This window comes from Pandoraea sp. LA3 (genome assembly GCF_022696215.1).
Classification (GTDB): Bacteria; Pseudomonadota; Gammaproteobacteria; order Burkholderiales; family Burkholderiaceae; genus Pandoraea; species Pandoraea capi.
In genome coordinates, this window is sequence record NZ_PTPY01000025.1 from 1 (window position 1) to 115343 (window position 115343).

Sequence of the window (115343 nt, forward strand, 5' to 3'; positions counted from 1 at the left end):
ATCTGCCCAGAAAGCAATGTGCCAGTGCACATTGCGTGGGGACTCGAAAGGCATCGCTTGCAAGCGATGCCGGGGTCGCGGAACGTGACCGAGTCCTCTCGGTGCCGCAGGCGCCGTACGGGCATAAGTGGGACCACCGATCCCCAGCCATATCGCGGGTTTTAAAACCCACCCCGCCCCCCTCAATCCCCTTCCCGTAATAAGCATCCAACGAAAAAATAGTTGCCCTGGCGAATGTCGGTGGGGAGGATGGATGTTTTGTTCGGGAAGGTACGCAAGTACCGAGGGCTTGGAGTAGGCGATGATGCAAGAGAAGCGGAGCATCGAGGGGGCGATCGGGCTTGCGGAAGATACCGCATCGGCAACGCTCGCCCACGCGCCAACCGACGTCGAACATCCTGATCGCGTGGCTGACTGGTTGCTTGCGGGGCTTGAGTTGAAGAGCACCCTATTCCATGTCGGCGAGTACTGCGGCACCTATCAGGCATCAACGGCGGGACATCAACGCGCAAGTTTCCATGTCGTGCTGGATGGCCGTTGCTACCTGCACATCGGCGCAGATTCCGGCAATCCCGCGTGCACCGTCTCGCTGAGCGCGGGCGATGCAGTCTTTCTGCTCTCGGACGTACCGCACGCACTCACACCGTCGGCAACACCGCCGACCGACCTGACGACCCGACTCGGCCAAATGACGCCGCTCACCGCAGAGCCGCGCAAACCGTCATCCGAGACCTCATCCGTCGCCCTGGCATGCGGATTCTTCGAATTCCGCACCGATCTGGATGCGCTGGTGCTGGGCATGCTGCCGAATCCGATCGTTGCTCGGCGCGACAGCGGCCGACTGGAAGGCATGACGCAAATCTTCACGCTGATCCAGGCCGAAGCGCGACGCCCCGGGGATACGCCATCGCCGCTACTGGCACGACTGACCGACCTGCTCTTCTACTATGCGTTACGTGAAGCCGTCCATGCGGAAGACGTGGCGCCGGGGATGTGGCGTTTGATGCGCCGCGACGCGTTCGGCCGCCTCGCCGCGGCGATCATCGAATCACCTGCACGGCGCTGGACAACGGACAGCATGGCAGATTTCGTGCACATGTCGCGCGCTCGTTTCTGCAAGCAGTTCGCGGAAATCGGCGGGCAACCGCCGGCGCAGTTCGTCACATTGGTGCGAATGAAGACGGCCGCAGCGCTGCTGCGCGCGGGCGTCTCACTGCCCGATACCGCCGAGCAAGTCGGCTACCAGTCGGAATCGGCCTTCGCGCAAGCCTTCAAACGCGTGACTGGCGTGCAGCCGGGCGCGTGGCGTCGTCAGATAGCCCACGCGAGCACCGAAGCCTCCCAGCCCACGGCTACCGCCTCCGCGACATATCCGCTGCACTGACCGCACCTGCCCACGCCGCCTTACCGACATCCTGCCTACATTACGTCGGCAGGATGGCATCGGCACGTTGTGCGGAAGACATCGGACCTTTCCGCCCCTCGATGAGACAAATCCGCAGAATTTCCAGACGGGCGCGCATTGAGCATCTGGCCGGGCTTGCGCACAATGGGGGCTCGACTGTAAGGAGCCCGATATGAGCCGACTGCCATTGCACACCCTTGAAACCGCCCCCGAGGCGAGCCGTCCGTTTCTGGAGAAGTCGCTTGCCGCGAACGGTTTCCTGCCGAATCTGGTGGCATCGCTGGCCAATGCGCCTACCGCACTCGAAACCTATCTGACGGTCGGCGCCATCAACGGCCGCGCCAGCCTGACGCTCGCCGAGCGCGAAGTGGTGCAAATCACGGCAGCTGGCATTCACGGCTGCGGCTTCTGCGTCGCTGGCCACACTGCCGTCGCCCTCAAGAAAGCGCAACTGCCCGAAGCCCTCGTCAACGAGATCCGCGATCAGGACACGTTGTCCGATACCCGTCTGAATGCCGTTGCGGTCTTCACACGCGCGGTGATCGCCACGCGTGGCGCGGTCTCGGACGCCGAATTCGCCGCATTCAAATCGGCTGGGTTCGACGATGCTGCCGCACTCGAAGTGGTGCTCGGCGTATCGCTCGCAACGCTCTGCAACTTCGCGAACAACCTTTCGCAAAACGAATTGAACCCGCAACTGGCGGCTTACCGCTGGGAGCCGAAGGTGCGAGCCGCATGAACGCCCAACCCAGCCTGCACGGACTGGCCGCACGCGCCCCGGCGCTCGCGGACTGGCTCGACGCCAACGCCGAGACGCTCGACACCGACGCCACGCTGAGTGCCGACGTGGTACCGCAACTGGCCGGCGCGGGCCTGCTGCGCATTGGCGTGCCCGTCGAGCTGGGCGGGACCGGCGGCACGATCGGCGATGCGATCGACAACGTGGCCGAGGTCGCCGGGCATTCGTTCGCTGCAGCGTTCGTGCTCTGGGGGCAGCGCACCTTCGTCGAATATTTGCTGCAAAGCCCGAATCGCGCGTTGCGCGATCGCCTGCTGCCCGCCCTGCTCTGCGGAGAACTCGCGGGGGCGACCGGCCTGTCGAACGCCATGAAGTTTCTGTCCGCGATCGAACCGCTGCAAATTCGCGCGACGGACACGCCGCGCAGCAATGGTGCGCCCGCGTGGCGAATCAACGGCGGCCTGCCGTGGATCACCAATTTGCGCAAGCAGGGTTTCGTCGCGGCGGCGGCCGTCGATCACGAAGCCGGCGGCCCGCCCTCGATTTTCGCCATTGCCCACGATGCTCCGGGCGTGACGCGCAGCGATGATCTCGATCTGATCGGACTGCGCGGCACGAACACTGCCGCGCTGCAAATGGCCGATACGCTCCTCACTGACGACGACCGCATCACGGACGACGCGCCCGCCTGGCTTGTGCGTGTGCGCCCGGCGTTCCTCGGGCTGCAATGCGGCATGTCGCTGGGGTTAGCGCGTCGCAGTCTGGCCGCCACCCACGAAGGCGGACCGGGCGCGCGCGCGGCCGTGGCCGACGACGTTGCCGCGTTGACCGACCAACTTGATACACTCACCACACGCCTGAAGACGGGTGTGACGCAGGGCGACTTCGTCGACACCCCGGCGAGTCTGTTCAAGCTGCGCATTGCGCTCGCGGAGCTGGTTCACGACGCCGCCACGCTGGAAGTGCAGACTGGCGGCGGACGCGGTTATCTGCGCGGACTCTCGGGTCTGGCGCGGCGTCAACGCGAGGCGGCCTTCGTGCCGATCGTCACACCGAGCCTCGTGCAGTTGAAGAACCAGCTAGCGGCACAACGGGCGCAACACATCAAACTCGGAACGGTTTCATGACCCAACCCACGGCGACGCAACGCGCGCATACCGACACGTTCATCGCCACCGCGCGCGAGGATGCCTCGCGCGCTTCGTCATTGGCCGCGCCCTTTCTGACCCTGCGCAATATCGGCTTGTCGTATGGCGAGCGCGCGATTCTGCGGGGCGTCGATCTCTCGGTCGCACCAGGCGAACTCGTCTCCGTGCTCGGCCCCAGCGGCTCGGGTAAATCGACGCTCCTGCGCATTGCTGCCGGACTGCTCACGCCTAGCGACGGCTCGGTCACAGTGGACGATACGCCGCTCACCGGTCCGCGCCCCGACGTCGCACTCGCTTTTCAGGACCCTTGCCTGCTGCCGTGGCTCTCGGTGGAGCGCAACGTCGCTTTCGGACTGACGTTCGCGCGGCAGCCGAAACTCGCACGCGACGTGCGACGCACCCGCATCGACGCAGCACTGGCCGAAGTCGGCCTCGCGCACGCACATCACCTCAACCCTCGTCAGTTGTCGGGTGGCATGGCGCAGCGCGTAGCGCTTGCGCGCTGCCTGGCCCGTCAGCCACGTGCGCTGCTGCTCGACGAACCCTTCGGCGCACTGGACGAAGTCACGCGTGCCGACATGCAACGTCTGCTGGTGACGGTCGTACGCGATACCGGGGCCGCCACCGTCCTTGTGACGCACGATATCGACGAGGCGCTGCTCGTCTCCGATCGCATCGTGTTGCTTGGCAATCAGGGACGCACGCTCGCACAGTGGCAAATCGACGTGCCGTCGCCGCGCGAAGCGCAGGTGGAAGCGCTCGGAGCCCTGCGTATCGAAATACTGCAAGCGTTGCAACTCGCGATGTCCCGCGACGCGACAACGCCTCACCCAACACGATAAGTCTCTACGACGACACCCACGGGGATTCTCAGACCATGTGCCAAATTTCCCGCCGCGAATGGCTCAAACTCGCTTCGATGATGACGGTTGCAGGCGCAGCCCCACTGCTGGCATCGGCCGCCGCGCGTGCCGCCGCTGAGCCGGATGCCCCGTTGCGCATCGGTTATCTGCCGATCACGGACGCGACGCCACTGCTCGTGGCACATAACAACGGCTATTTCGAACAGGCTGGCATCAAGGCGGAGAAGCCGACGTTGCTGCGCAGTTGGGCGCAGTTGATCGAAGCGTTCCTGTCAGGCCAGGTCAACGTCGTTCATTTGCTCTCCCCCATGACGGTCTGGGCACGCTACGGCAGTCAGGCGCAAGCCAAGGTCGTGGCGTGGAACCACGTCAACGGCAGCGCGATCACCGTAACGAACGACATCAACAAGGTCAGCGACCTCGGCGGCAAGACCGTCGCCGTGCCGTTCTGGTACTCGATCCACAACGTCGTATTGCAGAACCTGCTCGCCGCCAATGGCCTGACGCCGGTGCTCAAGAAGAACGGCGCGCCCGCAGCCAACGAAGTCAACCTGATCGTGATGGCACCGTCGGACATGCCGCCGGCACTTGCCGCAAAGCAGATTGCCGGGTACATCGTGGCCGAGCCTTTCAATGCGGCAGCGGAAAATCTGAAAGTGGGCAAGGTGCTGCGTTTCACTGGCGACATCTGGAAAAACCATGCCTGCTGTGTCGTGACCATGCATGAACGAGACCTGACCGCGCGCCCGGAATGGTCGCAGAAGGTCGTCGACGCCATCGTCAAGGCGCAGGCCTGGACGCGCGCGCATCCCGAAGACGCCGCGCGTCTGCTGTCGAAAGAAGGCGAAAACCGCTACACGCCGCATCCGTTCCAGGTACTGCAACGTGTGCTGGCACCGGCAGCATCCGAGCAAGGCCGCTATCTGGCAGACAAGGCGATCATCCATGCCGACTGGCACGAAAAGCGCATCGACTTCCAGCCGTATCCGTATCCGAGCTACACCGAAGCGCTGGTTCGCAACATGCAAAAGACGCAGGTCGAAGGCAACGCGTCGTTTTTGGCCAAGCTCGATCCGGCGTTCGTGGCACGCGATCTCGTCGACGATCGCTTCGTCAAGAAGAGCATCGCGGCCGTGGGCGGCATGAAGGCCTTCGGCTTGCCGGAAGGCTTCACGCGTCAGGAGATTATCGTTGTCTGATCTTGCGTCCGGCCGCGTGCGGCCTCCGGTGAGCGAAAGCCGCAACGCTGCGGCGCAGACGGCAGGGGCGTCGAGCACACGTCCCGCGCGACGCGCGTGGCTCGGGCTGGCGGGGCTCGCCGGCATCGTGGCGATCTGGTGGCTGGGTATTGCGTTGTTCACGACGTCCGGCTCGCTCGCGTCGCAATTCTCGCCGGCGGCAGCACTCAACGCCCTGCCCGACCTCATTCGCGATGAGCAACTCGGGCTTCACATCCTTGCGAGTCTGCGCCGCATCGCCGTCGGTCTTGCGTGGGCCATCGTGCTGGGCGTGCCGCTTGGCTTTCTGATCGGGCGGGTCCGCTGGCTCGACAAGGCCCTCACCCCGTCGCTGCAATTCCTGCGCATGGTGTCCCCGCTGTCATGGATGCCGATTGCCGTGATGTCGCTCGGCGTCGGTGATCCTGCGGTGTACTTTCTGCTGGCGTTCGCCGCCCTGTGGCCGCTCGTGATGAGCACGGCGGCGGGTGTCACGCACATCGATCGCCGTTGGGTACAACTCGGAGAAAGTCTTGCCGCGACACGCTGGGAAATGCTCTGGCATGTCTACGTCCCGGGCATTGCCGCGCATGTCCTCACGGGCGTGCGATTGGCCATCGGCATTCTCTGGATCGTGCTGGTGCCGGCGGAAATGCTGGGCGTGAACGCCGGTCTGGGTTATCTGATTCTCGACACTCGCGACCGTCTCGCCTATTCGGAACTGACCGCTGTCATTCTCGTGATCGGTGTGCTGGGCTTCGCTCTCGACTGGGCGGCGCGATTCATCTACCGCCGGTTCAGCGGGGCCGCGCAGGAGGCGTAAATCGCGCCAGGCCGCGCCAGGCCGCTACAATAGCGGCCTGAATCCCGATGCCTGACGGAGAACGCATCATCGAGCTCGAACGTTTACTGCAATCTCAGGGCTTCGGCAGTCGCAAGATGTGCCGCAAGCTCATTCAATCCGGTGCTTTCGCCATCGACGGCGTCATGCACGACAATCCCCGCGAATCGATCGACCCGACGGGCCTGCAATTCACGCTCGACGGCGAAACGTGGGACTACCGAGAGCACGTCTACCTCCTGCTGAACAAGCCGGAAGGCTTTGAGTGCTCTACGAGTCCGACGCATCACGAGGGTGTGCATTCGCTGCTGCCATTACCGTTGGCCGTGCGCGGCGTGCAACCGGCCGGTCGTCTCGATCAGGACACGACCGGCATGCTGCTGCTCTCCGACGATGGCCCCTTCCTGCACGCCATGATGTCGCCCCGGCGTCATGTGCCGAAGCGATATGTCGCGACCACGAAGCACCCGGTGACGGAAGAGATGTTGCAGGCACTGCGCAATGGCGTGCTGCTAAGAGATGAGACTGAACCGCTCGCGGCAACGGACGTCATGAGCCCATCGCCCCACGAAATCGCGTTGACGATCACGCAGGGCAAATACCATCAGGTCAAGCGGATGGTCGCCGCCGCAGGCAATCGCGTGGAAGGTCTGGTACGAACCGCCATCGGCGGATTGCCGATGGGGAATCTGGAACTCGGCGAATGGCGCTATCTTTCGCCGGATGAACTGCTGTCGCTGCCGTACGAAATTCCGCACACCGGTAAGTAATTCGCACCGCGGCATGGCGTTCCGAAGTCTCGGCTTCGGTGCGCCGCCACACATCACTCGGCGGATCGACACATCGGCGGATCGGGCAGTTTCAGCGGCCACTCAATCCGCGCAGCCTCCTCCTCCGCCCTCACCGGCCCGTTGCCGCACGGCGCCTTGGCTCGTGCAGCCCCGGCGCGCTAAGTCGCGTCAGTTCTGCTTACCTTCCAGCAGGAACTTCGCGCCCTTGTCCTGACCCAGCGCTTTGACGAGGTAAGGCATCGTCGTTTTCAACGTCTCCTGCAACATATAGGGCGGGTTGACGATGAACATCCCGCTGCCGTGCAAACCCATGCCGCCCGGGACCGGATTGCAGACCGTGAGCGCCACATGCAACCAGTTCTTGATCGGCTTCTCGTCGATCGTGAGCCGCTTCATGCGCTCCGGCAACTGTGCCGCTTCGCGACGCTGCACCAGCGGATACCACACGGCGTACATGCCCGTCGGGAAACGGTCGAGACCTTCCTGCACCGTCTGTGTGGTGCGCGTGTAGTCGCGCTTGTCCTCGTAGGACGGATCGATGAGCGTGAAGGCACGGCGCGGCGCCGGCGGCAGAATTGTCTTGAGACCAGCAAACCCGTCGGCACCGAAGATCATCGTGCGACGCGCGACCGCCCGCCCCTGCGCTTCGAAATTCTCGCGCAACACATCCTGCTCGGTCGGGTGCGCCTCGAACAACCGAAGACGGTCGCGATCGCCGAGCAGTTGCAGTGCGAAATACGGCGAGCCAGGGTAATAGCTCAGCTTGCCGTCCGGATTGAACTCGCGCACGAGCGCCACGTAATCGGCAAGCGCGGGCGGCAGATCGTCACGCATCCACAGACGGCCGATCCCGGTCTCGTACTCCCCCGTCTTGTCGGCCCACTTGCCTTCAAGCGAATAGCCGCCCGCCCCCGCATGCGTGTCGATGTACCAGAACGCCGTGTCTTTCTGGCGCATGTAATCGATACATTCGACGGCGATGAAGTGTTTGAGTACGTCGGCGTGGTTGCCGGCGTGGAAGGCATGGCGGTAGCTGAACATTAGGCAGATCCTGATTCGTCAGGCCGAATTGTAGCCGACGACGCCCCCGTACGGCGTTTCCGCGCCAGCACCGCACCGGCTTTCGCTTCGTCCGCGGCGAACGCCTTCACCGCCTTGTGTCGCGGGCACGCCACCAGATGGTCGTTCACCATGCCAGACGCCTGCATGAACGAATAGCAGATCGTGGAGCCCACAAAGGTGAAACCGGCCTTCTTCAGCGCCTTGCTCATGGCGTCCGAGGCGGCCGACGTTGCCGGCACTTCGCTCAGCGACGCCCAGCGATTCTGCAACGGCTCCCCGCCGACGAATTGCCAGACGAAATCGCTAAAGCGCGTGCCGGACGCTTCCATAGCCAGATAGGCACGGGCGCCCTTGATGACGCCATTGACCTTCAACCGGTTGCGCACGATGCCCGCATCGGCCATCAGGCGTGCCTCGTCCTCGGGACCATATTTGGCAATACGCACCGGATCGAAATTGTCGAAAGCCTTGCGGTAGGTGTCGCGCTTCTTGAGGATCGTGGACCATGACAACCCGGCCTGCGCGCCTTCGAGCATCAGCAATTCGAATAATTCGCGCGAGTCGCGCAACGGCACGCCCCACTCCTGATCGTGGTACTGACGGTATTGTTCGAAGCCTTCGCTCCACGGACAGCGTTCCATTTGCCCCTCGATAGTGGTTGCGCGCACATGGGTGCGGCGAACGTTGATAGACGAATGGGGCAAGTTTGCCAGCAATTGCGGGAGAAGCGAACCCGCGACGGCATCTCCCGCTCGATATTGGGCGCTCAGGCAATGCCTGATCGGAATATTCCGACGATCGAGCGGGATAAGCACCAGGAGGGGAGACGCAACTCCGTCTGCGTCAGACCATCAACTGCCCGCCGTTGACTTCGATGATCTGCCCCGTCACATAGCTCGCCAGCGTCTCCGAGGCCAGATAAAGGAACGCCCCCGAGCACTCGTCCGGTTCGCCCAGACGTCCCATCGGAATGCTCTGACGGAAGGCATCGATCTGCGCCTGCGTGCTGAACTGCTCGTGAAACGGCGTCATGATGACGCCCGGCGACACGGCGTTCACACGAATGCGATCGGCCATCAGTTCCTTGGCCATGCCGCGTGTGAGCGTACTGACAAACCCCTTGGACGCCGCATAGATCAGCGCGCCCGGACCGCCGCCATGGCGCGCCGCAATCGACGTCACGTTGACGATCGCCCCGCCGCCCTGCTTGCGCATCGCGGGCACGACCGCGCGCGAGAAAGCGACGACCGAGCGCGCGTTGACGTTGAGCACTTCGTCGAAATAGGCATCGGTGACTTCGGTGAACGGCGTGCGCGCAACGAGGCTGCCGGCGTTGTTGATCAGCACGTCGATGCGACCGAAACCGTCGAGCACATGCGCCACGGCCGCGTCGATGGCTCCCGTGTCCTGGACGTCGGCGGCGACCGTCATCGCCTTGACACCGTACGCGCGCACCGCGTCGGCCACCGCTTCGGCCTTGTCCGCCGAACGGTTGTAATGCACGGCGACGTTTGCGCCCTGTGCCGCGAATGCCTTGGCCGCGGCAGCACCAATACCGGTGCTCGCACCTGTGATCAGAACGAATTTACCCTTCAGGTCTTCCATGATGTGTCGCTTCCAATGAGGTTGTTGACGAATGCGGAGGGCACGCCGGACGTTGTAACGCCGGTGCCATGCCAAAGCAATGGGGCGGCGACTCGCGCCACCGCCCCATTGTCGTCAACTTACCGGATCGATGTGAAAAGCATCGGGCACGCCCGATCAATCGAGCAGGCGCGGGTCATACGCGTGAACTTCCTGCGTCTGCTCGCCCAGTCCGTCGATGCCCAGTCGCATGACGTCGCCCGGCTTGAGGAACACCGGCGGCTTCTGGCCGAGACCCACGCCCGGCGGCGTGCCGGTCGTTACCAGATCGCCCGGCTTGAGCGTAGTGAACTGGCTCAGGTAGTGCACGAGATACGCCACGCTGAAAATCATCGTCGAAGTGTTGCCGGTCTGGCGGCGCACGCCGTTCAGATCGAGCCACAGCCCGAGTTGCTGAGGGTCGCGAATCTCGTCGGTGGTCACGAGCCACGGGCCGACAGGACCGAAGGTGTCGAAGCCCTTGCCCTTGTCCCACGTACCGCCACGCTCGATCTGGTATTCACGCTCGGACACGTCGTTCACCACGCAGTAGCCCGCCACGTAATCCAGCGCCTTCTCCAACGGGACGTAGCGCGCGGTGGTACCGATCACGAAGCCCAGTTCGACTTCCCAGTCGCCTTTGACGGAATCCTTCGGCAGCACGACCGGATCGTTCGGGCCGGTCAGGCAGTTATCCCACTTGGTGAACAGCACCGGCTCGGACGGCACCGCGAGTCCCGATTCGGCAGCGTGATCGCTGTAGTTCAGGCCGACCGCGAGGAACTTGCCGAGGCCCGAGAACGGCACACCGAGTCGTCCCGGCGAGGCCACCACCGGCAATGCCGTCACGTCGAGTGCGCGCAGCGCCGCCAACCCTTGCGGACTGAGCGTCTCCGGGGTGATGTCGGCAAGCACGCCGGAGAGGTCACGCACCTGGCCCTGTGCATCGAGCAGGCCCGGCTTTTCCTGGCCCTTCGGGCCGTAACGCAGCAGTTTCAAAGCTTTTCTCCTTGCGAAATCAGTTGGACCAGCCGCCGTCGATCAGGTGAATGGCGCCGGTGGTAAACGAGGATTCGTCCGAACCCAGATAGACGGCAAGTGCCGCAATTTCTTCGGGGGTGCCCACACGCCCCATCGGCTGACGCGCCACGAATTGGTCGCGCACCGCCGTCAGACTCGTGCCCGCCGCGTCTGCCTGCGTGGCGATCCGCTGGCGCAGCGACGGCGACTCGACCGTTCCAGGGCAGATGGCGTTACAGCGAATGCCACGTGCGACGAAATCCGCCGCCACCGACTTCGTCAGGCCGATCACCGCCGCCTTGCTCGTGCCGTAGACGCAGCGATTGGCCACGCCCTTCACGCTGGACGCCGCCGACGACATGTTGATGATGGCGCCGCCGCCAGCGGCAAGCATCGCGGGCAGGAACGCCCGCGTCGTGCGGTACATGCTCTTCACGTTCAGATCGAACGAGAAGTCCCATGCGGCGTCGTCGCATTCGAGAATCGAGCCGTGATGGACAAAGCCTGCGCAGTTGAACAGCACGTCGATAGCGCCGAGTTCGCTCGCCAGCGCATTCACGGCAGCACTATCGGTGACATCGAGCGCACGCCGCACCAGATGCGCGTGATCGTCCAGTTGCGCGAGCGTGTCTGCATTCAGATCCGTAGCAACCACGCGCGCGCCTTCGCGCAAGTAAGCTTCGACGCAGGCGCGTCCGATGCCTTGCGCCGCAGCAGTAATGACGGCGGTTTTGCCCGCCAGCCGGCCAGTCATGAGTGTCTCCTCGTGAGCCTGTGGGTAAAAGGGATGAGATGTCGTGCCTTCGGGATGCGCGCTTCTGGTATCGCCTCAGTCCGCGCCTGAGTCAGCCGCCACCGACGCCGCGTAGGCGTCGCGCACGCGGCACAGATGCTGGCGCATGGCTTGCGCGGCGCGCTCGGGATCGCGCGCGGCAAGGGCATCCAGAATGAGACGGTGATCCTGCAAGCTTCGCTCGAGCACACCATCGACCTGCGACGTCACGCGGCGGCTCTTCTTGCCCAGCAGATAGAGGCTGTTGGCGATGCTTTGGAGGAATGGGTTCTCGCAGGCGTCGATAATCGTCTCGTGAAACGTCATGTCGGCCGCAGAAAACGTTTCGGGACTGCCCAGCAGCGCCTCCTCGTCGTCGACGAGCGCATGCAGACGCGCGAGGTCCTCGTCGGCGATGTGCGTGGCCGCCAGCGCCGCCACACCCGGCTCGATGACCAGACGCGCATCGAACAACGCTTCAAGCGTGCCCGCATTCAGCTCGATGATCATCTCCAGCGGTTCGAGCAGTTCGCGCATTTCCAACGAGCCGACGAACGTTCCCTCGCCCTGCCGGATACGCAGCAACCCGAGTAGCGCCAGTCCCCGGATCGCCTCGCGCACCGCCGGACGCCCGACACCGAGCATAGTCGCGAGGTCGCGCTCGGGCGGGAGTTGCTGACCGGGTTTGAGCAGGCCGGTGCGGATCATCGTCAGCAAACGCTGCGCAACCTGCTCCGAGATGGATACCTGCACGATGGGATCGAAAGACATATTGCTGTTCAGTGGTAAGACCAATGAACGAAACAGTACGCCTGTCACCTATGAGATGTCAACGGCAAATGTTGCTTACCCGATCCTCGCCAAACCTGCTTTCGCATTTCGCCGTGCATTCAACGGAATTTCTCGACGAATCCGGACTCGGAGTCAAACGTGTGATCGCGCAAGATCGTTTGTCCATGCGCCTTTCGATGGACTGACGTCACGGCACTCGTCTCGCGGCACGTCAACGCCTTTCGGTTGTCGGAGTGTCACTTTTCTGCGACCATGACTCGTCGCCCCGAGGTTCTCATCGGGGCAATGTTCCCGCCGTTGCTTGATCCGCTGCCTGATCTGCTGTGCCCCGGCTGCACCCTGTTCCCCGTAATCCTGGAGTCTCCGACGATGTCCTCCTCAAAGACCGCCAAGCTAGGCCACTGGACGATGTACATGCCCATCGTGGCCCTCATTGCCCTCGCCGTTGCCGGGTTCCTGCCGAATAGCGCTTCGCTGACGCTCTGTGCCGTCGCGCTCGCCGGCGCCGTGTTTTCCGCCGTGCACCATGCCGAAACCGTCGCCCACAAGGTCGGCGAGCCGTTCGGTACGTTGGTGCTCGCCGTCGCCGTGACCATCATCGAAGTCGCGCTGATCGTCTCGGTCATGCTCTCCGGCGGCCCGGACAAGGCGGGACTGGCGCGCGACACCGTGTTCGCCGCCATCATGATCGTGTCGACCGGCATCGTCGGGCTGTGCCTGTTGTTCGGCGGTGTTCGTCACCATACGCAAGGCTTTCACGTGGAGGGCGCGAGTGCTGCGCTCGCCGTGCTGTGTGCGCTCGCCGGGCTTACGCTGGTGCTGCCGAACTACACCAGTTCGGTGGTCGGCCCGGGTCTCACGGCCTCGCAACTGGCCTTCGAGGGCATGATTTCGCTGGTGCTTTATATGGTGTTCGTCTTCGTGCAGACGGTCAGCCATCGCGACTACTTCCTCGCGAAGGCGCCCAGTGAGGAAGTGCACGTGCCGCCGCCGTCGCGTCGTACGGCGGTGCTGAGTCTGGGGCTGCTGGTGGTGGCGCTGCTGGCCGTGGTGGGGTTGGCGAAGAAGCTTTCGCCGGCCGTCGAACAGGCCGTGGCCGTGGCGGGAGCGCCGAAGGCGGTCGTCGGTATCGTGATTGCTGCGCTGGTGCTGTTGCCGGAAGGATTGGCAGCGCTGCGTGCCGCGCGCGCCAACAAGCTTCAGACGAGTCTGAATCTGGCGCTCGGCTCGGCACTGGCCAGTATCGGGTTGACGATTCCGACGGTGGCGGCCGTCTCGTTACTGCTCGGCCATCAGATCGAGCTGGGTCTCGCGCCGAAGGAAACGGTGCTGCTTGCGGTCACGCTGCTCGTCGGTGTGATCACCCTCGGCACCGGACGCACGACCGTGCTGCAAGGCGCCGTCCACCTGGTGCTGTTCGCGGCCTTCCTGTTCCTGGCCATCGTTCCCTGATCGAAGCCCTGAAAGAAAGCAAGGCACTGATATCGATGCAAGAACGGCCGGGCGGGCCACATGCGCGTCAGCCCGGCAATACCGTCATACCGCCGAAAGCCGATCAGGCCTTGGACTTGTCCTGATCGGGGGCCGTGTCGGCGTGACTGGCATCGACGGCTTCGGTGTCGTCCGAAGGCGCGCCAAGCAGCGCACCCAGCAACTTGCTGCCGCCTGCGCCGCGCTTGCCCTGAGCGCCAACCTGCTTGCCCGTCGGCGGGCCGCGACGCACACCGGCGCCGATCTTCAGGCCGCGACGCTTTTGAAGTTCAAATTTAGTCTGAGTCATGGTGCTGTCCGTAAAGCTTGCGTTCGGCCGGTGTTCGGCCTGGATTCGATGCCGCGCCGGTTTGATTGCAGCGGCATTCGCGTCGATCGTTCAGGGTTCGATTCCGAGGTCGCCCTCGGCTGCCAGCGTCCTGGCCAGCGCGTGCGCGGCTTCGAGCGCATCGCTCGCCCAGCGGTACGCCTCGGGCGTCGTGTGGGTCAGCGGCGGGTCCAGTGTCTCGATGACATCGTCCACATCGCGCCATCCGGTGAAGTGCACCACCCCGTGGAACTGCCCATCCGGCGCGGGCGACGTCTCCGCCCAATAATAAAAGTCATCCGCCAGCAGGCAGCCTTCGAAACCCATAACGATCTGTCGAGATCCCGTGAAAAGGCGGCATCGTAGCACGACGCATGACGAGCGGCATACCGTCGCCAGGCAGTAGAATACTGCCGCATAGCACCCCAAAGACTCTTTATTACCGACATCACGATGTTCACAGGAATTGTTCAAGGCACGGCCACGCTGTCGTCCATCGAAGATCGCGACGGCATGCGCACCCTGGAGTTGGCCTTTCCCGAAGGCTTCTGCGAAGACCTGACGCTCGGCGCCAGCGTCGCCGTCGACGGCTGCTGCCTGACGGTCACGCAACTGCTTTCACCCACGGCGGCGTCGTTCGACATCATCCTCCAAAGCCTGAACGTGACGACTCTCGGCAGCTTCGGCGTCGGCGCAGAGGTCAACGTGGAGCGCGCGGCCAAGGATGGTGCGGAGATCGGCGGCCATCCACTGTCCGGGCATATCGATTTCTCGACCGAAATTCTCAGCGTGCGCACTTCGGATACGAACCGCGTATTGCGTATCGCCATTCCCGAAGCTTTTCGTAAGTACGTCTTTGCCAAGGGCTACATTGCGATCAACGGCGCGAGTCTGACCGTCTCGGAAGTGAATCGTCAGGAGGGCTGGTTCGAGGTCTGGCTGATTCCGGAAACGCGCCGCATGACGACGTTCGAAGACAAGGGCGCCGGCTCGCGTGTGAATATCGAGATCGAGCGCAGCACGCAGGTCGTGGTCGACACCGTGCGCGAAGCGGTACAGGAAAGCCTCGGCCGCCTGCAACCGGTGCTCGAAGCCCTGCTCAAGGAAAAGGGGCTTTCGCTCGACGATTTCGTCGGCGTGCCGAAATTGCCGACCGATCACGCCTAAATATCGCCTGAGCCTGACGCTCACTCATCAAGGACATACATGCAATTAGCTACGTGGAACGTCAACTCGCTCAAGGTTCGTCTCGGGCACGTACAGGATTGGCTACGCAGCAATCCGGTCGACGTCCTGTGCCTTCAGGAACTGAAGCTGACCGACGAGAACTTTCCGCTCACGGAGATCGCCGCCCTCGGCTACACGTCGCACTTCACCGGTCAGAAGACGTATAACGGTGTCGCGCTGCTGGTCAATCACGCGAAAGTGGGCGAAGCGACGGATATCGTGAAGAATCTGCCGAACTTCCCCGACGAGCAGCAACGCCTCATTACCGCGACCATCGGCGGCGTTCGCGTCGTGTGCGGCTATTTTCCGAACGGCCAGTCGCTCGAATCCGACAAGTTCGCCTACAAGCTGAACTGGCTCGACGCCCTCATCCACTGGCTGTCGGATGAGATGCAACGCCACTCGCAGCTTGCCGTGCTCGGCGACTACAACATCGCCCCGGAAGATCGCGATGTGCACGACCCGGCCAAATGGGTAGGCTGCAATCTGGTGTCGCCCCAGGAGCGTCAGGCGTTTGCGCGATTGCAGGGCCTCGGCCTGCGCGACACCTTCCGCATGTTCGATCAGCCAGAGAAGACGTTCAGCTGGTGGGACTACCGCATGGGCGCGTTCCGACGCAACGCGGGCCTGCGCATCGATCACATTCTCGCCTCGGGCGCATTGGCCGAGCGCTGCACCGCCTGCGAAATCGATCGTGTGCCGCGCACCTGGGAACAGCCCTCGGATCACACGCCTGTCGTCGCCACGTTCAAGGATTGACGCGCAGACGTAGCCAATAAGGAACGGCACCCGAGGGTGCCGTTTTTTCGTCGCCGCCAACGATCCGTCAATGACTGGCGCGAGGATCGGTCAACCGGGACTCGTAGACGAAGCAGCGAATCGCCGCCTTGTTGCGAGTGTCCATCTGCATGAATTCGAGCCCATAGGCCCACGTGCCGTCCGCGCGCGGACCTTCAACGCTTCGCACCGCCGCCATGCCGAGAATCGGCACGATGTCCGCACCGATGGGTACCCGGAACTGCAACGCCACATGATGGCAGCCCTCCGGCAACGGCGCCTTCGCGACGATGCCCGCGCCATCGGCACTGATATCGCGTACCAGCACCAGCCACTCCGGCGTGTCCTGCGGATCGGCCAGCAGGCGCCGGAACGAGGCCCGCGACGTCTCGTCGATCGGCGAGAGCCGTGCCACAAGCCGTGTGTCGACGCGAGGCGTGCGACGCACCGGCGTCTCGCGCACCTGCGCAGGACGCGACAGCACCACGTAATCGAACGGACCGTGGTGCACGCTATGCACGTCGCAAGTGAATTCGTACAGGTTATCGCCCGGAAAGGTCCAGAGCGCCAGCTTGTCGCCTGCGGTCACCGGCAAGCGTGTCTCGCCCGCCGAGGGCGGTGTGATGAGCAGCATGCCGTTGGGCGCCCGCCCGATCAGACGGGCCCGCACGCGAGCGGTCTCGGCGTCCGGCGCGACCCGCACCTGAAGCCATACGCCAATCGGCAGCGGGACCGGCAGACCGTGCAGGTAAACCGTCGAACCACCGGTGCCGAGCGGAGACGCCGAATTCGCCGCCTCCGTGCGCCCCGCCGCCTCGCCCGTCGTCGCCCCGTCGGGCAGCGGCCGGTGCGGCGCAAACATGGTGAAAAGCCAATCGAGATCGGCTTCGGAGGGCAATCGCTCGCCCGCCGCCAGCAACGGTGTGCCGTCGGCGTCGAACAAAGGCCAGGAAAGAGGAGCGTGTGCGTCAAGCTCGCGACGATTGACCGCCACGAACCCCGGATAGCCTGACGCAATACAAGTCGAGTGCATGATGCCTGGGAGGGTACGAAACCCCTGAGAGCCTGGGAACAAGGCTTTGGCCTTCCCCGCATTCCCGCCCGTGGGGCTGCGTCTTTGGCAACCCTCTACGTGCAGGCATCCGTGGCCAAAACCCCACAAATGTCGCCAACTTACAGAAATGCCACGCGCCCCGCCGACTGGAAGCGCTGCCCATCACGGCAACGCATTGCGCGTACGTATTTTTACCACGAAAGCGCGGTCATTCCGATGGCGGAATATCAGCCAAAACGCCCCTCATTCCCGGATTCGCATCCCGCGTGACAGCTTCGCGCAAGGTCGGCATTGCCAAGGCTCGGCGAACCGCGTCGGCGGGAAGCGGAAACCGGACAGCCCAGAACCATGGCAACGTGTGATGACACGCCTGCGCCAGCCCCGGTAAATCGCGCACATCCGGACAAGTGATCCATTCGGCCAGGCACTGCGCCAGTTGACGCGCCGAACTGGCTTCATTGGCCAGACAAGCCCGCAGCGCGAGTGCTTGCGTTACCCCACGCCATAAGGCATCACCGGCCATCGCCTCGTTGAGGACTGCCAGTGCGTACTGACGACACGCGAGACGCTGACGCTGCACCTCGGTATCACCCGCCCTCGATGGCAAATACCACTCCGGTTGGGTCGCGAGCCATCCGAGGCCCGCGGCGACAGAAACGAGTCGGACACGACGCGACATCGAAACACTCATCGGCGCGTCGGCATCGGCGGAAAATAACGGCCATTCACGAAACACCTCCTCGATGTCTGCGTGCCCTGCCGAGCGCAGCGTGACCTGTGCGGGCACCGACGAGGTGCCGATCAACATGCCGACCCGGTCCGTCAGGCTCAGCGCCGGATGTCGCGCGTCCGTCGCCTCTTTCGCGACGGTTTCTACCACCGGCTGCCACCCGCCACCGCACGATATCCTCGCCCGTGCCCGCGCGTCATCACCGAGCCAGCGCCCCGTCAGCCGGATAAGTGCATCGAGTGGACACTCCACCGGCCAGACACCCGCGAGGAAGCCGAACGTCCACAACAAGCCCTGAAGCTGTCGCATCGTGCCCGGCACGTAATCCTCCGGCGACGTGTCATCGCGAACCACCACCCTCGCACCGGCCCAGCGCCAGCCGAGTACGGACGCCTGTGCGAATGCCGCCTCCCCTGCCGTCGACGGTCCTGTCGTCGCCGAGCCAAGCACACCGGATAACAGCGACCTCGGCAACCGCGCGGCGGCCCCGCCATCGGACCGAATCAACACGACGCAGGCGGCGTCCAGCGCATCGACGCCATCCGCCGAAAGCGCCGTGTAGAGGTGAGCCGGGAGCGCCTCCAGCCATGCGACGCGCAGCGCACTAGCTCGGGTATCGTTGCCGTTCCCGACACCTTCCCCGGCCCAGTAGAGGGTTTGACACATGGCGCCGGCATACGGCCACACCGCCTTGGATGAGGCCTTGACACAGCGGCCATGCAACGCCGTCATTAGCGCCGGTACGGCCCATTTCGCTTCGTGGCACGACAGCCGCGTGTCCGTCAACGCCTCGAGCTTGCGAGCCACCCACTGTGTGCGCAATGCAGCGAACCCCTCATGCGCGCCCAAACCGCCCGCCTCGCTCGGCGCCACCAGCAGCCGCCCCAGCCACTCGCTTTGCTGAACGTGCTCGGGCAATCGATGCAACGATGGCGCCGTATCGGTCGCCGGCGCCCCAAGTCCGGACCGGTGCCGCAGCGCCCCGAGCAGTTGCAGGAAGACGCTGGCACGCATGGCGGGCTGATCGACGGGGAATGTCATCCACGATTTCACGACATCGTCGAGTTCTGCGGGCGTCAACCGCTTCAGCCACGCGGCATCGAGACGCAGACGTGAGTCGTACCACTGCGAAGCGCCGAGATCGCAGTGGCGTCCGATGCGAATGCGCTTGAGGCTGGCCCCGCAAAACCGGACCTGACGCATATCGCACGACTCGAACAGCGTGCCGTTGAGCTTTGCGCCACGCGCATCCCATCCCACGAGATCGCATTCGCGAAACTCGGCGTTGCGCAGATCCGCTCCCGACGCTCGCCCATTGCTCATCACGACCGAGACCCAGTGCGAGTGCCTGGCGCTCGCGCCGATGAGCGCCAGCCGGCGCCCGCTACTCTGCGTCAGACGCGCGCCCCGCAAGCGCGTCCCGTGTAGCGCTGCGTCGTCGAGTCTCACCTTCGCGAACGTCAACGCCTCACAACGGGCTTCACTCAGGTCTGCACCACGCATCATGGTGTGCAAGAGTTCTGCGCCACGAAGATCCGCACGGACCAGACGCGTCCCGGACAAATCCGCCGCACGAAAGCCGACCTCGCGCAAATCTGCGCGCTCGAAATTGGCGTTCACATGATTGGAAAAAGCGAAGTCTGCCCGACGCAGCATCGCGTTGCACCATGAAGTGCCGTTGAACTGCCCGCCGCCGAATTGGGCGCGCAGTGCGCTGATGCCGCGAAGATCCCCACACACCAACGACAGGTCGGGAAGCACGGCGTCGCGCAAATTCGAGAGTGAGAGCGCCACGCTCAGCATGCCTGCCGGCCATTCGCGCATCGGCAGATGCACCCATGACCTCACGTTGAACGCGGCATCGTCCACATCGCTCAATGCACGCCATGACGCGGCAAAAGATGTCCTGTCGCGCGACGCCGAACACCACGCTATCAACTCACACGCGACATCGCCCGCGCGCACACCTTGTGACAGATGAGAAAAGCGCTCTCGCCAAACCCGCTTCAACGCCGATTTGTCGAACGGCAACTCACCGCGGGCAGCATCCGCTCGAACGCATAGGCGCTCGACACTGACACAGCGATCTCGCGCACGTTCTGCCAACGCATGCGAGAGCCATGACATGTGAAGCAGGAGAGTCCGCTGCTCGTCAGCGTCGGCCAATCGCATGGCGCGGCACAAGACGTCCGGCGCGGCTATTGGGTTCGCCGACGGTGCAGAGGCCGGCCGGTCACCTTGCCCCACGGAACGCGCGCCCGCAAACGCGGTGGGAACCAGGGCCATCGAACCTGCCGGGGCTTGTCCATTGCCTGTTACCGTGGGCTGAAGCGGCATGCGGTATCGCTCCTCGGCACGCGCTTGGGCGCATGCACAAAAAGCCACCATGTTGCCGAAAGAACCCGCCGCTGCGCGCTGAGGAATTTCCGATTTAGCCGCGCAGCCCGGGTGACGCCGCTATCGCGTCGTTCACATCATGCAAGACAAAGCTGGAGAGCGTCGCGCCAGTCCGGAGCCCGCACGCCGAAGTTGCGCGCCAGTTTGTCGTTGTCGAGGATGGAATACGCCGGGCGTTTGGCCGGCAGCGGATAGGCAGAAGTCGGAATCTCCACAACGTTCGGACGCTTCTCCGACGCGCTCACGTCGAGAATCGCTTCGGTGAATCCGTGCCATGTGGTCTGACCGGCCGCCGTCAAGTGATACAGACCGCCGCGCTCACGCCAGAAATCGGCATCGACGCCCGTCTCCGTCAGCCCCTGCACCAGCACTTGCGACGTGAGTTCTGCAATCGTGCGACACCACGTCGGCGCCCCGTACTGATCGGCAACGATACGCAGCTCGTCGCGCTCACGGGCAAGTCGCTGCACCGTCAGCAGGAAGTTCGCGCCGCGCGTGCCGTACACCCAGCTCGTGCGCAGCACCAGATGATTCGCCCCGCTGGCGGCGATAGCGGCCTCGCCCGCCAGCTTGGTACGGCCGTAGGCGTTTTGCGGGTTGGTGGGTTCGTCTTCGCGATACGGCGTCGATGAAGTGCCGTCGAAAACGTAGTCAGTGGAGTAATGAACGACAAGCGCACCGAGACGTTTCGCCTCTTCCGCCATGATGCCTGGCACGACCGCGTTGACCTGATAGGCCGCCGCCTCATCCGTTTCAGCGCGATCGACCGCCGTGTAGGCGGCCGGATTGACGATCAGATCCGGCGCAAAGTCGCGCAGGGTACGCGCGACGCTGTCGGTATCGAGCAGATCCATTTCGTGACGTCCGGGGGCGTGCACGTCGCCCATGCCTTGCAGGCAACGTGCCAGCTCCCACCCGACCTGACCGGTCGCGCCCGTCAACAGGATGCGTCTTGCCATGTTACGGCTCCCTTGTTGCGATGTAAGAAAGCAAAGGAGCCTACCCCGTTTTGCTTCAGGATTCCAGCCCGAGCTCCTGGATCTTGCGCGTGATAGTGTTCCGGCCGATGCCCAGACGACTGGCGGCTTCGACCTTACGGCCCCGCGTGAAATCCAGCGCTTCGTTGATCAGCGCGGTTTCGAAGCGTCGCGTCAATTGATCCATCACGTCGGGCGATGCCGAGCGCAGCAACCGCGCGACCTCCCGCCGCAGGATCGGCTCCCAGCTCTCGACGCCAGCCATCCCCGATGCGACAGACACGTCTGCGACAGCGCCAACGCTGCCCGGAGCGCTCACACCACCCGCTCCGGCCGCAGGCGCTGACGACACGGCGCCGACACTCCCGTAACCCGGGTTGCTGCCGGCCGACACCGGTGCCGTCGCGCCACCCGCCGTCCCATTGACATACGCGGCCTGCCCGGCAGACCCCGAAGGCGCCGCCGCCGTCTGGAACTCGGGCGGCAGATCCTTGATTTCAACAGTCTGCGCAGGCGCCATGACCGTGAGCCAGTTGCTCAGGTTTTCCAGCTGACGCACGTTGCCCGGGAACGGGAAGCGCGTCAGATGCGCCAGTGCCGCCTCGCTGATGCGCTTGGTTTCGACGCCCAGTTCGCGCGCGCTCTTCTGAAGGAAGTGACGCACCAGCAGCGGAATGTCTTCGTTGCGCTCGCGCAGCGACGGCAGACGCAGTCGAATCACGTTCAGACGGTGATACAAGTCCTCACGGAACAACCCCTGACGCACGCGATCCTCAAGATTCTGGTGCGTTGCCGCAATCACGCGCACATTCGCCTTGATCGGGCTGTGACCACCCACACGGTAATAGTTGCCGTCCGAGAGCACACGCAGCAAGCGCGTCTGCAAATCCAACGGCATGTCGCCGATTTCGTCGAGAAAGAGCGTACCGCTTTCGGCTTGCTCGAAGCGCCCGCGACGTGTCGCCTGCGCGCCCGTGAACGCGCCGCGCTCATGACCGAACAGCTCGGACTCCAGCAGATCTTTCGGAATCGCCGCAGTGTTAAGCGCAATGAACGGACCCGACGCGCGCGGCGAGTGACGATGCAATGCGCGCGCGACCAGCTCCTTGCCCGACCCCGATTCACCGGTGATGAGCACCGTGGCGCTCGAATGCGACAACCGGCCGATGGCGCGGAAGACGTCCTGCATCGCACTCGCCTGCCCAAGAATCTCGGGCTCTTCGGTGATGCGCTCGTCGTCGGTCGCTTCGCGCAGGCTTTCTTCGACGGCGCGCAGAATCAGTTCGACGGCACGATCCACATCGAACGGTTTGGCCAGGTATTCGAACGCCCCGCCCTGAAACGCGGCCACCGCGCTATCGAGATCGGAGAAGGCGGTCATGATGATGACCGGCAGGCCGGGGTGTCGCTGCTTGGCCATTTGCAGCAGTTCGAGCCCGGAGCCGCCCGCCATGCGGATGTCCGAGACAAGCACCTGCGGCGAGTCGTGTTCGAGCGCTGCGCTGGCTTCGCGCGGGCCGGTGAAACTGCGCACCGGCAGATTGGCTCGTGAGAGTGCCTTTTCCAGCACCCATCGAATCGATTGGTCGTCGTCTACTATCCAGATCGGCTTCATTGTTCACCGTGTAACGTCTATGCCCGGCCGCAGGTGTTACGGCCGACGGCGTGAGGGCCGCATCAGCCCAGGGGCAGCAGGATTCGGAAATCCGTCCGTCCGGGCCGGCTTTCGCATTCGATCAGACCGTCGTGACGCTGTACGAAAGATTGCGCCAGTGTGAGTCCCAGACCGCTTCCCCCTTCACGCCCGGACACGAGCGGATAGAAGATGCGATCACGAATGTCGGCAGGAATGCCGGGCCCGTTGTCGATCACATGCAATTCCAATGCCAGCTTGTGCAATCGCTTGGCAATCGTGATCTTTCGCGCCACTCGCGTGCGCAAAACGATGCGGGCATCGCCGCGCGCGATCTGCTCGCGCAGCGCTTCCGCACCGTTACGCACGATGTTGAGTAACGCCTGAATGAGTTGCTCCTTGTCACCACGAAAGTCGGGCAGACTCACGTCGTAATCCCGCTCGATCGACAGCCCCTGCGGAAACTCGGCGAGCACCACCGAACGCACGCGTTCGCACACTTCGTGAATGTTCACGTCCGTGGCGATATACGGATGGCGATGCGGCTCCAGCAACCGGTCGACCAGCGTCTGAAGCCTGTCGGACTCCTTGATGATGACCTGCGTGTATTCGCGCAGCTCGCGCTGATCCAGCTCGAACTCCAGCAATTGCGCCGCACCGCGAATCCCGCCCAGCGGGTTCTTGATTTCGTGCGCCAGATTGCGGATGAGCTGCTTGTTCATCAACGCCTGATCGATGATCCGCTCTTCGCGTTCGTTCTTCAGCTTCTGCTCGTTCTCGATCAACTCGACGATCACGAAATCGGGGGCGGCTTCCGGTGCCGCCACGATGGCGTGCGTATGCAATGGCTCCTGAGCGGTGCGTTCGAGCACCAGATCGAGGCGTGTCGTCTGAAAGTGATTGGCGATGAGTTCCGTCATCGTCGAGGACAGCACATCCCCGTTCGTGAAGACATCGTCCCATGTCATTTGCGAGAGCGATCGGCGCGAGAGCGCAAGCAGCGCCTCGGCCGCTGGATTGGCGAATACAACGCGCAGCGAGTGTTTTTCGAGCACCAGAAGCACGGTCGGCAGCGCTTCGAGGCCCGGCAGAATACCCGTCGCGGCAAGCTTCGCTTCCCAGGGGTCGACGCTCGTATGCAGCAGCGACGCTTGACCAGCCACCCCGGCAAGCGCTGCGGCGGCGTCTGTCGTTACTTCGGTGGCGTCCTCAGCGGCGGCGTGTGCGGCTCGCTTCGTCTGCCCTTTCTCACCAGCGCGGACACTTTTCATCGAGGTTCGGGGCGATAAGTTCATGGCGAGCCATGAGAGACACGGAACGCATGAGCGGAATGCGCGACGGATAAAAAAGGGGGACGGCCGCGGCCATCCCCCCGTGCTTGTCGAGCATGACGGTCGGCCGCTGGCGTTCCGTCATGCCGGCGCATTCCCTGCGCAGCGATTCGATTACAGCGAGTAGTACAGTTCGAACTCGAGCGGGTGCGTGGTCATCGCGACACGACGCGCTTCGTTGGTCTTCAGTTCGATGTACGAATCGAGCATGCCGTCCGTGAACACGCCACCACGGGTCAGGAACTCGCGGTCTTCGTTCAGGTATTCCAGCGCCTGTTCGAGGCTCGAGCACACGGTCGGGATCTTTGCATCCTCTTCCGGCGGCAGGTCGTACAGGTTCTTGTCGGCAGCTTCGCCCGGGTGGATCTTGTTCTGCACGCCATCCAGACCGGCCATCAGCATGGCCGAGAAAGCCAGGTACGGGTTGGCCATCGGGTCCGGGAAGCGCGCTTCGATACGGCGGCCCTTCGGGTTGGCAACGTACGGAATACGGATCGAGGCCGAACGGTTACGGGCCGAGTAGGCCAGCTTCACCGGGGCTTCGAAGTGCGGCACGAGGCGCTTGTACGAGTTCGTCGACGGGTTCGTGATCGCGTTCAGGGCACGGGCGTGCTTGATGATGCCGCCGATGTAGTACAGCGCGAATTCCGACAGACCGCCGTAGCCGTTACCGGCGAACAGGTTCTGACCATCCTTCCAGATCGACTGGTGGATGTGCATGCCCGAGCCGTTGTCGCCAACGATCGGCTTCGGCATGAACGTCGCCGTCTTGCCATAGCTGTGTGCGACGTTGTGCACGACATACTTCAGGATCTGCGTCCAGTCGGCGCGCTCGACCAGCGTCGAGAACTTCGTGCCGATTTCGTTCTGGCCCTGGCCGGCGACTTCGTGGTGGTGCACTTCGACCGGCACGCCCAGTTGTTCGAGCAGCAGGCACATTTCCGAACGCATGTCCTGGAACGTGTCGACCGGCGCGACCGGGAAGTAGCCGCCCTTCGTGCCCGGACGGTGACCGGTGTTGCCGCCTTCGAAGTCCTTCGACGACGACCACGGTGCTTCTTCCGAATTGATCTTCACGGACGTGCCCGACATGTCCGTGTTCCACTGGACGGAGTCGAAAATGAAGAATTCCGGTTCCGGACCGAAGAAGGCGGTGTCGCCCAGGCCCGTGCTCTTCAGATACGCTTCAGCGCGCTTGGCGATGGAGCGCGGATCGCGGTCGTAACCCTTGCCGTCGGCCGGTTCGATCACGTCGCAGGTCAGCACCAGCGTGCTTTCTTCATAGAACGGGTCGATGTACGCCGTGTTGGCGTCCGGGACCAGCAGCATGTCCGAGGCTTCGATGCCCTTCCAGCCTGCGATCGACGAACCGTCGAAAGCGTGGCCGCTCTCGAACTTGTCAGCGTCGAAGTGCGACACGGGCACCGAGACGTGTTGCTCTTTGCCGCGCGTGTCGGTGAAACGGAAGTCGACGAACTTGACGTCTTCTTCCTTAACCAGGTTCAACACATCTGCCACAGATTTGCTCATGCTATCTCCCGAAAGATTCAATCTGGCGCTGCTGGCGCTCATCGCCCGCGTCGCCGCACCCTCTTAACGAACTCCGTGTTCGGATTCGCCATTGATAAGCAGGAAGCGTGCCAGCGCATCGCTCACCCGCTACATTCCACCCTCGCCCACTGATTTCTAAGGAAATAATCGATTCTGGTGCGTCCTGCCGTGAATTCCCGCTCATGGGCTGAAATTCCTTATTTCGGTGCATGCCGCACCAAAATATCACCAACTCGGTGCATTCGAGGATTATGCACCTTTTAGGTGCCATTCATCGAACTCATTGGCCCGAAATCGTGCGCGTGTCTGCACCGTCATAATGCGTCACCCGAAGCCGTGATAGTGCAAATCCCAAAACATCCGGACGACTCCCAATATCGCGACCGAACAGTTAACACGCATCTAGCGTGTGGTGCACGCTAGAATGAAGGACAACCATCGACTAACGAGATCACAGCAATATGACAAGCGCCAAAGCCATTCTCGATCAAGCCACGCAACGTCGCGCCTCGGGCCAGCTCGCATACACGGGCGCCGTGACGCCGGAAGAAGCGCTGGAACTGCTGAAGGCCGATGCGAACGTTCGTCTGATCGACGTACGCACGCGCGCCGAACTCGACTGGGTCGGTCGCCCGCAAGTCCCGGACGGTCAGTACGCCAACGTCGAATGGGTGCGATACCCGGGCGGCGTCCCCAACGAACACTTCCTCGAACAACTGACGTCGCAAACGCCGGACAAGAATACGCCGCTGCTGTTCCTGTGCCGCAGCGCCGCACGCTCGAAGGCTGCCGCAAAGGTCGCTTATGAAGCGGGCTTCACGCAGTCGTTCGATATTCTCGAAGGCTTCGAAGGCGACAAGGACAGCGCAGGTCATCGCAAGCACGTGAGCGGCTGGTGCTTCCGCGGCCTGCCGTGGCTGGGCGCTTGAGACTACATCGCGGCGTCGTGAAGCTCACGCGCCGCCGCCATTCGGCACGAAGGATCGACGCCCCGGACCTGGCCGCCGGATCGTCAACGACGCGAGGAGACGCGTGATGGACTGGACACATTTACTGACGTTTGCGCTTGCCTTGTTCGTGGGCGCAGGCACGCCGGGCCCCGGCATCGCCGCCATCGTAGCGCGCGTGCTCGGACGCGGCACGCAAGGCGCTATCGCGTTCTCGGCCGGCGTGGCAATCGGCGACGTTGTCTGGCTCACGCTCGCCGTGCTTGGCGTCGCCGCGCTGGCCCATACGTTCTCGGGCGTGTTCCTCGCGATCAAATACGCAGGCGCCGCCTACCTCCTCTATCTTGCATGGAAGATGTGGAACGCCCCGGCGATTGCGCCGGCGGAGCCGCTTGCCGCCGCGCCACGCGAGAAATCCTGGCGTCTCTTTTTCGGCGGCCTGTCGGTGACGATGGGCAACCCGAAAGTGGTCGTGTTCTATTTCGCGTTGCTGCCCAACCTGCTCGATCTGGCACGCGTGACAGCGCTCGGTTACATCGAAGTCGTGGGCGTCACGCTCACCGTGCTGGCGATCGTCTTCGGCAGCTATATCGCGCTGGCCGCCCGCGCGCGACGCCTGTTGAGTTCGGCACGCGCAGTCAAGCGGTTGAACCGTGCAACGGGCACGGTCATGGCCGGCGCAGCGGTCGCCATCGCTACGCGTTAAGCCTCGCATCCTCTCGCTCTTTTGCGTAATCGACGCCGCCTTCGGGCGGCGTTTTTCATTGCCTCCCTCGGCTCGCCCCCACAGCGCATCCCACCCGCCTTCCACGTCTCGCCCGACGAGCACCCATCACGCATTGTTGCGATTCGCGTAAGTATTTATTCGCTTAATTGCCGTTTTTCTGTGATAGCCGGACGCTTAGACTGGCTTCAACGGTCGCGCACCCAGCGCCCTTAGCAAGACAGAAGAACAGGAGTTATTGTCATGAATCGCAAGTTGATGGTTTCCGCACTGATCTCGGCCACGATGGCCGCCGCAGCAGGTTCCGCCTTCGCACAGTCGCGCTTGTCGAGCGACGCCTACCCCGACGGTTCGCCGTACGCCTGGGTCCCGCAAACGTCGCAACTCACGCGTGCGCAGGTCCGTGAGCAACTGATCGAAGCACGCGCCCAAGGGTTGATCCCGCAGAACGACTACGACTACCCGGCGTTCAACACGATGCCCAACGCCAATGTGCCCGGCAAGACGCGCGCACAGGTCTACGACGAACTCGTTCGTGCCCGCCAAAACGGCGAGATGAAGTACTCGAATCCGTAAGCCACGTTTCGTCCCTCGTCATGCCGCCTGCCTCCGGCGTCATGACACGACGCGCGCGGGCTGGACGGCATCTCCTGTCCGCGTTGCGTCACCTCTTCAGCATCGTTGTCCCCTATGTCCCGCCGACAGGCGCGCGCCCACGCCCAGCAACGCAGCACCGGGCAGACCGTCATGCCCCCCCCCCGACCGGTTCTCTTCCCCTCCGGTCAAGCAGGCACCGACGGCTTTCCCACGGGCGCTTCTCCTGTCGCCATGCGTTCCCCGCTATCGAATGGACGCATGGGACTTTCGCCCGCTCCCCCGCCCTGGGGAGCGGGCTTTTTTCATGGCGGGTTTCGCGAGCAGCGCAGGCTGCGTGCTACCATGCAGCCGTTTCAATTTGCATAGACAGGATCATCCGGTGAGTGACATCCAACTAGATATCGAGTGGACCGAGCGCGCAGCGAAGAAGGCCGAAAAACTCGTGCCCAAAGACACCCCGCTGGGGTTGCCGCCGCTCGAATGCCTGCCGCAGGAAGGCGACGTGATGTTCCTCGGCAAGGGCGACAAGAAGCAACCGTTCGTCGTGGTGGAGCGTCAGTACCATCATGAAGGCGACGATGCCTGGACGATCATCCTGATCCTCGACCTTCCGGAGTGATACGCACCTCACCTTGAAGACGTTCGTCGGCAAAGCGGCACGACTATCGACGGCGTAAGCTGCTCGCGCTGCGATGTGAATGGAACGCGCGCAAGGCACGGACGGCACGACAAGCAGGACAGGATTGAACAAAGCGGCGCGGCGACTGGGGAAACCCCGGTCGTCGCGCCGCTTTGCTTCAGGGAGGCCGTTTTCTATACTGAAGACGCGTCTCGAATCGCCTGACAGCCACAGGGAGATCGACCATGATCGTGCCCCACCTCTCCAACGCCCAACTCGTGAGCATGTTTGCGATCGCGGTATTCGGTGCGATCGTCGTCGGGGCCATGCCCGGCAAAGGTGCGATTCGAATGTGCTGGCGATCGCTGCTCGTCGTCGTGGGTGCGGTGCTCACCGTGCTGGCTTTCGAGCTGGTTCCTTTGCTCGCCTAAGACTTTTTTGCGGATTTTCACCATCAAGGGTTGACCCCATGCGGAAGAGCCGATATTATCTCGGTCTCGTTGGGGCGTTAGCTCAGTTGGTAGAGCAGCGGACTCTTAATCCGTAGGTCGAGTGTTCGAGTCACTCACGCCCCACCAAACGAATTTTTGAAGAAGGCTGCGATGCCGTGCAGCCTTTTTTATTCCCGGTAGCATCGGGGCGTTAGCTCAGTTGGTAGAGCAGCGGACTCTTAATCCGTAGGTCGAGTGTTCGAGTCACTCACGCCCCACCAAAGCATTACAGGAAGGCTGCGACGCTTGCAGCCTTTTTTGTTCCCGGTAGTCCCGGGGCGTTAGCTCAGTTGGTAGAGCAGCGGACTCTTAATCCGTAGGTCGAGTGTTCGAGTCACTCACGCCCCACCAGATGCCTCGCAAGGGCCGCACGATGTGCGGCCCTTGTCGTTTGTGCGCGCGCTTTCTACGCAGCGCTCGCTTGCACCTGCCACGGCCATCTCGCACGGCTATCCAATGCCGCTGTCTCACACCGCCACGCCAAGATCAACGTCTCCTTGCATGGATACGCTGTCGTCCAATTCCTACAGTCAATTCAGCCGCAACCGATAGTGCACAAGGCAGCCGCGCCCTAAGCTGAACTCATGTCGCTGCGCGGCGCGTAGCTGGCATTTGCTACAGGAGACGCATCATGAAAATGGCGAAGTCGATACTCGTTGTCATCACAGCGCTCGCGATGGGTTCGTCCATCCTCGGGTGCACGCTGGGTGGCGCAGCAGCGGGCGGCGTCATCGGTCACGAAGCCACCGGCGGCAGCACGGCCGGGACCATCGGCGGCGCCGTCGTCGGCGGCGTGATCGGCCACGAACTCGGTAAGTAATCCCGCAGGATTGACGTTGCTACCCGACCTGTCATGTCGACCGGCCGGGTAGTGGTGCGTGGCACGTCGCGCGCGGCGCACCGCGGCATGTGCGCATTCACAACGCGGCTCGCGCAGTGCGATCGATGCCGTCAACGGCCCACCACGTACAGCGGACTATTCGGTGCGTAGCCGTACATGATGAGCACGTCGCCGACCAGCGCATCGCCCGCAGCTCTCGCCTGAGCAACGCTTTCGTAACGCTTCGCTTGCGCGGTGCACGTTGCATATTGGCGCCCTCCGCCCCTGGCCGGGTCATCGTGACGGCCGATGAACGCCGCCTGCCGCACACTCCACACGAAATGCCCCTCGCACTTTGAAATCTCCGGCGGACGCCGCACCGCCGGGTCGACCGTGTGCGACGCCTCGCCATCCCGATGCAAACGCCACTGACGTTTGATCGCCGCGTCCGACCAACGCCCCATTCCGATGTCTTTTCCTTTGAGTCTTGCCATCACTCCCTCCTGGAATTTGCCTGCGGCACCTCGCGCGCGGGCACTCTGATAATGGTGACCAATAACGGGGGGAATGGGGTTGGGGAGTGTCCGATATGCGATGCCACACCCTACGATCACGCTCCACGCGCCTCGAAACTCGTCGTGCGTCATGCAAAGGACACCAAATAGCGCTCTGCACTCAGCGCACCCACGCAATGTGCGTTCGATTTGCCCTGATTTCCGCTGACTTGCGCTATTTCCCGGCATACATAGCGCGGCGCACACACAACAGATCGGCAACGATTCCGGGATGCTCGCTATGCAGATGATCCTCATTGTCTACACTGGAAGTCCCATTGACGACGATCTCTGCAGGTCTGACGGACGTTTGCCCGGACGGCGCCTGCCCCGCACGCCATGGCGACTGTGACCTTCGCCCCCGCCATCCAACGTCATGTGACCATCGACGAGCAGCACGTCGACGGCGTCAGCGTGCGTGAAGCGCTGATGCAGTGCGTTGCGCGCATGCCCGAGCTGCGCGGTTATCTCTTCAACGATCAGGGATCCCTGCGCCCGCATGTGGCGGTCTTCGTGGACGGACGATTGGTCCGCGACCGACGCATGTTGGGCGACGGACTGACAAGCGCCAGCAGCGTCTACGTCGCGCAAGCGCTCTCGGGGGGATGACGTCAGCGATCACCATCGCGAAAGCCACGCCGGCCACGACAACACGGACAGCCCGGCGCCAGCCAAGGAGGAGCAACATGGAACACGTCACCGGTGCGACGTTACTGGTCGCGACGCGCAAGGGGTTGTTCACGTGGCAACGCAATAACGACACATGGCGATTGGCGTCGAGCACGCCGGATTTTCCGGGCGAACCTGTCAGCATGGTGTTGCACGATGCACGCGACGGCACGGATTACGCAGCGCTCAATCTCGGACATTTCGGCGTGAAGCTGTGGTGCCGCGCACGCGAGGCAAACGAATGGACGGAACTCCCGCCGCCCGCCTTTGCGCCGCAAGCGGCGTCGTCTAACGCCCCGACCGACACCACCACTGCCACTGCCGTCACCGCAACCGCCAACACCGACGCGCAAGCACCGTCGGTCGATCTGCTCTGGTCACTCGAAGCCGCCGGCCTCGATGCCCCCGGCGTGCTCTGGGCGGGCACGATCCCCGGCGGCCTGTTCCGCTCGGACGATCATGGCCGTCACTGGCAACTGGTGCAGAGCCTGTGGGATCGCCCGGAACGTGCCGAATGGATGGGGGGCGGCTACGATCACGCGGGCATTCATTCGATCTGCATCGACCCGCACGACAGCCGTCAGGTGATGGTCGCGGTGTCGACCGGCGGTGTCTGGCGAACGCGCGACGGCGGCGATACGTGGGCGCTGGCGGCAACCGGCATGGAAGCCGACTACATGCCGCCCGAACGCCGCCTCGATCCGAACGCGCAAGACGTTCACCGTCTGGTCCAGTGTCGCGACGCGCCGAACGCCCTGTGGGCACAGCATCACAATGGCATCTTCCGCACGCTCGATTACGGCACGTCATGGCGACGCATTCAGGCCGCACCGTCGAGTTTCGGCTTCGCGGTGGCGGTCGACCCGCACGATCCGGACGTCGCCTGGTTCGCACCGGCACAGCGTGACGCCTGCCGCATCCCTGTCGATGCACGACTGGTCGTCACGCGTACGCGCGACGGCGGCGAATCGTTCACCGCCCTCTCGCAGGGATTGCCGGACGTACCCTCCTACGACCTCATCTATCGTCACGGCCTCGACATCGATGCCGCCGGCAGTACGCTCGCCATGGGTTCCACCACGGGCGCGCTCTGGATCGGCGACAACGCCGGCGAGCAGTGGCAAAGCCTGTCGACGCACTTGCCGCCGATCTATGCCGTTCGTTTTGTCTGAAACCTCTAAATCGACGTGCGAGCCTTGCCCCACGGCTCGCACCAACGATTGCGTCGGAATCGACCACCTCGCTCATCTCGTCGTTTACCCCGTTTCGCTGTAGGAAACCTTCAGTTCGGGTATTTCGTGTCGTATACGAAATGAGACGGACTGGCTTCATCGAATCCCCCCGTCACGCGTCGCCGGACATGTCACACGTGCCGAGCCTGGCGCGTGAGCCAACGTTGCGTCGCGCCTCAACCCGGTATCGACGCGTACTACGGCAAACCGGCGACCACTCCTCGAAACGCCATCGGCGACACGCCACCCGTGTTGCCCGGCATCAAATCTCTAAAAGGAGTCATTCTCTATGCGCATCGCCGACCTCAAGATCCGAACCCGTCTGGCCATCGGTTTCGGCACGTTGCTCGTTCTGCTTCTCAGCATGCTGGTCATCGCGTTGGTGCGCTTCGTTGCCATAGAACGCGCCAACGAGGAACTGCTCACCAGCGCGTGGGCCAAGGCCGACGCCGCCCACACCATCGACGCCATGGTGCGCGGCAACGGGCGGCGTCTCCTGGAGTTCTTCACCACCACGAACCCGGCACAGCGCTCGACATACAACGAACGCATCGACGCGAACCTCGCACGCATGGGCGAAGCGCAGGCTCTGCTCGACAAGTACGTCACGACGGAGAACGGCAAGCGGCTGATCGCCGGCATTCGCGAGCAGAACGAAGCCTTCAAGAAGGCGCGCGCCGCGATCATCGCTGAGCTCGATAACGATCAGCGCGATATCGCACTCGGCATCACGCAGCAGCAAGCGCTACCGGCGCTCGACACGATGCAGACCGAGGCCGCCGAGCTGGTCACGTTCCAGAAGAAGATTCTCGATGAGACGGGGGCCGCCACGAGCGCCGACATCGCCTTTGCGAAGTGGCTGCTCGTCGGGCTGGGTGCGGTTGCCGCCTTCGTCGGCATTCTGGCCGCCTGGTCGGTCACGCGCAGCATCACGCGCCCGCTCGCGCGCGCCGTCGAGGTCGCTGAACGCGTCGCGCAGGGCGATCTCACGAGCCGTATCGACGTGACGAGCCGTGACGAGACGGGCCAGTTGATGGCCGCCCTCAAACACATGAACGAAAGCCTCGACCAGATCGTGCGACGCGTGCGCAGCGGCACTGCCGCGATCGCTTCGGCATCGGGTCAGTTGCTCGCGGGCAATACCGACCTCTCATCGCGAACGGAGGAACAAGCCGCGTCGCTCGAAGAAACCGCATCGTCCATGGAACAACTGACGGCGACCGTCAAACAGAATGCGGACAATGCGCGTCAGGCCAGCCAACTGGCGTCGAACGCCTCGGAGATCGCCGGTGAAGGTGGGCGCGTGGTAGAGCGTGCGGTGACGTCGATGCAGGAGATCGCTGCGAGCTCGACCAAGATCAACGACATCATCGGGGTGATCGACGGCATCGCCTTCCAGACGAACATTCTCGCGCTCAACGCCGCCGTGGAAGCCGCGCGTGCAGGCGAACAGGGACGCGGGTTCGCCGTCGTCGCCGGCGAGGTCCGGACACTGGCCCAACGCAGCGCGGCGGCCGCCAAGGAGATCAAGTCGCTCATCGAGACGTCTGTGGGCAAGGTCGAGGACGGCTCCTCGCAAGTGCGCGACGCCGGGCGCACGATGACGGATATCGTGCAGGCCGTGCAGCGCGTGACCGACATCATGGGAGAAATCTCGGCAGCGTCGAGCGAGCAATCGGGTGGCATCGAGCAGGTCAATACCGCCGTCATGCAGATGGACCAAGTCACACAGCAGAATGCCGCGCTCGTCGAGCAGGCCACGGCTGCCGCCGGCTCGCTCGAAGATCAGGCGCGCAACCTGCGCGAGGCCGTGGCGGTCTTCCGGTTGCCCGGCGGCGACGCCATGACGGCCGCAGACGACGACACCGATCTGGCCGCGAACGGCCCGCGCGGCGCCGTGCTGGCGTTCTCGCGTCAACGGCAGGTCGCATAAGGCCCATGAGGTCCATGAGGCTCATGAAGCACGCGCCGAGCTCGCGCAGCATCGTCTGAGTTCTCGCATGTCCCGACGCCCCGGCCCGTTCGCCGGGGCGTTGTCTTTCGCCGAACGTCAGGCCATCGCACCGCTCGACGCGCTGTCGCACATCGCTGCAAAGCCCCGTCCACGCTGGTCTGGCGGGCGATGGGGCGCTCAGCGCGGCAGAGCGACATTGGAGTATGATGGCTGCTTGCTATGCTTTTTCCCCACCGTCTGAGAAGAGGTGTACTGTGGCCCGAAAGACCCCCATCGAGCGCTACCGAAACATTGGCATCAGCGCTCACATCGACGCCGGCAAGACGACGACGACCGAGCGGATCCTGTTCTACACGGGCGTCAACCACAAGCTGGGTGAAGTCCACGAAGGCGCTGCCACGATGGACTGGATGGAGCAGGAACAGGAGCGCGGCATCACGATCACGTCCGCGGCGACGACCTGCTTCTGGCGCGGCATGGCCGGCAACTTCCCCGAACATCGCATCAACATCATCGACACGCCGGGACACGTCGACTTCACCATCGAAGTCGAACGCTCGATGCGCGTGCTCGATGGCGCGTGCATGGTCTACGACTCGGTCGGCGGCGTGCAGCCGCAATCGGAAACGGTCTGGCGTCAGGCCAACAAATACAAGGTGCCGCGCATCGCGTTCGTCAACAAGATGGACCGCGTGGGCGCTGACTTCTTCCGCGTGCACAAGCAGATTCACGAGCGTCTGCGCGGCAATGCCGTGCCGATCCAGATTCCCATCGGCGCCGAGGATAACTTCCAGGGCGTGGTCGATCTGGTGAAGATGAAGGGCATCGTCTGGGACGAAGAGTCGAAGGGCGTGAAGTTCGATTACGTCGATATTCCCGAGCACCTCAAGGACACGGCGCAGGAATGGCACGAGAAGATGATCGAAGCCGCTGCCGAAGCCAGTGAGGCATTGCTTGAGAAGTATCTCGGCGGCGACACGCTGACCGAAGACGAGATCAAGGAAGGCCTGCGCAAGCGCACGGTCGCCGGTGAAATCGTGCCGATGCTGTGTGGCACGGCGTTCAAGAACAAGGGCGTGCAGGCCATGCTCGACGCCGTCATCGAGTACCTGCCCTCGCCGGTCGATGTGCCCGCGATTGCCGGTCACGACGAAGACGACAAGGAAATCGAGCGCCACCCGTCGGACGACGAACCGTTCTCCGCCCTCGCCTTCAAGATCATGACCGACCCGTTCGTCGGTCAGCTCATCTTCTTCCGCGTGTACTCCGGCGTGATCGAGTCCGGCGGCACGGTGCTGAACCCGCTCAAAGGCAAGAGGGAGCGCCTTGGACGCGTCTTGCAGATGCATGCGAATACGCGTCAGGAACTCAAGGAAGTACGCGCCGGCGATATCGCGGCCGCCGTGGGGCTGAAGGAAGCGACGACGGGCGACACGCTGTGCGACCCGAACCACGTCATCATCCTGGAAAAGATGGAGTTCCCGGAGCCGGTGATCTCGCAGGCGGTGGAGCCAAAGACCAAGGGCGACCAGGAAAAGATGGGCCTCGCGCTCAACCGTCTGGCGCAGGAAGATCCGTCGTTCCGTGTGCAGACCGACGAGGAATCGGGCCAGACGATCATCTCCGGCATGGGCGAGCTGCACCTCGAAATTCTCGTCGACCGCATGCGCCGTGAGTTCGGCGTGGAGGCGACCGTCGGCAAGCCGCAGGTTGCGTATCGCGAGACCGTGCGCAAGAAAGTCGAGGACGTTCAGGGCAAGTTCGTCAAGCAATCGGGCGGACGCGGCCAGTACGGCGACGTCGTCATCACGCTCGAACCGGACAAGGAAAAACCGTACGAGTTCGTCGACGCCATCAAGGGCGGCGTGGTGCCTCGCGAGTACATCCCCGCAGTGGACAAGGGGATTCGCGAGACGCTCAACAACGGCGTGGTCGCGGGCTATCCGGTCGTCAACGTGAAGGTCACGCTGACGTTCGGCTCGTACCACGACGTCGACTCGAACGAAAACGCGTTCCGCATGGCCGGCTCGATGGCGTTCAAGGAAGCGATGCGCAAGGCCGAGCCGGTACTGCTCGAACCGATGATGGCCGTGGAAGTCGAAACGCCCGAAGAGTTCATGGGCAACGTGATGGGCGACCTCTCGGGACGTCGCGGCATCATGCAGGGCATGGACGACATCGTGGGCGGCGGCAAGATCGTTCGCGCCGAGGTGCCGCTCTCGGAGATGTTCGGCTACTCGACCTCGCTGCGTTCGCTCACGCAAGGCCGTGCAACGTACACGATGGAGTTCAAGCAGTACGCCGAGGCACCGAAGAACGTGGCCGACGCCATCGTCACGTCGAAGAAGTGACAACGTTGGAGTAAAGCGCCGATGCGCAGGAACGGCGGTGCAACAGGCGCCGTCGCCTGCGTCACCCGCGACCAACGCCCGCAGCGCCAGCGCCTTTGTCTCAGGATCGGGGGCGTATCGCTAGCGGGCGTTGTTTTTTGCGAGTCCCTGACAGTCCCGAAAAGCCCCCCGTCTCCCCTGCCCCCGCAACATCATGATGAAAAACGTCCTCAGCATTCAGTCCCACGTCGTCTTCGGCCACGCCGGCAACAGCGCCGCCGACTTTCCGATGCGACGCCTCGGTGTCAACGTGTGGCCGATCAACACCGTCCAGTTCTCGAACCACACGCAGTACGGCAAATGGACGGGCCAGGCCCTGCCGAGCGAGGAAATCCTGCGACTGGTCGACGGCATCGCGGACATCGGTGAACTGGGTAGTTGCGACGCTGTCCTCTCCGGGTATCTGGGCGCCCCCGAGCAGGCGAGCTTCGTGCGTGCGGCGGTGCAACGCGTCAAACAGGCCAATCCCGCCGCGATCTATCTTTGCGACCCTGTGATGGGCCACCCGGAAAAGGGATGTCAGGTCAAACCGGGGATCGAGCAGGATCTCGTCGAGCACATGCCCGGCATCGCCGACATCATGACGCCGAATCATCTCGAACTGGAAAAGCTCTCGCAGCATCCGATCGATACGTTCGACGATGCCGTTGCCGCCTGCCGCGCCCTGCTCGCGCGCGGGCCGAAGATGGTGCTCGTCAAACATCTGGAGTACGCAGGCAAGCCGCAAGACCGCTTCGACATGCTCGTCGTGACGAACGACGAAGCATGGCACGGCTCGCGCCCGCTCTATCCGTTCTCGCGTCACCCGGTCGGTGTGGGCGATCTGACTTCAGGCGTGTTTCTCGCGCGGCTGCTCAAGGGCGATACGGTTCGCGCGGCGTTCGAGCATACGCTCGCCGCTGTCGATGCGGTGCTGTCCGTCACGCATCTGGCGGGGCGCTACGAGCTGGAAATCGTCCGCGCGCAGGACGAGATCGTCACGCCGCCGCGCCGTTACGAAGCACGGGCGGTGTGACATCGTCAGTCGGAAGACGGTGAGCGGGTGGCGGATCAGTACGCGCGCAGATGCTCGGCGTGATGCGACAGATGGTCCGCCATGAAGGTCTGGATAAAGTAGTAGCCGTGGTCGTAGCCGTCCTGACGACGCAGATTGAGCGGCTGCCCCGCCTCGCGGCAGGCGCGCTCGAAGATGTCCGGATGCAGTTGCGCTGCAAGGAACTGATCGTTTAGCCCCTGATCGATCAGGATGCCGCCCGGGAACACGGCTTTGCCCGCCTTTGCGATCAGTTCGCTCGCGTCGTACTGACGCCACGTCTCGCGATCTGCGCCCAGATATCCGGTGAACGCTTTCTCGCCCCACGGGCAACGCATCGGCGCGGCAATCGGCGCAAACGCCGAGACCGACCGGAACTTGTCGGGATTGCGTAACGCGAGCGTCAAGGCGCCATGCCCCCCCATCGAATGTCCGAAGATCCCGATGCGCTCGGCATCGACCGGCAACGACTGCGTCACCAGGCCATACAACTCGTCGACGATGTAGCTGTACATGCGGTAGTGCGTCGACCACGGCGCCTGCGTCGCATCGAGGTAAAACCCTGCCCCTACGCCGAAGTCCCACGCATCGGTCTCGCCCGGCACACCGGCACCTCGCGGGCTCGTGTCAGGCGTGATCAGCGCCACACCGTGCTCGGCGGCAAGCCATTGCGCGCCGCCCTTGATCATGAACGTCTCTTCGGTACACGTGAGACCCGCGAGATAGAACAGTGCGGGGACAGCGCGGCCGTCGCGCGCCTGTGGCGGGATGAAGACCGAAAAACGCATCGGCAAGCCGATGGTCGACGACGTGTGACGATAGAAACGCTGCGTGCCGCCGAAACAGCGATGTTCGGAAAGGAGTTCGAGCATGACGGGATCCGGGAGTGTACGGGGCGTCGGCCATGGCATCCGGCGGTGACGCGGCCTCTCATGCGTCGAGCCCGACCGGCCGCCTGTGGCGACATATGGCTGCTATCTTACCTTGCGGGCGCGATGCGTGACATCGCCTAGGCACTCGACGAGAACAGCGCACCTGTCGACGCACGCCAGGGCCGACGCGTTGTCTGCCATGCCTCCGCCACCTGCCCCGCATCCGTCGGGCTATGGCGTGCTGTGATGGGCTTGCGCTCGCTTGATGCCTTGTGACAGGCGAATACGCGTCGCTACGGTTGGCGTCCCTTACTCGTTACCAGGAGCGCCCCATGCCGAAGTCGCCTTTCGATCTCGACGATGTGACCAATCTCGTCCACCACAACGGCATTGCCGCACGTCTGTCGGAGCAGGAAAAGCGTTTGTTGGTGCTGCTCGCCGGGCGTGCGGGCACGGCGTTCGAGAAGCATGCGTTGATGCAAGCGCTGTGGGGACGGCGCGCCCAATGGATGGAAGACGCCGCGCTCGTGCAACTCGTCTCGCGTCTGCGGCGCTCGCTCGCCCCGCTCGGTCTGCAACGCGCCATCGTCACCGTCGCCCGCGTCGGGTATCGCTTCGACATGCCGTCGCCCTCGCCCGCTACGCCCACCGCCGAGCCCACCACCGGGCCGTCGATAGCGGACCGCGGTAGCGAACGTCCTCATGCCATGACCGACGCGTTATGCATTGACGATTCGACGGGCGTCACGTCGCTCGCGTTGCCGCTTCAGCATGGCGTCGCCCGCGACGGGCACGGCGAGGTGCGACGCCATGGCGTCATCGTGAAGATTCCGCAGATCGAGTACCGCCTGCTGTGTGCACTACGTTCCCCCGTCGATGTCGTCCATGACAAACGTACGCTCATCGCGATGCTCTGGCCGGCGCGTCCCGATCAGGACGACACGAACCTGATGCAGGTCGTCTCCCGCCTTCGACGCAAACTCATTCCGCTCGGGCTGCACCGGCACATCGTCACGGTGCCACGCGTCGGTTATCGGTTCGCGTCTTGCGATACCGCGCTTACACGCACCCCGGATCCGACAGACGTATCAGCGCAAACGCCAGGCGCATCGCAACGCGCCGGCACGGGGATGTCGGCGACGTGGCATCGCGCTCGCCTCGCACTTCACGCACTGCGCGCGCTGACACGTCGTTTGCGCTGGCGCGACCGCTGAGCGAACGCGACGCTGGTTACGCCGATGCCGCAGCGGCCAGCGCCGCCCGGCGACGGCACCTGTCCATTCATTCTCAGGAGCCACAGCATGTCCGATACCACGCGTAACATCCCGACGCCCCGCGCACCTCAACAAACCTCAAAGATCACCGAGACCGCCTCGCAAGCAGCAACGGCCACCGCGCAAAGCGAACTCGTCTACCCGACGGACCCGCAAGACGGCGCAACCGAAACGACCTACGCGCAGAACGGCTTCGATCCCGCAACCGGCACGACGCAACTGTCGTACACCTCGGCGCGGGTCGCCCGACGTGTCTATAACCGCTACGCAAAGAACGCATTCGAGGTCTCCGGTTACTACACCGACTGGTCGCAATACGACGGACGTCTCGACGGCGACTTCAGCAACGAGGCCGCCGGACGCGGCGTCGATCTGATGCTGCTCGACCCCTTCGCCTACGACCGATTGATCGTGGGCTTCGCGGGCATCGTCGGCGATCAGGGTGAGAAAGCACAAACGATTGCACGCGCGGCGACCGACTTCGTACGCAAGCCGGATCAGGCCACGTTCGTCGATAGTTGGGGCGACGTGCTCGCCTATCGCAACTGCGGCTTTCCGGGATGGGTCAGCAACGATGTCATTCCGATGTTCCAGCAGTCACGCGCGCAGGGAGTGCTCGGCGGATTGCGTCTGTTGCACGCCAAGAATCCGGCGCTCAAACTCGCCCTCGCCATCGGTGGGTGGACCATGAGTCAGGCGTTTCACGGCATGGCCGGCACCAGCGCGCGACGCAAGACGTTCTGTGCGAGCGTCGTCGACTTGCTCAAGCGCTTCCCGATGTTTACCGAGATCAATCTCGACTGGGAGTACCCCGGCTCACCCGGCGACGACGGCAACGTGTACGACGATACGGACGGTCCGAACTACGCAGCGCTCGTTAGCGATCTGAAAAAGGCCCTCGTGGCCGCAGGACGCAAGGACGTGGAGATCTCGATCGCCGCTTCGGCCAACGTGGCCGACATGCGTCACGCGAATCTGCCGGGGTTGATTGCGGCTGGCGTCTCGCGCATCAACCTGATGACGTACGACTTCTTCGGCACGCCGTGGGCCCCGACGCTCGCTCATCACACCAATCTGCACGACACGAACCCGGCCGACGCCGGTGGCTTCTCCATCGACCGTGCGGTGAACTGGCTGCGGCAGGCCGGCGTGCCCCTCGCCAAAGTGCATATCGGCTACGCGGCCTACTCGCGTAACGCGCTTCAGGCGCAAATCGCACAGGTCAGCGCCCTGTCGGGCACCTATTCGCCGGGCGACGACATCACCGCCGGTACGTTCGAATCGGGCACGACGGAGTACTACGACGTGCTGCGCAATTACCTCGATCTGGAAAACGGCACGGCGCGTAATGGCTTCACGCTCTACACCGATCCGGTCGCCGACGCGGACTTTCTGTACCAACCGTCCAGCGGTCTGTTCATGTCGCTCGACACGCCACGCACGGTGCGGGCCAAGGGGGATTACGTCAAACGCAACGGTCTCGGCGGACTCTTCACATGGACCATCGACCAGGACAACGGGGTGCTGGCCAACGCCGCACACGAAGGCCTCGGGCAGAAGGCGACGGTGTCGCACATCGACATGACGCCGTTCTACTTCAGCGGGAAGACGTCGCTCGACGAGTCGACGGGAGAATGATCATGCGCTTTCTCCTGTCTCGACTGCTGGAACCGTCGACGTGGGCCGGCCTGACAGGGCTTTCGGTGTCGCTCGGCATGTCGCCGGACGTCATGCACGAACTCGCGCAGGCAGGGGCGGCAGTCGCATCGCTCGCGGCGATGGCGCTTCCGGAGAATGCCGCGCGCGGTCGGCAAAACCACGACATTTCCGGGCAACCGTAAGTCCGTTCTGGGACGTAGCAAGCGTAGAAAACGTGGGCAACGTCGACAGCCCTGCCTGCCGCTGTGCCCGCTAAGCACGGGCCGTGAGCGCATCGATATAGCGTTCACGGCCCATGTCAGGAAAAAATCGTCACGATTTCTAAACTTTTCGCTGCACGCGTCGCTATACGGTAGAGGACACGTCACGCCTTGCTGCGCTGCGTCGCGCGGCCAGGTTTTGGGAAACCCCGGAAAGATGTCACATTCGCCCGCTATGATGCCGGCGATGCAAATGGTAGTGACACCCCGAGGCCCCGGCACCCGCCTGTCAGGCAGTTGTGGCAGCGACGTCCCTCAGCAGTGCATGAAAGACGCGTCGCGAAACGCCCGTCGGCACGGCGCTTGTAAAGGGCTGACCAGAACGAGCGCGACGACGCACGATGGCGATCACAACGATCCTGTCGGGCCTTCATGGCCATAGCGGTTGATAACGACCAATAACGATCAATAACGATCAATAACGACCAGATTCACCAGGGATTCACCGGGGGCCTTATGAAGCTGATCCTGCTGGCGCTAGCCGCCTCGCTATTTACGCTCGTCATGATGGTGCAGGCGCGCAGCGAGGCGAGTGACGTCACCGTCTCCAAATCGCAAGCGCAACCGACCGGCATCAACATCAGCGAACGCGTACGTACGCGCAAAGACATGGCGATGTGGAACGCACGCCGCAAGATGCACGCGATCCGTCAGGAGGACTGAAAGGCAGCAACATGCTGCGTCGCACCAAATTTGGGCATCCTCGAACAGCGTCCTATAGTGGAAAGGCACATAGGAGAGGAGATAAGAACGATGCCCGCATTCCACTTCAATCTCTACGACCTGACCTTGTTCCTGCCGATGGCAGTGGCCGGTGCGCTACTCGTTGGCGGCATCCCAGTCGCCACCCGCACCACGCGCTATAGCTTGCGCGCGGCTGGCGCGGTGGTCGGTGCGCTCGTCGCGTTCCTGGTCGTGGAGGCGCTCCCGGTGCTCGTATAGCCGGCGTCGCGCTTCAGAAAGACCCGCGTCGAACGAGGAAGGTCGACAGCGTGCCTAGCACGCAGTGAGCGGCTTTTTCTCGCGACTTTCGATGCCTGCGCCACGTGCGAACCAAGTGCGCGGCAGCGGATGCGTATTCCCTTCGGATCCTGTCGGCGGTCATGACGATGTCATCGCCGCGACCTACGCTGATCTACGGCAACTTCGGTTGCGCTGTCACCCTCTCTGTTGCGCCGCCGACCCGCTCGGCGGCTTTTTTTATGCGGCATTGCCGAGCGACACACCCCCTGGATTCTGCCGCTATCGCGCCGTCTCGCGCGTTGTCCCGTTTTGTTCTGCCATGCGGCGCGCCATCGCCTACAATCACCGGAAGTGCAACGCCATGTGCGTGCTCCCGCCGCAACATCAGCAGGGATCGCGCCATGCCGACAGAGGAGGTTTCCGCATGTCCGACGCGTTCTCCCGCGCCTTTGCCGTCGTCGTCAACCAGTATCGTTCGCCGCGCCAGTACACGGTCTCCGTCGAACGCGCCAGCGAGATGATCGCCAAGAACGTTGGCTTGTTTTCGGACGGGTTCGCCGCCGAACCGCACCTGATCGTGGGGCTGTTCGAAACCGAAGCCGAAGCCTGGGCGCTCGCGCGGCGCCTCCAGCGCACGCGCACCACCATGCAGGCGCTTTTGCAGACGCCTGCGCGTACGGCCTCTCCGACTTCTCCCACCTCTTCCACCTCATCAGCACCTGTCTGGCCGCCGGAGCTGGATTAACGCCGCCCTGCGCTGTTACGAAAAAATCGCGCCGTCGTCCGTCGTTACGCGTAGAATTCGGAATTCCAGATATCACAGATCACCGGCGAAGGCCGGAATGACATGCCGTCTCCCGCCGATTCCTACGCCCAGCGCAACTCGCTGGGCGCACAGCCCTCGCTTGCGCCGCTGGCCAGTTCGCCGGTCCTCATCGATCAGGTCTACTCGCGCCTGCGCGACGCCATCGCCGACCTCACGCTCCCCCCGGGCGAACGCATCCGGCAGGCGGAACTGGCGGACTCGCTCGGCGTGTCGCGTCAACCCGTCAGCCATGCGCTGCAGTTGCTCAAGCGCGACGGCCTGGTCTGCGACAGCGGACGTCAGGGACTGGAAGTCGCGCCGATCGACCCTGATCATTTGCGTCAGCTCTATCAGGTGCGCACTGCACTCGACGGACTGGCCGCCCGACTCGCCGCGCATCGCGTGGTCGACGGCACGCTGCCTGCGCCCGACTTGCGCCGCTTGCAGGACGCTGTCGCGGCGGGCATGACGATGACACGGGGTACGCCGGTGGCGCGTCAGGTGCGTGTCGAAGTGGCGTTCCACACGGCACTGCACGATGCGTCGGGCAATCCGCTGATCGCGCAGACGGTGGCGCCGCAATGGCCGCACATCATGCGCGCGATGGCAGCGACGCTCGACGCGCTGCCGATGCAGGAAGTCGTCTGGCACGAGCATGGCGAAATCGTGGCGCGCATTGCGGCAGGCGACGCCGATGGCGCGGAATCCGCGGCCCGCGAACACACCGAGGCGGACGGCGGGAACGCGCGTCGTGAATGGCTCGCCCGCCTGACACCATCGAACTGAACCGACCGACTGGACCTGATGCCGTCGAACCGGCGGCATCGCACCGACCCGCCATCATGCAAGCCGTCATCTCCGCCGCCTTTCCTGTTTTCGGCCTGATCTTCCTGGGCTACCTCTGTGCGCGTCGCGCCTGGCTCGGCGCCACCGCGCTCGACGCGCTCAATCGCTTCGTCGTCTACCTCGCGCTGCCCGCCGTGCTGTTCCAGTCGATGGCGCAAATCACCTGGGCGGAACTCTTCAATCCCGGGTTCCTGGGCGCTTTCGGCGGCGGGATGGCGGCCACGTTCGCGCTGTCGTTCCTGCTCGACCGCACAGTCCGCGGACGGTTGACCGACGCGAGCATCGAAGGCATGGGCGCGGCCTATCCGAACGCCGGGTTCATGGGTTTCCCGCTGTGTCTTGTCGCATTCGGCCCGGCGAGTGTGCCGGCCGTGGTCGTTGCCATGCTGCTCACGGCGACGGTCCTCTTCGCGATCTCGATCGCGATCATCGAGACAGATCTGCAAGCGACACCCGACTGGCGTCGGACCGCCGGCTTCGTGATACGGGCGCTGATCCGCAATCCGCTGGTCGTCTCGCCGTTCGCCGGCATGGCGTTCGCGGCTGCCGGCGTCGCACTGCCCGCCCCGGTGCTGCACTTCACTACGCTGCTCGGCGGCGCCGCCAGCCCATGCGCGCTGGTCGCGATCGGCATGTTTCTCGCGCAAAGTGCGGGGGCCGCGAAGGAGCCGCGCATCGCTCACGCGGTGGGGCGTCTCGTGGGGCTGAAGCTGGTGTTCCAGCCGGCGATCACCGCGTTTCTGGCATTCCGCGTGTTCGACCTGCCAGCGATCTGGGCACATAGCGCGCTGCTGCTCTCGGCGCTGCCCATCGGCACCGGACCGTTCATGCTTGCGCAACTGTATGGACGTGAAGCCGCCGTCGCATCACGCGCGATTCTGATTTCGACGGTGCTTTCGGTGGTGACGGTATCGTTGCTGATCGGCTGGTTCAGCCTTCGGTGATCGGCGCATCGCCATCACATTCGGGGACGGGCGAGCGTCAGGCGATGCACGACAGGCGTGCAGGATGGCCGCGCTAGCGCAGACTCACCGACGGCGCGACGACCACGCGATCCCGGCCCGAGCGTTTCGCGGTGTATAGCGCCGCGTCGGCAGCACCGAGCAAGCGCATCGGCAGTGTTTCCGGATCCGCAGTGTCGCGCGGATCGATACTGGCCAACCCGATCGAGATCGTGAGCGGCACGAGCGCACCCTCGTCGTCAGGCACTTCCAGTCGCGCCACCGCACGTCGCACGCGCTCCGCCACCGTCCCCGCCCAGTTCTGTTCGGTCTGCACGAGCAACGCGGCAAACTCCTCGCCGCCGTAACGCGCCAACGTATCCGTCACGCGAAGCTGCGCACGCATACACGCACTCGCCGCACGCAAGGCGCGATCACCCGTGGCATGGCCGTGGCTGTCGTTGACGCGCTTGAAATGATCGATATCGATGAGCAGACACGCGAGCGGCGCGCCATAACGTGCGCCGCGCACCACCTCCTCACGCAAACGCTGATCGAAGTAGCGCCGGTTCGACAGGCCCGTCAGCGGGTCGGTCAGGCCGATGCGCTTGAGACGTTCGCGATTCCACATGTTCTCGAGACACACGGCGACGACCGCGCCGAAACGTTCGAGGAAATCGGTCGCCATTTCAGGCGCGAAGCGTCTTGCGTCGCGACTGCCCAGCGCGATCGCGCCGATGTGACGCCCGTTGCGGGCGAGCGGCATGACGACCGCACTCGCGGGAGGGCGCGCGCCGAACAGCGCCGCGTGGCGCTCGCGCGGCGCCCCGATCCAGAGTTGCCCGTTGCCGCATACGGCGCTGAAAGCGCCGGCATCCTGCGCAATGCACAGACCGGCATCCAGCGCACGGATGCCTTCGGCAGTATCGATGAGGTCACGCAACGTGTCATCGACTTCCGCGAGCATCAGGCGCACGCCGGACAGATCGAAATCGTGACGCAGACGATTGAGCACCACCTCGAGGAATTGACCGAAGTCCGGCGCGCCCATGAGCGCCAGCTCGATGTCCTGGAAACGTTTTAGCGAGCGCTCGTTGCGCTGGACGGTTTCCAGCAGCGATTGCAATGCGTCGAGCGTCGGTGCCTGATTGGTTGCCACGTAAGGTCTCGAAAGACACGCGGCACTGCGCGGCCGCCTAGCGTGCTTGCCCCACCATGATGACTTCATGACGACGCATGTTGCAATGCCATCGTGAAGCGACCACGCGGCCATCATGAGGCCGTTAACGGCACATGCCCATCAAATTTAAGGGTGATGAGAATCTATTTTGCCGTCGCGAAATCGAGCACTGGTGCGTGCTTTCCGCGGTGCTAGGGAAAATACTAACTTCACATGAAAACTATGCGGCGACGCACAAAATCCGCCCATCGTGGTGCATGACGATGTCCGGGCGGGCAGTCGTCCACCGTGCCGGGCGAGGCTGGCACACAACATCGCAGACGTCACCCTTACGCCGCAGATCCGTCGCGATGCAACGAAACGACTCACCAGCGGCCACTTCACAATCACCGGACGCCAGCCGCCATCGCATCGACACACCTATCAAAAGCGTCAGGTACGCATTGCGCTATCGGAGACAAGAAGCGCATCGGCATGAAGTCATGCATAAGGTCGGCATAAGCTATTGAGCGCGCTAACTTCGGCGCACGCCGCGATGACGCAAGCATGAAACGTCGAGTTGACGACGTGCCCGTTGTGTCTGCACCACAACGCCACCTGTGCGCACCGCGTCGCCCTGCATTTTTTCATCGCACGCGCTTGGGAAACGACGCATCGCCATGTCTCACTTCAGTCACCACACTTCCCGGTAAGCGGGAAAATCTGACACGCTGGCGGGTAGGGATTGCTGGACGATCAAAGACTTCGATGGCACGGAGATGGCGTCGAATGCAGGCGAAGGCGCGATGTGGCGCAATCTCGCAGACCGGCCGTCCGGCAATGCCGAATGCATGTCGCATCGCAGCGAAAAATGGCTGGAAACTGGCGTGGATCAACAATCCCACAGTTTCCCTGCTTGACACCTTCCCACCTTTCCCGTAAAAAAACGGGTGCATGAACGTTGTATGGCGAGTCTTGTGTCATCTAATGTCGCCCTCTGCGTCAACTCGGTTGTACCTGATCAGCTTTAATGTCATGCGCTCGCTGAGCATCTCGCTCGCTCATTTGAAAACTTTAAGGATTTAAGAAATGGCAACTGGTACCGTCAAGTGGTTCAACGACGCCAAGGGTTTTGGTTTTATTACGCCGGACGAAGGTGGTGAAGATCTCTTCGCCCACTTCTCGGAAATCCAATCGAAGGGTTTCAAGTCGCTGCAAGAAAACCAGAAGGTCAGCTTCGAAGTGAAGATGGGACCGAAGGGCCGTCAAGCTAGCCAAATCCAGCCGCTGTAAGGTCTGGTGACTGGCTGAGCGATCGCTCACGCGATCGACGCGCCTCGGGCGGTGCGCTAACCCTAGCCGCCGCCCGAACTGAAAACCCCGCCGAGGCGGGGTTTTTTCATGGCTGGGCGATACTGCGCTGCGTCAGACCGCGCGCGGCTTCACGCGACTGGCGGCTTCCACCGCACGACTGCGCGCCACATCGAGATCATCGTCGTAAGCGAGCGCCACGCCCATGCGGCGCTTGACGAAGCTCTCCGGCTTACCGAACAGACGAATGTCCGTTTGCGGCACTTGCAGCGCCTGATCGACACCGTCGAACACGATGCCCTTTGCATCCACACCGCCGTAAATCACGGCACTCGCACCCGGCGTCTTCAGCGTGGTGTTCACCGGTAGCCCCAAAATCGCGCGCGCGTGCAGCTCGAACTCGTTCTGCCACTGCGTGATCATCGTCACCATGCCCGTGTCGTGCGGACGCGGGCTGACTTCGCTGAACCACACGTCGTCGCCCTTCACGAACAACTCGACACCGAAGATACCCTGCCCGCCAAGATTGTTGGTCACTTCACGTGCAATCAGACGCGCCCGTTCGAGCGCGACGGACGACATCGGGTGCGGCTGCCAGCTCTCGACATAGTCTCCACTCACCTGCTTGTGTCCGATCGGCGCGCAGAAGTGCGTCTCGACCTGGGCGTCGGCGCCGCGCGCGCGTACCGTCAGCAACGTGATCTCGTAATCGAAGTCGATGAACCCTTCCACGATGATGCGACCATGGCTCACGCGCCCGCCCGCCATCGCATAGTCCCAGGCGGCCTTCACATCGGCCGCGCTGTCGATCTTGCTCTGCCCCTTGCCCGAGCTGCTCATGACCGGCTTGACGATGCACGGATACCCGATGCCGCCGTCGATGGCCGCCTGCAACTGCTCAAGCGAGTCGCAGAACTGGTACGGGCTCGTCGGCAGACCCAGCGTTTCGGCGGCCAGACGGCGGATGCCTTCGCGGTCCATCGTCAGACGCGCGGCGCGCGCGGTCGGAATCACGCGCACAACACCGTCGGCCTCCAGCGCTTCGAGCATCGGCGTGGCAATCGCCTCGATCTCCGGCACGACCAGATCCGGCTTCTCCGCCTCGATCAGCGCCTTGAGTTGCTCGGGATCGGTCATCGCGATCGTGCGCGCATGATGCGCCACCTGCTGGCCCGGTGCATTCTCGTACCGATCGACGGCAATCGTCTCGACACCGAGACGCTGCAACGCGATGAGCACTTCACGGCCGAGTTCGCCAGCGCCCAACAACATGACCTTCGTCGCGCTTGGCGACAGCGGGGTTCCGATAGTGGTCATTTGCGACCTTTGAAGAGTGAGGAATTAGGGGCGACGACGGGGAAGGTGAGCGCGGGACGATCTCACCTCACGGGCGTCGTACGGGAAAGACGTATTGTAGCGAGCCTGCCCTCCGCTGCGGCGGCCTTCGACAATCGCAGGGGCGAGAGACCCAAGAACGGAAGGTCAAAAGGACGACAGGACGAAAGCGTCGTGCGTCAGGCCAGCGCGCCGCGCAACACGCGACGACAGCTCGCCACCATGCAGGCTTCCGTGTCGTGATAGCCCATGAGCACCCATGCCGTCCCCGCGTTGGTCATGGCGCCCACAAGCGCCAGGCCGACGATGCGCGCTTGCGCCTGCGCCTCATCGCCTTCCGGCTCGGGGGTCGACGCCATGCCAAGAATCAGTTTCGCGAATTCGAAGATGTAGCGCTGATAGGTCTGGTCCGTCTCCGGACTCACGCCCATCACTTCGAGTAGCAGCACACGCGCCGCATGCGGATTGCGCAGGAAAGAAAAGAACGCGTGGAGACCGGCATCGAGACGCGCATCGAGCGTCGGGGCGCTCGCCGCGATGGCCGCCTGCAACTGTGCGAGCAACGATTGCGCGTGATGCGCATAGGTCGCCCGCAGCAGATCTTCCATGTTGGCGAACGCCGCGTAGAAATACCGGTCGTTGAGCCTGGCCAGCCCGCACACCGCGCGCACGGTGGCGCGGCGAAAGCCGACGGTACCGAACACCTCGGTCGCGGCGTCGATCAAAGCCGTACGGCGTGCCTGCTCACGCTGCGCCTGACCTACACCGCCGTAGCGCCGCCCCCGGGCCGGCGCCTTCGCCACTGCATCCGACATCGCAGCATCCCTCGATTCGAGTTCTTGTTCCATTTCGCTATTTGACATCACCCGGACGGAAAACTAAAGTGGTGACAAGCAACACCAAATTTGCATGACCTCATTATAGGTAGCGCGGGCGCCCTTGCAAGACGAGACGGATGGGCGACGACGCACCCCAGACGGAGACAGCGCAATGAAGACGTTCACGGACAAGGTCGCCGCGATCACCGGCGCCGGTTCGGGCATGGGCCGCTCGCTCGCGCTCGAACTCGCCCGCCGAGGTGCGCATCTCGCACTCTCGGATATCGACGAAGCCAGCGTCGCCAACACAGCCATTGCCTGCCGCGCGCTCGGCGTACGTGTGACGTCGCAACAACTCGACGTGGCCCAGCGCGACGCCGTTTTCGCCTGGGCACGGGACACGGCGGCAGTCCACGGCAAGGTGAACCTCGTGTTCAACAATGCAGGCGTATCGCTGTCGGTGCCTGTGGCAACGGCGCGTCAGGAAGACTTCGAATGGCTGATGAACATCAACTTCTGGGGCGTGGTGCACGGCACGCAGGCCTTCCTGCCCTACCTGAGCGCTTCGGGCGACGGTCACATCGTCAACACATCGAGCCTCTTCGGCATCATCGCAATGCCCACGCAATCGGCCTATAACGCCAGCAAGTTCGCCGTACGCGGCTTCACCGAAGCCCTGCGCATGGAGTTAGATCTGGCGGGCTCGCCCGTATCGTGTACCTGCGTGCATCCGGGCGGCGTCGCCACCAACATCGTGACGACGTCGCGCATCGACGACAGCATCGCCGCGTTCACCGGCATCGACGCACAGACCCATCGCCGTCGCGCCAACAAGCTCATCGACGTGACAAGTGCAGAGGCGGCCGCGCGGCAAATCCTGGCGGGTGTCCAGCGCAATGCCCGGCGCGTGCTCGTGGGCCCCGATGCTCGCCGCGTCGACAAGCTGGCGCGTCTGCTCGGGGCGAGCTATCAGGCCCTGGTCGTCTGGTTCTATCGTCGCTCCGCCATGTCGGGCAAGCGTGCGACCGGCACCGCCAGCGCGCACGCCACCACGACCGAATCGTCCACGCACTGACGCCATCACCTGTCCGAGGATCTCGTCATGACGACCCACGCCACTGCTACCGCAGCCGCTCATCAAGCCAGCGCCGGTGCGAACCTCTCGAGTCTCGACGTCGTCATCGTCGGCGCCGGACTGTCCGGTATTGCCGCCGCCCACTATCTGCGCGAACGTTGCCCGGGTACGCGTTTTGCCATGCTCGAAGCGCGTCAAGCGCTCGGCGGCACATGGGATCTGTTCCGCTACCCCGGCGTGCGCTCAGACTCGGACATGTTCACGCTGGGCTTCAGCTTCCGTCCGTGGACGAGCGATCAGGCCATCGCTGACGGTGGAAAGATCCTCGACTATCTCAAGGAGACGGTGCACGCCGAGGGCCTCGCCGACCAGATCCGCTACGGACATAAGGTCATCGAGGCCCGATGGGATTCGAGCGTGGCGCGCTGGACACTCGACGTCGAGCACACCGATGCCGACGGCCATCGCGAAACGCGCGCGATCACCTGCCGCTTTCTCTTCATGTGCAGCGGCTACTACGCTTACGACGCCGGTCATGCGCCCACGTGGCCGGGGATGACGTCGTTCAAAGGCACCGTGGTTCACCCGCAGCACTGGCCCGCAGCGCTCGACTATCGCGATAAACGTGTCGTCGTCATCGGCAGCGGTGCAACGGCGGTGACGCTGCTGCCGAGCATGGCCGCCACCGCCGCCCATGTCACCATGTTGCAACGCTCGCCCAGCTACATTCTGTCGATGCCGCAACGCGACAGCATGGCCGAGCGCTTGCGCACCTGGTTGCCGGCCGGTGCGGCACACCGCATCGTGCGCATGAAGAACGTGCTAATCACACTCGGCTTCTACAATGCCGCGCGACGTTGGCCGCACGCGGTCCGACGTCTGCTGATCAAGCGCGCCGCGCGACAGGCTCAGGGTCATGCCGATGTCGAACGTGATCTCACGCCGCGTTACAACCCATGGGACCAACGTCTGTGTCTGGCCCCGAACGGCGACATCTTCAAGGCAATGCGCAGCGGGCGTGCCGACATCGTGACGGACGAGATCGCGGCCTTCACGCCGACCGGGCTTGCGCTCAAGAGCGGCAAGACGCTCGAAGCGGACATCGTGGTGACCGCCACCGGCCTGCGCGTACAACTGATGGGCGGTGCACGGCTGCTGGTCGACGGCAAACCGGTCGCACTCACAGACACCGTGGCGTACAAAGGAATGATGTACAGCGGCGTGCCTAACCTGGCGTCGATCTTCGGCTACACGAATGCGTCCTGGACGCTGAAGGCCGAGCTGATCGCGCAGTACGTCTGCCGTCTCATCAATCACATGAATGCGCACGATACCGACACATGCGTGCCGCATCTGCGCGACGGCGAGCAAGGCGAATTGCCTGCGATCGGACTGACGTCGGGCTACATTCAACGGGCAGCAGGCGTTCTGCCCAAGCAAGGCCGACGCAAGCCTTGGGTGTTCTATCAAAGCTATTTGCGTGACCTGCGCCTGATGCGCTGGAGTCGCGTCGACGATGGCGTCATGCGCTTCGAGCGGCGTGCCACGCGGCAGTGCGACGCATCGTCGCATCGCGAACCGGCGCCGCACCTTGCTACGATGCGTTCTGAGTGACCCCCTTCCCTTACCCAGCGCTAGACACGACGCCATGCTCATTGCCTATCTGCTCGCCTGCCTCGTCATCGCTTTCGCGGCCGTGGTGATTGTCCTGATGCGATTCACGCGGCGCGTGGCGCTCCGCGCCGAAGCGAGCGTGCCGCCGGATGGCCAGTTTCTCGAGATCGACGGAGAACGACTGCATTATGTCGACTTTGGACACGGCCCGGCGATCGTATTCATTCATGGGCTTTGCGGTCAGTTACGCAACTTTGCCTATCTGCCGCTCGCGGCGCTCGCCCACACGCACCGTATCGTGCTCATCGACCGGCCGGGATCGGGTTACTCCACTCGCGCATCGGGGCGCGATGCCGCTATCGCATGGCAAGCCAACGTCGTCGCCCAGGTGATCGACAAGCTCGAGCTGGATCGCCCGCTGATCGTCGGGCATTCGCTCGGCGGTGCAGTATCGCTGAGGCTCGCGCTCGATCATCCGCAACGGGTGGGCGCGCTCGCATTGATCGCGCCGCTCACGCAACCGGTATCCGACGTCCCTGCCCCGTTTCGGGCGCTCGCCATCCGTAGCGCATGGTGGCGTCGCTGGGTCGGGCGCACGCTCGCCGTTCCGGTCGGCATGATGACGGGACGCACGACGCTCACTTACGTCTTCGGCCCGGAGGACGCCCCCAAGGACTTCCTGATTCGCGGCGGTGGCGTACTGGGATTTCGACCGGGTAACTTCGAGGCCGGTAGCGGCGACATCCTTGCGGCCGAGCGCGACATGTCCGGGCTTGCCGCACACTACGCCGAGCTGACGGTGCCCGTCGACATTCTTTATGGACGCGGCGACCGCATTCTCGACTACCGTCAGCATGGTGAGCGCATGCCGGTCGCCAACCCTCGCATACGTCTGGCGCTCGTCGACGGCGGCCATATGCTGCCCGTGACGCAACCCGAAGCGACCATGCAATGGCTCCAGGAAGTGACCGCACGCATGCCGTCCACGCATGACTACCGTCCCCGCAACGACGTCATGACCGTACCGACGCAAGCCGCTAACGACGCAGCGTGATGCAGCGGAAAGGGTTGCGGCATCGTTCGCGATGTCGCACGACCGCATGACAAGACCTCGCGGCATGACCAGGTGGCGTCCCCCCTAGCCCGCCCGGATCTTCCGGCCTCTCTTCGCCGCGTCGTAGCGTCTCGATTTCAATACTTCGCTAACTGAACGGCCGACACGCCGGCCATCGGGAGTCGCCCGGCCTGCGGTCGACGCTTTCCAATGGCACACTAAGGACTTTCTGAATTCGCGCGGCTCGCGTGCGCACGTCCCATGGCAGATCGACCCGATCGCACCGAAACGCCACCGTCCCCCTCCGGCGAAGCGCCTCGCTCGTCGCTGCGCATGGCGGCAAGTCTGGTACTGCTGCGCGAGCGCGCCAGCGGCATGGAAGTGCTGTTGTTACGGCGTGCCGTTCGCGCCAACGATTTCAGCTCCGACGCCTACGTGTTTCCCGGCGGTGTGGTCGACGCCGCCGACCGCCGCGGCCATGCCGTCTGCGAGGATCTGGACGACAAGACAGCGAGCGCACGTCTCCAGCTTCCGGAGGGCGGCCTCGATTACTACGTCGCCGCCATCCGGGAATGCTTCGAAGAAACCGGCGTGCTGTTTGCGCAGGACGTCGACATCGCCGACACCAAACTCGACGAACCGCGCCTCTATGCGTTGCGCGCGCAACGCGAAGCACTCCACGATGGAACGATCGACATCGCATCGTTTTGCCAGACGTCGAACGTGCGGCTCACGCCTCGTCATCTGCATTACCTGAGTCATTGGGTCACACCGCTGGCATTGCCCAAGCGCTTCGATACGCGCTTCTTTCTTGCCATGCTGCCGGCGGATCAACTCGTCGAAGTGGATCAGATCGAGACGGCGGCCCATCGGTGGATGCGTCCGCAATACGCGCTCGCGCACGCGGATCAGTTGCGTCTGTTGCCGCCCACACGCAAGCTGCTGCAATGGCTCGACGACATGGGCACCGCCACACAGGCCATCGCGACGGCCAGTGCGTTGCAGGAGATCCCGCGCATTCAACCTCGGCTCGCCAACGGGAAACGTGGTCGGTGGCCGGTCACGCCGGACGAACCGGCCTGGGCCGAACTCACGCTGATCGATCCGGAGGAACAAGGAACGGGCAGCTACGACATCGTTCCCGGACGGGTCGTGCAACTCATGCCGGGCGTATTGCGGTTGACCGCTTCGAATCCGGGCATGATGACCGGGCCCGGCACCAACACCTATCTTGTGGGCGGCGGTCCACAGAACGCCTGGGCCGTCATCGACCCCGGCCCCGACGACGCCGCGCATATCGACGCGATCCTGCGCGCTACCTCCGGTGTCGTGCGACAAATCTTCGTCACGCATACGCATCGCGATCACTCGCCCGGCGCGCGGTCATTGAAGGAGAAGACGGGTGCGGCGACTTACGGCATGCCTGCCGTCCACGATGAAGGGCAAGACACGGGCTTTGTGCCAGACGTCACCCTGACGGATGGCGACAAGGTGACGTTGCCGGACGGCCGCCGCCTGCGCGCCATTCATACGCCGGGGCATGCCGCCAATCATCTGTGCTACGGACTCGATGAGGTGAAGCTTGTCTTCACCGGCGATCACGTCATGCAGGGGTCGACGGTCGTCATCAATCCGCCGGATGGGCACATGGCGACCTATCTGGCGTCGCTGGAGACGCTAGCCGCGCTGGGTCCGCAATGGCTGGCGCCGGGACATGGGTTCGTGATGGATCGGCCCGCACAGCGGATCGCGCGGCTCATTGCGCATCGGCTCGCCCGGGAAGCGAGTACGTTGGCAGCCCTGCGGCAGGTCGGTCCGGCAACGGTGGAGACGTTGACTCCGGTCGTCTACGCCGATGTGCCTGCTGCGCGCCACGGGGTCGCCCGACGCTCGCTGCGTGCACATCTCGACAAGCTCGCGGAGGACGGCCGCGCGGCGGTATCGTCCGAGGGCGTGTGGCGCTCGCTGCACGACGGGAGCACCGACTGAGGGGGGCTTCTGACGTTCCACGCCCATGGTGGCTTGACGTCATGACGCCTTGACGCCGCACGGGCGTAACGCATCAAACGGCATCCGGCGCGTAACGCGGAATACGCAAACGCTCAGGCGTCGCCATCCCCCAGCAATTCATCGACGATTCGCTCCCCTGCCTTACGTCCCGCCATTTCAGCATCGAGGCGATTGTCGCGATGGCCGTCGGGTGAGCGCACTTCCGGGCCTTCCGGCTTGTCGTGCTTGAGCACTTGCACCAGATAGTCCCACGGCCCGGCGTACTCGTTCTGAAACGCACGCACGCGGATGCGATAGCCCGCGCGGTAATCGTAGACCTGCTCATGCGACGCGTAGCTCATGACAGACTCCGTGGTTCGAGTAATGGAGAGACGGCAACGGCAACCGACGTCATGCGAACGCAGGGGACGCGATGGCGTCAGGGCGCCCGAACGTCGACCGGTTCGGTATCGGCGCCGTCGGCGATAGCTCGCGCGGCGAACTCTACGATGTCGTCCTCAAACTCGACGAACTGATCGAAGAGCGCTTCGCCGCCGGCGTCGATGCCCGACAAGCGATTGAGCGACGCGCGGCCGATCTGACAGGTCCAGACCTTGCCGTCGACGCTTACCTTGAAGTGCACGGACTCGCCATCACTGCCGAGACCGAGCCCGCCATGCAGAAAAGTGCTCATGACTGCCTCCGCGATGTTCCGAGGATCGAAAAACGCACTGCGTTGCCAAAAATCCTAGCACGTTCGAATTCCATGAGTGACATCGCGGCGACACTCAAAGTGCTCGTCGACCACGACGCGCACGAAAAAAAGCCCACCTGAGGGAGGTGGGCTCAAGAACCGGGTGGCATGGGGCACCATGTTTCCCGGGAAGACAGGGTCATGAACACATGACGAATCCATTATGGGCGGCCCTGCCCGGCCTGGCGTGAAGCCGCGAACCACGAGTTAGACGTAGATCAAACTTTACGCATGTCCCCACGTCGCCTCGACTCCGCCGCCCTGTCGCGTTCGCGTGAGATTGGGATTCAGTTCGCGTCCGGGACGTTGCCCCCCCTACGCAGAGGCCGTTCTCTCCGGCAGAACGAATGGGCATTCACCGAATTTCCCAACCGCGCTCTTCACACGCTCACGACGGCGTCGGCCTTTCCGCCCCGCCAAAGCACAGGCATGTCGCTCTCGCCCGGCGCGGCTTCCTAAACTCAGACGCGAATCGCCCTTGCCGTCCCCGGTCAAGCCTCCCATCAACACTACACAATATTGTGTAAAATGCATTTCGCACATGAAAAGCGCAGACGTCATCAAGCAGTTGAGAGCGGTTGGGTTCACTGAGGTTGCCGTAAAAGGAAGTCACCACAAGTTCCGCCATGCCAATGGCCGCGCGGTGATCGTTCCTCATCCCAAGCGAGATTTGCCCATCGGCACACTGCGCTCGATTCTCAAACAGGCCGGTATTGATCGGAGCAGCCTATGAAATATCCAATTTATGTATGGCAGGACGAGGAAAGTGCCTTCGGCGGTGTCTTTCCGGATTTGCCGGGCGTTCATACCGCCGCCGATACGCTCGATGATCTGGAGCGCAATGCACAGGAAGCGGTGGAGCTGATGTATGGCGACGGCGATTACGTCATCCCATCTCCTACGCATGACCTTCGCAAACTCCGTGAAAATGAGGTTGACGACGGCAACGGCAGTTGGATGTTTGTCGATATCGATTTATCGAAGGTGAGCAACCGCGCCATCCGTCTGAACATCAGCCTGCCCGAACGCCTAGTTCACCAAATCGACGCGGCGGCGGAAAAGCGTCACATGTCGCGCTCCGCTTTTCTTGCACTCGCGGCGCAACATGAAATGATGACGGCGTGACAATCCGACTGCGGTCCATGTCGCCGATCGATTCTGGAACGCACCCCGGAAATTCCCGGGATTGATTGACGAAACGACGCCGTCCATTTGTCGACTTTGCGCGTATCGTCAATGAGCGTTCGCCGCGTGAGGTGACGGGGTTGCGCATCGATCACGCACGAGAGCCAAGAAATATTTCGAAGAAGTGAAAAAAGTGTTGGCAACACGATAAAAATGTCGCTATACTCTTGTTTCTGTTCAGCGAGCAAGTCAAAGCGCTGATCACGGCGGTGGCCGTAGCTCAGTTGGTAGAGTCCTGGATTGTGATTCCAGTCGTCGTGGGTTCGAGTCCCATCGGTCACCCCAAAATTCAATGCATTCCCCGGTAGCGCCCACTTCGTTTTTCAACAAACCTCCCCGTTTTTTTCAATTTCTTCACTTTGTTGGTGACGCCTTTCTCACGCGTCGGCAATCATAGTGACGCATCGCTGTGCCCGGGTCCGCGTGCGCAGCGAAGTCAAACACATCGGCCTCCCAACGCTCTAGTTTTTCTGTGATCGCAACGGGACGACCATCGTTCAACGTGAAATACGCGGGATGCCCAGCGATAAGATAACTCGCTCGCCTCCCGGGGTCGTTCCACTCAGCACGCACAGCAGGATCAAATGACGCGATCCATGCGAACTGCGCGTCCTGCCAGCCCCCTCCCCAACCGCTACGCGTGTATGCCCACCCTTTCCGATTGCCGAAGAGGGCCACGCCCGGAAATCTGCGCTCGCTTGACGACCAGTTGCAAACGCAGCGACCGCGTTCGCAACTTCATACCTTATCCTCGCCACGCTTTCGCTTGGCAATCTCGACGATTACGTGGAGCGACGTGAGATGACGCAAGGTTAAGCGGCAGCAGCGGCAGAAGCTTTGTCGGTAGCGGTTGGGCGCGTACCACTTACGTAGGACTCCAACGCTACAATGCGCGGGACAAGTGAGCCCTCCATCGATCGCGCGAGAATGAACCCTGCGAAGTAGTCGCCTTTGCCTGCGCCCTTCACAGCGTCCAGGAGTGTGATGGTGCCCACTACGGCGTCTTCGCCTTCGCTGGTGTTCCGCCAAAGGACGGCCCCTGCAATGCGCATGTCGTAGTGACAGCCGGTCTTGCTGGAGATGCTCTCGCGTCGAGTGACGTCGAGGATGGTGAGTTCTTGTTCGCGGGGCATTCGTCGGAATTCCTGTGAAAACGAATGTATGGGTCTTTGGGATTGGGATGAGTCCGAAATGCGAGGGCGAATAAAGGGGCTAGCGGACGTTGAGCTTGATCCGCGAAAGCCGTGGGTCGACATGGAGGCCCAAACGAGAATCAACGGACGACGTTGGCAAAACGTTGCCAGGTGGCAGCAGCGGGCCAGTGACGACATGCTTGAAGCGAACAGGTACACATCATCGACGCTGGCGCGTATCGGAAGGGGAACAATTGAAGCGGCTTTTAGCTACGCAATGCTCGACATATGACCGTCATACCGTTCAGAAAACTCTCTCTACTCAGCCGCATCCGTCGAAGGCTTTTTCGACGAAGGCGTGCGAACCGCTTGGCGTTACGGCCCTTGGATCGGGCCAAGACGTATTACAACCCCAAGCAATTTCGGCGTCAAAGATAGGGACATCCGATTGGGCGTTGGGAAGGCCGTCATGACCAGTGCGCTGATGCACCTAGTGGCAGCGGTCGCATCTTGATTTTTGAAGTTCGCGTACGGGACTGATGAAAGGTGATACGCGGGGACCGCCGATATTGACGGCCCCACAGGTTTTACCCCTTCACTTCGGGGGGCCAGCCGTTACCACGTGAGTAAAGAATGATGCTCGGACTAACCGTTCTGTCCGACGAGACCACCGCATGCGCGAAAGTGTCGAAGTAGATCGCATGCTCCGGATCTGTCACAGGTGCTTTCTTTATCTCCTTGCTCGTCGCATCCCACTCAAAGCCCAGGTACTTCCTCTGCTGGTAGAACCAGACGACATGCCCTGGGCGTGGCAGCGTCTCAGGGATCTCGAATCCATTGTCTCCCCCATTGCCATTGCCCTTTCCGCTGTCACCATTCGAAGTGCTCATAAAGGCCCCCAATGATTTAGGTAGATTCAGCCGGCAAACCGGCCAATTCCATCATCGCAGCAGTGCCGGACCTTGAGTTTCAGCAAACTCCGAATAAATTTTTCGATGCGTCGACTCTCGAAATGCACCGACAAGACGCGAAAACGAATTTGATAAGCACGCTAGAGCGGCCACCAACCCAGCCAACTCGAACCGGAGGAAATCATGATCAGTGCCGAACTCGGGCGAACGCTTGAGAGCTACGTTGCCGAGCGAGTCGAGAAGGGCTGGTACGGCTCGAAGAGTGAGGTATTGCGCGAGGGCGTCCGGCTTGTTCAGGACCGAAAGACGCAGCTTGCCGCGCTGGGTGCCGTCATCGAGAAGGGCATCGCCGATGCCGAAGCCGGTCGGGGTCAGCCTGCCGCCGACGTGTTCGACCGCCTTGAGAAGAAGTATCAGGCGAAGGTGAACGACAAGAGATGATTACTCACTTACTGCCGGAAGCTATCCGTCGACCCCGAAACCATTGGTGACTACATCGCGCCGGATAATCCGCGCCGTGCCTTGACGTTCATTCAGGAACGGAGAGACAAGTGCATGAGCCTTGCGGAGATGCCGTTCGCGTTCCCGGTTGTACCCCCTGCGGGCGGTTCGGCATCCGTCACCGCGTCTACGGCAACGATCAAACCTTCTAGCGTGTGGTCGAATCGATGTCGTCCACATCCTGCACAGTGCGCGAAATTACGCTGCGATCTTGTTTCCCCGAGCACGCCGAGCCTCGGTATGTAGTGTCTTAGCGAGGCATCGCATACCTACCCTCGGCGCACCGCCCAAATCGCGCACGATGCCCAGGAACCGACGTCGCGATACGGCGTTGCGCCGAGCTCGATCCATCACATCACCGCTACCGACACGTCGTCGTCACGCTCGGCAAATGCGGCCGCACGCAATTGCGCACGCGCCTCTTCGAACGCACCGACACCCGCTTTGAGACGCTTCGGATCTGACAACACACGACGCCAGCCACGTGCGCCCGGCACACCGCGATACAACCCCAGTGCATGACGCGTGATCGCTCCCAGATACTGCCCCTTTTCGACCTGCGATGCGGCATATTCGATGAGCGCATCCTCGACCGCCTCACGCGACTTCGACGGTGACGCATCGCCATAGAAACGCGCGTCGACCTCGGCCAACACGTAGGGGTTGTGATACGCCTCACGGCCGAGCATCACCCCATCGACGTGCTGCAGATGCTGCTCGACTTCGTCGAGCGTTTTCACGCCACCGTTGATCAGAATCTCGAGATGCGGGAAGACTTGCTTGAGACGATAGGCGTAGTCGTACTTCAGCGGCGGAATCTCACGATTCTCTTTCGGGCTCAGCCCTTTGAGAATGGCATTGCGTGCGTGAACGATGAATGTGGTGCAGCCTGCCTCGGCGATCTTGCCCACAAAGTCCTCGACGAACGAGAATGATTCGACATCGTCGATCCCGATGCGATGCTTGACCGTCACCGGTACTTGCACAACGTCGCGCATTGCCTTCACACAATCGGCGACGAGCGACGGCTCGGCCATCAGACAGGCGCCGAACGCACCGCGCTGCACCCGCTCCGACGGGCAGCCGCAATTCAGGTTGATTTCGTCATACCCCCACTGCTCGCCAAGCTTCGCGGCCCGCGCCAGATCCTGCGGCTCGCTGCCGCCCAATTGCAACGCCACGGGATGCTCCACCGAATCGAAGTCGAGATGACGCGCAACATCCCCATGCAACAACGCACCGGTCGTCACCATCTCGGTATAGAGCCACGTGTGACGCGACAACTGACGGTGGAAAACGCGACAGTGCGAATCGGTCCAATCCATCATCGGTGCGACGCTGACGCGGCGGGGAGGCAAGCTCATGCAAAATCCTCTGATACGGCAAACGCTGTTGTGAATGCCATTCACAAACGACATCGAACAGAACAGCGCGTCTTAATAAATGTAGCCGAAAGTATACGTCATGCCCTTATCGGGCGTCGGACTTGGGTGTGCGGAACCTCCGAGAACCAGGCACCGCAATATCCCCACTATCCGACAGCTTTTCGGCACCACATGTCGACGCACCGGGAGTACACTTCGTTGTCTATTTTGATAACAAGTTAATTAATACCGCGCTAGGAGACACCTCATGACACCGAAGGACCTGTTGCAGGCACTGATCGTCGTACTCGCCTGGGGCGTCAACTTCGTTGTCATCAAGGTGGGTCTACATGGCGTGCCGCCGATGTTGCTAGGTGCGCTACGATTCCTGCTCGCCGCATTCCCGGCGATCTTCTTCATCAAGCGTCCGCAGATTCCATTGCGATGGCTCGTCGCGTACGGCGCAACGATTTCGTTCGGCCAGTTCGCCCTGCTCTTCACCGCAATGTATGTCGGCATGCCCGCTGGGCTGGCGTCGCTGGTACTGCAAGCGCAAGCCTTTTTCACCCTGGGACTCGCCGTGATTTGCCTAGGTGAACGCTTCCGCGCGCAAAACGTCTTCGGATTGCTGATCGCAGCAGCCGGCCTCGCCGTCATCGGCATGCAAGGCGGCGGCGCCATGACACTGATCGGCTTCGTGCTGACGCTATGCGCCTCGCTCAGTTGGGCGACGGGCAACATCGTGACGAAGAAGATCGGCAACGTCGATCTGGTTGGCCTCGTCGTCTGGGCCAGCCTGATTCCACCGATTCCCTTCGCCCTGCTTTCCTACTGGTTCGAAGGCCCCGAGCAAATCGTGAATTCGCTGACGCACATCTCCGGGTCGTCGATTTTCGCGATCGCCTATCTCGCCTTCATTGCCACGCTCGTCGGCTACTCCCTGTGGGGGCGCCTGATGACGCGCTACCCCGCCAGTCAGGTCGCGCCGTTTTCGCTGCTCGTTCCGATCATCGGGCTGGCGTCAGCAGCACTGCTACTCGACGAAACGCTCACGCGCGCGCAAATCTGGGGCGCAGCGCTCGTCATGGCAGGCCTCGTGGTCAACGTCTTCGGCGCGAAGATCAAACAACGTCTGCTGCCGGCCTCGCAGTAGCAAGCCGCATGTGCAACAACGGAAACGGTCGACCCTGACCGTCAAGCGCCGAGCGCCCTGTCACTTCGAATCCCTCGCGCTGGTAAAACGCCAGCGCTTGCGGATTCTGCTCGTTGACGTCGACGCTCATACAGTCGAGCTCGCGCACCGCATAGGCAAGTAGCGCCGCACCGATCCCCTGCCGACGCGCCTCGGGCGCCACGAACAGCATCTCCACATTGCCCGGCGACACACCGAGAAATCCGCGAATGGCACCTGCGTCGTCTCGGAAGACGCGCAAGGTCACTGCCGCCAGATACTCGTGGCGGATTTTCGGACGCAGCCACGCGATGTCGTCGTCGCTCAGAAAATCATGCGTCGCCCGTACAGAGGCTTCCCAAAGCTCGGTGATGGCGTCGAACTCGCTTTCGTTTGCAGTGAAGATGCCGGACATGAAGTGCCCTGTCGTTGGATGTCGATCGAGATACCTGCGTACGCACGCGCCCACACGACGAAGCGACGTGCAGCGCAACGTGATCGCAGCGGCGAATGCGCAAATACGCGCAAATGGCAAAAGCTGAAACGCAAAAAGCCTGATTTCTTGGGGAAATCAGGCTTTCGAATTTGGTTGCGGGGACAGGATTTGAACCTGTGACCTTCGGGTTATGAGCCCGACGAGCTGCCAGACTGCTCCACCCCGCGTCTGAAGAATTAGATTATATGACAATTGCCATCGCAGTGCAACATGACCGGCAGAATATTTTTCCAGTCGCCGTCCGCACATCGATGAAAACGGCGCGCAAGCCGACGTCCGTCCCGATACCACGGGTTATCCCGGCACCCAGTGTGCGTCGCCGCACAGCGCGCGTCGCCGATGATACACTCGCACCAACCATGAACCGACGTCCTCTCATCCAATTCTGCTCCGCCTGCGGCCATCCGGTCGAGTTGCGCATTCCGCCCGGCGACAATCGCGAGCGGCATGTCTGCACACACTGCGGCACCATTCACTATCAGAACCCGCGCAACGTGCTCGGCACGGTGCCTGTGTGGGGCGATCAGGTGTTGTTGTGCAAGCGCGCCATCGAACCGCGACTCGGTTACTGGACGCTTCCCGCAGGCTTCATGGAAATTGGCGAGACGACAGCTCAGGCCGCCGCGCGCGAGACGCTGGAGGAAGCCGGCGCCATCGTCGATGTAGGCGCCCTGTTCTCCGTACTCAACGTGCCGCACGTGAGCCAGGTTCATATTTTTTATCTGGCACAGATGCGCGAGCCGCAGTTCACCGCCGGTGAGGAAAGTCTCGAAGTCGCGCTCTTCTCGGAGGACGAGATTCCCTGGGACGACATCGCCTTTCCGACTGTCGCCAAAACGCTGCGCTTCTTCTTCGAAGATCGTCGCGCAGGGGCGTTCGGCGTGCACCTCGAAGCGTCGTCGGAAGTCGTACCCGGCACCCCGGTCCCGACGCTGCCCGTGCATACGGCGCACACCGAGGACATCCTCACGCCGATGCTGCGTGTCTAAGCGCACCGGCATTCGCGGTGCCTGCCCTCCCGATTTCGTCGACTTCATCGGATTGCCCATGAAGTCGACGCCAAATCCGCAAAGCTAACGTCGTCATGGTCGTCTGGCTCGAAGCAAACGATCCCTTCCCAAGCGTGGACGAAGCGCTCGACCCCTCAAGCGACGCGCCAGGACTGCTCGCCGCCGGGCTCGACCTCTCGCCTCAGCGTCTGCTTGCCGCCTATCGGCAAGGCATCTTCCCCTGGTACTCGCAAGGACAACCCGTGCTGTGGTGGAGTCCCGATCCGCGGATGGTGTTGCGGCCCGAAAGCTTCGTCGTCAGTCACAACTTCCGCAAATTGCTGCGTCGCGTGCTGCGCGAAGATGCCTGGGAAATCCGTCTCGACGTCAACTTCCCCGCCGTCATGCAAGCTTGCGCGCAAGCCCCCCGTCGTGGACAAGACGGCACGTGGATCACGCCCGCCATCGTTGCCGCCTACCGCGCGCTGCACGATGCCGGACTCGCGCACAGCGTGGAAACGTTCTACGAGGGCGAGCGTGTCGGCGGCCTGTACGGTGTGGCGCTCGGGCGCATGTTCTACGGCGAATCGATGTTTGCCAAGCGCACCGACGCGTCGAAAATCGCCCTCGCCGCGCTCGTCGCGTTTGCACGCACACACGCAATAGAGGTGATAGACTGCCAGCAAAGTACCGCTCACCTGGCGTCGCTCGGCGGGGGTGAAATTCCCCGCCAGACATTTCTGGCCCACGTGAAAAAGGCGGTCATGGCCCCCGCGCCGGTCTGGCGTCTGGATAAACAGATGCTCAGCGCACTGGCCTACGGTAACGCAGCAGACAAGGCTCACGAGGTTTAGCAGTGACCCATCCGAACGAACTGCCGCTCTCTCCGCTGTCCGCCCTTCAGTTCTACGCAACGGCGCCCTATCCCTGTAGCTATCTAGACAACCATACGGCGCGCTCGCAGGTTGCCACCCCCAGTCATCTGATCAATTCGGACGTCTACAGCGAACTCGTGCGCGCGGGCTTTCGCCGCAGCGGCGTGTTCACCTATCGTCCCTATTGCGACGGCTGCCGCGCCTGCGTTCCGGTGCGCGTGCCCATTGCACGCTTCGTTCCGAATCGCACGCAGCGGCGGATCTGGAAGCGCCATGCATCGCTCGCCGTCAACGTCTCCGGGCTTCATTACACCGAGGAGCACTACCAGCTCTACATGCGCTACCAGTCGCGACGGCACGCCGGCGGCGGCATGGATCACGACAGCCGCGAGCAGTACGAGCAATTCCTGCTGCAAAGCCGCGTGAACTCCCGCCTCGTGGAATTTCGCGAACCGCCCGGCCATCAGGGCGCAGGCACGCTGCGCATGATCAGCATGGTCGACATCCTCAGCGACGGGCTGTCGTCGGTCTACACGTTCTTCGATCCGGACGTCGAAGGTGCGTCATACGGCACGTACAACATCCTCTGGCAAATCGAGCAGGCGCGTGCGCTCGGCTTGCCGAACGTCTATCTCGGCTACTGGATCCAGCAGAGCCGGAAGATGGTCTACAAGGCCAATTTCCGCCCCCTGCAAGGCCTGATCGACGGCCAATGGCAAGACATGCCCGACGCCATGCTCGATGCAGCGGGTCAGGCGGATCAGTAAGCCCCTGCGCAATCCCTGGTCGACGCGGCGTGTCTGCGACACATCCATTGTCGGCAGTGCGCACCGCGTCCATTTCGCGACGGAACTTACGCAAATTGAGAGTACGCAGAGCGTAGAAAAAGACGCGCTCCGCGCCCGGGATACCGGTAAAATGGCGACTTTCCGATTCTGCCGAACCCGACATCGTGCTTGCGCCTCTCTATCCTCTGGCCCGTCGCGCCCTGTTCTGTCTTGATGCCGAACAAGCTCACCACCTGACGCTGGCCACGCTGCGTGGCGTCGCCTCGCTCGGCCTATCAGGCCTAGTCGGCCAGACACTGCCCGAAGACCCACGCACGGTGATGGGCATCCGCTTCCCGAACCCGGTCGGCCTTGCCGCCGGCCTCGACAAGGACGGCAGTTGCATCGACGGCCTCGCCGCCCTCGGCTTCGGCTTCGTCGAAGTGGGAACGGTCACACCGCGCCCGCAATCCGGCAACCCGAAGCCCCGCATTTTCCGTCTGCCGCAAGCCGAGGCGATCATCAACCGCATGGGCTTCAACAACGGCGGCGTCGAGCAATTTCTCCAGAACGTGCAGTCGGCCCGTTACAAGGGTCCGCTGGGCCTGAACATCGGCAAGAATGCCGACACACCCATCGAGCGCGCCGTCGATGACTATCTCATCTGCCTCGAGAAGGTCTATCCGTACGCAACTTACGTGACGGTGAACATCTCGTCGCCCAACACCAAGAATCTGCGTCAATTGCAAGGCGGCGACGAACTCGACGCCTTGCTCGGCAAGCTCAAGGACAAACAGCGCGCGCTGTCCGATCGTCACGGCAAGTACGTGCCGATCGCACTGAAGATTGCCCCGGACCTCGACGACGAACAGATCAAGGTGATCGCGGGCACGCTCACGCGCCACGGCTTCGATGGTGTGATCGCGACGAATACCACGCTCTCTCGCGAAGCCGTCGCTGGTCTGCCGAACGCCAACGAAACCGGCGGCCTGTCGGGACGCCCCGTGTTCGACGCCTCGAATCGCGTGATCCGCGCCCTGGCGACCGAGTTGGGCGGCGCGTTGCCAATCATCGGTGTGGGCGGCATTCTGTCGGGCGCGGACGCCCAGGCGAAGCTCGATGCGGGCGCCAGTCTGGTACAGGTGTACAGCGGCCTGATTTACCGCGGCCCCGAGCTGGTGCGAGAATGCGTGCAAGCGCTGCGTACGGTCTGACAGGTCGAACGTCGGCGTCCTATCATCCGCCTCATCTGCCAAAGGGAAAACCAGACACTATGAAATCCTGGCTCAAGACGCTTTGCCTCGTACCGCTCGCCGCCGCAGCACTCATCGGTACGTCGCCGGCCCGCGCTGCCGATCTGCTCGACACCGTGAAGTCGGCGGGCGTGCTCAAGATCGGCATCGAAGGCACCTACCCGCCGTTCAACTACCGCGACAAGAGCGGTCAGCTCGACGGCTTCGACGTGGATGTCGCTAAAGCCGTGGCACAACGCCTCGGCGTGAAGCCCCAGTTCGTCACGACGGAATGGAGCGGCATCATCGGCGGCCTTCAGGCCGGCAAGTTCGACGTCATCGTCAATCAGGTCGCGATCACCGACGAGCGCAAGAAGTCGCTGGACTTCAGCGAGCCGTACACGTATTCGGCAGCCCAACTGATTCGCCGCAAAGACGACAAGCGCCCGTTCGCCACGCTCGACGCGCTCAAGGGCCACAAGCTGGGCGTGAGTCTTGGCAGCAACTACGACACGATGGCCAAAGCCGTGCCGGGCATCGACGTGCGTACGTATCCGGGCGCACCCGAGTATCTCGCCGACCTCGCCGCCGGCCGTGTCGACGCTGCCCTCAACGATCAGTTGATGATGGCCTACCTGCTCGAGAACGCGAAGCTGCCGCTCGAAGCCGGCGCCGTGCTGCCCGGCACCAATCAGGCCGTCGGCATTCCGTTCAAGAAGAACAATCCGAAGTTTGCGAAAGCCATCAACGACGCGCTGACGGCCATGAAGCAAGACGGCTCGCTCGCCAAGCTCTCGCAGAAGTGGTTCGGCAAGGATACGTCCAAGCCGGCGCAGTAAAACGCAAGCCGCGTAGCGATAATCTTCGGCCGTCGGACTGCCATGACGCCCGACACCGGAGATGACCCCACGGCCGGCATCACGCCAATCACGCGGATGCCGGCCGTCGTCTTTGCGCGCCACGACACATCATCAGACATCCCCCCATGAATCCATTCGAACTCGCTGCCCAATCCATGCCGGTGCTGTTGCAGGGCACCGTGCTCACGATCAAGTTCGCCTTGATGTCGATGGTGTTCGGCCTGGCGATCGGCATCATCGTGGCGATCATGGGCATCGGCAAAGTACGCGTGTTTCGCGGCATTGCGCGCGCTTACGTCAGCATCATGCGCGGCACGCCGCTGCTGGTGCAGATCTTCGTGGTCTATTACGGTTTGCCGGGCATCGGCATCTCACTCGACCCGACGCCCGCCGGCGTGCTCACCCTCAGCCTGAACGTGGGCGCGTATCTGTCGGAAAGCATGCGCGGCGCGCTCGAAGGCATGCCCCGCGGGCAATGGCTCGCGGCGTATAGCCTCGGTCTGTCGTACTGGCAGACGCTGCGCTACATCATTGCGCCGCAAGCGCTGCGCATGGCCGTGCCGAGTCTTGGCAACAGCCTGATCAGCCTGATCAAGGACACGTCGCTCGTGTCCGTCATTACCGTGACGGAATTGCTGCGCTCGGCGCAGGAAGTGATCGCGTCGACGTATCAGCCGCTACCGCTCTACCTCGCGTGCGCCGCCATTTACTGGGTGCTATCGACGGGACTGTCGGCCCTGCAACGTCGCATCGAAAAACGCCTCGCCCTGCCCGCCCGAACCTGACGGTTACGCAGACGACGTAAAAAAAAAAAAAAGCTGGCGCCCCCTCAGGAGGCCAGCTTTTTTCATTTCGACGGAGGCACTTTGGCAGCGCCGCCGCGAATTCGTTACATCGCAGACTCAACGCGGTGCGCGACGCTCGCGATACATCGCACGAAACGTCTTGCCGCTCGGCGCCGGCATCTCACGCGTATCGGTCCAGCCACCGGCAAGCGGCAGCTTCGAGATGCTGCCGCGATCGCGCCCCATCCGCCGCAGCGCCCACGACCCGAGGCTCGACAGCGTTGCATACAGACGCGGACGCCGAGCCGCAAATGCCCACGCCGCCAACGCCGCGCGCTCCTGCCACGGACGCAACCCGCGATCCACCTGACGCTCACGCAGCTTGCGCAACAGATCCGAAATCGGAATGCCGACCGGGCAGACCCGATTGCACTCACCGCACAGCGTTGCCGCCTGCGGCAGATCGAGCGTCTTTTCCAGACCGACGTAGCTCGGCGTGAGCACCGACCCCATCGGCCCCGGATACACCCATCCATACGCATGGCCGCCGATCTTCTGATACACCGGGCAGTGGTTCATGCACGCACCGCAACGAATGCAGCGCAGCATCTCCTGAAACGCGCCACCGATCAGCCCTGAACGGCCGCCGTCGACGAGCACGAAATACATGTGATCGGGACCGTCGACTTCCCCTTCCGCGCGCGTGCCGGTGAGTAACGAGAAGTAGTTCGACGTGCCCTGCCCGGTCGCCGAACGCGGCAGCAACCGCATGGCGGTTGCAAGATCTTCGAGTGTCGGGAGTACCTTCTCGATGCCCGTCACAGCGACGTGAACACGCGGCATGATCGTGCACATGCCTTCGTTGCCCTCGTTGGTCACCACGGCAACGGAACCGGTCTCTGCCACGAGGAAGTTACCGCCGGTCACGCCCATGTCAGCCGACAGAAACTGCGGACGCAGCATCTCGCGCGCCTCGCGCGTCATCAACGGAATTTCCGTCAGACGCGGCTTCTGGTGCACGCGTGCGAACAGATCGGCAACCTCGTCCTTGTCCTTGTGGACGACCGGCGCAATGATGTGCGACGGCGGCTCGTTGTCGTTGATCTGCAAGATGTACTCGCCAAGGTCCGTCTCGACGGACTGCACGCCCATATCGGCAAGCACCTTGTTGAGTTGCAGCTCTTCGGTGACCATCGACTTCGACTTGATCACCTTCTTGACGTCGTGCTTGCGGGCGATCTCGGCGATCAGACGCGCGGCGTCCTGCGTCGACTCGGCGAACAGCACGGTGGCGCCGCGTCGCGTCGCTTCGCGCTCGAAGATGCCCAGCCAGACGTCCAGATTCTCGATGCCACGATTGCGCCGCTCCTTGAGCGCCTCACGGGTGGCATCGAAATCGATTTCCTCGATGGCGGCCGCACGCGCCGTCACGAACTTGGTCGAGAGTTTCTTGAGGTTGGCTTGCAGACGCTGGTCCGCGAGCTTTTGCCCGGCGCGCGCCTTGAATTGCATCGATTGAACTTGCATCGCGACTCACGAGAAGCGAAGACCGGACGTGCAAGCGACATCAGCGCGCATGAGTCCGGAGATCGGTAGGATCGAGAAAAGAGTGGCGTTTTTATGCATCGCGCTCATGCGTCCCCGGCGAGCACCTGGGCGATGTGCAGCACGCGCGTTTTCGTATCGCCGGTGCGACGCAGACGCCCTTCGATGTTCAGCATGCAGCCCAGGTCGCCCAGCACCACAGCCGGTGCACCGCTCGCGGCAATGTTGGCGCACTTCTCGTCGACGATAGCTGTCGAGATGTTGCCGTACTTCAGCGCGAACGTACCGCCGAAGCCGCAGCACGCCTGACAGTCCTTCATCTCGGTCATCTTCACGCCCGGCATTTTCGCGAGCAGCGCGCGCGGCTGCGTCTTCACGCCAAGCTCACGCAGGCCAGAGCAGGAATCGTGATACGTCACTTCGCCGTTGTAATCGCCGGGCACCGTGTCGATGTAGAGCACGTTGACGAGGAAATCCGTCAGTTCGTAGACGCGCGGGCGCAAACGCTCGTAACGGCCCATCAGTTCGGGATCGTCGGCAAAGAGATCGCCGTAGTGCGCCTTGACCATGCCGCCGCACGATCCCGACGGCACGACCACGTAGTCGAAGGATTCGAATTCGTCGAGGAATTTTTGGGCGAGGTCGCGGGCGATGGCCCGTTCGCCGGAGTTGTAGCCCGGCTGGCCGCAGCAAGTCTGGGAATCGGGAATCACGACCTCGCAGCCGGCTGTCTCAAGCAGCTTGAGCGTAGAGAAACCGATCTCCGGGCGCATCATGTCGATCAGACATGTGACAAACAGTCCGACGCGCATTGGGGGAATCCTCTTTTCGGGAATAATGCGCCATTATAAGTCGCTGGGCCGCACCGGCCCAGCGTGGATTCCCGCATGCCGCGTGAGCGCTTATGCCATGTGCGGCACGTTCTTGCTGTAGTAGCCCCAGGAATTCGCGCGCGATGGCGGCATCCGGTCGGACGCAAGGGCGGTAGCTTCCGGCGACGCCTGCCGGCCACACGAATGCGCGCGCTGTGCCTCCGCAACAGCGCGCAGATCGGCGCTCATCGCGTCCATCCGGTCGGTGAGCGAATCGCGCAGCCTGTCCACCTTGTCGGAGACGTCGCCGACTCTTCGGTCCACCTTCTCAGAGACGTCGTCGATTCTTCGGCCCAACGTGTCGGAGACGTTGCCGATGCTTCGCCCCATCCCGTCCACCTTGGCAGAGAGGTCGTCGATTCTTCGATCCATCCCATCCACCTTGTCCGAGAGATCGCCAACCCTTCGATCCATCCCCTCCACCTTGCCAGAGACGTCGCCGATTCTTCGGTCCATACCGTCCAATTTCTGCTCGACGCCCGACATTCTGTGCTCAAGACTGCGCAAGTCACGGGACATCCCCTGCTGTCCTTCCATGAGATTGCCCAGACGATTCCACACCATGTCGTCCAGACGCTGCGAAGTTTTCGCCTGAATACCCTCGAGATACGTTCTCATTTCCGTCTCCTCATTTCGTAATAGTTGCTTCGTTGACTCCAACAGGCTCTCCGTCGCCTTCCACCCACGCTCGCGATCGAATCCGCGGATACTCCCCAGACTCACAATGCGGATGAGCATCGTCACCGCAAATCCGATCACGGCAATCACCAGACCTACCTTTGCAAGCGCCAGTGCCGCAACAGTCGCCGCCGCCAGATACAAACCGCCCGAAAGCGAAAATCGCTTGCCGTAATGCTTCTTGTCGGGCCAGACCTGCCTGGACGCCAGCGCTGCCGCTCTGCGGGCATCGGCAAGGCACCGGCTGGTCTGCGCAATCGCCACGGCGCAATCCGCCTTGACGTCGGCATAGGCCGCTCGTTCGTCGCAGACGCTGGCGAATATTCTGGCTTCCAGTTGGGCAGCACGATCGCGTAGTCGTGTGCAATGTTCAATGGCCTCCTCCTCTTTCAGCAGCACGTCGTCGAGACGCGCCAGAATCTCGCGAAAGCGTTTCGCGGATGGCGTCAGGTGCTCCGGATGCCGAACCTCCAACTGATCGCGAACCCGCGAGTACACCCCGTGTTGAGCAATCGACGATCGGTACCGCCAGCACCCATCCCACAACCCACCCTTCCAGTAGCCGGACGTCGCTTTCCTGAACGCCTTCTGAAAAGACGCCTCCAGCTCACCGATATCGTGGGTACTCATCCCGAGACGAGACCTTGCGTTGGCGATACTGGCGAACCTTCCGGCGATTTCGGCCCGCGCCCCGGCAATGGACGACCCCACGCCAGCGTCAACGCGTTGCATCCGCTTCTGCCCCACTGGCCACTTCGCGACCGCCGGTGCGTACACATACCCGAACATGCGCAACACCTCCGTTGTGACGCGTCGACCACTCACGTTGCAACGCAGGGGTCAGGCGTCGTTGATGAAGTAGGGATGCATGCTAGCGACGCGCGATTCGGGCCACTTTCGGTTTCGGCACCCAGATACTGCAACTTCGACGCATCCCTTGTGGAAGTCACATCCGGCGCCGCGTTTTCGCAGAAGTCCTCTACAGGAAGGGTGCGAATTTTTCACAATATGATATAGAATCGACGCTATACGAAACTCGGCCCTACCTCATGAAAGACGACACCAGTCAAAGCACGGAGTCGCGCACGTCCATTCAGGTAATCGAGCGCATGATGCGTCTGCTCGATGCACTTGCCGGTCATGCCGATCCCGTCAGCCTCAAGGAGTTGGCGCAAGCCACTGAACTTCATCCATCCACCGCGCACCGCATCCTGAACGACATGGTGGCGTGCCGCTTCGTCGATCGTTGCGATCCGGGGACCTACCGTCTCGGCATGCGTCTGCTTGAACTCGGCAATCTGGTCAAAGCGCGCCTGTCGGTACGCGACGCCGCGCTCACGCCGATGCGCGGACTGCACCGCATCACGGGTCAGACGGTCAATCTGTCGGTACGCCAGGGGGACGAAATCGTCTACATCGAGCGCGCCTACAGCGAGCGCTCGGGCATGCAGGTCGTGCGCGCCATCGGGGGCCACGCGCCGTTGCATCTCACCTCCGTCGGCAAGCTGTTTCTTGCGGCCGACGAAGCCTCACGCGTGCGCGCCTATGCGACACGCACCGGACTCTCGGGTCACACGCGCAACAGCATCACCGACCTGCAAAAACTCGAACGCGAGCTGACGCACGTCCGCAAGTCGGGGTACGCGCGCGATAACGAGGAACTTGAGTTAGGGGTACGATGCATCGCTGCCGGGATTTATGACGACAGCGGCAAGCTGGTCGCGGGACTGTCGCTGTCCGCACCTGCCGACCGATTGCAGGATGCCTGGCTCGCGAATCTGAACGAAACGGCGCTGCAAATCTCGTCGTCACTCGGCTTCCATGCGCCCAATCCAGACACGAATGGCCTGTCGCAAATGGCAACGGTGGAGTAACGCAAAAGGTGCAAAACAAAAGGCGCTCCCGAGGGAGCGCCTTTCTTTTGATGCCGGGTGACGTGTCGAATTACAGCGCGTGACCGTTGTTGGTCGCAACCTGTGCCGTCGGCACGTTACCTGCGGTGCGCTGCGGCGTAGCGCCGCCACCGTCCAGCAGCCACTTACGAACGCGCGTGGCGTCTGCGAAGCGCGAATACTTGCCCGTCGAGTCGAGCAGAATCATGATCACCGGGCGGCCTTCGACGTTCGCCTGCATCACGAGACATTGACCGGCTTCGTTGATGTAGCCCGTCTTCTGCAAGCCGATTTCCCAACCCGAATGACCGATCAGGTGGTTGGTGCTGACGTAATGCAATTCGCGACGACCGGTGTTGACGTCGTAGTTGCTGTCCGTTGAGAAACGACGAATCATCGGGTACTGATACGCAGCCTTGACCATCTTCACGAGGTCACGCGCGCTCGATACGTTCTGACTCGACAGGCCCGTCGGATCGTTGAAGTGCGTGTCGTTCATGCCGAGTTGCTTCGCCTTGGCGTTCATCGCGGCGAGGAATGCCGGACGGCCCCCCGGGAAGTAACGCGACAGTGCAGCCGCCGCGCGGTTTTCCGACGACATCAGCGCAATGTGCAGCATGTCTTCGCGCGACAGACGCGAACCCACCGACAGGCGCGAGCCCGTGCCCTTCTCGTAGTCGCGATCTTCGTCGGTCACTTCCATGACGTCCGTCATCGGGACACCCGCGTCGAGCGACACCATGGCCGTCATCAGCTTCGAGATCGAAGCGATCGGCAGCACCGCTTGCGAATTCTTGTCGAACAGCGATTCACCGGTGCGTTCGTCGACGACATACGCGACGGAGGAGCGCAGCGCGAGCGCATCGGGCGTCTCATGCAGGCCGAAGGCACGGCCCGTCGACAGACGCTCCGGTGCTTGCGGTGCAAAGTTGACGGTGCGATACGACGTCACGACACGGCGCTTGCCGTTTTTGTAGACGACGCGTTTGACGGCGACCTTTTTCGCTGCGGGCCCGTCGTCTTCGACGGCGGCGAGCTTGCGTGCCTTGCCGTTGACCTTCGCGCTCTTCACTTCACGAGCGGCAGGTGTGGCGGCGGCACGCTTGGCACCGGATTTGGACGTAGCGACGGCTTTCGTCGCCTTGGGATTCGCGCACGCGCGTTTCTGGGCAGCAGTCTTCGCCGTCTTCGAGCAATCGCTCGTCTTACCGGCAGCGTGAACGACTGCCGGGGCACCGGCGGCGAGCGAGATCGCCACGACGGCAGCACCCCAGAGACGGGAGCGGCACAGACGCGCAAGGGTGGTGATCGCGTACATAGATTGGGAGTAGCGTTAGGTTGGCAGGCAACGAGTTTGGGAGAAGTTTAGTAACTTCCGAAAAAATAAGCAATATGAATGACTTAGCTGAAATACTTAAACTGGCATCTGGCAGTTTTGTGCAGCGCAACGCGCCCAATTACACATTTGCCAAGTATTGCCAAATAACGCCAACCCCTTGATATTCGTCAGGTCAGGAAGTGCGCCCATTCCTGGAGGGGCGCACGCTCGGTGACAAGACCATTTTCAACGGCATTCGGGTCCGCGTAACCCAACGCCATGCCGCATACCACCATCCGGGTCTCCGGCAAACGCAGCTCGTCGGCAATGACCTGATGGAACGTGGCAAACGCCGCTTGCGGACAGGTATCCAGCCCGCGCGCCCGTGCCGCAATCATCACGCCCTGCAGGAACATGCCGTAGTCAAGCCAACTGCCCTGCTCCAGATGCCGGTCGATCGTGAAAATCAACCCGACCGGCGCGTCGAAGAACGTGAAGTTGCGCGCATGCTGACCATGCATCCTCGCCTTGTCCGCGCGGCCGATGCCCAGCAAGCCGTACAGATCCCACCCCACTTTGCGACGCCGCGCCTGATACGGCTCGGTCCACTCGCGTGGGTAGTACGCGTACTCCTCCTGATGCATCAATCGCTGTGCCGGGTCGTTGAACGCTTCCAGCAGGCGCGACGTCAACCGCTTCAGCGCATCGCCCGAAAGCGCGTACGTCTGCCATGGCTGGATGTTGCTGCCCGATGGAGCACGCGACGCAACCGACAGGATGTCCGCCACGGTCGCCTGCGGCACCGGCGTCGGCAGATAGGCACGAATCGATCGACGGCTACGGATGGCCTCGTCGACATATTCCACGCGCAACCCCGCGTTATCGTTGACAGCCGGGGGATGCGTACTTTCCCCAGCCTCCGGCGGCACGTGGATGTTCGCCGCGCCCGACGCGCCAGAAATATCGGTGGCGCTCGACGCGCGGGAGGCGTCAGCGGACTCAGCGGAGTTAGGCATGGCAGGAACGTTTGCAGAGATAGCGGAATCAGCGGTGGACGTTGTTGCCGACGTAGCGGCTGTACGCGGATCTGGGTGTTTCATAACGCTTCGTTGCTTTGTTGACCGCTGACGGTAAAGAGGGAGCGACGTGGCGCGACGCTCACGAGGTCGAGGACGCCGCCCGGCGCTCGATCACGAGCGCAACGCCCAACGCGGCCACGATCATCCCCGCCGCACTCAGCGGGGATAACGTCTCGCCGAACAACAACCACGCCATGACGGCCGTGGTCGGGGGCGTCAGATACATCAGACTGGAAACCTTGGTCGCCGCGCCGCGACGAATCAGCAGGAACAGCAGCGAGATGGCGCCGATGGAGAGCGCAAGCACCGACCACGCCAGAGCGCCGATCATCTCGGCGTTCCAGCGCACCTGCATCGTCTCCAGCGCCCATGCGGCGGGCAACGTCACCAGGAATGCGGCACCGAATTGCACCACCGTGCCCACACGCAGATCGAAGTGCGAGCAAAAGCGTTTCTGATACAGCGTACCGGCCGTAATCGCAACCAGACTGAGCACGCACAGCGCGATCACCCCCACCCCGACGCCGCGTACGCCCACCTTGTTGGCCACCACCAGGCCGACCCCGATGAAGCCGCACAGCAGCCCCAGCCATTGACGGCGTGACACAGGTTCACCGACCACGCGCGCGAAAAGCGCTGTCAGAAGGGGCTGAATGCCGACGATCAGCGCCGCCAACCCTGCGGGCGCCCCGTGTTTGATCGCCGCCCAGACGCCACCGAGATACACCGCCTGAATCAGAATGCCGGAGATCGCGAGATGCGCAATTAACGGCCAGTCGATGCGCTCGGCGCGAACTGTCGGCACCCCGCGGACATTCCCCTCCAGCCCATGCCGCATCGGCCACGGCGTGCGCGTCAACCACATGATCGGCAACATCACCACCAGCGTGCATCCGTAGCGCCAGGCAAGGAACGTCAGCGGTTCGGCATTGGGCATGCCGTACTTGGCCACGATGAATCCCGTGCTCCAGATCAGCACGAACCACCACGGCATGGTCGCCGTCCAGATGGCCATTCGCCCGCTCCTCGTCGATTCAACAGCGGCGGGATGGGATGCAGGGGACGGGTTCATTCGAGGTTCACTCATGCGTACATCCCGCCTGACGACGCGCGATCTTCGCCACGGCTGCTCCGGTTGATCCGGGCGAACTGGCTGGCAAGCCGGATCGTTGCAAAGTGCGCCGCCACGGTCTGCCCGATGTCGCGTCCGTAGCCTCCTGCCATCGCTATCGCGACCGGCAAGCCGCGCTCTGCGCACGCCGTCAGCACCCGATGGTCGCGTGCGAGCAGGCCGTCGTGCGTGAGCGCGAGGCGTCCGAGACGGTCATTTTCCAGCGGATCGGCGCCGGCAAGATAGATCGCGAGTGTCGGCGTGAATTGCGCAAATAGGTCCGTGAGCGCGTGGCCGAGCGCGACGAGGTATTCGTCGTCGCCGCAGCCATCGGGCAACGCCACGTCGAGATCGCCGGTCGCCTTGTGAAAAGGGTAGTTGTGCTCGCCGTGCAGCGACAGCGTAAAGACACTCGGATCGTGCTCGAAGATGGCAGCGGTGCCGTTGCCCTGATGCACATCGAGGTCGATGATCGCCACGCGTGTGCCCGGTCCGAGTTCCGCTTGCATCGCGCGGGCCGCCACGGCGGCATCGTTGAAGACACAGAAGCCCTCACCTCGGTCAGCGTAGGCATGATGCGTGCCGCCGGCAAGGTTGGCCGCCACACCGTCGATCAGGGCCGCGCGGCACGCAGCGACCGTTGCGCCAGCCGAGCGACGCGACCGTTCGACCATCTGCAGCGACCAGGGAAACCCGATACTGCGCTGCTCTTTCGGATCCAGCTCACCTGCACCTACGCGTGCGACGTACTCAGCCGAATGGACACGACCGAGCATCGTATCGTCAGCAGGCAACGCTTCGGCGAGCTCGACCTGGGGTAATTCACGCGCAACGCGCTCGCGCAAGCGCGCGTACTTTTCCATGGGGAACCGGTGACCCGGCGGCAATGGCAGGACGAAATGATCGCTGTAGAACGCTTGCATCGATGCAGGTGGCCGACGGTGATGGCGCGCGAAAAGCGTTGAACGACAGCGGCACTGGCGAACGGCAATCGCGAAGCCTTCCTCTAAACGAGGGTCGGTAACATGCGCGTAGCCGTCCTGCCAGTGCCGGAACTCATCGATATTACCATCGCCCGACAATGGAGGCAGGGCGCCAGAATGGTGCAAATTGATGCGGCGAATTCGGTGCGAAGCCGCATCTACTAACGATTTGCCACGGATGGTCGATTCGCCGCAACGCGGTGTCACATCGGCGCCACAGGATCCCAAGCTTTTGATTTCTTAAGTCTTTATTGAATTTGTGCGCCGCACAAAAATAGCTTGACAGCCACAAAAATATCTCTACACTTGCAATTGTGCGATGCACAAAAGAAATCGCACCGAATTTGAGAAGGCCCCAACCGTGGTTTCACCGCCATAAGGTGAGAACCAACGAGCGAACACGGAGTGGGTCCATATGCTGTGTATGACACCATAGGAGAACGCCATGTCGTTTCTGACCCCCGAGCAACTCGCTGCTGCCCACAAAGCCAATCTGGAAACCCTCTTCGGCCTGACCAACAAAGCCTTCGAAGGCGTTGAGAAGCTGGTCGAGCTGAACCTGCAAGCCGTGAAGGCATCGCTGGCCGAGACCGCCTCGACCGCACAGAAGGCTTTCGCAGTGAAGGACGCCCAGGAGCTGCTCGCCCTGCAAGCCAACCTGGTTCAGCCGGCTGCCGAGAAGGCACTTGCTTACGGCCGTCACCTGTATGAAATCGCTTCGTCGACGCAAGCCGAAGTGACCAAGGTCGCCGAAGCCCAACTGGCGGAAGGCTCGCACAACGTGCAAGCCCTGTTCGACAACCTGGCCAAGAACGCTCCGGCCGGTTCGGAGTCGGCAGTTGCGCTGGCCAAGTCGGCACTGTCCGCCGCCAACAGCGCGTTCGACAGCGTGCAGAAGGCAACCAAGCAAGCCGTTGAAATCGCCGAAACGAACTTCGCTGCTGCAACCAGCGTCGCCTCGAAGGCTGCGGCTCAGGCTTCGCGTGCTGCCACTGCCAAGAAGTAATCGATAGCGCCCCTGCATTGAGGAGGGACGCCCTGCGCAAGTCACCATCGTTGTAGCGGTGGCTCGAGCGGAAGGCACACCCAGTTGTCTCCTCGGTACCGCAGGTACCTTTCGGACCCGGCCTTGCGCCGGGTTTTCTTTTGGGTGTGCGCTGCGATCGCCATGTCGTCGAATGACCGAACCGCCCTGCCCGCCCCTGCACACTCATCGCACAATAAAAAACCGTCACCCCGGATTGGGATGACGGTTTTTTCACGCTGCCATCGGCAGTCCTCCCGCGCTTGCGAGGAGAACTATGTGGCATGGACGCGTTTCACTGTCACCGTCCCGCAATCGTCCGTCACTGCATGAGCGGGCGATGCGTTCTGGCATTCACGCCAAATTACTTCTTGCGCGGCGGCGGAACGTCGGTGCAGACACCTTCATAGATCTCGGCGGCCATACCGACCGACTCAGCCAACGTCGGGTGCGGGTGAATCGTCTTGCCGATATCGACCGCATCTGCGCCCATCTCGACTGCCAGGCACAGTTCGCCGATCAGATCGCCCGCATGCGTGCCGACGATGGCGCCACCCACGATGCGATGCGTCTCTTCGTCGAACAGCACCTTGGTGAAGCCCTCGTCACGACCGTTGGCAATGGCGCGGCCCGACGCTGCCCACGGGAACACGGCCTTGCCATACTTCACGCCTTCGGCCTTCAACTGGTCTTCGGTCTTGCCGGCCCAAGCCACTTCCGGATCGGTGTATGCCACCGACGGGATCTGGATCGCGTCGAAGTAGGCCTTCTCACCTGCGGCCGCCTCAGCGGCAACGTGCGCTTCGTGCACGGCCTTGTGCGCCAGCATCGGCTGACCGACGATATCGCCGATCGCGAAGATGTTCGACACGTTGGTACGCATCTGCTTGTCCACCGAGATGAACCCGCGATCGCCGACCACCACACCTGCCTTCTCCGCACTGATCTTCTTACCGTTCGGGCTACGGCCCACGGCAACCAGCACGAGATCGTAGCGCTGCGGTTCGGCCGGCGCCGCTTCACCTTCGAACTTCACGTAGATACCATCGGCCTTCGCCTCGGCACCCACGGTCTTGGTCTTGAGCATGACGCGACCAAAGCGCTTCGCGTTCATCTTCTCCCAGACCTTGACCAGATCGCGGTCGGCACCTTGCATCAGACCGTCGAGCATTTCCACGACGTCGATCTCGGAGCCCAATGCGCTATAGACCGTCGCCATTTCCAGACCGATGATGCCACCACCGATGACGAGCATCTTCTTCGGCAATTGACGCAATTCCAACGCGCCAGTCGAATCGACGATGCGCGGATCTTCCGGCAGGAACGGCAGCTTCACGGCTTGCGAACCCGCGGCGATGATCGCCTGAGCGAATTTCACCACGCGCTTGGCCCCGTCCTTGTCGACCACTTCGACGTGGTTGGCATCGAGGAATGCACCGACACCATGGACGACCTCGACCTTGCGCATCTTGGCCATTCCGGCCAGACCACCGGTCAGCTTGCCGACAACGCTTTCCTTGTAAGCACGTAGTTTGTCGAGATCGACTTCCGGCTTCGCGAACGAGATGCCGTGATGGCCGAGCGACTGCGCTTCTTCAAGCACTGCCGCCGTGTGCAGCAACGCCTTCGACGGAATACAGCCGACGTTCAGACACACGCCGCCGAGCGTTGCGTAACGCTCGACCAGTACCGTCTTTCGGCCCAGGTCAGCACTGCGGAACGCAGCGGAGTAACCGCCGGGGCCTGCGCCCAGCACAAGCACTTCACACTCGATATCGGCGCCGCCGGTATGCTGTGCGGCGACCGGTGCCGGGGCACTCGCTGCAGCGGGGGCGGCTGCCGGCGCAGCCGGAGCAGGCGCGGCGGCCGGTGCGGCTGCAGGAGCCGCCGGCTTGGCCGCTGCTGCGTCTTCGGCTTCGACGATGGCAATCAGCGTGCCTTCGCTGGCCTTGTCGCCCACCTTGATCTTGACTTCCTTGACCGTGCCCGCCACTTCGGACGGCACTTCCATGGAAGCCTTGTCGGATTCCAGCGTAATGAGCGACGCATCCTTGGCGATCTTGTCGCCGGGCTTGATCATCACTTCGATGACATCCACGCCCTCTGCGCCGATATCCGGCACCTTGACTTCAATGAGACTCATGCGGGGTCTCCCTGTCGCATTTATGACTTGATGGTGGTATCGATCGGAAACGCATGCACCTGAAACGGGCCAGCCGAACTCTTATCGAATTCTGCGCCCGCCTTGACGCCCGCCTCGGCGATGGCACGTGCGCTCAGATCCTGGTCGTAGAGGGCATACATGGCGCCGAGCGCGAAATTACGCCCCGACCCGATGCCCCAGAACCGATCGAAAACAAACACTTCCCGGTAGGAATAGACCCCGTAGATCCCGGTCGGATTCGCGATCACGCTGGTGATCTGCGACGACTCGTACGGGTCGTCTTCCTCTTCCTTCGTGTTGAGGAAATACTCTTCCTTGAGCTTCTGGTGGACGCGGCAGAACGTGCGAAAGACTTCGTCGCGGGAATGCAGACGACATTCGTCCGCCATGCCGGAGAGAATGGCGCGCATGACCGGAAAATGCGCTGTCGTGCCGGCCAGACCGACATACGAATCGCCCACAAGAAAGACCTTGCGGTTCTCTTCGTACGATTGCGAAAGCCGCGTATCGCCGAACGTGACGAGCGAATCGGCGGCAATGGCGATCTCACCTGCCTTCTTGACGACTACCACGGTGGTCATGTTGCCCTCCCCGTCCAGAATCCTGAAGCGTGCGCGAGGGCCGCTGGCGCATTGATACGCTACCGGCGGCCCGTGCCCATTACAGCATCGCGCGACGGAAGTCCGCCAACAGTTGGCCCAGGTAGGCGTTGAAGCGAGCGGCTTCCGCGCCATCGATCACACGGTGATCGTAGGACAGCGACAGCGGCAACGTCAGTTGCGGCAGGAACTGTTGCTTGCCTTCGTCCCACACCGGCTTCTGGTATGAACGCGACAGACCCAGAATCGCCACTTCCGGCGCATTGATGATCGGCGTGAACGTCGTACCACCGATACCGCCGAGCGACGAAATCGAGAAGCAACCACCTTGCATCTGATCCGGCTTCAGCTTGCCCTCGCGAGCGAGCTTCGCCAGTTCCGACGTTTCGCGGGCGATCTCGAAGACACCCTTCTTGTCTGCGTCGCGAACGACCGGCACCACGAGGCCATTCGGCGTATCGGCCGCGAAGCCAATGTGGAAATACTGCTTGAAGACCAGATTGTCGCCGTCGAGGCTGGCGTTGAACGTCGGGAACTTCTTCAAGGCCAGCACGCAAGCCTTGATCACGAACGCAAGCATCGTCACCTTGATGCCGGCCTTCTCGTTTTCCTTGTTCAATTGCACGCGGAACGCTTCGAGCTCGCCGATATCCGCTTCGTCGTTGTTCGTGACGTGCGGGATCATCACCCAGTTGCGATGCAGGTTCGCGCCGGAAATCTTCTTGATGCGCGAGAGCGCCTTCGGTTCGACCGGACCGTACTTCGAGAAGTCGACCTTCGGCCACGGCAGCAGATTCAGCTCGCCACCACCTGCCGGCGCAGCGCCACCAGCCGTCGGGCGATTGCCTGCGAGCGCGCTCTTGACGAAATTACGCACGTCTTCGACCACCACGCGGCCCTTGGGACCGGTGCCCTTCACTTGCGTGACATCCACACCAAGTTCGCGGGCAAACTTGCGCACGGAGGGGCTTGCGTGGCTGATAGGCTGACTACCCGAGGCGGCAGGTGCTGCAGCGACCGGCGCAGGCGCCGGCGCTGCGGCGGGTGCCGGTGCCGGTGCGGACGCTTGCGCTGTCGGCGCGGGCGCAGCAGCAGGTGCGGCTGCCTTCGCCGATGCAGCAGGTGCCGCCGCTGCGGCGCCTTCGAGCACCAGAATCAGCGAGCCTTCGGAGACCTTGTCGCCGACATTCACCTTCAGTTCCTTCACAACGCCAGCGGCCGGGCTGGGCACATCCATCGACGCCTTGTCCGACTCCAGCGTCACCAGCGATTGCTCGGCCGTCACGGTGTCGCCCACCTTGACCAGCACTTCGATCACGGGCACATCGTCGTAGCCACCGATATCCGGCACCTTCACGTCGATCTTGCTCGTGCCACCGGTCGCCTGCGGCGCCGCCGGCGCGGCAGCCGGTGCAGGCGCCGCGGCAGGTGCGGCTGGTGCTGCCGGTGCGGCTTGCGATGCAGCAGCAGGTGCAGCGGCACCATTGGTTTGCGCGCCCGAGCCGTTCGCCGTCTCGAGCGTCAGAATGACGGAACCTTCGGATACTTCATCGCCAACCTTCAGGCTAAGCGCCTTGATGACGCCGGCGGCCGGGCTCGGCACATCCATGGTGGCCTTGTCCGACTCCAGCGTGATCAGGGCCTGCTCGGCGTCGATCTTGTCGCCCGCCTTCACCAGCACTTCGATTACGGGCAAGTCCTTGAAGTCACCGATATCGGGGACTTTCACTTCGATCACTTGACTCATTTTCCACAGTCTCCTCGAGGCTGCGCTTGACATGCAGCATGCGCCCGCCTGCCGCTGGGGGGCGGCCGACAGGCGCTCGCTGCATGCAGCGGCCTTTAGACGGTCATCGGGTTGGGTTTATTCGGATCCAGGTTGTACTTGGCGATGGCTTCGGCAACCTTGCTTGCCGGCAGCGTGCCTTCGTCGGCCAGTGCCTTGAGCGCCGCAACCGTGACCCAGTTACGATCCACCTCGAAGAAGTGACGCAGCTTTTCACGCGTATCCGAGCGACCATAACCGTCGGTACCCAGGACCACATAGCGGCCACGGACGAACGGACGAATCTGATCTGCGTAGGTACGGATGTAGTCGGTCGATGCAATGACCGGACCACGCGTTTCATTGAGGCACTTCTCGACGTGCGACAGGCGCGCCGTCTCGGTCGGGTGCAGCAGGTTGTGACGCGTGACGTCATTACCTTCGCGGGCCAGTTCCGTGAAGCTCGGGCAGCTCCACAGGTCCGACTCGACGCCCCAATCGTTCTTGAGCATTTCAGCGGCGGCAATCACTTCGTTGAAGATCGTGCCCGAACCCAGCAGCTGCACGCGCGGCGCCTTGCTGTTGTCCGTACCGCGACGGAAGGCGTACATACCCTTCAGGATGTCCTGCTCCACGCCTTCCGGCATGGCCGGGTGCGCGTAGTTTTCGTTCATCACCGTCAGGTAGTAATACACGTCTTCCTGATCCTGCACCATGCGACGCAGGCCGTCTTGAACGATCACAGCGAGTTCATACGCGAACGTCGGATCGTAGGGCAGGCAATTCGGGATCGACGATGCCCACAGCAGCGAGTGGCCGTCTTCGTGCTGAAGACCTTCGCCGTTCAGCGTCGTACGACCGGCCGTGCCGCCCACGAGGAAACCACGAGCGCGCATGTCGCCAGCAGCCCACGCCAGATCGCCGATACGCTGGAAGCCGAACATCGAGTAGAAGATATAGAACGGGATCATCGTCTCGCCGTGCGTCGAGTACGACGTCGCGGCTGCGATCCAGTCGCACATACCGCCGGCTTCATTGATGCCTTCCTGCAGAATCTGACCGTTTTCAGATTCCTTGTAGAACATCAGTTGATCCTGATCCTGCGGGATGTAGCGCTGACCGACCTGGCTCCAGATACCGATCTGGCGGAACAGGCCTTCCATACCGAAGGTGCGCGACTCGTCCGGCACGATCGGCACAATGCGCTGACCCAGCGCCTTGTCCTTGAGCAGCACGTTGAGAATACGCACGAATGCCATCGTCGTCGAAATCTCACGGCCTTCGGCGGTCGCCTTGAGCAGTGCATCGAACGCGTTCAGTGCCGGCACCGGCAGCGAGGCAGCCTTGGTACGGCGCTGCGGCAGATAGCCGCCGAGTTCCATACGGCGAGCGCGCATGTACTCCAGTTCCTTCGAACCATCCTCGAACTTGAGGTACGGCACGTCGGCAATCTGATCGTCCGAAATCGGCAGCTTGAACTGGTCGCGGAACTTCTTGAGCGACTCCACCGGCATCTTTTTCTGCTGGTGGGTGATGTTCATGGCCTGACCGGCTTCACCCATGCCATAGCCCTTGATGGTCTTGGCCAGAATGACGGTCGGCTGACCCTTGTGGGTCGTCGCAGCCTGATACGCGGCGTAGATCTTGTGCGGATCGTGACCGCCACGGTTCAGCGCCCAGATGTCCTCATCCGACCAGTCGGCCACCATGGCCTTCAATGCCGGCGTATTGAAGAAATGCTCGCGAACGAAAGCGCCGTCCTTGGACTTGTACGTCTGATATTCGCCGTCCACGCATTCCATCATGCGCTTCATGAGCAAGCCCTGCTTGTCGCGGGCAAGCAGCGAATCCCAGCGGCTGCCCCAGATCACCTTGATCACGTTCCAGCCGGCACCACGGAATTCGGATTCGAGTTCCTGAATGATCTTGCCGTTACCGCGCACCGGACCGTCCAGGCGCTGCAGATTGCAGTTGATCACGAACACGAGGTTGTCGAGCTGCTCGCGACCGGCCATGCCGATAGCGCCCAGCGATTCCGGCTCATCCGTCTCACCGTCGCCGAGGAACGCCCAGACCTTGCGGCCTTCGGTCTTCACGATGGAACGCGACTCGAGGTACTTCATGAAGCGCGCCTGGTAGATCGCCATGATCGGACCCAGCCCCATCGACACCGTCGGGAATTGCCAGAAGTCCGGCATCAGCCACGGGTGCGGATACGACGACAGACCGCCGCCATCCACTTCCTGACGGAAGTTCTCGAGCTGGGTCATTTCGAGACGGCCCAGCAGGAACGCACGGCTGTACACGCCCGGCGACGAGTGACCCTGGACGAACACCAGGTCACCACCGTGCTTGTCGGACGGCGCATGCCAGAAGTGATTGAAACCGACGTCGTAAAGCGTTGCGGCCGAGGCGAACGAGGCGATGTGACCGCCGACGTTCGTATCCTTACCGGCACGCAGCACCATCGCGATCGCATTCCAGCGGGTATACGAGCGAATCGTGTGCTCGACGTCCTGATCACCCGGAATACGGGCCTGCTGGTCGACGGGGATGGTGTTGATGTAGGGGGTGTTTGCCGAGAACGGGTGATGCTCACCGTTGATACGAGCGAACTCGATCAGTTTCTCGAGCAGGTAGTGCGCGCGCTCCGGGCCTTCGGCAGCCAGCACGCCTTCGAGCGAGGCCAGCCATTCTTGCGTTTCTTGGGGATCGGCGTCCGCAGGGGATACGATCTTCAGGGCTTCTTCAGGTACGGCGGACATGGTGTCTCCTTGTCTGTCGTTAGCGGGTTGGCATTAATGGTCGTAACCCGCTTCATGGACGGGCCTACCGGCATTTTTACCGGGGCATTGTACGAAGGATATTCCCGCCTTCGCAAGCGAAATTTCAGATTACGATAGCAATTTTCATAATACGGAATTCTGCTGCGGTGCACATAAAATCAAAGGGTTGCCGGCCCCATCAGATCACGAATATCGAGCGTACCGATCGGTCTTGAGAGGACTTTGAGCGGCATTCTTACCGAAAAGATCGGACACTTCCGAAAAGCAGCGCTCGACCGACTATGACAGCGGGAAACGGGCTGGCCTGCGCTACAATCTCGCCATGCTTTCGCCACGCCTCGCAAACTCCTCCCCGCCGTCCCGGTCCGCTGCTACGCCAGCCCGCTCCAACCGTTGGTTGCAGGGGTTTGCGGAGTCGCATTACTACTTGCTGGTGCCGCTCGTCTCCATTGTGATCTTCCTCGTGGTGATGAGCTTGATCCTGTGGAGTCTGAACCGCCGGGAAACGGAGCAGCAGCAGGACACCCTGTATCGGAACGTCGCATGGGCGCAGCAGCAGATCCGCCTTAACATGCTGGCCATCCAGGACCAGATCAGTTCCCTTGCGCGCGACACGGCTGCCAAACCTCAGGATGTCGCGCACTTCCAGAACACGGCTAGCGAGTTGATGCAGAATCATGCGGATATCGTCTTCATGAACTGGCTCGACGCGTCGCAGCGACCGAAATGGGCCGTCCCCGCCGACTCCCCGTTCGCCTCGCGCCTGCAAGGCTCGGCGCAACACCCGATGGAGGACGAACTCCTGGTGGCGTTTCGCGCGGCGCGCGACTCCCGACGCTCCGCCTATTCCACGCTGATCTACGACGCCTCCGGGGCAAGCTACATCGTCGTGCAGGTGCCGGTATTACGGGAACGAGAGTTTCTCGGCACCATCAGCGCGGCCTATTCGGTCGAAGGACTACTGATCCACGAACTACCGCAGGAACTGGGAGACAAGTTCAAGGTGTCGTTCATCGACACGCATAACAACGAGCTCGCCACGACCTCCACCCGACCGCCGTTGCCTCGCGACGTCTCCTACGAACTGCTGCTCGATCCACCGGGACATAGTCTCGCGGTGCGGATCTACTCGTATCCAGCCGTCGGTAACTTCGTCAACAACACGCTGGTATGGCTGATCGCGGGGCTGTCCTGCTTCGTGCTGTGGAGCCTCTGGAGCCTGTGGCGGCACACTCGCCAGCGATTCGAGGCACAGCAGGCGCTGTTCAATGAGACGTCTTTCCGACGAGCGATGGAGAACTCCATCGTGATCGGGATGCGAGTGCTCGACCTTCAGGGTCACATCACCTACGTGAACCCGGCGTTTTGCCGCATGACAGGCTGGGACGAGCCCGATCTCATGAATCGTGCACCGCCCTATCCGTACTGGCCCAAAGACGATATCCACGAAATGCAACGCCGCATCGATATGACGCTGCGTGGCAAAGCGCCGTCTCATGGCTTCGAAATTCGGGTGCAGCGCAAGGACGGTACGATTTTCTACGCGCGCATGTTCGTCTCGCCGCTCGTGGATGCTCACGGCCGCCAGACCGGCTGGATGTCCTCGCTCACGGACATCAGCGAACCCAAGCGGGCGCGCGAAGAGCTCGCCGCCGCCCACGAACGATTCACGACGGTGCTGGAAAGCCTTGATGCCTCGGTGTCGGTGCTCGCCGTCGACAAGGCCGAACTGCTCTTTGCAAACCGCTATTACCGGCAATTGTTCGGCACTCGCCCGGAGGGCCATCTCGAATTGTCCGGCGGCGGCGAACTGTCACCGACATCGCTCGACCACATCGACATGGTCGACGCGTTTGCCGGACTGCCCGCAGCGTCGCTGACCGATACGGCCGCAGAAACGCAGGAAATCTACCTGCCCACGCATCAGAAATGGTTCGAAGTCCGACGTCAATACATCCAATGGGTCGACGGACACCTCGCGCAGTTGCAGGTGGCGACGGACATTACAGCGCGACGCCACGCGGAAGAACTGGCCCGACAGGAAGAAGAACGCCTGCAATTTACGGGACGTTTGACGACGATGGGCGAAATGGCCTCCTCGCTCGCACACGAGCTGAACCAGCCGCTTGCCGCCATCAACAATTACTGCATGGGCACCGCCGCACTGGTGCGCGCGGGCCGCACGTCGCCGGAAACCTTACTGCCTGCGCTCGAAAAAACGTCTCAGCAAGCCGTGCGGGCTGGCATGATCATCAAGCGGATTCGCGCATTCGTGAAGCGTAGCGAACCGAAACGTCAACCGTCATCGATCTATGAGATCGTGGCAGATGCCGTGGGCCTCGCCGAGATCGAGGCGCGCAAGCGCCGCATTCGCATCGTCACCGAGCTTCCGGCGGGACTGCCACAGATCAACGTCGACCCGGTGCTGATCGAACAGGTCCTGATGAACCTGCTCAAGAACGCGGCGGAGGCCATGCACGGCTATACGCCGCCGCCCGGTCAGCGACGGGATCCGACCGTGCGCCTGCACGTGGAAAGACGAGACAAATCCGTCGAATTCCAGGTATCCGATCACGGGCCCGGCGTCGACGAAGCGACTATCGAACGACTGTTTGAACCGTTCTTTAGTACTAAGTCGGACGGCATGGGCATGGGCCTGAATATTTGCCGTTCGATCATCGAATCGCATCACGGCCGTCTGTGGGTAGAAAACAATGAAATCGACGGCGTGCGGAATGGTTGTACTTTTTGTATTCTGTTACCGTTAGAAAGCGATACGACATCCGGATCCGGGGGAGGACTATGACGACACCCAATATCAATACCGATCAAGAAACCGTCTTTGTCGTCGATGACGACGAAGCTGTCCGCGACTCGCTTCGCTGGCTTCTCGAAGCCAATGGGTATCACGTGCGAGGCTTTGGCAGTGCTGACGATTTTCTTCAGTTCTGCGGCGACGTGACCCAGAGCAATCGCCCCAACAACCTCGTGGGCTGCCTGATCCTCGATGTCCGCATGCCGGGCATGAGTGGTCTTGAGCTCCAGGACGCGTTGATCGAGCGAAACATCAACCTTCCGATCATCTTCGTGACAGGGCATGGCGACGTGCCGATGGCCGTCGAGACGATGAAGAAGGGTGCGATGGATTTCATCGAAAAGCCGTTCGACGAAGCCGAACTTCGTTTGCAAGTCGAAAAGATGCTGTCGAAGGCCCGCCAGGAAGCCAGCAGCCATCGGGAACAACAAGCGGCAGAGGAACTGCTGAGAAAGCTCACCAGCCGCGAGCATCAGGTGCTGGAACGCATCATTGCCGGCCGTCTGAACAAGCAGATCGCCGACGATCTCGGTATCAGCATCAAAACGGTCGAAGCGCATCGCGCCAACATCATGGAAAAGCTGAACGTCAACACCGTTGCCGATCTGCTTCGTCTCGCGCTGTCGAAGCGTTCGAGCGGCTCGCCCCGCCCCTGAGTCAGTCGCAGGCATGACTGCCGTTGCATGAACGGCGCCGCGCTCATTCGTTGACCGGCGTCTGATTTGGCAGCACCGACGGGCGCATCAGCCGCCCGTCGCTCCCTTCCGCGCTTCCACGTGCTTGCCGCGCTTGTCCTGCGGGGACGGCCGACAGCCCTTTCCCGCCTGCCCCATCGCGCCGCTATAATACGGTCTTTGCTCATGTCACCCACGTGACTGGTGCTGCTGCATCCGGCCTGCGGGCCTGCCCCCATCCTTCATACGACATCCACGCATCATGACCGCCACCCTCATCGACGGCAACGCCCTCGCCAAACGCATTCGCGCCGAAGTCGCCACGCGCGCCGCCGCCCTCACTGCCCGTGGCCACCAGCCAGGCCTCGCCGTGGTCCTCGTTGGCGAGGATCCCGCCAGTCAGGTCTATGTGCGCAACAAGGTCAAGGCATGCGAAGACAATGGCCTGTATTCGTCGCTCGATCGCTACCCAGCAGACCTGACGGAAAGCGCCCTGCTCGCGCGTATCGATGAATTGAACCGCGATCCGAAGATCAACGGCATTCTCGTGCAACTGCCGCTGCCCAAGCACATCGACAGCCACAAGGTGCTCGAAGCCATTGCACCGGAAAAAGACGTCGATGGCTTCCACGTGTCGAACGCTGGCGCGCTGATGACCGGCGCACCGCTCTTCCGCCCGTGCACGCCTTATGGCTGCATGAAGATGCTTGAATCGGTGGAATTCCCGCTGCGTGGCGCGGTCGCCGTCGTGATTGGCGCATCGAACATCGTGGGCAAGCCGATGGCCATGATGCTGCTCCAGGCAGGTGCGACCGTCACGATTTGCAACAGCAAGACTCGCGATCTGGCCGCACACACCCGCAACGCCGACGTGATCGTGGCAGCCGTGGGCAAGCGCAACATCGTCACCGCAGACATGGTCAAACCGGGTGCTGCGGTCATCGACGTGGGCATGAATCGTGACGACGAAGGTAAGTTGTGCGGCGACGTCGACTTCCAGGGCGTCAAGGAAGTGGCAGGCTTTATCACGCCGGTTCCCGGCGGCGTTGGCCCCATGACCATCACCATGCTGCTGGTCAATACGATCGAAGCCGCAGAGCGCGCGCTGGGCTGATCATCGATCACCGGCACGATATCGCTACATGGCAGGGCGCGCACGACCGAGCGGTCGTGCGCGCCCTTTTCATTGGGGCTCAAAACGGTCCACAGGTTTTAACGACGAAATATCCGGCAATAGCATCGGAACATCCCGAAAAACACGCCTGCGGCGAGTGACAAATTGCGCGCCCACCTCAACGCCTTTTGCATCTGCTTTGCCGAAAATCCATACAAAACAAGGTTTGGCAGCGCTTCCCCACCGATTGTCACCAATCGCTTCGGTTGAAAAAAACGACTGGAAAATTCGACAGGTTGCCCCCACACTCTTCGTAAGCCCCTTCAAGTGGATAACGAACGCATGAATACGCCGCAAACCAATCCTCTTCTCGATATCGAAGGACTTCCGCGTTTTGCCGAAATCCGCCCGGAACACGTCACGCCTGCCGTTGACGTGCTGCTCGAGCAGGCACGCGCAGCGGTGGACCGGGCAGCAGATCCCACTACGCCGGCGACCTGGGTCAATATTCTCGACGCCGTGGAAGACGGCACCGAAGGTCTGGGCCGCGCGTGGGAGATCGTCGGACACCTTAACGCCGTGGCCGACACGCCTGAGCTGCGCGCGGCCTATAGCGAGAATCTGCCCCGCGTGACGGAGTTTTCGGCAAGCGTTGGCCAGAACCTCGCGCTGTTTGATAAGTACAAGGCGATCGCCGCTGGGACGGAGTTTGCCGGGCTCTCGTCCGCGCGCAAGAAAATCCTCGACAACGAGATGCGCGGCTTCCGGTTGGGTGGCGCAGAACTCCCCGAGGACCAGAAACCACGATTTGCCGAGATTCAGGAAGCGCAAGCCGATCTGGCCAAGCGTTTTTCCGACCACGTGCTCGACGCCACCAACAAGTTTTCTCTCGTCATCACCGATGAGCAGGAAATTGCCGGCCTGCCAGACGACGACAAGGCAGCCGCACGTGCGGCTGCGGAGCGCGATGGCGTTGAAGGATGGAAATTCACGCTGCATTTCCCGTCGTATTTCCCGGTCCTTCAGTACGCAGACAATCGCGCTCTGCGGGAAAAGCTCTATCTCGCGAACGTGACTCGTGCCTCAGAGCTCGGCCCCAAGTTTGGTGAGGGCGACGCGGATTGGGACAATACCGGTATCGTCGTCGAGCAGTTGGCGCTGCGTCGAGAAGAGGCGCAAATGCTTGGCTTCAAGAATTACGCCGAGGTATCGCTCGAACCGAAGATGGCCGAATCGCCGGCACAAGTCCTTGAGTTCCTCGAAGATCTCGCACGCCGCGCGCGTCCCTATGCCGAACAGGATTGGGAAGCGCTTCAGGCTTTTGCCGCCAAGGCGCTCGGCATCGACAATTTGCAACCTTGGGACACCGCTTACGCGTCGGAGAAACTGCGTCAGGAGCGTTACGCCTTCTCGGAAACGGAAGTTCGCCAATACTTCCCTCTGCCCAAAGTGCTGGACGGTCTGTTCCGTGTCGCCGGCACTTTGTTCGGCGTCACGATCCGCCCGCAAGACGCCGAAACCTGGCACCCGGACGTGCGCTTCTTCCGCATCGAACGCGATGGCGAACTGGTCGCGCAGTTCTACATGGACCTGTTCGCTCGCGAAGGCAAACGCGGCGGCGCATGGATGGACAGCGCCCGTACGCGCAAGCGCCTGCATGATGGCTCGCTGCAAACGCCTGTCGCCTATCTCGTCTGCAATTTCCCGGCACCGGTTGGTGACAAGCCTGCGTTACTGCCGCACGACGACGTCATCACGCTGTTCCACGAATTCGGCCATGGCCTGCATCACATGCTGACGCAGGTCGAAGATGCCGGTGTCGCAGGCATCAACGGTGTCGAATGGGATGCGGTGGAGTTGCCGTCGCAGTTCATGGAGAACTTCTGCTGGGAATGGGATGTGCTCGAACACATGACGGCACATGTCGAAACCGGCGCTCCGTTGCCTCGCGAGTTGTTCGACAAGATGATCGCGGCACGCAATTTCCAGAGCGGATTGATGATGCTGCGTCAGCTCGTCTTCTCCGACTTCGATATGCACCTGCACTACGACTTCGATCCGCGCGGCAAGGAGTCTGTGCTCGAGGTTGCACGCCGCATCAACGATCGTTTGCATGTGACGCCACAAGCGGAGTTTTCGCGTTGGCCGAACACGTTCAGCCATATCTTCGCCGGCGGTTATGCGGCAGGGTATTACAGCTACAAGTGGGCAGAAGTACTGTCCGCAGATGCTTACTCGGCGTTCGAAGAAGCAGCCAAAGTCACTGGATCGGTACTGGATACCGCGACCGGTGCGCGCTACCGCGATGAGATTCTTGCTGTGGGCGGAAGCCGGGAGGCCATGGAGTCCTTCGTTGCCTTCCGCGGCCGCGCTCCGCAAGTGGATGCCCTGCTTCGCCATAGCGGCATGTCGGCAAGCTGACATTCGGCGAGTGTATCGATGAAAAACGGGCGTCTGACGAAAGTCGACGCCCGTTTTGCGTTCCGCACATGAGGAGAGCAAGCAGCTTCGTACAGGGTTGTGCTTTTCACTCACGCACGAAGCTCACACAGACGTCTTACCACCGCCCAGTCAGCGCACTCGTGTCTACGATCGTGTCGCCGCCAGTTTGCTGCAAGCGCCACACTCCCTTACCGTGCTCGCTGCCCTTAGCTATCGTCGTCACATCCGTTGGGGCGCCAGACGTAGCTATGCGTTTCCTTATCCAGGCATCTGGCCGCCTGAAATCGAACGGTACAGCCGTTCTCGTACGTCCGGGTGCATTCGCCGTTAATACATTGAGTCTGCATTCGCACCACCTGCCCCGTCGGGATCCGGCATTGCGTCGGCGCCGCCTGTGCCGCTTTGGGCGGCGGCAAACGCCGTCCCGGACGTTGCCCGCTATCGAACCAGACCTGAGCGCTCTCCAGAGCGCATTGCCCTCCCCGCTGGCAGACCACGAACGCATCCTGCACGGCGGATTCTTGCGTGTCACCCAACGCGACACCCACCTCACCGTTGCTGGCACGCACAACAGCCCAATATGCCGGGCCATTCCCTGCCATCAGCACGTCGCAACGCCCTCCCCTGCTGCCCGGCGCCAATTGCGTCCGGCATCGATCCAGTGCCGCCACCTTGGCTTTGGCCATCGACGTCTGGTTGGTCACGTAGACATAGCGCAATCCATTCGCCGTGCGTAGCCCAGCCACGGCAGAGGCCGCGTGTGCCGACACGCTGATCAACGCGATCGCACTCGCAATGCCTACGGGACAAAGCAAGAAGAGGTGAAACAACCTGTTCATGATGAAACAGTCGGCCCGGAGTCAGCCATCAACGGAAGCAATAGCGCATCAGACCATACGACAAGCCAAAATGAAGTGGCAAACTAAAGGGGTTTTGCCCGCCTAATACACGTCCGATGAGGTATCAGTCCCGCGCAGCGCGTCTTCGATAGGGTCACCGCACACCGTCCAATGCGCGAACAATCCGTGGCCCAAAAACAAAACAGGCGGTGCATCTTTCGATGTCACCGCCTGTCATGACCGGAGAGACCCCGATCAGGCATACCGGTATTACGGCAAGCCCAGGTACCTCAGAACCTGTTAGGTCCCACGTTTGATCCACGCCGACAGGTTATGCGGGCGCAGCGTGTCGTACTCTTCGAACGGCTGGTGAATCCACGGATTCGTCGGCAGGAAATCGACCGCGTAGTCCGGCGCCACCTTCGAGCACGCCTTGTGCCACAGCACCGCCGAACGCACGTCCGTCACCTTCGGGAAACGCTCCTTCAGGTGCTTGCCAACGCGCTCAAGCGTCACCCCGGAATCGACCAGATCGTCGACCAGCAGCACACAGCCCTCAAGCTCGCCGCGCGTGATGGTGATGTACTGAGCGATGTCGAGGTCACCACGAATGGTGCCTTCGGCTTCCCGATACGAACTCGTTGCCAGAATCGCGAGCGGCACGTCGTAGATGCGCGCGAGCTGATCGCCCACGCGCAAGCCACCACGGGCCAGACACAGGATCTTGTCGAACTTCCAGTTGGACTCATAGACCTTGAGCGCCAGGCGCTCGACCAGTCGATGGTATTCGTCCCACGAGACCCAGAGGTTCTTATCGTCGTTTTGGGGCTGATTCATGGTGTGTCTTGCCAGTCCTGCTGTTTTTCAGTTCTTGAAGGGGTGGCGCAACAGGATCGTTTCGTCACGATCCGGACCCGTCGACACCATATCGATCGGAATACCGCTCACTTCCTCGATACGCTTCAGATAGTTCTGCGCCTGAACCGGCAGTTGATCCCACGACGTCACACCCACAGTGCTCTGCGACCAGCCCGGGAAGTCCTCGTACACCGGCTCGCAGCGAGCCACGTCGACCGCACCGCGCGGCAGGATATCCACCGACTTGCCGTCGATCTTGTAGCCCACGCACAGACGCACCGTTTCCAGACCGTCCAGCACGTCGAGCTTCGTCATGCACAGACCCGTCACACCGTTGATCTGAATCGAGCGCTTGAGTGCTGCGGCATCCATCCAGCCCGTGCGGCGCGGACGACCCGTGACCGAACCGAACTCCTTGCCGACCGTTGCCAGTTGCAAACCGATGGCTTCCTGACGAGCGGCGTTATCCGCATCGTACAGTTCGCTCGGGAACGGACCAGCGCCAACGCGCGTGCAATAAGCCTTCGTGATGCCCAGCACATAGTGAAGCTGCTGCGGGCCCACACCGGCACCTGCCGAAGCCGCACCAGCAACGCAGTTGCTGCTCGTCACGAACGGATAGGTGCCGTGATCGATGTCGAGCAACGTGCCTTGTGCACCTTCGAACAGCAGTTTGCCGCCAGCGCGGTTGACCGCGTAAAGCTCTTGAGAAACGTCAGCGATCATCGGACGCAGGCGTTCGGCGTAGCTCAGCATCTTATCCAGCGTTTCCTGGAAGTCGACAGCCGGCGCGCCCAGATACTGGGTCAGAACAAAGTTGTGGTAATCGAGGTTTTCGCGCAGACGTTCAGCGAACGTCTTCGGATCGAACAGATCCTGCACGCGCAGCGCACGGCGACCGACCTTGTCTTCGTAGGCCGGGCCAATGCCACGACCGGTCGTGCCGATCTTGCTCGCGCCACGACGGGCTTCGCGCGCCTGGTCGATGGCAACGTGATACGGGAGGATCAGCGTGCAGGCCTCGGAAATGCGCAGACGGCCACAAACGTTCAGGCCGGCGCTTTCGAGCTCTTCGATTTCCTTGAACAGCGCTTCGGGCGACAGCACGACACCGTTACCGATGTAGCACGTGACGTCCTTGTGCATGATGCCCGACGGAATCAGACGCAGGATGGTCTTCTTACCGCCGATGATGAGCGTATGTCCGGCATTGTGGCCCCCTTGGAAACGCACCACGCCTTGCGCGTGATCGGTCAGCCAGTCGACGACCTTACCCTTACCTTCGTCGCCCCATTGGGTTCCGATAACGACGACGTTGCGTCCCTGATTCAAAGCATTGCCGGACATAACAATAGTTGGTTTGGTTAAAAACGTATTCTACCCGTGTTGGCGCAGGCGAGTGCCGCTTTTTTCAGCGAATTCACCGGGGCGTCACAACCCACTGGCCATCTTTTTCGACGAGGACACGGTCTCCCGTGAATTCCTCGAAATCCTGAGCGTGGCCCGGCAGCATGCGGATAACGACCTCCCCCGCATCGCGCAGGCTGTCGATTTTGGCACGCAAGCCCGGCACATCATCCGCTGGCGCCAAAATCGCGTTACTACGCGCCTCAACTGGCGAAATCGCCGCCAACTCGCGCAAATCTAGCGAAAAACCGGTCGCCGGCCGATCACGACCGAACGCTTGACCAACCTTGTCGTAACGGCCGCCGCGAGCGATGGCGTTGGGAATGCCATCCACGTAGGCGGCGAACATCACACCGCTGTGATATTGATAGCCACGCAGATCGGCCAGATCGATCGACAGTACCGCCGGGCCGCCCTGGCCTTGCGATTCCGCCAGATATGCCAGGTCGTTCAATGCCGACGTTACACCGGGCAGATCCGGCAGAACCTTACGCGCACGAGCGAGTGTTTCGGCCGGCTCACCATACAACGTGGTCAAGCTTAGCAAGGCATCGCGAACATGCTCGGGAAGGTCGCGCGTCAACTCCTGCAACTGAGGCACGTCTTTGGTCGCGAGTGCGCTAAACAATTGGCTTTCAATAGCCTCGGCCGCCGGAACCCCCTCCAGCAACGCCTCCAGCACGCCCGCGTGGCAAAGATCGATACGAATCTGTTTCAGGCCAGCCAGTTGCAAGCAGAACAGCAACAACTCCTGAATTTCAAGATCGGCCTCCAGCCCACTGTGACCGAAGATTTCGGCACCGATCTGGAACGGCTCGCGCGTGGCAAGCAGATTACGCGGACGGGTGAACAACACGCTTCCCGCATAGCACAGACGCGTTACGCCCTTGCGGTTCAACAAATGCGCGTCGATCCGCGCGATCTGCGGCGTGATATCCGCGCGCAGGCCCATGGTACGCCCCGAGAGCTGATCGACGAGCTTGAACGTGCGCAGATCGAGGTCATGGCCGGTACCGGTGAGCAGCGACTCGACGTACTCGAGCATCGGCGGCATCACGAGTTCGTAGCCATAGGTACGGAAGCGATCGAGCATGAGACGGCGCAGATCTTCGATCTTGCGCGCCTCGGACGGCAGCACGTCGGCGATATTTTCGGGAAGTAGCCAGTTAGGCATGGGAATTTCGGAATTCAGACGGCGCGCAAAAAGCGCCTTTGATTAATCGACCAGCAGCATCAGAACCAGCCCTAGCAGGACAGCGGCCAGGCCGAAGAAACGAATCTGGCCGGACGGCATTTCCGTTATTTTACGAAAACTTTGCCGCCACCGGTCCGGGGCGACAAACGGAAACAGTCCCTCGACGATCAGCATGAGGGCGAAAGCGAGAATGATTGTGCTGCTGGTCACTGGGGGACTCGGCCAAAACGCCACCGCCCGCGATGACGCGGGCGGTGGCAGCTACTCGGATGTCAGAGGCGTTATTTTCCCGCTTTTCCGGCCGGCGCGCCAGCACCACCGGAACCGCGCATAAATCGGAAGAAATCGCTGTTCGGGTCGGCGATGATCACGTCCCTCTTATCACGGAAGGTCGCCTTGTACGCTTCGAGACTCTGATAGAACTGAGCGAACTGCGGATCACGGCCGAATGCCTGCGCATAGATGCTTGCGGCAGCGGCGTCGCCCTCGCCCTTGACCTGCTGGGCTTTGGCATACGCTTCGGCAACGGTCACATCACGCTGACGATCGGCATCAGCACGGATCTGCTCGGCTTCGGCCGCGCCCGTCGAACGCAGTTCGTTCGCCACGCGCTTACGCTCGGCGGCCATCCGGCTGTATACCGAATCGCTGATACCGGCGGCGAGGTCGACCCGACGCATACGCACGTCGACAATTTCGATACCCACCTGCGCAGCTTCGTCGCCCACCTTCTGCTTGACCCACTGCATCACCTGGTCACGCTGCGTCGACACGACTTCGGTCACAGTGCGCTTCGTGAACGCTTCCTGCAAAGCCGAGCGAATCTGCTGCGTCAGACGATCCTGTGCAAGGCGGTTATCGCCCTTGAAGCTCACATAGAACTTGCGCGGATCGATGATGCGCCACTTCACGTACGAGTCGACAATCAGGTTCTTCTTCTCGGCCGTGATGAAGCGCTCCGGTTCCGGGTTGTCGATGGTCATGATGCGCTTGTCCAGATACAACACGGTCTGGAGCGGCGGCGGCAACTTGAACTTCAGGCCCGGCTGGTTGTAGACATCCTTGATCTCGCCCAGCGAGAACACTACGGCATAACGGCGCTGGTCCACCACGAACATGGTCGAGGCGAGCACGATCAGCAAGACGATCAGCGCGACGATAACGGTTCCAATACGGTTCATGCGCTTATCCCCTTAGCGTGAATCGCGGTCGCGGTTGCGCAGTGCCGCGCGCGATCGATCATGGTCGACATCATTGTTGTCATCAGTGGCAGGCGCTCCCGCGGCCGCCCCCGTACCTGCGCCGGATGCCGGCGCCGGGGTCGACGCGTCGCTGCGCGTGCGTTCCATGATCTTGTCCAACGGCAGATACAACAAACTGTTGTTCTTCGAATCCACCATGATCTTGGTGGTGCGCGAGTAGATCTGCTGCATCGTATCGAGGTACATACGCTCGCGGATCACACCAGGCGCCTTGGCATAGGCTTCCTGCACCGACTTGAAACGATCGGCGTCACCCTGAGCCTGCGACACCACACGCGCCTTGTAACCGGCGGCCTCTTCCGTCAGACGCGACGCCGTACCCTTGGCACGCGGAATCACGTCGTTGGCATAGGCTTGCGCTTCGTTCTTCGCACGCTCCAGATCCTGACCGGCCTTCACAGCGTCGTCGAACGCCGCTTGCACCTGCTCCGGCGGTTGAACACTCTGCATCGTGACGCTCGTCACGAGAATACCCGTCTTGTAGCTGTCGAGAATGCGTTGAATCGACGTCACGAGTTCATTCGCGATCTCTTCACGACCGGCGTAGAGCACGAAGTCCATCTTGCTCTTGCCGACAATCTCGCGCACAGCCGTTTGCGCCGCCAGATTCACCGATGCTTCGGCGTCCACGTTATTGAACAGGAACTCGGTCGCGTCCTTGATCCGGTACTGCACGGCGAAGCGCACATCGATGATGTTTTCATCGCCCGTGAGCATCGACGAGTCCTTAAGATCCGTATCCCGAATCGTATTGGAACGACCGATTTCCACGGACCGGATCTGCGACATGTTGACGACTTCGACCGACTGGAACGGGTACGGCAAACGCCACTGGATCCCCGACGTCGTCGTGTACTTGTACTTGCCGAACTGGGTGACGACACCGACCTGACCTTCCTGGACGATGAACAAGCCCGTCGCCAGCCAGATCAGGAATGCGAGTGCGACGACAACGCCGACACCGATACCCGAACCTCGCGAGCCACCGGAGAAACTATTGTTCGAACCGCCATTACCGCCCCCGCCGTTCTTACGGCCGAAGATACGGTTCAGACGGCGATTGAAATCGCGCCACAATTCGTCGAGATCGGGCGGACCGTCCTGCTGCGGGCCTTGCGGTCCGCGCTGCGGCTCCTTCTGATCTTGTGAATTCGGATTGTTCGCCCGGTCGGGGCGATTCGGCTCCTGATTGCCGGACGGCGTATCGCCGCCGCCGTCCCGCCCCCAGCGCGGGTCGTTCAGGGAGAAAATCAGGCCAACTCGTCGCATCAAAGCTCTTGGAAGCATAGGTAGAAGCGTGGTGACTGAAGCGGGTTGGGCGTTGCGACCGGCGCGCCTCGCATCGGAGCACGCATGTTGCCGGTTCGCGCGTGGTTCCCGAATCTGGTTTGCCGATCGGCGGCCTTTCCCGGCCTCCGTCTAGTCTCTTGCCAGTTCGTCACCCGCGTCGGAGTGCTGCCGGTATTCCCCGGGGCAACCCACCCTTCGCGGTGCGACGTCTCGTGTTATCTGTCTTCTGCGCGCGGCACATCGTCCCAACGGTCGATGAGCCGGACATCGGGCGCTTCGTGCTGCGATTGTAACCCACCAGTGCCGGCCACAACCGCCTCGCTGATGGCCTCGCGCAGCAGGTCCAGACCCTGGCCAGTACGCGCGCTCAAAAAGACACGCGTAATGCGCCCGTCTTCGTCCCGCTCGATTCTCGGCCCTTGTGCCGCCAGTTCCGGTACTGCGTCGATCTTGTTCCAGACGAGAATCTGCGGGATGCCGGCCGCATCGATCTCCGCCAGAACGGCGTTGACCTCGGCCATTTGCTCCTTGCGCACCTGACTCGACGCATCCACCACATGCAGCAGCATGTCGGCGTGCACCGTCTCCTCAAGCGTCGCCCGGAACGCCGCGACCAACTGGTGCGGCAACTCGCGGATGAATCCGACAGTATCAGACAGCACGATGTTCCCGACATCGCCAAGATAAACGCGACGAGAGGTCGTATCGAGCGTGGCAAACAGCTGATCGGCGGCGTAGGCATTGGCCTTCGTCATCGCATTGAACAGCGTGGATTTGCCGGCGTTGGTATAGCCCACGAGCGAAATCGACATCGTGCCGCTGCGCTGACGAGCGCGGCGCTGCGTGTCGTGCTGGCGCTGGAGCTTTTCGAGCCGGACCTTGAGCGATTTCACACGCTCGCCCAGCAGACGACGGTCGGTTTCCAGCTGCGTCTCACCCGGCCCCCGCAGACCGATACCGCCCTTCTGGCGTTCCAAGTGAGTCCAGGCGCGCACCAGACGCGTAGATAAATACTGCAACTGCGCGAGTTCGACCTGCAACTTGCCCTCATGACTCTTGGCGCGTTGGGCAAAGATATCGAGAATCAAGCTGGTACGGTCGACCACACGGCGTTGCAGAAGGTGTTCGAGGTTACGCTGCTGACCAGGTGTCAGTGCGTGATTGAAAATCACCAGATCGACGTCGAATTCGGCAATGGCTTCGCGCAGCTCTTCAGCTTTACCGCTGCCGATGAACAATTTGGCATCGGGGCTGTGGCGACGACCGGTAATGGTCACGACAGGCGTCGCGCCTGCGGATTGCGTCAGAAGGTCGAGTTCCTGGAGACTGGCTTCGAAATCGAGTTTGCCGAAATCGATGCCGACGAGCGCGGCGTTGGTGGTCAAGCTACGCTGGGAATGGGTATTGGGACTGTTGGACAAGAGCGGGCGACGGGGAAGATAAATTCGCCCGGCCGGAGAGACTCCCGGTCGGGCGAGCCTGAATCAGGACTGCTCGGCTTCCGGATGGAAATTCACCGGACGCGCAGGAACGACCGTCGAAATGGCGTGCTTGTAGACCATTTGGGTGACCGTGTTGCGCAGCAGGACGACATACTGGTCGAACGACTCGATGTTTCCCTGCAGCTTGATACCGTTGACCAGATAGATCGAGACGGGAACATGCTCCTTACGCAAGGCGTTCAGAAACGGGTCTTGTAGAAGTTGCCCTTTGTTGCTCATAAGTTACTCCATTGTATTTTTAGCAAATGACCGTAAGCCAGGGCGTGTGCGCGCTTCCCACCCTGACTTCCACACTATAGCCGATTTTGCTAGCGTCGCCAGCAAAACCCCGCCCCGGACTGGCTTTCACTCGCCCTTGGCGTAAGGGTTCGCGCTGTTGCGGAACTCTATGCGTAATGGAGTGCCCTTCAACTTAAAAGTTTCGCGGAAACGGTTCTCAAGATAGCGGCGATAGCTATCGGTCACACCATCCAGACTATTCCCGTGGATGACGATGATCGGGGGGTTCGAGCCCCCTTGGTGTGCGTAGCGCAACTTGGGACGCGAGAAGCCCGAGCGGCGCGGTTGCTGGTGTTCCACGGCCTCAATGAGCGCCTTGGTCAGCTTCGGCGTCGGCAGCTTGCTCATCGCCGCTGCGTACGCTTCGTCCACCGAGCGCATCAGCGGGCCGATACCGGTCGCCTTTGCGGCCGAAATGAAGTGGAAGTTCGCAAAACCGAGGAATTTGAGCTTTCGCTCAAGTTCCTGCTTCGCCTGCTCACGGGTGTACTCGTCCAGGCCGTCCCACTTGTTCACGCCCACGACCACGGCACGGCCAGACTCCAGAATGAAGCCCGCGATGTGCGCATCCTGATCCGAGATGTCCTGACGGGCATCGAGCATGAGGATCACGACGTTCGCGTCCGCGATCGATTGCAGCGTTTTCACAACCGAGAATTTCTCGATCGCCTCGAAGACTTTTCCGCGACGACGCAGACCCGCCGTATCGATCAGCGTGTAGTTCTTGCCCTGACGCTCGAAATCGATATGAATCGAATCGCGCGTAGTGCCGGGCATGTCGAAGGCGATCACGCGCTCTTCGCCGAGCAGCGTGTTGACCAGCGTCGACTTACCGACGTTCGGACGCCCAACGATGGCGATCTTGACGCGCCCGTCGTTCTTGCCGTCGTCTTCCGTTTCATCCGGGTTGGCATAGAACGGCGCAATCGCCTCGTCGATGACTTCCTTCACGCCATCGCCGTGGGCGGCCGAAATCGCCAGCGGGTCACCGAGACCCAGCTCGTAGAAGTCGTTGGCCACCGTGGTGTATTTCATGCCCTCGGCCTTGTTGACCACGAGCATGATCTTGCGCCCCGTCTTGCGCAGGTAGTCGGCGATGATCTGATCTTGCGGCGTGAGGCCCTGACGGCCGTCGACGATATAGATCACCACGTCGGCTTCGACCACGGCCTGCCGCGTCTGCTTGGCCATTTCGTGGAAAATGCCTTCCTTGGCCACCGGCTCAAAGCCACCGGTATCGATCACCAGATACGGATGCTCGCCAACGCGCCCCTCGCCATAGTGACGGTCGCGCGTGAGCCCGGGCATGTCGGCGACGAGCGCGTCGCGCGAGCGGGTCAAACGGTTGAATAGCGTCGATTTGCCGACGTTGGGGCGCCCTACGAGCGCGATCACGGGTTTCATGAATAAGCCCTAAAAACGAAGACGGCCGGCGCGCTGCCGGCCGTTCCCGGAAAATGCCCGGGTGCTTGCCGGTTACCGGTTATTCCGGACGGAAGCCATAAATATTGCCATCGCGGGTTTGCACGACCAGTGTCTGGCCGGCGATGACCGGCTGCGCACTGATGGCGCCGCTCAGCTTGACGCGGGCGAGGAACTCACCGTTGTCCCGCGACAGGAAATGCAGATAGCCCTGCTTGTCGCCCACGACCACGACACGGCCGAGCGCCAACGGCGCCGACAGATCGCGGTACTTAAGCTTGTCGTTCTGCCACAGTGTACTGCCATCGGCAGCGTTGAACGCGTAGACGGCGCCATCGGTATTCACAGCCGCCACCACCCGCTCATCCTGCGTCACACCATTCGGCGACGAGAAGTCTCGCGCCCACAGGCCGTTGCCGGTCTGCACGTCGGCACATCCCACACGACCTTGGAACGTCGCGCCACACACCTGACGACCGAACACGACCGGCACGCCCGTCACGTCATTCACACGCTCAACCTCGGTCACACCCTTCGGATACGACAGCGGCGTGATCCACTGCGGGTTGCCCGTGTTGGCGTCGAGTGCGACCAGTTTGCCGCCCGGAAAGCCGGTAATGACCGAACGGTCGCCCAGGAACGTCATGCCGGTACCCGTGCGCAGCGTCAACGTCGTCGACGGCTGCGAGTACGACCAGCGCACCGAACCGGTGCCCGAGTCGAACGCCGTGACGCGGTTGTTGATGGCACGCACCACCACCAGGCCCCGCCCGACCAGCGGTGCAGTGAGGACTTCGCTGCCCGCGTTTGCCTTCCATGCCGGCTTGCCGTCGTGATCGAACGCGATCACGTCGCCCTTGTGCGTGGCGACGACGGTCGTCTCTCCGTCGCTGCCCGGCCCGGCCGTAATGTCCGTATCAGCCTTGGCGGACCAGTTCGACGCGCCCGTTTCCGCATCCACACGTACGATGCTGCCGTTCGCACCTGCCGCGAACACCGCGTTGCCAACGGCCACCGGCGCGAAGCTGTAAGCACCGGCCTTGCCAACGCTCGCCGTCCAGATCTGCTTGACGGTCAACGCTTGCTTGATCTCCGTGAGCGGCGTCGGTTCATGCGCCGGCTTGCTGCCGAAGAGCCCGCAACCACCCAGCGTGCCGAGTACGGCCAGCGTCAGCACCGCTGTGCCCGCACGCTTGAAAATGCCCCGGCGCGACGAGGCCGCCAGGCCAACCTGTGCAGACTGAGACGTGGCCATCGTTTGCGGCATCGATCGACGGAAGTCGTTAAGGATCATCATGTACCCGGTTATGCGTTATGGGAGGGTAATACTTGCCAACGGATTGCCGACGCGCGTCAGGCCCCCAGCGCGTCGAGCTTGAACTGAACAAACTGGCGCATGCCCGAATCCTGCTTGTCGAGCTTGTCGAGCGCGAGCTTGTAAGCCGTACGAGCGTCGGCCACCTTGCTTTGCGCGACGAGCACGTCGCCGCGACGGTCGGCAAACACACCAGCGTACGGCGCCGGCGGATTGTCCAGTAGCTTGAGCGCCTCGTCATACGCCTTCTCGTCGAGCAACACCCCCGCCAGACGCAGTTTGGCGAGTTGCTTGTACTCGTCGTCCTTGGCATTCGACACGGCCCATCGCAACTGCGCCTTCGCACCTGACGCATCGCCCGCATCCGCCAGCGTCTTGGCGGCGAGCAGTGCCGTCATTTGCGCATACGGCGTGCCGCTGAACTTGCTCTCCATATCGGACGCGATACGCGCGACCTTCGCCTTGTCCTTCGCGTCGATGGCGGTTTCCAGCTCGCCATACAGCACACCGGCTTCCACCGTCTGCTTACGCTCGTAATAGCGCCACAGATTCCAGCCGCCATAGGCGAGCATGATGACGACGAGCGTCCAGATAACGTAATTGCCGTACTGCTTCCACCAGGCCTTTACGTTCTCGATCTGTTCCTGTTCCTCGTGATAGCTGCTCATTCGCCGGTATTCTCCGTGTCTGGCGTCGTGAATTAATGAAGGGTTTCGTTGCCCGGACCGTCGTCACCCAGGCTTTCGTTCACGCTTTCGTCTGCACTCGCAACGATAGCGTCGATCAGATACTCGGCGAGCCCGTCGAACGGCACGCTCGTCTGATTGTTCGTCTGCTCGGCGGCACGCAGATGCTTGACTTCGGCAGTGCCCGAAGCCACTTCGTTCTCACCGATAATGACCGCGAAATTCGCACCGCTCGCATTCGCGCGCTTCATCTGCGACTTGAAGCTGCTGCCATTCCCATCCGGGCTGCAGTGGAACACCACGTTCAATCCCGCGTCGCGCATGCGTTCCGCAGCGATCAGCGCCGGCGCCACTGCCGACTCGCCCTGATGCACGACGTAGACATCGGCACCTTCGGCCTGCGGCACGAGATCGTCTTCGCGCAGCAGTTCGAGAATACGTTCGACGCCCATCGCCCAGCCGCATGCCGGCGTGGCGTCACCACCCAGTTGTTCGATGAGCGGATCGTAACGACCACCACCGGCCACCGTGCCCTGCGCACCCAGCTTGTCGGTCACCCACTCGAACACGGTCAGATTGTAATAATCCAGACCACGCACCAGACGCGGATTGATCGTGAACGGAATGTTGTTCGCCTTGAGCAGCGACTGCACGCCCTCAAAGTGCTTGATCGACGCCTCGCCGAGGTAATCGATGAGCTTCGGCGCTCCTTCGACCATCTCCTGCATTGCCGGGTTCTTCGTATCGAGCACGCGCAGCGGGTTCGTGTAAAGGCGACGCTTGCCGTCTTCGTCCAGCAGATCGACGTGCTTCTCGAGGTAAGCGATCAGATCGGCACGATGACGCGCACGCTCCTCACCCTGCCCCAGGGAATTGAGTTGCAGGTGGATACCGGTCAGACCGAGATCGTCCCACAGGCGCTGGCACATCAGAATGATTTCGACGTCGGCATCCGGCCCCGCCAGACCGAGCGCTTCCACACCGACCTGATGGAACTGACGATAGCGGCCGCGTTGCGGCTTCTCGTGACGGAACATCGGGCCGAAGTACCACAGGCGCTTCGGGCCACCGTACAGCAGGTTGTGTTCGAGCGTCGCGCGAACGGCAGCTGCGGTACCTTCCGGGCGCATCGTCAGTTGTTCGCCGTTGAGCGAGTCGGTGAAGCTGTACATCTCCTTCTCGACGATATCGGTCACTTCACCGATGCCGCGCGTGAACAACTGCGTATGCTCGAGAATCGGCGTACGGATCTGTTGGTAGCCATAGGCGCGCAGCATGGCGCGCACGGACTCCTCGAAAAACTCCCACAGGGCTTCGTCCTGCGGGAGGATATCGTTCATGCCTTTGACCCCGGCCAGTTTGGCGAGGCGATTCTTCTTTGCGTCAGTCATATTCTCTTGTGTTCTGCCTGCATGCTGCCGGCGTCCAGCCCAAATGCCGGCTTGATGCCGACTTGAATGCCCGACTTACGCGGCAACGACGCCTTCGGCCTCACCGTAGTGGGTCTTCACGTAGTCGTCGACGATCTGCTGGAACTCTTCCGCGATATGGTCGCCGCGCAGCGTGCGCACCTTCTCGCCATCGACGAACACCGGCGCCGCCGGCGACTCACCCGAACCCGGCAAGCTGATACCGATATTCGCGTGCTTCGATTCGCCCGGGCCGTTCACGATGCAGCCCATCACCGCAACGTTCATGTTCTCGACGCCCGGATATTGAGCCTTCCACACCGGCATTTGTTCACGCAGATATTTCTGAATACTCGCCGCCAGTTCCTGGAACACGGTACTCGTCGTGCGGCCACACCCCGGACAGGCGATGACCATCGGTGCGAACGCGCGCAGGCCCATCGTCTGCAGGATTTCCTGCGCCACCACAACTTCGCCCGTACGCGCGCCGCCCGGTTCCGGCGTCAGCGAAATACGGATCGTGTCGCCAATCCCTTCCTGCAACAACACCGACAACGCTGCCGTCGAGGCAACGATGCCCTTCGAGCCCATACCGGCTTCGGTCAGCCCGAGGTGCAATGCGTAGTCGCAGCGCTTGGACAGCTCGCGGTACACCGCGATCAGATCCTGTACCGCGCTCACCTTGCACGACAGCAGAATCTTGTCGGCGGACAAACCGACACGCTGCGCCAGATCCGCGGATTCCAGTGCCGACGTGATGAGCGCTTCGTACATCACGCTCTGCGCATCCCAAGGCGTAGCACGCGCCGCATTCTCGTCCATGATGCGAGCGAGCAGCGTCTGGTCCAGGCTGCCCCAGTTCACGCCAATACGCACCGGCTTGTCGTACTTGATCGCCATTTCGATCATTTGCGCAAACTGCGTATCGCGTTTCGCACCCTTGCCGACGTTGCCCGGGTTGATACGGTACTTCGACAACGCTTCGGCGCATGCCGGATAGTCGGCAAGCAACGTATGACCGTTGTAATGGAAGTCGCCGACCAGCGGCACGGTCACGCCCATGCGATCGAGCTGGTTGCGAATCTCGGGCACGGCAGCCGCGGCTTCCGGCGTATTCACCGTAATACGCACGAGTTCCGAACCTGCTTGCGCCAGTTCCTTGACCTGAATGGCCGTGCCGATCACGTCTTCCGTGTCGGTGTTGGTCATCGATTGCACGCGAATCGGCGAATCGCCGCCAACCGTCACAAGCTGGCCGCCCCAGCGAATCCCGACCTTACGGGACTTGCGACGGGGTGCCGGACCACCGATGATCGGCATGCATTCTACAGAAGCCATGATTACCCTCTTTCGGTCTTACTGGAGCGTCAGACGCGCCACATTGCCCGCATTACGGGACTTGATCTCGACCGGTTGACCGTTGAATTCCAGCGATTCGACGCCCGCGACGTTACCCACAACGACTTTAAGCGGCGCATCGCCCGTAATTTCCTGTTCGGCACCTGCACGCATCAGTTGGGAGAACAGCACCTTGCCGTCCTTCGAACGCACTTCCACCCAACTGTCTGCCTTCAGGCGCAACGCAATCTTGCCATTGCCCGGCGCACCTGCGCTCGACGCCTTCACGTCGGCAGGCGGCGTCGCCGTGACGGCGGGCGCCGTAGCGGCACTTGCCAGCCCGGCGACCACGTGCGTCGGGTCGACCGCTGCAATCAGGCCAGGCCCCGCGGCGGCCGCACTGGCGGACGCGTTATTGACCGTACCTTCCGTATTCCCGTTGTTGGCCGAATTCGTACCGTCCGCCCCCGGCGGCGTGCCGTTTGCATCGGCAACGACCGGCTGACTGGCGGGTTCCGCCGCTTCCGTCGCGCCCTGGGCCGACGCACCGCTAGCCAGTTCCGCCGGCTCGGTCGCACCGCGCCCGGCCTTGTGGGCGTTGCCGAAGTACCAGGCAGCACCGGCGATCACCACCAATGCCGCGAGCGCCCACGGCCATTTCGCTTGCGAGGCGGCCACCGGCGAACGGAAACGCACAGGGCTCTTCGGGATGCTCGGCTGACCCGACTGCGGCTGCGGAATCTCGATCGCGGCCTGAGGCGTTCCGCCAACGCGGCGCAACGACTCGATCATCGGCTCGGGATCACCGCCCACCATACGGGCATAGCTACGCACCACCCCCTGAATGAACGGCATTTCAGGCAACGCGTCCCACTCGCCAGCTTCAAGACGCTTGAGCTTCTGCACGGAGACTTTCAAACGCGCCGACACGTCTTCGACCGACATGCCGCGCTTCTCGCGCAATACCGCCAGTTGCGCCCCCACTTGCGCGCCCAGCTCAGCCCATCCGGCAGGTGCTCCCTGCGGCAATCCCTGGCCTTGAGCCCCGGCTTGTCCGCCTGCATCCGCCTGATTCTGGTTATCCATCGATACGCCCCCGTTCGTAAGCAGCCGCCCGCAGCGGCTGAGGATATGCTGGCGACAGTCCCGCTGCATCGTCCGCCGTGCGCGCAACGTGAAGATCTGCGCGACGCTCCGGAAGACTCGACAAGGAACTGACGGAATCGCGCGGGGCATGAAACATGTCCCGCGCAAGGAATGCTGTAGTGCAAGACTGATCCGACGGACGGCATGGTGCGTGCGGGGCCGACGGCCCTCGCCACGGTCCACGCCCGCCCATGCGCCCCGTCATACGGTACGCACCTCGACCGCGATTTTCCCGAATTTGCCACGCTGCGCCAACCGCGTGCGATCCTGCACTTCGCCGGCCAGCTGGCCACAGGCGGCGTCGATGTCATCGCCACGCGTCTTACGCACGGTCGTGACCAGGCCCGCATCGAGCAGAATCTGCGCGAAACGCTTGATCTGCGGATCCTTCGATCGCAGCAGACCGGATTCAGGGAACGGATTGAAAGGGATCAGATTAAATTTGCACGGCACGTCGCGCGTCAGGGCGACGAGCTCGCGCGCATGCGCTTCGGTGTCGTTCACACCGTCGAGCATGCAATACTCGAACGTGATGAAGTCACGCGGCGCCACTTCAAGGTAGCGCTCGCACGCGCCCATCAGCTCGCGTAACGGATATTTTTTGTTGAGTGGCACGAGCACATCGCGCAGCGCATCGTTCGGCGCGTGCAGCGAGACGGCCAGCGCCACGGGCAGTTCCTGCCCCAGACGGTCCATCATCGGCACCACACCCGACGTCGACAACGTTACGCGGCGGCGCGACAACCCATAGGCATTGTCGTCGAGCATGAGGCGCATGGCGCCCACCACATTGTCGAAATTGAGCAGCGGTTCGCCCATGCCCATCATCACGACGTTGGTGATGACACGCTCGTTCTTGCCCTCGCGCCCGAGGTCACGGCGCAGTGCGAATTCGGCCATCCAAAGCTGGCCGATGATTTCGCCGAGCGTCAGATTGCGCGAGAACCCCTGCTTGCCGGTCGAACAGAACCGGCAATTGACGGCGCAGCCCGCTTGCGACGAAACACAAAGCGTGCCACGCGTCTCCTCGGGGATGTAGACGGTCTCAACGGCGTTGCCGTTGCCTACGTCGAGCAGCCATTTGCGCGTACCATCGGCCGACAAATGGTCGGTGATGGCCGCAGGCGCAACGATGTTCGCGCGCGTCTTCAGCTTCTCGCGAAGCGATTTGGCCAGATCGGTCATGCCGTCGAAATCGGCGGCCCCCATCTGGTGGATCCAACGCTGGAGCTGGCGCGCACGGAACGGCTTTTCGCCGAGCGTGCCGCAATAGGCGGCCAGACCGTCCGGATCGTAATCAAGCAGATTCGTAAGGTTGGTCATGGCCCTGGTCCGTCAACATCCCTTCGGTCTCTTCCTGCGATTGAGCGACTATACGCGGCTTAGCGCGAGTAGACGTTCATGCCCGGGAAGAAGAAAGCCACTTCCACAGCGGCGGTTTCGGCAGCGTCCGAACCGTGCACGGCGTTGGCGTCGATGCTGTCAGCGAAGTCAGCGCGGATCGTGCCCTTCTCTGCCTTCTTCGGGTCGGTGGCGCCCATCAGTTCGCGGTTCTTCGCGATGGCGTTTTCACCTTCCAGCGCCTGGATCATCACCGGGCCCGAGATCATGAAATCGACCAGGTCCTTGAAGAACGGGCGTTCCTTGTGAACAGCGTAGAACTGCTCGGCTTCTGCGCGCGACAGATGCACCAGCTTGGCAGCGGCGATCTTCAGGCCTGCGGCTTCGAAGCGGCTGTAAATCTGGCCGATCACGTTCTTAGCAACGGCATCGGGCTTGATAATCGACAAAGTGCGTTCGACTGCCATGAAAAACTCCAAAAAATTAAGCAGTTATATAACCAACATGAACCCGTAATTGTAGCACGAAGGCTGTTATGATGGGGATGGAACCTACAGTACGCGTACCGCTCAAACGCAGGACGGCCGGGACTATCCGGCTTTTCGCGAAGCGGACACAGGGATGCGCTTCCCGGACCTTACCTAAATGGGAGGGTTTGGGTGCTGACGGTGGATTGAAATTCAGGCTTTTGCCCAGAGATTTCAGGAATCGTCCGAGTGCTTTCCCGGATGTCTTTGGGTATCCTCAAGCTTCGACGACAAGCCGGAACAACGGCTGCGGGGGATTCGCCGGCAGGAGTGCCGGCCATCGTATGCGTCATGAGGCGCCTGCCGGCCCCGCCAACAGGCACAACGACCACGGAGAACACAATATATGAACCAGGATTTCCAACGCTTCGGCTACGGTGGGACGGGTGGCGTCTCGACCGCACAGGTGCGCAACAAGGTGCTGCGCAATACGTATTGGCTGCTCGCGCTGTCGATGCTGCCGACGATTGCGGGGGCCTGGCTGGGCGTGACGTACGGCTTCGCGCTGTTTGCGGGCAGCCCGATGGTCAGCGTGATCTTGTTCCTTGCCATCGCTTTCGGCTTCATGTTCGCCATCGAGCGCTTCAAGAATAGTGGCGTGGGCGTCGCCCTGCTGCTGGGCTTCACGTTCTTCATGGGCCTGATGCTCACGCGCCTGCTGAGCTTCGTGCTCGGCTTTTCGAACGGCGCATCGCTCATCATGCTGGCGTTCGGCGGCACCGCCGTGATCTTTACGGTGATGGCATCGGTCGCCACGGTCAGCAAGCGCGATTTCAGCGGCTTGGGCAAGTGGCTGTTCATGGGCGTGATCGTGATCCTGCTGGCGTCGGTCGCCAACATCTGGCTGCAACTGCCGGCCTTGATGCTGACGGTGTCGGTGCTCGCGATCGCCATCTTCTCGGCGTACATTCTGTTCGACGTGCAGCGCGTGGTGAACGGCGGCGAAACTAACTACGTCACGGCGACGCTGGCGATTTACCTCGACCTGTACAACATCTTCACCAACCTGCTCGCCATTCTTGGCGTGCTGGGCGGCAACCGCAACTAAACGCGGAACGCAGCGGCGGCGCCAGTTTTCCAGCGCCATCCGTCGGCTCGACGGACAAAAAAGCCAGCCCTTCGGGGCTGGCTTTTTCTTTGCTCGCGGTCTTTGCTCGATGTCTTTGCTCGGCGCCCTCATGCGGCGCGAGAAGTGCCCGAACGCGCTCCGCCGCTCAGACGTCAGGCGCGTCGTGGATCACACCTTCGCCGCCAGCAGCGCCAGCAATGGCTTCTACGCCTTCATCGCGCTCGGACGCCTCGGACACGCGAATACGCGGCACCCACGGCCGACCAATGCTTTCGTGTTCGAAAACGGCCATCGACTCCACATGCGAGGTGTGCGGGAACATGTTGACGACACCCGCGAGCGTGAGACGGTAGCCAGCCTCGTGCACCAGCAGGCCCGCGTCACGCGCCAGCGTGGCAGGGCTGCACGAGACATAGACGATGCGTTTGGGCAGGCCTTCGTAACCTTGTTGCGCCAGCTCTGCAAGCGCCTTCGAGACGGCCAGCGCCCCCTCACGCGGCGGATCGATCAGATAGCGATCGAATGCTCCCAGCGCCCGGATATCTTCCGCGGTAATGTCGAACAGGTTCCGGCAAGCAAATTCCGTACGCTCGGCGACGCCATTGCGCTGTGCATTCGCCAGCGCGCGCTCCGTCAATGCCGTACTGCCCTCAATGCCCATCACCGTACCGGCGCGACGCGCCAACGGCAAGGTGAAGTTACCCAGTCCGCAGAACAGATCGAGCACGCGCTCGTTCGACTGCGGCGCGAGCAGGCGCAACGCACGATGGACAAGCACTCGGTTGATCTGGTGATTGACCTGCGTGAAGTCCGTCGGCTTGAACGGCATGCGGATCTGATATTCCGGCAGCGTGTAGTGAAGCTCCGGCGTCAGCGGGTAGAACGGCACTGCCGTATCCGGCCCCTTCGGCTGCACCCAGAACTGCACGTGATTCGCGTCGGCAAAAGCCCGCAGGATATCTTCGTCGGCAGGGGTCAGCGGCTCGAGAATTCGCAGGACGAGCGCCGTGACATCGGCGCCGATGGCCAGTTCGATTTGCGGCAGACGCTCGCGAATCGACAGCGACTCCACCAGTCGACGCAGCGGCACCAGCATGTCCGACACGTGACGCGGCAGCACTTCGCATGAATCCATGTCGGCCACGTAACTGCTCTTACGCTCGTGGAAACCGATCAGTACGCCCCCCTTCTTCGGCACATAGCGCACCGTAAGGCGAGCCCGGAAACGGTAGCCCCAGTCCGGCCCCTGAATCGGGCGAAGCATCGCCTCGGCCTTCACCTTTCCGAGACGCGCCAGATTATCCTCCAGCACGCGCTGCTTGATAGCGATCTGGGCACGCGGCTCGAGATGCTGCATCGAGCAGCCGCCGCATTTGCCGAAATGCGGGCACTGCGGTTTGGCGCGCATCGAGCTGGAGCGCAGCACGCTGATCGTCTCGGCTTGCTCGAACTTGGGTTTGCGGCGGTAGCTGAGGTACGTGACACGTTCGCCCGGCAGTGCGCCTTCGACGAAGATCACCTTGCCGGGCTTGAACTCCGGCGTGTCCGGCTCGCCCTCGGGCGCAGTACGGCCAACGCCGCGCGCCTCCATGTCGAGCGATTCGATATCGATAATGCCGGGCTCGGCGCTGGGCCGATTGCGCGAAGAGTTTCGGGAGGAACGGGTCACGTCTTTATTCTCATATGCGACAGCAAACCCGGCATTTTAATCGATTCGTCCGCGAGTTATGCACGGCGGATGTTTGTCGGGTTTTCGCTGGCGCACACGCCCGTTGCAAAAACGGGCAAATCCCCCCCGGATTACCCCCACGCGCCAAGGTATTCCTTCCAATGCGCCGCCGGCTCCTGCTCGAGAGAGCGCTTCACGAAGTCGATCTCCTGCTCGTATTCGGCCTGACGCAATCCGCCACGCATCAACTGGTAGCGGCAGTACACCAGATAGGTATTCACCACGTCCGTCTCGCAATAATTCCGGATCTCTTCGAGCTTGCCCTCGCGATAGGCCTGCCACACCTTGCTGCCGTCCATGCCGAGCTTGCCCGGGAATCCGCACAGCTTGGCCAGATCGTCGAGCGGTGCATTCGCGCGCGCCTGATACATTGCGAGCAGATCCATCAGATCCAGATGGCGCTGGTGATACCGGCTGATGTAGTTATTCCACTTGAACTCGCGGTCGTCCTCGCCCATATCCCAATAACGCGGCGCGGAAATGCCGTGGATCATCGCGCGATAGTGCAACACCGGCAAATCGAAGCCACCGCCATTCCAGGACACGAGTTGCGGCGCGTACTTCTCGATCGTGCGATAGAACCCCGACACGAGCGCCCCCTCCCCGTCCTCCAGCGTGCCTAACGACTTCACGCGAAATCCGTCGCGATCGCGAAAGACACAGGAGATCGCAGCAACGCGCTGCAAATGCAACGGCAGGAAGTCGTGCCCTACCTTTTCGCGGCGCGCGGCAAACGCCGCTTCGGCGACTGCGTCATCCGTCAGTCCGGCATACGCAGGCTCAAGTTTGCGTAGGCCATCGACATCGGGAATCGTTTCAATATCGAAGACGAGAACGGGAGATGACATGGTGAAATTCAGAGGAAAAAATCAGAAGGTGTCGCCATTCGACGTCGATGCGCCCGCCCTTCGCGGCCCGTCATGGCCCGTCAGACCGCACCCCATCGCCGTGAATCCGTCAGGTGGGCGAGAAAAGCTGGTGTGGGCGACACGCCTCGCCGGTCAGAGCACGGCGTCCTTGCGCACACCGTTCGACGCGAAATAGCGCTTGAGTTTGACGAGTGCCTCTTGCTGGATCTGCCGCACGCGCTCC

The 115343-nt window shown here is 62.3% G+C and carries 106 protein-coding genes, 5 tRNA genes and 1 pseudogene (1 of these 112 running past the window's edge); 55 read left to right on the top strand and 57 right to left on the bottom strand.

Annotated features, from left to right (window positions below):
* Positions 1-301 precede the first annotated feature (301 nt).
* From C5N93_RS06200 to C5N93_RS06230, 7 genes are all read left to right on the top strand, one after another.
* Positions 302-1384 carry an AraC family transcriptional regulator gene (locus tag C5N93_RS06200; protein ID WP_242558651.1) on the top strand — a complete coding sequence of 361 codons (1083 nt, stop codon included), beginning with the start codon at positions 302-304 and terminating at the stop codon, positions 1382-1384.
* A gap of 193 nt (positions 1385-1577) precedes the next feature.
* Positions 1578-2144, top strand: a complete 567-nt coding sequence (locus C5N93_RS06205) for a carboxymuconolactone decarboxylase family protein (protein WP_242558652.1) — start codon at positions 1578-1580, stop codon at positions 2142-2144.
* Positions 2141-3271 carry an acyl-CoA dehydrogenase family protein gene (locus C5N93_RS06210; protein ID WP_242558653.1) on the top strand — a complete coding sequence of 377 codons (1131 nt, stop codon included), beginning with the start codon at positions 2141-2143 and terminating at the stop codon, positions 3269-3271. The genes C5N93_RS06205 and C5N93_RS06210 overlap by 4 nt, the downstream gene beginning before the upstream one ends.
* Positions 3268-4134 carry an ABC transporter ATP-binding protein gene (locus C5N93_RS06215; protein ID WP_242558654.1) on the top strand — a complete coding sequence of 289 codons (867 nt, stop codon included), beginning with the start codon at positions 3268-3270 and terminating at the stop codon, positions 4132-4134. The genes C5N93_RS06210 and C5N93_RS06215 overlap by 4 nt, the downstream gene beginning before the upstream one ends.
* Positions 4135-4169: 35 nt before the next feature.
* Positions 4170-5354, top strand: a complete 1185-nt coding sequence (locus tag C5N93_RS06220) for an ABC transporter substrate-binding protein (RefSeq protein WP_242558655.1) — start codon at positions 4170-4172, stop codon at positions 5352-5354.
* Between the two features lie 124 nt (positions 5355-5478).
* Entirely contained in the window at positions 5479-6195 is a 717-nt protein-coding gene (locus C5N93_RS06225) for an ABC transporter permease (RefSeq protein ID WP_242558786.1), read from the top strand.
* A 68-nt stretch (positions 6196-6263) separates the two neighbouring features.
* Positions 6264-6983, top strand: coding sequence for a 16S rRNA pseudouridine(516) synthase (locus C5N93_RS06230; protein ID WP_242558787.1), 720 nt, complete (start codon positions 6264-6266; stop codon positions 6981-6983).
* A gap of 189 nt (positions 6984-7172) precedes the next feature.
* Here C5N93_RS06230 and rlmJ read toward each other — a convergent pair whose 3' ends face one another.
* The 6 genes from rlmJ to C5N93_RS06260 form a co-directional block, all read right to left on the bottom strand.
* Positions 7173-8045, bottom strand: a complete 873-nt coding sequence (gene rlmJ, locus C5N93_RS06235) for a 23S rRNA (adenine(2030)-N(6))-methyltransferase RlmJ (RefSeq protein WP_242558656.1) — start codon at positions 8043-8045, stop codon at positions 7173-7175.
* Entirely contained in the window at positions 8045-8707 is a 663-nt protein-coding gene (locus C5N93_RS06240; protein WP_242558657.1) for a DNA-3-methyladenine glycosylase I, read from the bottom strand. Before C5N93_RS06240 ends, rlmJ begins: the two co-directional genes overlap by 1 nt.
* Before the next feature lie 202 nt (positions 8708-8909).
* Positions 8910-9671 (bottom strand): glucose 1-dehydrogenase, encoded by a 762-nt coding sequence (locus tag C5N93_RS06245; RefSeq protein WP_150723509.1) that lies wholly within the window; start codon positions 9669-9671, stop codon positions 8910-8912.
* A 156-nt stretch (positions 9672-9827) separates the two neighbouring features.
* On the bottom strand, positions 9828-10688 hold the full coding sequence (locus C5N93_RS06250; protein WP_242558658.1) for a fumarylacetoacetate hydrolase family protein: 861 nt from the start codon (positions 10686-10688) through the stop codon (positions 9828-9830).
* 19 nt (positions 10689-10707) lie between these two features.
* On the bottom strand, positions 10708-11463 hold the full coding sequence (locus C5N93_RS06255; protein ID WP_069344326.1) for an SDR family oxidoreductase: 756 nt from the start codon (positions 11461-11463) through the stop codon (positions 10708-10710).
* Between the two features lie 75 nt (positions 11464-11538).
* Positions 11539-12252 (bottom strand): FadR/GntR family transcriptional regulator, encoded by a 714-nt coding sequence (locus C5N93_RS06260; RefSeq protein WP_242558659.1) that lies wholly within the window; start codon positions 12250-12252, stop codon positions 11539-11541.
* A 390-nt stretch (positions 12253-12642) separates the two neighbouring features.
* Between C5N93_RS06260 and C5N93_RS06265 the strand changes: the two genes are divergently transcribed.
* Positions 12643-13725, top strand: a complete 1083-nt coding sequence (locus tag C5N93_RS06265) for an ionic transporter y4hA (protein WP_069344328.1) — start codon at positions 12643-12645, stop codon at positions 13723-13725.
* 103 nt (positions 13726-13828) lie between these two features.
* On the opposite strand, the gene C5N93_RS06270 is transcribed toward C5N93_RS06265, so the two are convergent.
* Positions 13829-14053 carry a hypothetical protein gene (locus tag C5N93_RS06270; protein ID WP_242558660.1) on the bottom strand — a complete coding sequence of 75 codons (225 nt, stop codon included), beginning with the start codon at positions 14051-14053 and terminating at the stop codon, positions 13829-13831.
* Positions 14054-14143: 90 nt separating this feature from the next.
* The gene (locus C5N93_RS06275) at positions 14144-14398 is read right to left on the bottom strand and encodes a hypothetical protein (protein WP_069344330.1); all 255 of its coding nucleotides are present in this window, start codon (positions 14396-14398) and stop codon (positions 14144-14146) included.
* A 126-nt stretch (positions 14399-14524) separates the two neighbouring features.
* Here C5N93_RS06275 and C5N93_RS06280 point away from each other — a divergent pair, with 126 nt between their 5' ends.
* Both C5N93_RS06280 and xth read left to right on the top strand, forming a co-directional pair.
* On the top strand, positions 14525-15238 hold the full coding sequence (locus C5N93_RS06280; protein WP_069344331.1) for a riboflavin synthase: 714 nt from the start codon (positions 14525-14527) through the stop codon (positions 15236-15238).
* A gap of 39 nt (positions 15239-15277) precedes the next feature.
* Complete coding sequence (gene xth, locus C5N93_RS06285) at positions 15278-16057, top strand: exodeoxyribonuclease III (RefSeq protein WP_242558661.1); 780 nt, start codon at positions 15278-15280, stop codon at positions 16055-16057.
* A 67-nt stretch (positions 16058-16124) separates the two neighbouring features.
* Here xth and C5N93_RS06290 read toward each other — a convergent pair whose 3' ends face one another.
* The 6 genes from C5N93_RS06290 to glnA all read right to left on the bottom strand — a co-directional run bounded on the left by C5N93_RS06290 (position 16125) and on the right by glnA (position 25727).
* Entirely contained in the window at positions 16125-17108 is a 984-nt protein-coding gene (locus C5N93_RS06290) for a flagellar brake protein (protein WP_242558662.1), read from the bottom strand.
* A gap of 229 nt (positions 17109-17337) precedes the next feature.
* Positions 17338-19728 (bottom strand): pentapeptide repeat-containing protein, encoded by a 2391-nt coding sequence (locus C5N93_RS06295; RefSeq protein ID WP_242558788.1) that lies wholly within the window; start codon positions 19726-19728, stop codon positions 17338-17340.
* Between the two features lie 605 nt (positions 19729-20333).
* Entirely contained in the window at positions 20334-21215 is an 882-nt protein-coding gene (rfbD, locus tag C5N93_RS06300; protein WP_242558663.1) for a dTDP-4-dehydrorhamnose reductase, read from the bottom strand.
* A gap of 55 nt (positions 21216-21270) precedes the next feature.
* The gene (ntrC, locus tag C5N93_RS06305; protein ID WP_242558664.1) at positions 21271-22848 is read right to left on the bottom strand and encodes a nitrogen regulation protein NR(I); all 1578 of its coding nucleotides are present in this window, start codon (positions 22846-22848) and stop codon (positions 21271-21273) included.
* A gap of 62 nt (positions 22849-22910) precedes the next feature.
* Positions 22911-24137 carry a nitrogen regulation protein NR(II) gene (glnL, locus tag C5N93_RS06310; protein ID WP_242558665.1) on the bottom strand — a complete coding sequence of 409 codons (1227 nt, stop codon included), beginning with the start codon at positions 24135-24137 and terminating at the stop codon, positions 22911-22913.
* 174 nt (positions 24138-24311) lie between these two features.
* Positions 24312-25727: a type I glutamate--ammonia ligase gene (gene glnA, locus C5N93_RS06315; RefSeq protein WP_069344337.1), complete on the bottom strand. Its 1416-nt coding sequence runs from the start codon at positions 25725-25727 to the stop codon at positions 24312-24314.
* A 482-nt stretch (positions 25728-26209) separates the two neighbouring features.
* On the opposite strand from glnA, the gene C5N93_RS06320 reads away from it, so the two are divergent.
* From C5N93_RS06320 to C5N93_RS06360, 9 genes are all read left to right on the top strand, one after another.
* Positions 26210-26677, top strand: a complete 468-nt coding sequence (locus tag C5N93_RS06320) for a rhodanese-like domain-containing protein (protein WP_069344338.1) — start codon at positions 26210-26212, stop codon at positions 26675-26677.
* 106 nt (positions 26678-26783) lie between these two features.
* Entirely contained in the window at positions 26784-27401 is a 618-nt protein-coding gene (locus tag C5N93_RS06325) for a LysE family translocator (RefSeq protein ID WP_069344339.1), read from the top strand.
* Positions 27402-27662: 261 nt separating this feature from the next.
* A complete protein-coding gene (locus C5N93_RS06330) occupies positions 27663-27995 on the top strand; it encodes a DUF4148 domain-containing protein (RefSeq protein ID WP_150723518.1) in 333 nt (110 codons plus the stop codon).
* A 400-nt stretch (positions 27996-28395) separates the two neighbouring features.
* Positions 28396-28635, top strand: a complete 240-nt coding sequence (locus C5N93_RS06335) for a DNA-binding protein (RefSeq protein WP_150723501.1) — start codon at positions 28396-28398, stop codon at positions 28633-28635.
* A 245-nt stretch (positions 28636-28880) separates the two neighbouring features.
* Positions 28881-29066 carry a hypothetical protein gene (locus tag C5N93_RS06340; protein ID WP_069345044.1) on the top strand — a complete coding sequence of 62 codons (186 nt, stop codon included), beginning with the start codon at positions 28881-28883 and terminating at the stop codon, positions 29064-29066.
* 71 nt (positions 29067-29137) lie between these two features.
* A tRNA-Lys gene (locus C5N93_RS06345) sits at positions 29138-29213 on the top strand.
* A 58-nt stretch (positions 29214-29271) separates the two neighbouring features.
* Positions 29272-29347: transfer RNA gene (locus tag C5N93_RS06350), tRNA-Lys, on the top strand.
* 54 nt (positions 29348-29401) lie between these two features.
* Positions 29402-29477 (top strand) — tRNA-Lys (locus tag C5N93_RS06355).
* 280 nt (positions 29478-29757) lie between these two features.
* The gene (locus tag C5N93_RS06360) at positions 29758-29946 is read left to right on the top strand and encodes a glycine zipper 2TM domain-containing protein (RefSeq protein ID WP_069344366.1); all 189 of its coding nucleotides are present in this window, start codon (positions 29758-29760) and stop codon (positions 29944-29946) included.
* 131 nt (positions 29947-30077) lie between these two features.
* On the opposite strand, the gene C5N93_RS06365 is transcribed toward C5N93_RS06360, so the two are convergent.
* The gene (locus C5N93_RS06365; protein WP_242558666.1) at positions 30078-30440 is read right to left on the bottom strand and encodes a hypothetical protein; all 363 of its coding nucleotides are present in this window, start codon (positions 30438-30440) and stop codon (positions 30078-30080) included.
* 399 nt (positions 30441-30839) lie between these two features.
* On the opposite strand from C5N93_RS06365, the gene C5N93_RS06370 reads away from it, so the two are divergent.
* The 5 genes from C5N93_RS06370 (at position 30840) to pdxY (ending at position 37760) form a co-directional block, all read left to right on the top strand.
* Positions 30840-31109, top strand: coding sequence for a MoaD/ThiS family protein (locus C5N93_RS06370; protein ID WP_242558667.1), 270 nt, complete (start codon positions 30840-30842; stop codon positions 31107-31109).
* Between the two features lie 77 nt (positions 31110-31186).
* Positions 31187-32341 (top strand): exo-alpha-sialidase, encoded by a 1155-nt coding sequence (locus tag C5N93_RS06375; protein ID WP_242558668.1) that lies wholly within the window; start codon positions 31187-31189, stop codon positions 32339-32341.
* 349 nt (positions 32342-32690) lie between these two features.
* The gene (locus tag C5N93_RS06380; protein WP_242558669.1) at positions 32691-34334 is read left to right on the top strand and encodes a methyl-accepting chemotaxis protein; all 1644 of its coding nucleotides are present in this window, start codon (positions 32691-32693) and stop codon (positions 34332-34334) included.
* 275 nt (positions 34335-34609) lie between these two features.
* Positions 34610-36706: an elongation factor G gene (fusA, locus tag C5N93_RS06385; RefSeq protein ID WP_242558670.1), complete on the top strand. Its 2097-nt coding sequence runs from the start codon at positions 34610-34612 to the stop codon at positions 36704-36706.
* 196 nt (positions 36707-36902) lie between these two features.
* On the top strand, positions 36903-37760 hold the full coding sequence (gene pdxY / locus C5N93_RS06390) for a pyridoxal kinase PdxY (protein WP_206093617.1): 858 nt from the start codon (positions 36903-36905) through the stop codon (positions 37758-37760).
* Between the two features lie 35 nt (positions 37761-37795).
* Here the strand turns inward: pdxY and fghA are convergent, their stop codons facing one another.
* Entirely contained in the window at positions 37796-38650 is an 855-nt protein-coding gene (gene fghA, locus C5N93_RS06395; protein ID WP_242558671.1) for an S-formylglutathione hydrolase, read from the bottom strand.
* Positions 38651-38982: 332 nt separating this feature from the next.
* Here fghA and C5N93_RS06400 point away from each other — a divergent pair, with 332 nt between their 5' ends.
* From C5N93_RS06400 to C5N93_RS06435, 8 genes are all read left to right on the top strand, one after another.
* Entirely contained in the window at positions 38983-39864 is an 882-nt protein-coding gene (locus C5N93_RS06400) for a winged helix-turn-helix domain-containing protein (RefSeq protein ID WP_242558672.1), read from the top strand.
* Between the two features lie 87 nt (positions 39865-39951).
* Complete coding sequence (locus C5N93_RS06405; protein ID WP_242558673.1) at positions 39952-41562, top strand: glycoside hydrolase family 18 protein; 1611 nt, start codon at positions 39952-39954, stop codon at positions 41560-41562.
* Between the two features lie 2 nt (positions 41563-41564).
* Positions 41565-41765 carry a hypothetical protein gene (locus C5N93_RS06410; protein ID WP_242558674.1) on the top strand — a complete coding sequence of 67 codons (201 nt, stop codon included), beginning with the start codon at positions 41565-41567 and terminating at the stop codon, positions 41763-41765.
* A gap of 534 nt (positions 41766-42299) precedes the next feature.
* Complete coding sequence (locus tag C5N93_RS06415) at positions 42300-42506, top strand: hypothetical protein (RefSeq protein WP_242558675.1); 207 nt, start codon at positions 42300-42302, stop codon at positions 42504-42506.
* Positions 42507-42596: 90 nt separating this feature from the next.
* Positions 42597-42785, top strand: coding sequence for a hypothetical protein (locus C5N93_RS06420; protein ID WP_150721698.1), 189 nt, complete (start codon positions 42597-42599; stop codon positions 42783-42785).
* A 445-nt stretch (positions 42786-43230) separates the two neighbouring features.
* Complete coding sequence (locus C5N93_RS06425; protein ID WP_242558676.1) at positions 43231-43551, top strand: hypothetical protein; 321 nt, start codon at positions 43231-43233, stop codon at positions 43549-43551.
* Positions 43552-43653: 102 nt separating this feature from the next.
* On the top strand, positions 43654-44397 hold the full coding sequence (locus tag C5N93_RS06430) for a GntR family transcriptional regulator (protein ID WP_242558677.1): 744 nt from the start codon (positions 43654-43656) through the stop codon (positions 44395-44397).
* A gap of 56 nt (positions 44398-44453) precedes the next feature.
* Positions 44454-45401, top strand: a complete 948-nt coding sequence (locus C5N93_RS06435; RefSeq protein WP_242558678.1) for an AEC family transporter — start codon at positions 44454-44456, stop codon at positions 45399-45401.
* Between the two features lie 73 nt (positions 45402-45474).
* On the opposite strand, the gene C5N93_RS06440 is transcribed toward C5N93_RS06435, so the two are convergent.
* Complete coding sequence (locus tag C5N93_RS06440; protein WP_242558679.1) at positions 45475-46557, bottom strand: DUF484 family protein; 1083 nt, start codon at positions 46555-46557, stop codon at positions 45475-45477.
* 1089 nt (positions 46558-47646) lie between these two features.
* Between C5N93_RS06440 and C5N93_RS06445 the strand changes: the two genes are divergently transcribed.
* A complete protein-coding gene (locus C5N93_RS06445) occupies positions 47647-47850 on the top strand; it encodes a cold-shock protein (RefSeq protein WP_069344352.1) in 204 nt (67 codons plus the stop codon).
* A 132-nt stretch (positions 47851-47982) separates the two neighbouring features.
* Here the strand turns inward: C5N93_RS06445 and purT are convergent, their stop codons facing one another.
* Positions 47983-49185, bottom strand: coding sequence for a formate-dependent phosphoribosylglycinamide formyltransferase (gene purT / locus C5N93_RS06450; RefSeq protein WP_069344351.1), 1203 nt, complete (start codon positions 49183-49185; stop codon positions 47983-47985).
* Positions 49186-49382: 197 nt separating this feature from the next.
* Entirely contained in the window at positions 49383-50066 is a 684-nt protein-coding gene (locus C5N93_RS06455; protein ID WP_242558680.1) for a TetR/AcrR family transcriptional regulator, read from the bottom strand.
* Between the two features lie 127 nt (positions 50067-50193).
* Between C5N93_RS06455 and C5N93_RS06460 the strand changes: the two genes are divergently transcribed.
* The 4 genes from C5N93_RS06460 (at position 50194) to C5N93_RS06475 (ending at position 55753) form a co-directional block, all read left to right on the top strand.
* Positions 50194-51096, top strand: a complete 903-nt coding sequence (locus C5N93_RS06460; protein WP_242558681.1) for an SDR family NAD(P)-dependent oxidoreductase — start codon at positions 50194-50196, stop codon at positions 51094-51096.
* A gap of 27 nt (positions 51097-51123) precedes the next feature.
* Entirely contained in the window at positions 51124-52710 is a 1587-nt protein-coding gene (locus C5N93_RS06465; protein ID WP_242558682.1) for an NAD(P)/FAD-dependent oxidoreductase, read from the top strand.
* A gap of 34 nt (positions 52711-52744) precedes the next feature.
* Complete coding sequence (locus C5N93_RS06470; protein WP_242558683.1) at positions 52745-53764, top strand: alpha/beta hydrolase; 1020 nt, start codon at positions 52745-52747, stop codon at positions 53762-53764.
* 261 nt (positions 53765-54025) lie between these two features.
* Complete coding sequence (locus tag C5N93_RS06475) at positions 54026-55753, top strand: MBL fold metallo-hydrolase (protein ID WP_242558684.1); 1728 nt, start codon at positions 54026-54028, stop codon at positions 55751-55753.
* Positions 55754-55866: 113 nt separating this feature from the next.
* Here C5N93_RS06475 and C5N93_RS06480 read toward each other — a convergent pair whose 3' ends face one another.
* Together C5N93_RS06480 and C5N93_RS06485 are read right to left on the bottom strand one after the other, a co-directional pair.
* Complete coding sequence (locus C5N93_RS06480) at positions 55867-56115, bottom strand: hypothetical protein (RefSeq protein ID WP_069344346.1); 249 nt, start codon at positions 56113-56115, stop codon at positions 55867-55869.
* A 77-nt stretch (positions 56116-56192) separates the two neighbouring features.
* Positions 56193-56447, bottom strand: coding sequence for a DUF1488 family protein (locus tag C5N93_RS06485; protein ID WP_242558685.1), 255 nt, complete (start codon positions 56445-56447; stop codon positions 56193-56195).
* Positions 56448-57048: 601 nt separating this feature from the next.
* Here C5N93_RS06485 and C5N93_RS06490 point away from each other — a divergent pair.
* From C5N93_RS06490 to C5N93_RS06500, 3 genes are all read left to right on the top strand, one after another.
* Complete coding sequence (locus tag C5N93_RS06490; RefSeq protein ID WP_083254308.1) at positions 57049-57240, top strand: type II toxin-antitoxin system HicA family toxin; 192 nt, start codon at positions 57049-57051, stop codon at positions 57238-57240.
* Positions 57237-57632: a type II toxin-antitoxin system HicB family antitoxin gene (locus C5N93_RS06495; protein WP_242558686.1), complete on the top strand. Its 396-nt coding sequence runs from the start codon at positions 57237-57239 to the stop codon at positions 57630-57632. Before C5N93_RS06490 ends, C5N93_RS06495 begins: the two co-directional genes overlap by 4 nt.
* Before the next feature lie 269 nt (positions 57633-57901).
* Positions 57902-57977: transfer RNA gene (locus C5N93_RS06500), tRNA-His, on the top strand.
* Positions 57978-58504: 527 nt separating this feature from the next.
* Here the strand turns inward: C5N93_RS06500 and C5N93_RS06505 are convergent.
* Together C5N93_RS06505 and C5N93_RS06510 are read right to left on the bottom strand one after the other, a co-directional pair.
* Positions 58505-58825 (bottom strand): cellulose synthase, encoded by a 321-nt coding sequence (locus C5N93_RS06505; protein WP_242558687.1) that lies wholly within the window; start codon positions 58823-58825, stop codon positions 58505-58507.
* Positions 58826-59412: 587 nt separating this feature from the next.
* The gene (locus C5N93_RS06510; RefSeq protein ID WP_242558688.1) at positions 59413-59715 is read right to left on the bottom strand and encodes a hypothetical protein; all 303 of its coding nucleotides are present in this window, start codon (positions 59713-59715) and stop codon (positions 59413-59415) included.
* 204 nt (positions 59716-59919) lie between these two features.
* Here C5N93_RS06510 and C5N93_RS06515 point away from each other — a divergent pair, with 204 nt between their 5' ends.
* Positions 59920-60177, top strand: a complete 258-nt coding sequence (locus C5N93_RS06515; RefSeq protein WP_242558689.1) for a type II toxin-antitoxin system ParD family antitoxin — start codon at positions 59920-59922, stop codon at positions 60175-60177.
* 410 nt (positions 60178-60587) lie between these two features.
* On the opposite strand, the gene dusA is transcribed toward C5N93_RS06515, so the two are convergent.
* Positions 60588-61601, bottom strand: a complete 1014-nt coding sequence (gene dusA / locus C5N93_RS06525; protein WP_242558690.1) for a tRNA dihydrouridine(20/20a) synthase DusA — start codon at positions 61599-61601, stop codon at positions 60588-60590.
* 268 nt (positions 61602-61869) lie between these two features.
* On the opposite strand from dusA, the gene C5N93_RS06530 reads away from it, so the two are divergent.
* Positions 61870-62754 carry an EamA family transporter gene (locus C5N93_RS06530; protein ID WP_242558691.1) on the top strand — a complete coding sequence of 295 codons (885 nt, stop codon included), beginning with the start codon at positions 61870-61872 and terminating at the stop codon, positions 62752-62754.
* Here C5N93_RS06530 and C5N93_RS06535 read toward each other — a convergent pair.
* Positions 62723-63187, bottom strand: coding sequence for a GNAT family N-acetyltransferase (locus tag C5N93_RS06535; protein ID WP_242558692.1), 465 nt, complete (start codon positions 63185-63187; stop codon positions 62723-62725). The two genes, C5N93_RS06530 and C5N93_RS06535, sit on opposite strands and share 32 nt — an antisense overlap.
* Before the next feature lie 171 nt (positions 63188-63358).
* Positions 63359-63435, bottom strand: a tRNA-Met gene (locus C5N93_RS06540).
* Positions 63436-63645: 210 nt separating this feature from the next.
* Here C5N93_RS06540 and C5N93_RS06545 point away from each other — a divergent pair.
* The 6 genes from C5N93_RS06545 to C5N93_RS06570 all read left to right on the top strand — a co-directional run bounded on the left by C5N93_RS06545 (position 63646) and on the right by C5N93_RS06570 (position 68776).
* Entirely contained in the window at positions 63646-64257 is a 612-nt protein-coding gene (locus tag C5N93_RS06545) for an NUDIX hydrolase (protein WP_242558789.1), read from the top strand.
* 95 nt (positions 64258-64352) lie between these two features.
* Complete coding sequence (gene aat, locus C5N93_RS06550) at positions 64353-65111, top strand: leucyl/phenylalanyl-tRNA--protein transferase (RefSeq protein ID WP_242558693.1); 759 nt, start codon at positions 64353-64355, stop codon at positions 65109-65111.
* A gap of 2 nt (positions 65112-65113) precedes the next feature.
* Complete coding sequence (locus tag C5N93_RS06555; protein WP_069344450.1) at positions 65114-65899, top strand: arginyltransferase; 786 nt, start codon at positions 65114-65116, stop codon at positions 65897-65899.
* A gap of 185 nt (positions 65900-66084) precedes the next feature.
* Positions 66085-67113: a quinone-dependent dihydroorotate dehydrogenase gene (locus C5N93_RS06560; RefSeq protein ID WP_242558694.1), complete on the top strand. Its 1029-nt coding sequence runs from the start codon at positions 66085-66087 to the stop codon at positions 67111-67113.
* 59 nt (positions 67114-67172) lie between these two features.
* On the top strand, positions 67173-67970 hold the full coding sequence (locus tag C5N93_RS06565) for a transporter substrate-binding domain-containing protein (protein ID WP_150721603.1): 798 nt from the start codon (positions 67173-67175) through the stop codon (positions 67968-67970).
* 146 nt (positions 67971-68116) lie between these two features.
* A complete protein-coding gene (locus tag C5N93_RS06570; RefSeq protein ID WP_069344453.1) occupies positions 68117-68776 on the top strand; it encodes an amino acid ABC transporter permease in 660 nt (219 codons plus the stop codon).
* Positions 68777-68893: 117 nt separating this feature from the next.
* On the opposite strand, the gene C5N93_RS06575 is transcribed toward C5N93_RS06570, so the two are convergent.
* The 3 genes from C5N93_RS06575 to C5N93_RS06585 form a co-directional block, all read right to left on the bottom strand.
* A complete protein-coding gene (locus C5N93_RS06575) occupies positions 68894-70303 on the bottom strand; it encodes a lactate utilization protein B (protein ID WP_242558695.1) in 1410 nt (469 codons plus the stop codon).
* Positions 70304-70407: 104 nt separating this feature from the next.
* Complete coding sequence (locus C5N93_RS06580; RefSeq protein ID WP_242558696.1) at positions 70408-71133, bottom strand: (Fe-S)-binding protein; 726 nt, start codon at positions 71131-71133, stop codon at positions 70408-70410.
* 90 nt (positions 71134-71223) lie between these two features.
* Complete coding sequence (locus C5N93_RS06585) at positions 71224-72660, bottom strand: apolipoprotein A1/A4/E family protein (protein WP_242558697.1); 1437 nt, start codon at positions 72658-72660, stop codon at positions 71224-71226.
* Between the two features lie 260 nt (positions 72661-72920).
* Between C5N93_RS06585 and C5N93_RS06590 the strand changes: the two genes are divergently transcribed.
* Positions 72921-73745: an IclR family transcriptional regulator gene (locus C5N93_RS06590; protein WP_069344457.1), complete on the top strand. Its 825-nt coding sequence runs from the start codon at positions 72921-72923 to the stop codon at positions 73743-73745.
* Positions 73746-73815: 70 nt separating this feature from the next.
* Here C5N93_RS06590 and pbpG read toward each other — a convergent pair whose 3' ends face one another.
* The 4 genes from pbpG to C5N93_RS06610 form a co-directional block, all read right to left on the bottom strand.
* A complete protein-coding gene (gene pbpG / locus C5N93_RS06595) occupies positions 73816-75081 on the bottom strand; it encodes a D-alanyl-D-alanine endopeptidase (RefSeq protein WP_242558698.1) in 1266 nt (421 codons plus the stop codon).
* A gap of 188 nt (positions 75082-75269) precedes the next feature.
* Complete coding sequence (locus C5N93_RS06600) at positions 75270-76097, bottom strand: nitroreductase (RefSeq protein ID WP_242558699.1); 828 nt, start codon at positions 76095-76097, stop codon at positions 75270-75272.
* Between the two features lie 142 nt (positions 76098-76239).
* Positions 76240-77175: a DMT family transporter gene (locus tag C5N93_RS06605; RefSeq protein WP_242558700.1), complete on the bottom strand. Its 936-nt coding sequence runs from the start codon at positions 77173-77175 to the stop codon at positions 76240-76242.
* Positions 77176-77243: 68 nt separating this feature from the next.
* Complete coding sequence (locus tag C5N93_RS06610; RefSeq protein WP_242558701.1) at positions 77244-78194, bottom strand: histone deacetylase; 951 nt, start codon at positions 78192-78194, stop codon at positions 77244-77246.
* 505 nt (positions 78195-78699) lie between these two features.
* On the opposite strand from C5N93_RS06610, the gene C5N93_RS06615 reads away from it, so the two are divergent.
* Positions 78700-79260 (top strand): phasin family protein, encoded by a 561-nt coding sequence (locus tag C5N93_RS06615; RefSeq protein WP_069344463.1) that lies wholly within the window; start codon positions 78700-78702, stop codon positions 79258-79260.
* 382 nt (positions 79261-79642) lie between these two features.
* Here the strand turns inward: C5N93_RS06615 and lpdA are convergent, their stop codons facing one another.
* From lpdA to aceE, 4 genes are all read right to left on the bottom strand, one after another.
* Positions 79643-81421 carry a dihydrolipoyl dehydrogenase gene (gene lpdA / locus C5N93_RS06620; RefSeq protein ID WP_150721597.1) on the bottom strand — a complete coding sequence of 593 codons (1779 nt, stop codon included), beginning with the start codon at positions 81419-81421 and terminating at the stop codon, positions 79643-79645.
* Between the two features lie 20 nt (positions 81422-81441).
* Positions 81442-82023 carry an MFS transporter gene (locus C5N93_RS06625; protein WP_047907736.1) on the bottom strand — a complete coding sequence of 194 codons (582 nt, stop codon included), beginning with the start codon at positions 82021-82023 and terminating at the stop codon, positions 81442-81444.
* Positions 82024-82102: 79 nt separating this feature from the next.
* Positions 82103-83788 carry a dihydrolipoyllysine-residue acetyltransferase gene (aceF, locus tag C5N93_RS06630; protein WP_242558702.1) on the bottom strand — a complete coding sequence of 562 codons (1686 nt, stop codon included), beginning with the start codon at positions 83786-83788 and terminating at the stop codon, positions 82103-82105.
* A 95-nt stretch (positions 83789-83883) separates the two neighbouring features.
* Positions 83884-86571: a pyruvate dehydrogenase (acetyl-transferring), homodimeric type gene (gene aceE, locus C5N93_RS06635; RefSeq protein ID WP_150721595.1), complete on the bottom strand. Its 2688-nt coding sequence runs from the start codon at positions 86569-86571 to the stop codon at positions 83884-83886.
* A 343-nt stretch (positions 86572-86914) separates the two neighbouring features.
* Between aceE and C5N93_RS06640 the strand changes: the two genes are divergently transcribed.
* From C5N93_RS06640 to C5N93_RS06655, 4 genes are all read left to right on the top strand, one after another.
* Positions 86915-89398: a PAS domain S-box protein gene (locus C5N93_RS06640; RefSeq protein WP_242558703.1), complete on the top strand. Its 2484-nt coding sequence runs from the start codon at positions 86915-86917 to the stop codon at positions 89396-89398.
* On the top strand, positions 89395-90063 hold the full coding sequence (locus C5N93_RS06645; RefSeq protein WP_069345158.1) for a response regulator transcription factor: 669 nt from the start codon (positions 89395-89397) through the stop codon (positions 90061-90063). Before C5N93_RS06640 ends, C5N93_RS06645 begins: the two co-directional genes overlap by 4 nt.
* Before the next feature lie 280 nt (positions 90064-90343).
* Positions 90344-91195, top strand: a complete 852-nt coding sequence (gene folD, locus C5N93_RS06650; RefSeq protein WP_150721594.1) for a bifunctional methylenetetrahydrofolate dehydrogenase/methenyltetrahydrofolate cyclohydrolase FolD — start codon at positions 90344-90346, stop codon at positions 91193-91195.
* A 342-nt stretch (positions 91196-91537) separates the two neighbouring features.
* Entirely contained in the window at positions 91538-93616 is a 2079-nt protein-coding gene (locus C5N93_RS06655) for a M3 family metallopeptidase (RefSeq protein WP_242558704.1), read from the top strand.
* Positions 93617-93843: 227 nt separating this feature from the next.
* Here C5N93_RS06655 and C5N93_RS06660 read toward each other — a convergent pair whose 3' ends face one another.
* The 17 genes and pseudogenes from C5N93_RS06660 to ndk form a co-directional block, all read right to left on the bottom strand.
* The gene (locus tag C5N93_RS06660; protein ID WP_242558705.1) at positions 93844-94476 is read right to left on the bottom strand and encodes a DUF4189 domain-containing protein; all 633 of its coding nucleotides are present in this window, start codon (positions 94474-94476) and stop codon (positions 93844-93846) included.
* Between the two features lie 300 nt (positions 94477-94776).
* A complete protein-coding gene (locus C5N93_RS06665) occupies positions 94777-95313 on the bottom strand; it encodes a phosphoribosyltransferase (protein WP_242558706.1) in 537 nt (178 codons plus the stop codon).
* Positions 95314-95340: 27 nt separating this feature from the next.
* Positions 95341-96681: an adenylosuccinate synthase gene (locus C5N93_RS06670; RefSeq protein WP_069345153.1), complete on the bottom strand. Its 1341-nt coding sequence runs from the start codon at positions 96679-96681 to the stop codon at positions 95341-95343.
* 73 nt (positions 96682-96754) lie between these two features.
* Complete coding sequence (locus tag C5N93_RS06675; protein ID WP_242558707.1) at positions 96755-97915, bottom strand: ATP phosphoribosyltransferase regulatory subunit; 1161 nt, start codon at positions 97913-97915, stop codon at positions 96755-96757.
* Positions 97916-97957: 42 nt separating this feature from the next.
* Complete coding sequence (locus C5N93_RS28290; RefSeq protein WP_069345151.1) at positions 97958-98146, bottom strand: DUF2065 domain-containing protein; 189 nt, start codon at positions 98144-98146, stop codon at positions 97958-97960.
* Positions 98147-98217: 71 nt separating this feature from the next.
* Positions 98218-99117 (bottom strand): protease modulator HflC, encoded by a 900-nt coding sequence (gene hflC, locus C5N93_RS06685; protein ID WP_150721589.1) that lies wholly within the window; start codon positions 99115-99117, stop codon positions 98218-98220.
* A gap of 12 nt (positions 99118-99129) precedes the next feature.
* Positions 99130-100467 carry an FtsH protease activity modulator HflK gene (hflK, locus tag C5N93_RS06690; RefSeq protein ID WP_242558708.1) on the bottom strand — a complete coding sequence of 446 codons (1338 nt, stop codon included), beginning with the start codon at positions 100465-100467 and terminating at the stop codon, positions 99130-99132.
* Between the two features lie 338 nt (positions 100468-100805).
* A pseudogene (gene hflX, locus C5N93_RS06695) lies at positions 100806-101873 on the bottom strand (GTPase HflX); the annotation flags it as partial.
* A 99-nt stretch (positions 101874-101972) separates the two neighbouring features.
* A complete protein-coding gene (gene hfq / locus C5N93_RS06700) occupies positions 101973-102209 on the bottom strand; it encodes an RNA chaperone Hfq (RefSeq protein WP_010807283.1) in 237 nt (78 codons plus the stop codon).
* Positions 102210-102335: 126 nt separating this feature from the next.
* Complete coding sequence (gene der, locus C5N93_RS06705; protein ID WP_242558709.1) at positions 102336-103673, bottom strand: ribosome biogenesis GTPase Der; 1338 nt, start codon at positions 103671-103673, stop codon at positions 102336-102338.
* Between the two features lie 79 nt (positions 103674-103752).
* The gene (bamB, locus tag C5N93_RS06710) at positions 103753-104946 is read right to left on the bottom strand and encodes an outer membrane protein assembly factor BamB (protein WP_347403295.1); all 1194 of its coding nucleotides are present in this window, start codon (positions 104944-104946) and stop codon (positions 103753-103755) included.
* Positions 104947-105044: 98 nt separating this feature from the next.
* Entirely contained in the window at positions 105045-105674 is a 630-nt protein-coding gene (locus tag C5N93_RS06715; RefSeq protein WP_242558711.1) for a tetratricopeptide repeat protein, read from the bottom strand.
* Positions 105675-105706: 32 nt separating this feature from the next.
* On the bottom strand, positions 105707-107083 hold the full coding sequence (gene hisS / locus C5N93_RS06720) for a histidine--tRNA ligase (protein WP_242558712.1): 1377 nt from the start codon (positions 107081-107083) through the stop codon (positions 105707-105709).
* 75 nt (positions 107084-107158) lie between these two features.
* Positions 107159-108439, bottom strand: coding sequence for a flavodoxin-dependent (E)-4-hydroxy-3-methylbut-2-enyl-diphosphate synthase (gene ispG / locus C5N93_RS06725; protein ID WP_150721584.1), 1281 nt, complete (start codon positions 108437-108439; stop codon positions 107159-107161).
* Between the two features lie 18 nt (positions 108440-108457).
* The gene (locus tag C5N93_RS06730) at positions 108458-109525 is read right to left on the bottom strand and encodes a RodZ domain-containing protein (protein WP_242558713.1); all 1068 of its coding nucleotides are present in this window, start codon (positions 109523-109525) and stop codon (positions 108458-108460) included.
* Between the two features lie 261 nt (positions 109526-109786).
* Complete coding sequence (gene rlmN, locus C5N93_RS06735) at positions 109787-110908, bottom strand: 23S rRNA (adenine(2503)-C(2))-methyltransferase RlmN (RefSeq protein ID WP_150721582.1); 1122 nt, start codon at positions 110906-110908, stop codon at positions 109787-109789.
* A 59-nt stretch (positions 110909-110967) separates the two neighbouring features.
* Positions 110968-111393 carry a nucleoside-diphosphate kinase gene (gene ndk / locus C5N93_RS06740; protein ID WP_039399079.1) on the bottom strand — a complete coding sequence of 142 codons (426 nt, stop codon included), beginning with the start codon at positions 111391-111393 and terminating at the stop codon, positions 110968-110970.
* A gap of 406 nt (positions 111394-111799) precedes the next feature.
* Here ndk and C5N93_RS06745 point away from each other — a divergent pair, with 406 nt between their 5' ends.
* The gene (locus tag C5N93_RS06745) at positions 111800-112501 is read left to right on the top strand and encodes a Bax inhibitor-1/YccA family protein (protein WP_150721580.1); all 702 of its coding nucleotides are present in this window, start codon (positions 111800-111802) and stop codon (positions 112499-112501) included.
* 166 nt (positions 112502-112667) lie between these two features.
* On the opposite strand, the gene rlmD is transcribed toward C5N93_RS06745, so the two are convergent.
* From rlmD to rpoS, 3 genes are all read right to left on the bottom strand, one after another.
* Positions 112668-114191, bottom strand: coding sequence for a 23S rRNA (uracil(1939)-C(5))-methyltransferase RlmD (rlmD, locus tag C5N93_RS06750; RefSeq protein ID WP_301232100.1), 1524 nt, complete (start codon positions 114189-114191; stop codon positions 112668-112670).
* 131 nt (positions 114192-114322) lie between these two features.
* Positions 114323-115099 (bottom strand): 3'-5' exonuclease, encoded by a 777-nt coding sequence (locus C5N93_RS06755; protein ID WP_242558714.1) that lies wholly within the window; start codon positions 115097-115099, stop codon positions 114323-114325.
* 153 nt (positions 115100-115252) lie between these two features.
* Positions 115253-115343, bottom strand: partial view of an RNA polymerase sigma factor RpoS gene (rpoS, locus tag C5N93_RS06760; RefSeq protein WP_069345139.1) — the final stretch only. The gene runs 1010 nt beyond the window's last position; 91 of the gene's 1101 nt are visible here — the last part of the coding sequence; its start codon lies off the right edge, out of view; it ends in the stop codon at positions 115253-115255.

Coding starts and splice junctions, on each gene's coding strand:
- C5N93_RS06200 (WP_242558651.1), top strand. CDS start 302: ATGATGCAAGAGAAGCGGAGCATCGAGGGGGCGATCGGGCTTGCGGAA.
- C5N93_RS06205 (WP_242558652.1), top strand. CDS start 1,578: ATGAGCCGACTGCCATTGCACACCCTTGAAACCGCCCCCGAGGCGAGC.
- C5N93_RS06210 (WP_242558653.1), top strand. CDS start 2,141: ATGAACGCCCAACCCAGCCTGCACGGACTGGCCGCACGCGCCCCGGCG.
- C5N93_RS06215 (WP_242558654.1), top strand. CDS start 3,268: ATGACCCAACCCACGGCGACGCAACGCGCGCATACCGACACGTTCATC.
- C5N93_RS06220 (WP_242558655.1), top strand. CDS start 4,170: ATGTGCCAAATTTCCCGCCGCGAATGGCTCAAACTCGCTTCGATGATG.
- rlmJ (WP_242558656.1), bottom strand. CDS start 8,045: ATGTTCAGCTACCGCCATGCCTTCCACGCCGGCAACCACGCCGACGTA.
- C5N93_RS06240 (WP_242558657.1), bottom strand. CDS start 8,707: ATGGAACGCTGTCCGTGGAGCGAAGGCTTCGAACAATACCGTCAGTAC.
- C5N93_RS06245 (WP_150723509.1), bottom strand. CDS start 9,671: ATGGAAGACCTGAAGGGTAAATTCGTTCTGATCACAGGTGCGAGCACC.
- C5N93_RS06255 (WP_069344326.1), bottom strand. CDS start 11,463: ATGACTGGCCGGCTGGCGGGCAAAACCGCCGTCATTACTGCTGCGGCG.
- C5N93_RS06260 (WP_242558659.1), bottom strand. CDS start 12,252: ATGTCTTTCGATCCCATCGTGCAGGTATCCATCTCGGAGCAGGTTGCG.
- C5N93_RS06265 (WP_069344328.1), top strand. CDS start 12,643: ATGTCCTCCTCAAAGACCGCCAAGCTAGGCCACTGGACGATGTACATG.
- C5N93_RS06270 (WP_242558660.1), bottom strand. CDS start 14,053: ATGACTCAGACTAAATTTGAACTTCAAAAGCGTCGCGGCCTGAAGATC.
- C5N93_RS06275 (WP_069344330.1), bottom strand. CDS start 14,398: ATGGGTTTCGAAGGCTGCCTGCTGGCGGATGACTTTTATTATTGGGCG.
- C5N93_RS06280 (WP_069344331.1), top strand. CDS start 14,525: ATGTTCACAGGAATTGTTCAAGGCACGGCCACGCTGTCGTCCATCGAA.
- xth (WP_242558661.1), top strand. CDS start 15,278: ATGCAATTAGCTACGTGGAACGTCAACTCGCTCAAGGTTCGTCTCGGG.
- C5N93_RS06290 (WP_242558662.1), bottom strand. CDS start 17,108: ATGCACTCGACTTGTATTGCGTCAGGCTATCCGGGGTTCGTGGCGGTC.
- rfbD (WP_242558663.1), bottom strand. CDS start 21,215: ATGGCAAGACGCATCCTGTTGACGGGCGCGACCGGTCAGGTCGGGTGG.
- ntrC (WP_242558664.1), bottom strand. CDS start 22,848: ATGAAGCCGATCTGGATAGTAGACGACGACCAATCGATTCGATGGGTG.
- glnL (WP_242558665.1), bottom strand. CDS start 24,137: ATGAAAAGTGTCCGCGCTGGTGAGAAAGGGCAGACGAAGCGAGCCGCA.
- glnA (WP_069344337.1), bottom strand. CDS start 25,727: ATGAGCAAATCTGTGGCAGATGTGTTGAACCTGGTTAAGGAAGAAGAC.
- C5N93_RS06320 (WP_069344338.1), top strand. CDS start 26,210: ATGACAAGCGCCAAAGCCATTCTCGATCAAGCCACGCAACGTCGCGCC.
- C5N93_RS06325 (WP_069344339.1), top strand. CDS start 26,784: ATGGACTGGACACATTTACTGACGTTTGCGCTTGCCTTGTTCGTGGGC.
- C5N93_RS06330 (WP_150723518.1), top strand. CDS start 27,663: ATGAATCGCAAGTTGATGGTTTCCGCACTGATCTCGGCCACGATGGCC.
- C5N93_RS06340 (WP_069345044.1), top strand. CDS start 28,881: ATGATCGTGCCCCACCTCTCCAACGCCCAACTCGTGAGCATGTTTGCG.
- C5N93_RS06360 (WP_069344366.1), top strand. CDS start 29,758: ATGAAAATGGCGAAGTCGATACTCGTTGTCATCACAGCGCTCGCGATG.
- C5N93_RS06365 (WP_242558666.1), bottom strand. CDS start 30,440: ATGGCAAGACTCAAAGGAAAAGACATCGGAATGGGGCGTTGGTCGGAC.
- C5N93_RS06370 (WP_242558667.1), top strand. CDS start 30,840: ATGGCGACTGTGACCTTCGCCCCCGCCATCCAACGTCATGTGACCATC.
- C5N93_RS06375 (WP_242558668.1), top strand. CDS start 31,187: ATGGAACACGTCACCGGTGCGACGTTACTGGTCGCGACGCGCAAGGGG.
- C5N93_RS06380 (WP_242558669.1), top strand. CDS start 32,691: ATGCGCATCGCCGACCTCAAGATCCGAACCCGTCTGGCCATCGGTTTC.
- pdxY (WP_206093617.1), top strand. CDS start 36,903: ATGAAAAACGTCCTCAGCATTCAGTCCCACGTCGTCTTCGGCCACGCC.
- fghA (WP_242558671.1), bottom strand. CDS start 38,650: ATGCTCGAACTCCTTTCCGAACATCGCTGTTTCGGCGGCACGCAGCGT.
- C5N93_RS06400 (WP_242558672.1), top strand. CDS start 38,983: ATGCCGAAGTCGCCTTTCGATCTCGACGATGTGACCAATCTCGTCCAC.
- C5N93_RS06405 (WP_242558673.1), top strand. CDS start 39,952: ATGTCCGATACCACGCGTAACATCCCGACGCCCCGCGCACCTCAACAA.
- C5N93_RS06410 (WP_242558674.1), top strand. CDS start 41,565: ATGCGCTTTCTCCTGTCTCGACTGCTGGAACCGTCGACGTGGGCCGGC.
- C5N93_RS06415 (WP_242558675.1), top strand. CDS start 42,300: ATGAAGCTGATCCTGCTGGCGCTAGCCGCCTCGCTATTTACGCTCGTC.
- C5N93_RS06420 (WP_150721698.1), top strand. CDS start 42,597: ATGCCCGCATTCCACTTCAATCTCTACGACCTGACCTTGTTCCTGCCG.
- C5N93_RS06425 (WP_242558676.1), top strand. CDS start 43,231: ATGTCCGACGCGTTCTCCCGCGCCTTTGCCGTCGTCGTCAACCAGTAT.
- C5N93_RS06430 (WP_242558677.1), top strand. CDS start 43,654: ATGCCGTCTCCCGCCGATTCCTACGCCCAGCGCAACTCGCTGGGCGCA.
- C5N93_RS06435 (WP_242558678.1), top strand. CDS start 44,454: ATGCAAGCCGTCATCTCCGCCGCCTTTCCTGTTTTCGGCCTGATCTTC.
- C5N93_RS06445 (WP_069344352.1), top strand. CDS start 47,647: ATGGCAACTGGTACCGTCAAGTGGTTCAACGACGCCAAGGGTTTTGGT.
- purT (WP_069344351.1), bottom strand. CDS start 49,185: ATGACCACTATCGGAACCCCGCTGTCGCCAAGCGCGACGAAGGTCATG.
- C5N93_RS06455 (WP_242558680.1), bottom strand. CDS start 50,066: ATGTCAAATAGCGAAATGGAACAAGAACTCGAATCGAGGGATGCTGCG.
- C5N93_RS06460 (WP_242558681.1), top strand. CDS start 50,194: ATGAAGACGTTCACGGACAAGGTCGCCGCGATCACCGGCGCCGGTTCG.
- C5N93_RS06465 (WP_242558682.1), top strand. CDS start 51,124: ATGACGACCCACGCCACTGCTACCGCAGCCGCTCATCAAGCCAGCGCC.
- C5N93_RS06470 (WP_242558683.1), top strand. CDS start 52,745: ATGCTCATTGCCTATCTGCTCGCCTGCCTCGTCATCGCTTTCGCGGCC.
- C5N93_RS06475 (WP_242558684.1), top strand. CDS start 54,026: ATGGCAGATCGACCCGATCGCACCGAAACGCCACCGTCCCCCTCCGGC.
- C5N93_RS06480 (WP_069344346.1), bottom strand. CDS start 56,115: ATGAGCTACGCGTCGCATGAGCAGGTCTACGATTACCGCGCGGGCTAT.
- C5N93_RS06485 (WP_242558685.1), bottom strand. CDS start 56,447: ATGAGCACTTTTCTGCATGGCGGGCTCGGTCTCGGCAGTGATGGCGAG.
- C5N93_RS06490 (WP_083254308.1), top strand. CDS start 57,049: ATGAAAAGCGCAGACGTCATCAAGCAGTTGAGAGCGGTTGGGTTCACT.
- C5N93_RS06495 (WP_242558686.1), top strand. CDS start 57,237: ATGAAATATCCAATTTATGTATGGCAGGACGAGGAAAGTGCCTTCGGC.
- C5N93_RS06505 (WP_242558687.1), bottom strand. CDS start 58,825: ATGCCCCGCGAACAAGAACTCACCATCCTCGACGTCACTCGACGCGAG.
- C5N93_RS06510 (WP_242558688.1), bottom strand. CDS start 59,715: ATGAGCACTTCGAATGGTGACAGCGGAAAGGGCAATGGCAATGGGGGA.
- C5N93_RS06515 (WP_242558689.1), top strand. CDS start 59,920: ATGATCAGTGCCGAACTCGGGCGAACGCTTGAGAGCTACGTTGCCGAG.
- dusA (WP_242558690.1), bottom strand. CDS start 61,601: ATGAGCTTGCCTCCCCGCCGCGTCAGCGTCGCACCGATGATGGATTGG.
- C5N93_RS06530 (WP_242558691.1), top strand. CDS start 61,870: ATGACACCGAAGGACCTGTTGCAGGCACTGATCGTCGTACTCGCCTGG.
- C5N93_RS06535 (WP_242558692.1), bottom strand. CDS start 63,187: ATGTCCGGCATCTTCACTGCAAACGAAAGCGAGTTCGACGCCATCACC.
- aat (WP_242558693.1), top strand. CDS start 64,353: ATGGTCGTCTGGCTCGAAGCAAACGATCCCTTCCCAAGCGTGGACGAA.
- C5N93_RS06565 (WP_150721603.1), top strand. CDS start 67,173: ATGAAATCCTGGCTCAAGACGCTTTGCCTCGTACCGCTCGCCGCCGCA.
- C5N93_RS06570 (WP_069344453.1), top strand. CDS start 68,117: ATGAATCCATTCGAACTCGCTGCCCAATCCATGCCGGTGCTGTTGCAG.
- C5N93_RS06575 (WP_242558695.1), bottom strand. CDS start 70,303: ATGCAAGTTCAATCGATGCAATTCAAGGCGCGCGCCGGGCAAAAGCTC.
- C5N93_RS06580 (WP_242558696.1), bottom strand. CDS start 71,133: ATGCGCGTCGGACTGTTTGTCACATGTCTGATCGACATGATGCGCCCG.
- C5N93_RS06585 (WP_242558697.1), bottom strand. CDS start 72,660: ATGTTCGGGTATGTGTACGCACCGGCGGTCGCGAAGTGGCCAGTGGGG.
- C5N93_RS06590 (WP_069344457.1), top strand. CDS start 72,921: ATGAAAGACGACACCAGTCAAAGCACGGAGTCGCGCACGTCCATTCAG.
- pbpG (WP_242558698.1), bottom strand. CDS start 75,081: ATGTACGCGATCACCACCCTTGCGCGTCTGTGCCGCTCCCGTCTCTGG.
- C5N93_RS06600 (WP_242558699.1), bottom strand. CDS start 76,097: ATGCCTAACTCCGCTGAGTCCGCTGACGCCTCCCGCGCGTCGAGCGCC.
- C5N93_RS06605 (WP_242558700.1), bottom strand. CDS start 77,175: ATGGCCATCTGGACGGCGACCATGCCGTGGTGGTTCGTGCTGATCTGG.
- C5N93_RS06610 (WP_242558701.1), bottom strand. CDS start 78,194: ATGCAAGCGTTCTACAGCGATCATTTCGTCCTGCCATTGCCGCCGGGT.
- C5N93_RS06615 (WP_069344463.1), top strand. CDS start 78,700: ATGTCGTTTCTGACCCCCGAGCAACTCGCTGCTGCCCACAAAGCCAAT.
- lpdA (WP_150721597.1), bottom strand. CDS start 81,421: ATGAGTCTCATTGAAGTCAAGGTGCCGGATATCGGCGCAGAGGGCGTG.
- C5N93_RS06625 (WP_047907736.1), bottom strand. CDS start 82,023: ATGACCACCGTGGTAGTCGTCAAGAAGGCAGGTGAGATCGCCATTGCC.
- aceF (WP_242558702.1), bottom strand. CDS start 83,788: ATGAGTCAAGTGATCGAAGTGAAAGTCCCCGATATCGGTGACTTCAAG.
- aceE (WP_150721595.1), bottom strand. CDS start 86,571: ATGTCCGCCGTACCTGAAGAAGCCCTGAAGATCGTATCCCCTGCGGAC.
- C5N93_RS06640 (WP_242558703.1), top strand. CDS start 86,915: ATGCTTTCGCCACGCCTCGCAAACTCCTCCCCGCCGTCCCGGTCCGCT.
- C5N93_RS06645 (WP_069345158.1), top strand. CDS start 89,395: ATGACGACACCCAATATCAATACCGATCAAGAAACCGTCTTTGTCGTC.
- folD (WP_150721594.1), top strand. CDS start 90,344: ATGACCGCCACCCTCATCGACGGCAACGCCCTCGCCAAACGCATTCGC.
- C5N93_RS06655 (WP_242558704.1), top strand. CDS start 91,538: ATGAATACGCCGCAAACCAATCCTCTTCTCGATATCGAAGGACTTCCG.
- C5N93_RS06660 (WP_242558705.1), bottom strand. CDS start 94,476: ATGAACAGGTTGTTTCACCTCTTCTTGCTTTGTCCCGTAGGCATTGCG.
- C5N93_RS06665 (WP_242558706.1), bottom strand. CDS start 95,313: ATGAATCAGCCCCAAAACGACGATAAGAACCTCTGGGTCTCGTGGGAC.
- C5N93_RS06670 (WP_069345153.1), bottom strand. CDS start 96,681: ATGTCCGGCAATGCTTTGAATCAGGGACGCAACGTCGTCGTTATCGGA.
- C5N93_RS06675 (WP_242558707.1), bottom strand. CDS start 97,915: ATGCCTAACTGGCTACTTCCCGAAAATATCGCCGACGTGCTGCCGTCC.
- hflC (WP_150721589.1), bottom strand. CDS start 99,117: ATGAACCGTATTGGAACCGTTATCGTCGCGCTGATCGTCTTGCTGATC.
- hflK (WP_242558708.1), bottom strand. CDS start 100,467: ATGCGACGAGTTGGCCTGATTTTCTCCCTGAACGACCCGCGCTGGGGG.
- hfq (WP_010807283.1), bottom strand. CDS start 102,209: ATGAGCAACAAAGGGCAACTTCTACAAGACCCGTTTCTGAACGCCTTG.
- der (WP_242558709.1), bottom strand. CDS start 103,673: ATGAAACCCGTGATCGCGCTCGTAGGGCGCCCCAACGTCGGCAAATCG.
- bamB (WP_347403295.1), bottom strand. CDS start 104,946: ATGGCCACGTCTCAGTCTGCACAGGTTGGCCTGGCGGCCTCGTCGCGC.
- C5N93_RS06715 (WP_242558711.1), bottom strand. CDS start 105,674: ATGAGCAGCTATCACGAGGAACAGGAACAGATCGAGAACGTAAAGGCC.
- hisS (WP_242558712.1), bottom strand. CDS start 107,083: ATGACTGACGCAAAGAAGAATCGCCTCGCCAAACTGGCCGGGGTCAAA.
- ispG (WP_150721584.1), bottom strand. CDS start 108,439: ATGGCTTCTGTAGAATGCATGCCGATCATCGGTGGTCCGGCACCCCGT.
- C5N93_RS06730 (WP_242558713.1), bottom strand. CDS start 109,525: ATGGATAACCAGAATCAGGCGGATGCAGGCGGACAAGCCGGGGCTCAA.
- rlmN (WP_150721582.1), bottom strand. CDS start 110,908: ATGACCAACCTTACGAATCTGCTTGATTACGATCCGGACGGTCTGGCC.
- ndk (WP_039399079.1), bottom strand. CDS start 111,393: ATGGCAGTCGAACGCACTTTGTCGATTATCAAGCCCGATGCCGTTGCT.
- C5N93_RS06745 (WP_150721580.1), top strand. CDS start 111,800: ATGAACCAGGATTTCCAACGCTTCGGCTACGGTGGGACGGGTGGCGTC.
- C5N93_RS06755 (WP_242558714.1), bottom strand. CDS start 115,099: ATGTCATCTCCCGTTCTCGTCTTCGATATTGAAACGATTCCCGATGTC.